Below are 115,107 nucleotides of genomic sequence, written 5' to 3'. Positions count from 1 at the left end.
CGTCGGAAATGGCGAACAGCAACGCGTCTCGGCTGGGGAATTGCTCGTAGAAGTAGCGCGAGGTCAGTCCGGCTTCGGTGCAGACGGCTCGGACGGTGACCTCGGTGATCCCGGATTCGCCCCAGATCTGCCGTCCGGCGGCGAGCAACTTGCCCCGTCGTTCTGTGCGGCGATCGGCCGCACTGACGCCGCCGTAGCCGCGCACCACGTGTACGCGCTTCATTGACAGCAGCCTACCCGGCGCATACATTCTGACTACGGATGTAGTCAATCATGTCGGTCCGTTCTGCCCAGGAGGTCCCGTTGAACATCCCGGCGCGTCATCCCGAACGTCCCGTCCGCGTTCCCGCCGCGATTCGGTCGTTCGCGATGTTGTTGGGCATTCGCGAACCTGACGCCCAGCAGTGGCTTCGACTCGGTGAGCGGCTGACGGTCGGAGACGAGCCCATGGACCGCCTGGTCGACTGGATGTCGTCGGCCGGGATGGCGCAGATGCGTCCGCTGTTCGAAAAGGCCCTTGCCGACGGCATCGACAATGTCCCCGAAGCTCCAGAACCGTTGCGCGAGTTCTTCATCGGTGTGGAAACCGTCCCGGACTGGGTCGACCGGGACAAGCTGCGCAAGGGGCAACGGGCCCTGCTTCGGGGTGGATCCGACGGCATGTCCGTCGCGCGGGACGTGTCATTGCTCGGCGGCTACCAGTTCTCGGGATTCAACAAGACGCTGCTGCGCACCGGCGCCTTGGAGAAGGGCTCCAACAAGCGCTTCGCCGAGACGATGCAGTGGGCGATGGACGTCATCTCCGATGGCGGTCTGGAACCGTTGGGTGTCGGTTACCGGTCCACCCTGCACGTGCGGTTGATCCATTCTTTTGTCCGCCGCCACGTCGCGGCGATGCCGGACTGGCGCGGCGACGAGTGGGGTCTGCCCGTCAACCAGACCGACATGGCCGCGACGTTGGTGGGTGCGCTCGTCGCCCCGCCGGTTGCCGCGCTGGGGATGGGGATCCTGCCTGCGCCAGGAGAACTCGACGCCATCGCACACCTGACCCGCTATGTCGGTTGGTTGATCGGCGTGGAGGACGAATGGTTGCCTCGGTCATTCCGCGACAGCGTCCGCGTGCTCTACCACACGTCCACGGCGCTGGCCGTTCCCGACGAGACGACGCAGCAGTTGTCGATTCCGATGGCGGCCGACCCGTTGTCGTGGCACTACCGTGGCAGCGGGGCCCTGCGCCGTCGGCTGGCGTGGGCCCAGCACCTGTCGATCACCAGCGCGTTTCTCGGGCCGAGCGCGATGCGTGTCCTCGGCCTGCCGGCCTACATGCCACCGTGGTATCCGCTGGTGAGGATGCCGGTCAACTTGATCCGCAGCGCCGCGGCGATGGCATCGCCCGCCGGGATGGCACGCGCTGTCGCCCGTGGGCAACACGAACAACAAGCCTTGCTGCGCACCATCATCGGCGACGATGCGGCCAGGATCGGTGAGTCCGCGGACCATGTGAGCAGCGCCGCGTAGCAGCTAGATCCGGATGAGCGCCCCCGGGCCTGCGCATCCCACCCGCCACACGGACACTCAAGCGGGCCACGCCGGTTCGGCACCTACTTCGCCATCGACCCGAGGAAATAGGTTTCGTTGCCCGTGGGGTAGCCACCACCGTCGGTGGCGATGTGAATGTGGTCGAAATGATTGAGGGTCTCGTTGCCGTAGTCGGCGGTCCAGTGGGGCGCGCCGATGCCCGGATAGAGGCCCTGCCGCCAGATCACGTGCAGCACACCCCAGCGCTTGGCGTTGGCCAGAGCGAATCCGGCGATCTGGTTACCGAGCTCGATGCCTGCCTCGGAGTGATAGTTCGGGATCATCACGTCGATCGCCAGACCGTTCGGGTGCCATTTCAGTGGATCCTGCCGGTACCCGCCGATCGTGGTGATCTCGGGGAACATCACGGCGATGGCGCGGGCCACCCAGATGGTCTTGACCTGTAGGCCGGATTCGGGCGCCGGGCCCTTCGGAAGGGAGAACTGGAAGTCGCGCGCGACAACGGGCGCGCTAGCCGCAACCAACTCGGCGCGAGCGGGAACCTGTGCCGGTTGTTGCTGGCCGGCAGGTGCCTCGGCAGCGGGGACGTCGGCACAGCATTTCGGCTCGGTGTTCTGCACGTACACCATGCCCGCGGCCACCGTCACCGAGGCCGCAAGCGCCAGCAATCGGCCCCTGGTGCCGGCCAACCGTCTTTTGCCCACCGCAGCAATCTACTGCGCTCACGAGGTCGGCGGGACGGGAACCGCTCCAGCAACCGCGTGCCAGGCTCGTTGGAGCCTAAACTCCCCAGGATGGTGACACGGGCACGGGCGGTGGCCGCGACGCTGGCGATAGTGCTCGGACTCGTGTCCCTGGCCCACGTGCTCTACGCCGGGTTCGGCCCGCTGCCCGACCGCGCCGAACGCCAGCTCGGATTCCTCGACGCAGCCCTGGCATCCGGGCGTGACACCGAGATGCAGGGCCTGTTCCCGGAAGGCGAATATTTCACCAGGGTGCTGGCCGGCCTGGCCGAGGCTCACGTGGCTGCGCAGCTCGCAGCAGTCCCTCGATCCGCCGAGTACCTTGCTCGGGCACGAACCCGGCTCGCCGCCATCGAAACCCCGGAATCCCTGGCAGTATTCGGTCGCGGCATGACCCCGGACCACGGGATCTTCGCGGCAGGCTGGTCACTGGCCCTGGCTGTGGCCATTGCGCAGGCTTCGGGCTCCGATGCGGATCGTGCGGCGGTGCGGGAACGGGCCGATATCGTGCATTCAGCTCTGGGACAATCGACTTCACCGTTTCCGGCCAGCTATCCGGGCCAGTTCTGGCCGTGTGATTCGGTTGTGGCAGCGGGAGCGCTCGCCGAAGCGATCTCACTGCTTGCACTGCCGTGGCACAGGGACCTTGCCCACTGGCGCGAGCGGGCACTGGTCGCCGCCGATCCGGACACGGGCTTGTTGCCACACCGAGTCGATCACCGGGCCGGCGCGCTGACCGGCCCGCGCGGGTCTTCCCAGGCCATCATTCAGACTTTCTGGCCCGCGGTCGATGACGTGGTCGGAGCCAAGGATGATCAGTGGCAGCGCTTTTCTTCCCGGTTCGTCACGAGGAAGGCCGGGTTGGTCGGCGTCTTGGAGTACCCCTCCGGCGCCAGCGGTTCCGCGGACGTCGACAGCGGGCCGCTGATTTTCGGGGTGAGCCTGAGTGCATCGGCGGTCGGTCTGGCGGCGGCTCGGGCCAACGGCGACCGGGATCTGGCCGGTCGGCTGACCCGGCAGGTCGAGCTGATCGGACTGCCGGTGGGGCTGCGCACCACCCGGTACCTGTTCGGTGTGCTCCCGGTGGCTGATGCGTTCATCGGGTGGGCGCGCACGGTGCCCATGGGTGACGCGGCGCTGAACGCAGGTTCGGGGCGGTCGGCGTGGTTTGTGGTGTGGGCGGTGCCCTCGGCGTTGCTGCTCGCGGCGGGTGTGATGTTGTGGTCAAAACCGGGAAAACAGGGTAGGACTACCCATCCCAACCCGGTCCATCGCCCGGCAGACTGAACCCATGCCAAGTCCCGATGTGGTGCCGTCGGCAGATGCCGTGACGCTCAACGCCAAACCCGACCGCGACCGCGCGGTCGACGTAGCCCGACTCGGTGCGCTGCTGGTGGTGATCTTCGGGCACTGCGCGCTGCTGTTGGCCACGATCGATTCCGGGGGCGTGCGGGTCGGCAACATCCTCGGCGCGTTGCCTGCGCTGGCCCCGATCACCTGGGTACTGCAGGTGATGCCACTGTTCTTCCTCGCCGGCGGGGCCGCGGGGGCTTATAGCTGGCACGCCGAACGGTCTTGGGGCGGATGGTTGTTCGCTCGCGCCCAGCGGCTGTGCCGGCCGGTGTTCTGGTACCTGGCGGTATGGTCGGTGGCCCTGATCGCGGTGCACGCGACGATGGGGACCGAGTCCGCCGCGGCACTCGGACGCGAGTGCGTGGCGCTGCTGTGGTTCCTGGGTGTCTACCTGGTGGTGCTGGCCTTCGTCCCGGCGCTGATGCGCCTGCGTACCGGCCGGGCGCTGGCGCTGTTGGCCGCAGGACTCCTCGCGGCGGCGGGGGCGATGGATGCGATCCGCTTCGCCGTGGGCACACCCGAGGCGGGCACTGCCAACTTGGTCATCGTCTGGTTGATTCCCGTGGTGATCGGGGTGGCCTACGCACGCCGTCTGATTTGTGCCAAGCGTGCGATGGCGATCGCGGTCGTCACCTTCGCCGCGCAGGTAATCCTCGCTCTCACCGGCATTTACGACGTTTCCCTCGTCGTCACCGGAACCGAGCGCATCTCGAATGTGTCACCGCCCACCCTGCTGCTGGCGCTGCACTGCAGCTGGATGCCGTGTCTGTTCATCGCGGCCGCGGATCCGATCCGGCGTTGGGCAGCGCGTCCACGGGTCTGGTACGTGGTGGCGACGGGCAACGGGGGAGCCATGACACTGTACCTGTGGCACATCCCAGTGATTGCGATCGCCGCGTTCGGTCTGCACGCGCTCGGCCTGGATGCGTTCGATCCTCATGCACCGGGCTTCTGGGCTCATCTGACGTTGCGTGCAGTCGTTTTCGGTGTCCTCATGGCAGTGGCCTTCCGGCTGCTGTCACCGTTGGAGCACCGCCCGCTGCCGTGGTGGGACGATGCGGTCCAGGTCCGCGGCATCCGGTCGATGCTGACCGGCGCGCTGTTGTGCGTTGCCGGGGCGGCTTTGACGCTGATGGCGAAACACGGTCTCGACGGCGTGCTGGGCTGGTCCGCGCTCGGCGGCTTCGTGGTCGCGTGCATTGCGGCACGGGCCAGCGCGGGACGGCGTGTCAAGGGTTAATTCCCTTGTGGGGCAGCATCTGAGGATGAATCGCGCGCTGTGGATAACTTCTTCGGCGGTCGTTTGGCGGCGGTAGAAACTAGCTGGCCTGTGCCAGTGGCGGGCGTCAGGGTCGTGGTGACGGCGTAGGGGATGGGCTCGGCATCATCGGTGAGTGTTGGCCGGGTCCCATCCCACCCGGGCCCATCATGCCTCCGGGTCCCATCATCCCGCCGCCCATCATCGGGCAGGAACTCGTCGGCCGGTCGTCGGATAGGCCGCGGTAGCCCCAGTTGTGATAGCCGCGGCTCGCACCGATCATCAGTCCACTGAAGAAGATAACGGCAACGATGAAGAGGACCCCGGCGACGATGCCCACCACGGCAGCAACCTGGCCGAGTCGATTGGGTCGGGTGTCGTAGCCGTCGCTCGGCGTTTGAGGTGTATCGGTCATGTCTGCGGCCTTCCTGAATGAGTGTGGCTGCCGTCAGTATGTGCCGCCTCCTGTGCCGCCGGTAGTGACATTGGTCCTCACTTCGGGGTGCCCAGCCACGTATCGGGTTCCGGGGCTCACGACGGGATCGTTTTCCACCGGAGGGCTGTTGCCCCTCGTGGGTCACTGCCCTGCGGTAGAAACCGGCGCCGTACCAGGCCCCGCGAAAACCTCAGTCCTCCTTGCGGATCAACCGGCCCAGCGCCTCGCGGTCGGGTGCCAGCAGTTCGTCGATGCGGTCCTGGTTCACGTCGGCGACGATGATCTCGCCGACTTCCTGGTACACATCGCTGAACAGGCCGTGCGCCTTCATCTTCTCGGTCTGGTAGACGTTGTCCTCCGTGGGCGTCACGTAGTAGACGATCTCCGGCTTGAAACGGTGGATCAGCCACACGTGGATCAAGTCCATCAGGCGCTTCTTGCGCAGCTTCTCGGCGAACGTGTTCTGGTCGCGCACCGTCAGGATGTTGCGGCCGTGCCGGTCCTTGATCGGGTCGACGACGACGTTGGCCAGCGGCTCCGCACCGTCGCCGTAGATACCGAGATCGAGCACATCCGAACCGGCGCGACGCGGCCGAAGCTGAACGCGCAGATTCTCGCCGATCTTGTAGTAGTCGCCCCACATCGCCAGCCACTCCTCGAGCAGCTTCTTGGGCACCTCGGTCTGGACGAGGTGCTGATGTTGCGTGGAGCCCGCACCCATCGCCTTGGTGGTGGCGGTGCGACCCGACGAGGCGGCCAGCGCGGCGTCGCTGCGTGGCCCGCCGACCAGGGTTTGCGGTGTGCGGTAAGGAGATTCGACCAGCCGCATCTTGCGTTGCAGTCGGGCCAGCGCCAGCATGCCCTCCTGCTGCAGAGACGTCGCGAACTCCTCGCACGCCACGCCGTCGACCTGATGGCCGCCGTAGGTGATGAAGTTGAAGACGAACCCCATCTTGCCGAGTTCAGCGGGGAAGGCCCGCATCTCGTCATCGGTCATCCCGGTGGTGTCCCAGTTGAACGACGGCGAGAGGTTGTAGGCCAGCATCTGGTCGGGATACTCGGCGTGGATGGCGTCGGCGAACTGCTTGGCATCGGCCAGATCGGCGGTCTTGGTCTCCATCCAGAGGATGTCGGCGAACGGCGCTGCCGCCAGGGACTTCGCGATCGCATACGGGATGCCGCCGCGCACCTGGTAGTAACCCTCGGGGGTTTTGACCCGCTCACAGTCCCAAGCCACGTCGGCGCCCAACTCGTGTGCCTTCTGCTGCGCCGTGTACAGCGACGCGCGAGCGGCGAACGTGCGCCAGTCGGCAGCGCTCATCGCGGCCGGTTCGCCCTCGCGTTCCCGGAATTCCAGAAGTTCGGCGACCGCCTCACCGTAGGTGTTCAGGCCGGCGTCGTCCTGCCACGCTTCGACGAACGCCGACTCGACCTTGTCGAACATGGCATCCACGGAGTCACCGGTCCGGTGACCCTTGGCGGCCTCGTCGATCGTGTTCGTTATGCCCTGGCGTTGCAGCCAGGCCTCGGCAGTCTCATACTCGCCCTCGGGAAGGGCGTAGAGCAGGTGTCCGTTGAGCTCGGTGACCCCCTGGTTGTAGAACCGCCGCACCATCGCCAGGAAACACGACTTGTACGTGGGCACCGACAGGTTCGTCGCTCCCAGCAGGAACGGCTGGTCCCGCTCGTCGGCGCGGCTGTCGATCAGGTTGGCCGCCTCCGCATCGGTGCGCGCGACGATGATGCCCGGCACCCGCATGATGTCGAGCTGGAACCGGGCGGTGTTGAGCCGTTTGATCTGCTCGTCCGAGGGCACCAACACCTTGCCGCCCTGGTGCCCGCACTTCTTGGTGCCCGGCCGTTGATCCTCGATGTGATATCCCGGGACCCCGGATTCGACGAAGCGGCGGATCAGGTTGCGGACGTGCGGATCGCCACCGTGGCCGGTGTCGGCGTCGGCGATGATGAACGGCCGGTAATCGACCGCCGGGGTGGCCGCTTGCTGTTCGGGGGTCATCCGCAGCCGCAGATATTGCTGGTTGCGGTCGGCCGTCAGCAGTGCGCGCACCAGCCCGGCAGCCTCGTCGGGCACCTGGCTCAGCGGGTAGCTGGCCAGGTCGGGCCCGGGATCTTCACTGATGGAGCCCTTCGCCGAGGTGGCCCATCCACCGAGATATATCCCTCGGATCCCCATCCGCTTCATCACCACCGCCTGACCCGGCGAGTACGGCCCAAAGGTGGTGATGCTCTGCTTCTGGGCGAACAGATCGCGAAGATAGAGATAGAAATCCGTCGCGGCCTCACGGGTCACCGGATAGTCCGACGGAATCGTGCCACGTTGTTCGGCGACCTGACGCGCCGAGTACAGCCGGGTGATGCCTGCGAAGCGGGGACTGTCGATGTATGCCTGGGTGGCCTCGACATCGCTCTCGAATGACGAGTTGGTTCGTGCGTTGGCTTCCATTGTGGCCATGTGTGCGCTCCTGAACTCGGGTACCCCAATCATTGCTGGCAAGTCGTGACGCCGGAGCCGGTTGGGAGATTTCTCAGGACTTCCCCGTGCGGCGGGCCCGAGGGTCCTAGGCTGCACCGCATGTCGATCGACCGGGCCGCGCTGGCCGCCGGCGCCATCCGATTCGCGTCGGGTGTCTCGTTTCTCGTCGTCCCGAAGCGGGCGGACCGCTGGTGGGGCGGACGGGAAACACCTGATGCGACCGCGCAGCTGATGTGGCGGTCGATGGGATACCGCGACGCACTGATCGGCGGGCTGCTCCTTGCCGCGGGAGCGCGTGGCAAGGACACCCGCGGCTGGTTCCTGGCGTCCGGCGGCGCTGACGCCGCCGACCTGCTCGGCGGGATGGCGGTACACGATCGGCTGCCACGGTCACAGCAGGTCATCGGCCTCGGGGGTGCCGTGGTCGGCATCGCGGTGGGGCTGTGGGGCGCCACCCGCGGCCGGCAGCGCGCTAAGGATCCGGCTGCAGGCTAGCCCGGGCCGCGAGATCTGCCTCCTCGACGATGTCGCTGCGGTACCAGCGGGTGGCCACGAAATAGCAGCCCATGGCTGCCAGTTGCAGGGTGGGTACCAAGATCAGCAGGGCCCGGCCCAGTGCGTGTGCGCCGAGATCGGGGGTCAGCGTGTCGCTGACCAGGCCGGTGACGAAGGGACCGACCGCTCCCAGGGTGGCATTGAAAAACAGGAAGATGGCCGATGCGGTCGCCCGTTGCCGGGGCACCACCAGCCGCTGAATGGCCGCGATCGACGGGGCCAGGTACGAGGTTCCGATGATGTAGCTGAGCGCCAGAAACCACACGCATGCCGTGCGACTGGTGACCGTGAACGCCAACACCGAGGCCGGCAGCAGCAGGGCTGTGGTCAGCACGACGATCCACAGCAGCCACCGCGGATCGCGCGCGGCCAGTCGATCCGCCAGCCGGCCCACGATCAGCAGTCCCAGGACTCCGGCTGTCCCGGTGGCCACGCCGTACTCCCAGCCGACCTCGCTCAGCGTCATGGACCTTGTCCGCATCAGGAAGGCCGGGGTGAACGTGGTCAGCGAATATCCAGCGGCCGCGATGAACGCGGTACCGCAGACCAGTGCCAAAAAGCTGGGCTTGCGCAACAGTGCCCACCACTTGGCCTGCGTGCCCTGTTCCTGGGGCGGTGCCACCGGCAGCGACTGCCGCACCCCGACCAGCAGCAGCACCAGCGGCGCGAACACGACGCTGACCGCACCCATCACCACGAAAGCCGTTCGCCAGCCGAGGTTGTCGGCCAGCAGCCCACCGCCGATCAGGCTGGCGGCGCTGGCCAGCGGGATCGCGAAGGTGAGCACTGCCAGCGGCGCCGCACGACGCTGCGGGGCGAAGTTGCGGGCTACGTAGGCGTGCGCGGCCGGGGTGCTGCCCGCCTCGCCCACCGCGACACCCACCCTGGTGAGGGCGAGCTGAAATCCCGATTGCACCGCGCCGCCGAGCATGGTCATGGTGCCCCACAGCGTCAGGCAGGCAGCCACCACCGCGCCGTAGGTGCCGCGGTCGGCGAGCCTGGCCACCGCGATGCCGAGCACCGCGTACACGACAAGGAACCCGAACCCGTTGATCACTCCGATCGCGGTGTCCGACAGTGCGAGTTCGTGTTTGATGGGCTCGGCCAGCACCGAGGGCAGGAACCGGTCTACGTAATTGAGGGTTCCGACCAGGGCCAGCAACGCGACCGCGGCCCAGGCCCGGCGGGGTCCGTGTACCTCGTCACCCATGTCGCACGCCGCGGGTGAACCGCCACAGATACTGCGGCAGACGCCGTAGCGGCACGGCCTTGGGCCAATCACCGGGGCGGAAGAATGCGTCGGAGCCACCGTCGACGAACACCACACTGCCGCAAAGGAAATCGGCCGAGTCTGACAGCATGAAGCAGATCCAGTCGGCGAGATGACCGGCGTCGCCGTAGCCGCCGACCGGCACCGGGAACGACCGTACGGCGCGACCTTCGCGCGGATCGGCGAGTTGGGCCTCCAGCAACGGGGTCATGATCGCCCCGGGGGCCAAGGCGTTGAGCCGGATCCCCGCTCCCGCCCATGCCGCGGTGACCGCGTTGCTCCGCAGCCAGCGGCTCAACGCGATCTTCGAGGCCGCGTACATGAGCGCCGACCCGTTGCGACCCAGCAGGCGCAACGAACGCACCGCCTTGTCGGTGTCACGCGCCAGCAGCGCCCGAATGGTGCGCCGGGGGACGATCGGTACGGTGGTCGTCGAATTGCTGGAGATCACAACGGCTTTGGCACGGTCTGCGCCGGCCAGGGCGGGTCGCCAGGCCTCCAGGAGCTCCACCACGCCAAGGAAGTTGACCTCGGCGATCAAGCGGTTGCGTTCGGTGCCGTGCCCGGGGCCCAGCCCGGCGGCGAGCACCGCTCCGTCGAGTACTCCCTCACATGCCGCCAGCACACCGTCAGCCGCTGCCCGCCGTCCCTGCGGCGTGGAGAGGTCGGCCACCACTTCGCCGGATTCGAGGTCCACTCCGATCACGGTGTGCCCGAGATTCCGCAGGCGCTCGGCGGCCTGTAATCCCATACCGGATGCGGATCCGGTAACCGCGTATGTGCCGATGATCGCCTCCTTGCGGCCCGATCGTGGGCCGGTCCGGCGGCCAAAGATAGCATCCGAGAGATGACCGACCTTGCAAAATACGGACCGTGGGCTCTGATCGCCGGAGGCTCCGAGGGAGTCGGCGCGGAGTTCGCCCGCATGCTGGCCGCAGACGGGTTCAACCTGGTCCTGCTGGCGCGCAAAGCCGGCCCGCTGGAGGCCACCGCGCAGCGCTGTCGGGACCTGGGCGCGCACGTGCGCACGGTGGCGGTGGATCTGGTGGACGTCGCGTCGACCACCAAGATCGCCGACGCCACCGCCGACCTGGAGGTCGGCCTGCTGATCTACAACGCGGGTGCCAACACCTGCAGCGAGCGGTTCCTGGACGCACCACTGGCCGACTTCCAGAAGGTCGTCGACCTCAACATCACCAGGATGATGGAGCTGGTCCAGCACTTCGGCAGGCCGATGGCCGCACGAGGCCGGGGCGGCATCCTGCTGGTGGGATCTCTGGCCGGCTATGCCGGATCGATGCGGCATACCGTCTACGGCGGGGTGAAAGCCTACGGCCGGTTGTTCGCCGAAAGCCTGTGGCTGGAATTGCGCGAGTACAACGTCGACGTACTGGAACTGGTGCTCGGGGTGACCCGCACGCCGGCCATGGAACGCGCAGGCCTGAACTTCGAGGCACCGGGAATGCGGATCAACGACCCGGCCGAGGTCGCCGCCGAAGGCCTGGAACATCTCGCTGCGGGGCCGGTTCACGTGGCAGGCGGCAACGCCAAACGCGCCGAGATGAACAGTGCGCCCGACCGGGCTCAGGTGGTACTCAAGTCCGACGCGGCCATCCGCAACCTGATCAATCAGCGGGCGCCGCAATGACTTCCGGCCTGGGGGCACTCGAGGCGCGGCTACGCCGGCTCGAGGACGAACGCGACATCGCCCGGCTGATCGCCTCCTACGGCCCGCACGTCGACGCCGCCGATGCCGATGGAACCGCCGCGCTGTGGGCCGCCGACGGTCGCTACGAGGTCGAGGGCTGGACCATGGCCAGTCGGGCCGACGTCCACGCGATGGTCAGCTCGACATCCCACCGCGACCTGGTGGCCACGGGTTGCAGTCACTTTCTCGGCCCTGCCGTGGTCACCGTCGATGCCGACACCGCAGTGGCGGTCTGCGAGTCGCTGGTGCTCGTTCGCCGCGAAACGCCCGATGGTTCCGGTGAATACGTGGTGTGGCGGGCCACGGCCAACCACTTCGAACTGGCCCGCACGGAAGGGCGCTGGCAGATCACCCGGCGCTCCAGCCGCCTGCTCAACGGTGACCCGACCGCGCACCGACTGCTGATCGCCGGCGTGGCGGGAGAGCCCGTCAGCTGACCCAGGTGAATTCTGGGTGCCCATGCGGTTACCGATGCCTTCTACGGGATGCCGACGCCGGAGCGCCGACTTACGCTCGTCGCGGTCGGGGATTGGCCGCAAGAGGGGAATGAGGGCGCAGGGTGAAGGCAGTGCTCGGCCTGTCGGTGACTTCGCACGCGATCGCCTGGGCACTTGTCCACGGTGACGCTGCTGCCGCGGAGGCCGGCCCACTCGATGACGACGCGTTCGACGTCGAGGTTGCCGATCAGGTGGCCGCACGCGCGGCAGCGGCGGCCCGCAGCGCGCGCGCCATAGCCGCCGCCAGCGGCCAGGACGTGGCCGCGGTCGGGGTGACCGATTCGGGCTTGGACGGTGCCGCCGGCGACCAGCTGGCCCGGCTCCTCGACCGGCTTGCTGCCACGGGCTTCGACGATGTGCGGATCGTCGCCGAACCGACCGACGATGCAGATGTTGACGAATGCGGGATGGAGGCACAGCTGCGCGAGGCGCGCGCCGCCGCCTACGCCGTCGCGATCGGTGCGGTCCCCCGAGTGGCCCCCGAGCCGGTCGCACACCGACGCCCGGCACCGCGTAAGCACCGAGGGGTGCGGGTAGCGGCCGCGGCTGCGGCGACGGTTGCAGCGGGCATGCTGACGGTCGGCTCACAATTCACCGAACCCGCACCGATTCCGGCCGGCGAGCAGGAGGACACCACCGCGGCGGCCCCGGCTCCGCGGGTGGTCACCGTCGCCGCACCGCGACTGTCGGAACGGGCTGTGACGATGCGGCCCAGCGAGGTGACGGCCCCTGCGCAGGTCGTCGAGAACGTCGAGCAGGTACCTGCGTATGTCCCGCCGGTGGAGCCGGCTGTTCCCGTGCCACGCGCCCAGCCTGTGGCGGTTGTGCAAACCACTGTGCCGCAAGCGGTTCCGGTGGTTCAGATGGCGGTTCCGGCGCACGCACCGGACGTGTCGAACATGCCGGCGCAGCAGCCGGGTGGTGTCCCCGCCGCGTACGTGCCCGCCGCCCAACCACACCTGCCCACCTCCGACGCCCACGTCGCGGCAGATCCGTCGCCGGGGCCCGCACTCGCATCGCCCGGTCCTGTGCCAGTCCCGGTGCCGGCGCCCGCGCCGGCAACCCCAGCAGATCCCATCAGCGGGTGGCTTCTCGCCGCCATGCCGTGACAGGGGCCGCCCGAATCAAGGCATGGTCGCCAGGCATGTTCAGGTAACGCCGCGCGCTGGCACCGCAATGCGGCCCGGGTGCTGGATGCATTGCCGCGCGATCCGATTTGCTCGGGTATTTGACTGAAAGCCCGGAAAACTGGCGCACCGGGCGTATCGTCCGTTGTGTCGGGGCCGTTCGAGGGGTTGGCCGCGGCTGTCCCGGGGGGACAGTGCGTCAGCTATGAGGCAACGATGACAATCGTTGCGAGCAGAGGCGCTACCTTCGCGGTCGCGGCGGCTTACCACCCGCAGCCGTTCTTCTACGGGGCTGAGGAACTGCGCCAGATGAAGCCCGACCCGTTACGCGTCCTGGGTACCGCCCCGGTCGACGGCGGCGCGAGCGAAAGCGCGAACCCGGTCCTTGGCGACCTTGCCGTTCCCGGTCAGCGGTAGCGCCTCGGTGAACAGCACCAACCGTGGCCTCTTGAAACCCGCGATCTCGTTTCGGACGTGCTCGACGAGTTCGTCGGCAGTGGGCGGCTGACCCGGAACGGGCACCACCACCGCGCACACCGCTTCGCCCCAGTAGTCGTCGGGAACGGCCACCACGGCCACCTGGTCGACGGAGGGGTGCCCGGACAACACATCCTCCACCTCGCGCGACGACACGTTCTCGCCTCCGGTGACGATGATGTCCTTGAGTCGGTCGACCACGTACAGCCGTCCGTCGGCGGCGGTGCGGCCCATGTCGCCGGTGTGCAACCAGCCGTTCGTGGTGCCGGCTCCGTGCGGCCAGTAGCCGGGCGTCACCTGCGCACCGCGCACCAAGATCTCGCCCACCTGCCCGGCCGGCAGCAGATCCCCGGACGGGCCTGCGATGCCGATCTCGATGCCGGTGTGCGGATAGCCCGCGCTGGTCAGCAATTCGGGTTGACCCGCCGCGCCGGCCCGGTGATCGTCCGGGCCGAGAAACGTGATGTTCCCACCGGTTTCGGTCATCCCGTAACCCTGGTGGAAGTCCACCCCGAGCACCTCGATCGCGCGCCGCAGCAGATCCAGCGGCATCGCGGCCGATCCGTAGGCGATCGACTCCAGGCTGGGCAGACCGGTCCCGGTGCGGCTCAGGTGGCCGAGCAGGGCGTGCAGCATCGTCGGTGCCAGTGAGCACGATGTCACTTCGTGCCTGCGGACGAGCTCGGCGAAACCGTCCGGGCGAAACTGTGCACACAGCACCACCGTGGCGGCCACCGCGTGCTGGACCAGCATGTTGTATCCGGCGATGTGACACATCGGGAACGGCAGCAGGTATACCCCGGCGGGCCGCACCGAGCGGCCCTCGACCGAGCCCCACACGGCGGTGAGTATCGAACGATGGCTGTGGACAACAGCTTTCGGGGTTCCGGTGGATCCGCTGGTGAACAGCAGCCAGGCCGGGTCATCCGGGTGGATGACATCGGGGCAGGGCAGACCAGATGTGGGAGCCGCCTGCCACTGCTCGGATTCGAACGTGACAGCCCGCTCGACCGCAGCCTCCGTGCCGGCCAGGGCCGACAGATAGCGCTCGTCGCCGAGCAGCAGTGCGGGCGCCACGGTGGTTAACTGCGCGGCTTGCTCGGCCGGACTCAGACGTTGATTGATCAGCGTCAGGATGCGTCCGCTGCGCGGCACACCGTAGTACAGCTGCGCGTAGGCGGCGCTGTTGTCGGCGACGACGGCCACCCGGTCACCGGGCGCGGTACGAGCCGCGATCCAGCCGGCGACACCGTGGATCTGGCGATCGAACTCGGCGAAGGTCGCGGTGGCTCCGTCGTCGGTCAGCACGGCCTGACGCGCAGGCGCAGCCGCGGCTGCCGACGAGATCAACTCATGTAGAAGGGTCACTCCCGGCCACCCCGGGCAAGGTCGAACCGGTCCAGATACCGCCGCACGAAGTCCTGGGCCTGCTCATGACCCCGGCTGATACCGAGACCCTGCTCCAGCACCAGAATGCGAGCCAGGCTCGCCACGATCATCGACATCACCACAGGCGGGAATTCGTCGGTGTCGACGCCGTGGGCCTGCAGCGCAGCGGTCATCGCCGACTCCTCGAGGTCACGGAACCGGTCGGCGTAGCCGGCGATCTCGCTACGGATGGCCTTGCGGTGGTTGGCCAGCGCCATGAACTCCATCCACAGCGCCGCGCCCTGCGCGCTGTTGAGTTCCCACAGCGCGTGCAGGGGAGAGTCCTCGGCGAAGGCCTCCTGCTGGGTGCTCAGGTTGGCCTCGGCGCCGGCCTGCAGCACCGCCACGTACAGGTCGTCCATGCTCGGGAAGTAGTAGTGCACGAGTGCGGGTTTCACCCCGGCCTGCGCGGCCACCCGCCGCGACGTGGCCGCGGCATAGCCTTCGGCGAGCATGACCTGGGCGGTGGCCCGGATCAAGGCTCGGCGGGTGCTCGAATCGCGTCCTGGCGGGGCCTTGTGCGTACTCATCGCACCCTTGACCACGCGCGGCGGCGGCTGCTAGACATGGCCTGAGTGTAGTTATTGGGCGATCGCCCAAAGTTGGCAGAGGGTGGGCGAAGGCATGACCGTCTATTACGACCCGTACGACACCGGGATCGTCGCCGACCCCTATCCGGTGTACGCCCGCCTGCGCGACGAAGCTCCGATCTATCACAACGAGCGGTACGACTTCTGGGCACTCTCGCGGCACGCCGATGTCGAGAGGGCATTGTCGGACTGGGAAACCTTCTCCAACAGCCGAAGTGACATCCTCGAGCTGGTCAAGTCCGACTTCGACATGCCACCGGGTGTGATGATGTTCGAAGACCCGCCCATGCATACCCTGCTGCGCGGCCTGATGTCGCGGGTGTTCACTCCGCGGCGGATGGCCGAGATCGAGGATCAGATCCGGCAGTTCTGTGTGCGCTGCCTGGATCCCCTGGTCGGCTCGGGCGGTTTCGACATCATCGCCGAACTGGCGTCGATGATGCCGATGCGCGTGATCGGAATGTTGCTCGGCATACCGGAATCCGAGCAGGTCGGGGTTCGCGACGCCAACGACGCGAATCTACGCACCAAACCCGGCGCACCGATGAAGGTGCTGCAGGCCGACCGTATCGCCGACGGCCGGATCTATGCCGACTACGTCGAATGGCGGGCGAACAATCCCTCCGACGACCTGATGACCGCGCTGCTCAACGTCGAGTTCACCGACGAAAACGGGGTCACCCGCAAACTTCAGCGCAAAGAGGTCCTGCACTACACCCAGGTTGTCGCCGGGGCAGGCAACGAGACCACCGGTCGGCTCATCGGCTGGCTGGCGAAAGTGCTCGCCGAACATCCCGACCAGCGCCGTGCAGTGGAGCAGGATCGGTCGCTGCTGACCCGAGCGGTCGACGAGACGTTGCGCTTCGAACCCACCGGCCCGCACGTGGCACGGTGGCTGGCAAGAGATTTCGATTACGACGGCACCACGGTGCCGGCCGGCAGCGCGATGCTGCTGCTGTTCGGGGCGGCCAACCGCGACCCGCGTCGTTACCGCGATCCCGATACTTTCGAGATTCATCGCGACAACATCAGCCACCTGACCTTCGGCAAGGGTCTGCACTACTGCCTGGGCGCCAACCTGGCCCGGCTCGAGGGTCGCGTCGCGCTCGACGAGTTGCTCAATCGCTTCCCGGAATGGGAGATCGACTACGACAGTGCGCAACTGGCGCCGACCTCGACGGTGCGTGGTTGGGAAACATTGCGTCTTGTGGTGAACTGAGCGGCGTGAGCATCTGGATCGGGCGAGCCCGGCGCAGTGTCAGCGGCGAGGTGCCCGCGCCGCCAGAGCAGGTGCGGGCGTTCTACGTCGACTTGGACAACATCTCACAAGTGCACCCACTGGTGCAGTGGGTGCGCAGCACTTCCCGGCTCGAGCTGGCCGACGGATACCAGCAGGGCTGCCGGGTCCGCGACCGGATCCCGTTGGGGCCGTTGACTCTTCCGATCACCTATCGGGCCAGGCTGATCGTTCCGGCCACGGGCGCGGTGACCGCGCAGGCCCGCCAGTTCCCGCAGGTGCGGTTGGACAGTCGGGTGGATTTCGCGGTTACCGCGACCGGAACCCGGATCACCGAAGAATTGAGGATCGCCGCACCCCGGCCGTTGTTGGCGATCACCGTGGGGCAGGCGGTCGCCGCCCACACCGCGATGCTCGCCGCGATCGGAAAACTGTTCGGCGCCTGCTCGCCCAGAAAAGGGGAGTGAGTCAGGAGGTGCTGACTGCCTCGGCGTGCTCGGTGGCCACCGACTTGGCCCAGCGGTAATCGGCCTTGCCGGCGGGGGAGCGCACGATCTGGTCGGACCGGACGAAAGCCTTCGGGATCTTGTACCGCGCGATGGCCCGCTCACACACCGCCACGAGTTCCTCGTCGGTGGCCGAGGCGCCTTCGGCGAACTGTACGACGGCCACGACCTCGTTGCCCCAACGCTCCGACGGCCGACCGACCACCACCACGTCGTAGACGGCCGGGTGTGCCGCGATGGCCCGCTCCACCTCCTCGACGAAGATCTTCTCGCCGCCGGAATTGATGGTGACCGAATCTCGGCCCAGCAGCTGAATACGGCCGTCCTCCAACACGTTCGCCCGATCACCGGGAACCGCCCAGCGCACTCCGTCGATGGTGGGGAAGGTGCGTGCGGTCTTGGCCGCGTCGCCCAGATAACCCAGCGGGATGAGATCGCGCCGGGCCAACCAGCCGCCGCCCTCGCCGGGGCCGAGCACCCGGGACATGTCCTCGGAGACCACGGCGGTGTCCGACTGGGGACTGAAGGTGGCGGCCTCGGAATCGGTGCCCGCGGTGGAGGCGGTGCTCATCTGGGTACCCGACTCCGAGGAGCCCACCGCATCGAGCAGCATGAGGTGCGGCAGCGCGGCCAAGATGCGCTCACGCACGGTCGGCGAGAGTGGCGCGCCTCCGTTGGTGATGGTGAACAGGCCCGACAGGTCGTAGTCGCCCTTCTCGATCTCGTCGATCAGCGGTCGGGCGATCGCATCGCCGACCACCGGGATGCTCAGCACCCGTTCGCGCGCGGCCAGGGTCAGCACGTTGTCGGGACGCATCCGGACCACATCGTCGGGGATGACCAGCTTTCCGCCCATGGTGATCGCGTTGTAGGCGGCCCACTGCGCTGCGCCGTGCATGAACGGCGGGATCATCAGCAGCGACAATCCGCCGCCCGCGGTGCCGGCCCGCTCGGCGAGTTCCTCGTAGGACCCGATGAAGGTGTCGGAGCCGAACGGACGGCCCCCCATCGAGGAAAGGAAGATGTCGTGCTGACGCCACAGCACGCCCTTGGGCATGCCGGTGGTGCCACCCGTGTAGAGGACGTACAGATCGTCGCCGGAGGGGGTCGGCATCCCCGCCTGCGGCGCAGGGGTTTTCAGGATCGTCTCGTAATCGACAGCACCCGGCAGCAGGTCGTTGCCTGATTCGTCGGCGACCTGGATGAGCACCTGCAGGTTGGGCAGCTGCTCGCGGATTGCGGCCACCCGGGGCGCGAACTCGGCGTTGTAGATCACCGCGCGGGCGTTCGAATCCTTCAGCAGGTAGAGGAGTTCCTCCTCCACGTACCGGTAGCTGACGTTGAACGGGGCCACCCGCGCGCGGTAGCTGCCGATCATCGACTCGAGGTACTCGTTGCCGTTGCGCAGGTAGATACCGAGGTGGTCCTGGCCCGATTCGTGTCCGGCGAGCCCAGCGCGCTCGGTGTGCACCCCGAGACCCGTCGAGACCAGGTAGTGGGCGAAGCCGTCGACGCGCGCATCGAACTCGGCGTAGCTCAAGCGGCGATCGCGCCACACCAGGAAGGTCTGATCGGGCACGGCGTTGGCCACCGTGGAGAAGACTGTGGACAGATCGAACTTCACGTCGGCGCTCATGGCACTCCTGGTGTGCACGGATTCGGGCCCCCCGACCATACATGTGTCACTGGACTGTATGGCCGACGGGATGTGACCCGCGCCTCAGACCGGGAAGAACCCGTCGCCCGTCAGCACACCCGGCTGCCAGCCCTGCGCGCCCAGGCACAACATCGGCCGGCCATCAGGGGACTGCGCCGCCGCCTGCGGACCCGGGCACGGCGAGCCGATCTCCTGCACGCCGTGCAGCGGGTAGGCGTAGGTCCAGAAGCCGGTGTGCACCGGCGGCCACTGGTTCGGAATCCAACGGCACTGCATCGCCGTGCCACCTGGGCCGCGGCCGAACACGTTGCGTTCCCAGCTGAAGCAGGGCGCGCCATTGGAAGCCTCGTAGCTCATTCCCGGAACATCGGTGGGGTAGCGGCCCGGATTGTCCGGATACATGTTGCTGTTGTCGTCGGCCACGGCACCTGGCGCCATCGTGATCGCTGTTGCCAGTGCCGCCGCGGCGACCGCCGTCGTGGCGAAGAGTTCGCGAATCATGTTCCACCCTCAGCATTGCCGGCCTGTGGTTGGTGTGCCAGACCGGCCAGTTCGTTGACTTTGAGGCAGAAGCCTAGCCGGTCACCGCGGCGGGCAGTCAGCATTTCGGGCCGTTGTTACTCGCCGGTATCGGTGTCGAGCACGCTGACCGCGATGCCGTAGGGCAGGAACCGCACCCGCCGACCCGGATCCGTGTTGCTCGAATTGGCCCGCAGGGCCTCGAGTTCGTTTGGGAAAACCTGCTCGATGTGGGCACCGCCGGCGTCGTCGACCGTGTAGATCGCCCAGACGCCGTCACCCTTCTCGCCGGTGGTCTCCGGTTCTGCCCGGGGCCGCGAGAACCGGGTCACCTCATCGAGCAGTCCGGCCCAGCCGGCACCCTGGCCAGGGTTGCCCAAGAATTTGCCCAACCCGTCGAGGGCATCGCGCAGCCCCTCGCCGGCCTCGCGCGCGACGCGGTCGAAGTCCTCGGGGTCGAACCCGAACGGTCCACTGCCACTCATTGCGGTCTCCTCGGTGGTTGTGGGCTGAGCCCACGTGTCAACACCAGTGTGCGCGCATGCGCGGCCGAGCGGGATGGTAAACGATGCATATGGCCTTCACACGGGACGAGCTATTAGCCACTGTCGAATTGTCGCCGCAGGCAGCGGGTGCGCATGACCGGCAGGGGTGGGTGGGGCTGTTCGCTGCCGGCGGACAGGTCGAGGACCCGGTGGGCTCACGGCCCCACCGCGGACCCACCCAGATCGAGCGGTTCTACGACACCTTCATCGCGCCGCGTGACATCACATTCCACCGAGATGTCGACATCGTCAGCGGGTCGACGGTGATCCGTGACCTCGAGCTCGAAGTCGCGATGAGCCCTTCGGTCCGCATGCGGATCCCCGCCTACCTTCGTTACGCCGTTTCCGCCGGTGCCGGCGGACCGCGGATCGGTCAGTTGCAGGCGTACTGGGAGCTGCCGGCAATGATCGGTCAATTCGCCAAGGCGGGTCCCGGCGCGGTGCCGGTCGGACTGCGGCTGGCCGCCGCGTTGCTGCGCAACCAGGGGCCCGCGGGCACGCTCGGCTTCGCCAAGGGCATGGGCGGAGCCGGCCGTGCCGGCAAGCGCCTGCTCACCGGACTGCTCGACGATCTGTGCGCCGGCGACGCGGTGGCGGTGCAACGGCGGATCGGTGCGGACACCGTCATCTGCTTCGGTGATGACGCACCGCTGAGCACCTCTGGATTGGTGGAACGCACCACGGGTGCCTCTTGGCGCAAGCTGATCGCCTCCGGTTCGAGTCTGGCCGCCGGCCTGGACCGCGACGGACGCCGGGCCGTGCTGATCGCCGATGTCGGCCGCGGGGCGCGTGCGGTCACCCGATTGCGGTACTTCGCTGACGCGACGTGAACGCGGCATGAGTGCCGATACCGGCCTGGCTGCACCATCCCGGCGCACCGTCGTGAGACCGTAGAAGGATCATGGCTGATCACGCTTACATCACCTACGAGGAATTCGGACGCCGGTTCTTCGAGGTGGCCGTATCCGAGGAACGGGTCGGCGACGCCATCGGCGCGATTGCCGGCGACGCATTCGAGATGGGCCCGATCGCCCAGGGGCCGGGCAAGATCGCCAAGGTCACCGCGCGGGTCAAGATCCAGAAGCCGCGGGTGAGCCGGATCGTCGGCGAAACCATCGACTTCTCCATCCGGATCCCGCTGGAGATCGACATGGTGATCGACCTACGTATCGACCGGCCCAAATTCATGGTGTTCGGTGAGATCGCGTTGCGCGCCTCGGCATTGGCCGCCGAGCCGCTGTTGCTGATCCTCGATGTGAAGAAGCCACGGCCGTCTGACATCTCGATCCATGTCACCTCGAAGTCGCTGCGTGCCGAAGTGCTACGGATCTTGGCCGGCGTCGACGCCGAGATCAAACGGTTCATCGCCGCACACGTGGCAGGCGAGATCGACAGCCCGGCCTCCGAGCAGGCCAAAGTGATCGACGTTGCCAAAGAACTCGACTCCGCCTGGGGCGGAGTCTGACCGGGCTTGCCTGATTCATCTTCGGCTTCGGCTAGGCACTGAGGTAGATCAAGTCGGGCCGCCGCGGCGACCGGCCGGTGCCGCCGGACTGGCCTCGGAGGTGACGCCACAGCCACGGCATGAGCATGTTCTGCGTCCACAGCACCTGCGAATAGGCCCGGGACCGAAACGACTGGGTCTGGTCCTGTCCGGTGGCCAGCGCCCAGTCATGGTTGCTGCCAGGCAATCCCAGCGCCTCGGCGGCCGCCGCGGCGAACAGGGCGTGCCCCTTGGCTGACCCGTGCACCCGATCGGGACTCCAGGTCTCGGGCTCGCGCATCGAAGGCGCCGTGTACAGGTCGACGAGGTGAAAGCCGTACCGCTCGGACGCACCGATGATGGCGTCGTTGATCTGGATCACCCGCTTCCCGAGCAGCCTGCCCACCGGGAGGATCTGCGTTATGTCCGGGAACGTCGTGGTGACGACGGTGGCGCCGGATTCCGCGAGGGTGCGGTAGATGAACTCGAGATCAACCAGTGCCCGGGCGAACGAGCGTCCGGGCCGGGTCACGTCGTTCATTCCGATGCACACCGTCACCAGATCGGGTCGCATGCTCAACGCGGTGGGCAGTTGGGTGTGCAGCACGTCACCGATGCGGTGGCCACGGATGGCCAGATTGGCGTAGCCCAACCCGGGGTAGAGCCCGTCGAGGCGCGCCGCGAGCCGATCGGCGAACCCCAACAGGCCCACGGTGTCGTCGCCATCCCACAGTCCTTCGGTCTGGCTGTCACCGAGGGCGACATACCTGGTGAAACGTCGCACGTTGGCGACTCTAGCGCGCACCGGATCGGACTCCGCACCCGGACACAACGGAGGGGCGCCCGAAAAAGGCGCCCCTCCTTGAGGTTTCACGAAATTCTGGTCTACTTCACGTCCACGTAAACCGTTCTGTTGACAACGTTGGTCTGACGGTTGTCGCCGGGGTTACCGGAATCTGTCCGGCTGTAGGTCTGCCCGGGCCGCACCGCTACCACCGATGCCTTGTCCAACGGAGTAGAGCCGATGTGGTTGACGACGACCTTGTAGCCCTGGGCCTGCAGGTTGCTGATCGTCTGTTGGGCATTGCCCGGTCCGGTGGGTGCGGCTTGAGCGGGTGCGGCCAGACCGATGACCGTCGCCACGGCTGCGCCTGCCAATGCGCCGGCAAATCTCAGCCTCATCATCTTTGGTGCCTTCTTTCTTGTTCTGTTGTGTCGCATACGGTCCCCCTGCAGCGCGTGGGTGAGGGGGTGCCGTTGCCAGTGCGTTTAAGTGTTACCTAACGATTAACCGGGAGTTCACAATTAAAATTCCGGCTGACCGAAAACCTTTGACGAGTCGTGCGTCACATTCGGGAACCGGCGCCACCGCGTAGCGTGCAACTCGTGGCAAAGCTGAGCGCCGGTGTCCTGCTGTACCGCTTCGTCGGGACGGACGTAGAGGTCTTGATCGCCCATCCGGGCGGACCGTTCTGGGCCCGCAAGGACGCCGGCGCGTGGTCGGTGCCCAAGGGGGAGTACGTCGACGGGGAAGATCCGTGGGTGGCGGCTCAACGTGAGTTCACCGAGGAACTCGGGTCCCCGCCGCCGGCCGGTCCGCGCATCGACCTCGCCCCGGTGCGCCAGGCGGGCGGCAAGGTGGTGACCGTGTTTGCGGTGTGTGCCGATTTCGACACCGCGGCAGCCGTCAGCAACACGTTCACCGTGGAACTGCCCAAGGGGTCGGGCCGGTTCGTCGAGTTTCCCGAAATAGACCGTGTTGCTTGGGTTTCGGTGGCCACAGCGCGCGCCAAGCTGCTGAGCGGGCAGCGTCCGCTGCTGGACCAGTTGATGGCTGCCCCCGGGCTGGTCGGCTACGGCGAAGGCCGAGCGGAGGGCGGGTAGGAAGCTCGGCGCCGCCTCAGAGGTCCAAGGTCAGCCGTTCGCCGGCCTCGGCCCGTGACACGCAGGTGAGCAGATAGCCCGCGTCGCGTTCGGGGTCGGTCAGCAACGTATCGCGGTGCTGCGCAATCCCGTCGGTGACCCGGATTCGGCATGTGCCACAGAAACCTTGCTGGCAGGAATACGGGGCACTGACGCCGGCCCGGCCCAGTGCGGCCAGCAGGGTCTCGTCGGCTGCGACGGTGATGTCGGCACCGGTGGAGGCGATGGTCACCGAGAATTCCGCGCCATCGACAACCGGTGGTGCCGCGAACCTTTCGAAGTGCAGCTCCACATCGTCGCGACCGGTGAGCGCGGTCCGGATGCCGGTCAGCATCGGGGCCGGTCCGCACGCGTACACCGTAGTGCCGTCGGCGCAGTCCCCCAGAAGCTCGTCGGCGCTGGGCAAGCCCTGGACGTCGTCGGTGCGGATCTCGATCCGGTCGCTGAACCGGGCCAGCTCATCGAGGAAGGGCAAGCTGTCTCGGCTGCGCCCGGCGTAAACCATCGACCAGTCGACACCCAGCCGCTCGGCCAGCCCGAGCATCGGCAGGATCGGGGTGATGCCGATGCCGCCGGCGACAAATCGGAAACGACGGGCGGGTGATCCGTAACCGGGAACGGTGAGGGCGAACGCATTTCGCGGGCCGTGCGTACTCACCTCGCTGCCGACCCGCAGGCTGTCGTGCACCTCGACCGAACCGCCACCACCATCGGGTATGCGCCGCACGGCAATTCGGTAACTGTCGGTCACCGCAGGATCCCCGCACAGCGAGTACTGGCGCACCCGGCCGCTGGCCAGGTGCACGTCGATGTGCGCACCCGGATACCACTGCGGAAGCTCGCTGCCGTCCGCTGCGGCCAGGGTCAGCGCGATCACGTCCTGATCGTGGGCCACCACCTCCCGGCCCGTCACCCTCAGCGTGATCGTGCGGTCCAGCTCCGGTGGCGGACTGGGCCGCCGGATCATCCTGCCCACCGACCAAATGGTGGCGATGGCGGCGCCGGCGGCGCCGAGCATCGGATCATGCCGGAAACGGCCCGACATGCTCGGTGGTAGCCGGCGGTATCGGGATATTAGTGACAGCGTCGGCATACCGGCGCCCGTCACAGGTGAGCGGCCCGCGCCGCGGGCGAGCTCGCCAAGTATGCGACCGCCTGCGCCGTCGACCCCATCTCCTCCGGGGAGAAGCCGGGCCGGCAGTAGGCCAGGGTGTTGGAGCCGAACATCCGGGAGAACTTCGGCAGCAGCCCGAGCTTGGAATCACGCATGCGCAACTTGTTCATCTGCCACCAGCCGATGTCGAGGGTCGGGTCGCTCTTGACCATCGCCCAGCAGCCGCGCTGGAAGAACAGGTACACCGCCGTCGCCGCGATCGACATCGCCCGCACCCGGCTGAAATAGCTGTCCTGGAAGTAGACCGCGACGTCGTGGGCGACGCTGCGGTGCTCGACCTCCTCGGCGCCGTGCCAGCGGAACAGATCGGTCATCGTCGGATCGGCGTCGTGATCCTCCCAGGTGCAGTTCAGCACGAAGTCGCCCAGCACCGCCGTGTAGTGCTCGATCGCGGCGATGAGCCAGAGTCGGTCGCACAGGTTGGCCAGCCTGCGGCGCGGGTCGGAGGAGTCCGACGGGGCCAGCGTCTTGGTGAACACGTGCTCGACCAGAGACAGCACCGGCTGGTAATCCACCCCGTGGCTGGTCAGGAACTCGTCGAGCACCTGGTCGTGTGTCTCGGCGTGGGTGGCTTCCTGGCCGATGAACCCGCGCATGTCGTCGGCGAGCTTGGGATCGCGCACATAGGGCAGTGCTTCGTTGAACGTCGCGACGAACCAGTGCTCGGCCACGGGCAGGACCACGTTGAACAGGTTCACCATCGATGAGGCGACGGGATGGCCGGGAATCCAGTGCAACGGGATGTCGTCGAGATCGAAATGCACCTTGCGGGCCTGGATCTGTACCGGGCCCGGGTCGATCTCATGGTCGAACCGCAATGGACGCAACATCGAGGGCCTCCCTGGGATGAGTGGACTCTCAGTAGTGTACGAAATTAGGTGGGAACGGCGGTACCGGGTCAGGCCGGCGGCGGCGTACCCGCGCCAGGTGCCCCGGCGATCGGGACCACCGGCGTCGGTGTCACCGTGGTCACCCCGTTGCTGCCGACCCTGGGGCCGCCCGGGACGGCCGAATCGGCGCTCTGCTCGGCGGCGGCCTCGCTGCAATCCAGCATCAGGATCATCTTGCCGCTGGAGTTGACCTTCTGAGAGTCCACCAGGCACTCGGCCTGCGGCAGGGAGCTGCCGAAGGAGCCGCCGAAGGTGGCCTTGATGCCCTGGCTCTTCAGGATCGCCAAGGCCTTCATGTAAGGCTCGCCGACCACGTTGACCGATGCCGAGGTCGGCTGCGAGGTGGCGGTGCCTGCGGCCAACACTGCGATCGAACCGGCGGCGAGCAGTCCGCCGCCGAGCGCAACAAGCTTCTTCACGTGAACTCCGTCAGTCGGGTGCGGTTGCGAACATATCGCAGCAGTGACGAATGTGAAACCGGAGAAGACACCCGGTGCGTTACATCCGCGCCTGGCCGGGATGAGCGGTGATCGAGGCCATCACGTCGCACAACGCAGCCGCTCGCGGATCGACGAACACATCCTCGAGCAGCAGGCGCCGACCCTGCGGACCCGTCAGCGGGATACGCCAGTTCGGGTATTCGTCGGTGGTGCCGGGCTGATTCTGGGTGCGCAGGTCTCCGACCGCGTCGGCCAGCGACAGCGCCAGCAGTTTCGACGGGGTGCGGCCCAGATAGCGGTACAGCGCCGCCACCACCTGATCGGTATCCGGATCGGGCCCGAGCAGACCGACCCGGCGCAGCTCGTCGAGCCAGGCTGCCTGGGCGCTGCGATCCGCGGCCAGTTCTTGCTCGACAGGCCGGGTGAGCAACCCCAGTTCCTCCCGCAACCTGACGTGCTCACCGGCCAGATACCCGGGTGTCGGCGGCAGATCGTGCGTCGTCACCGAGGACAGGCAGTACTCGCGCCACCGTTCGGCGGCCAGTGGCCCGCCGGACTCGTCCGACTCGAACCACAGGATCGAGGTGCCGAACACGCCACGCTCGCGCAGGTAGTCACGGACCCACGGCTCGACCGTGCCGAGATCCTCGCCGACCACGAGGGCCCCAGCCCGGTGCGCCTCGAGCGCGATGATGCCGATCATCGCGTCGTGGTCGTAGCGCACATAGGTGCCGTCGGTGGGCGCCGCGCCCTTCGGAATCCACCACAACCGGAACATCCCGATGATGTGGTCGATGCGTACCCCGCCCGAATGGCGCAGCGCCATGTTGACCACGGCGCGAAACGGTTCATAAGCCTGCTCGACGAGGCGGTCGGGCCGCCACGGCGGCTGGGACCAGTCCTGACCGAGTTGGTTGAACTCATCCGGCGGTGCGCCCGCGGTCACCCCGAGCGCCAGCACGTCCTGCAACGCCCAGGCATCGGCACCGTCGGGGTCCACACCGACCGCCAGGTCGCTCATCACGCCCAGTTCCATCCCGGCCTGAACCGCGGTGGCCTGGGTGGCGGTCAGCTGCTCGTCGAGCAGCCACTGCAACCAGCGGTGAAAGTCGACGGCCCGCGGATGGGCTGCCGCGAAGTCGGCCACTTCTGGATTGGCCGGATGCCGCAGTGCCTGCGGCCATCCGTGCCAGTCGGCACCGTGCCGTTCGGCCAGCGCGCACCAGGTCGCGAAATCGTCGAGGCTGCGACCCTGCCGGGCCCGGTAGGCGGCATACGCCAGCTCGCGTCCTGCCGAGCGTTCCACCCGGTACACCTGTTCCAAGGCGGTGCGTTTGGCCCGCCAGGCCGCATCGCGGTCGATGGTCGGGGCGCGGTCGGCGTGTTCGTTGAGCGCGGCGCGCAACGCCCGGATGCGGCTGCGGTGACGCACCGAGGCGAACTCCGGGATGGCTTCCACCCGCAGATACAGCGGATTGACGAAGCGTCGCGAGGTGGGCAGATACGGCGAGGGTTCCATCGGCGCGGCGGGGGCCGCCGCATGCAACGGATTGACCAGGATGAAGCCTGCGCCGTGCTCGGCGGCCGACCACACCGCCAGATCGGTCAGGTCAGTCAGATCACCTGTGCCCCAAGAGTTTTTCGACCGCACGCTGTAGAGCTGGGTGGCCAGGCCCCAGGTGCGCCGCTCGCCCAGACGGGTGGGCAGCCCGACGGTGGCAGGGGAGATCACCACCGGGGTCTCCGTGTGAAACTCCCCGACCTGCAACCGAAGCCGGTGATAACCCAGCGGTAGGTCTGCCGGTAGCTCGAACGTCGCCTCACCGATCAACCGGCCGCCGAGATCGAACGGGGGCCGGAGGTTCTGCAGTTGTCGCAGGTCGCTGCGTTCGGTGCCGTCCTCTAGATGCAACGTGAGTTCGACCGGATCCCCGTGGGTGACATGCACCCAGAAACTCGACGCCACCGTCGCCCGGCCCACCACGATGGGCGGCAGGGAGCGCTGCCAGTACTGCCGGTCGTGGGCGGCGAGCGCGTCGGCCCGCTCCTGCTCGGTGCCCCCCGGCACGCCGAGAGCTTCGAGCACCGCCACGAGTGTGGATTCCGCGACAGCGGTGCGACGGCCGGTCCAGTCGTCGAACTCGGCGGCCACGCCGTAGCGGCGGGCCAACTCCAGCAGGGCCGATGACGAAGAGGTCATGAGACCAATCTTGGTGCCCGGAACGCGATCGTGTCAGTCGACACCGCGGGACAGCGCCACTGGCGAGCCGCCTGCGCGTGGGGTTACCCTGTCTGTAACGATCCTTACAGAGGCGGATACAGGTGACCACGGCATCCAGCAGGCGACAACAGCAGGGCGCGGATTCCCGGGAGCAGATCCTCGACGCCACCGAGCGACTCATGGCCACCCGCGGTTACGCGGCCACCTCGATCAGCGACATCCGCAAAACCTGCGGGCTGCCGGCCAGCTCGATCTACTGGCACTTCGGGTCCAAGGACGGCGTGCTGGCGGCGGTGATGGAACGCGGAGCCGACCGTTTCTTCGCGGCCATCCCGGTCGGCGCGAGCATCGACGACCAGTTGACGGTGCTGGCCGAACTGCAGTCAGAGCGTCCGGAGTTCCTCCGCATCCTGTACCTGCTGTCGCTGGAGCGCAGCGACGATCCGACGGTGACGGCGGTGGTGCGACGGGTGCGGGACACCGCTATCTCCCGGTTCTCTGCCGCCGTGCGCGGCCAGTTGCCCGCCGACCTGCCGCCACGCCGTGCGGAGCGGGTGGTGGCCGAACTCACCGCGTTCGCCGTCGCGCAGTCCGACGGCGTGTTCTTCGCCGGGCACCTCGAGCCCGGCACCGCCGACGTCGCGCGCATGTACCGGCGGCTGTGGCAGGCCGTCACCGCCCTCGTCCCGATACTCCTGGAGGAAAAGTGACCGGCAGGACCGTGATCATCACCGGTGCGAACACCGGGCTGGGATTCGAATGTGCCCGCGCCCTTTTGGAATCCGATCCAGGGCAGCATGTGGTGCTGGCGGTACGCGACACTCAAAGGGGCGCCGAGGCGGCGGCGCGGCTCGACTGCCCCGGACGCACCAGCGTCGGTGAACTCGACCTGGCGTCGCTGCGGTCGGTGCGCGACTTCGCCGATACTGTGCCGCGACTGGATGTTCCGCCGGTGACCGCTCTGGTGTGCAACGCCGGGCTGCAGCTCGTCGCGGGTGCCCAGACCACGGTGGAAGGATACGAGATGACCTGGGGCGTCAACCATCTCGGTCATTTCGCGCTGGTGCGCCACCTGCTCGACGCGTTGACCGTCCCGGCGCGGATCGTGGTTGTCAGCAGCGGCACCCACGATCCGGAAAAGTTCACGGGAATGCCCGCGCCGCAATATGTCTCGGCCGGCGACCTGTTGCGCCCGCCGGCAGACGGCCTGACAGGCGACGAGGGCCGGCGCCGCTACACCACGTCCAAGCTCTGCAACATGCTCTTCAGCTACGAGTTGGACCGGCGGCTCGGTCACGGCGCCCGTGGTGTCACGGTCAACGCGTTCGACCCCGGCCTGATGCCGGGTTCGGGGCTGGCCAGGGACTACGGAAGGGTCCAGCGGCTGGCCTGGCGTCTGCTCATGCCCGCACTGCGGATGCTGCCCAACGTGAACAGCACCAGGCGTTCCGGGGCCAACCTCGCCGCGCTCGTCGCCGATCCCGCCCTCGAGGGCGTCACCGGCGCGTACTTCGAAGGTGACCGCCGGATCCGGTCCTCGCGCGATTCGTACGACGAGGTCAAGGCCGCTGACCTGTGGCAGGTCAGCGAACGGTTGGTGTCGGCGGTCGGCTAGCGTCCCCAGGCCGCAGTAGTGTCGCCTCAGTGGCATCCTTGCGCCGGGCCCGCATCGCGGTGGCAGCGTTGTTCCTGACCAATGGGGCCATCTTCGCCAACCTGCTGCCGCGCTATCCCGAGATCAAAACCGACCTGCATCTGGGCAACGCGGTGTACGGCGCGGCCGTCGCCGCTTTCTCCGGCGGGGCACTGGTTGCCGGACTGACTGCGGCGATGCTGATCCGGAGGTTCCGCAGCGCACGAGTCGCCGTGATCGGCACGGTCGCCCTCGCCGCGTTCGTCGTAGCGGCCGGTGTCGCGGGCACGCCGCTCACGTTCGCCGCGGCCTTGTTCCTGGCCGGCGCGTGCGATTCGGTGGTCGACGTCGCCCAGAACGCACACGGGCTGCGGTTGCAACGCGAACACGGACGCTCGATCATCAACTCGCTGCACGCCGTGTGGGCGGCGGGGGCGATCCTCGGCGGACTCACCGGTGCCGCAGCGATCGCGCTGGGGATTCCGCGGGGACTCCAACTCGCGGTGGTGGGCGTGTTGTCGAGTGCGGTGGCCCTGGCCGCCTACCGCTACCTGCTGCCCGGCCCCGATCACGACAACCACCCGGCAACACACGCCGCGCCGGGCACCAAGGCCGGCGCCAAGGTGTACCTGATGCTGCTCGCGATGGTGCTGATCGCCATTGCCGGCGCCACGGTCGAAGACTCCGGAAGTTCATGGGCCACGCTTTATCTGCGCGACTGGCTACATGCGCCACCGGCGCCGGCCGTCTTCGGATACATCGCACTGGTGGCGTTCATGTTCATCGGCCGGTTGACCGGCGACCGACTGGTCGACCGGTTCGGCCAAGCCGCCGTGGCCCGTGCAGGCGGCTTCATCGCCGCCGCGGGCATGGGAGCCGCACTGGCGTTGCCGACCATCCCAGGCACCATCGCCGGCTTCGCGCTCGCGGGTTTGGGCGTGGCCACCCTGGTGCCTGCCGCCATGCACGGCGCCGACCAGCTGCCCGGCCTGCGGCCTGGTACGGGGCTGACCGTGGTCACCTGGCTCATGCGCGTCGGGTTCTTCGGAGCTCCGCTGCTGGTCGGCCTCATCGCCGACGCCGCCGGGTTGCGGGCAGGCCTGCTGACAGTGCCGGTAGCCGGAGTGGTGGCGGCCCTGCTGGCCGGGGTGCTGCCGCGAAAGCCGGCGTCGCGTTCAGTGCGCCGGGACGACACCGGCGAGCTCGATCGTGAACACACCTGACACGATCAGCACGATGCCGAGCAGCATCACCGGGGTCAGGGGCTCCCGGAACAGGAACCTGGCGATGATGGCGACCAGCGCGACCCCGCACGCGGTCCAGATTCCGTAGGCGATGCCCACCGGCACACCCCACGACAGGGCCAACCACAGCAGATAGAACGACATCACATACCCGCCGATCACCGGCGCGATCCAGACCTTGCGGCGGAACCCGTCGGAGGCCCGCAGCGCGAGCGTGGCGAACACCTCGACCAGGATCGCCCCGATCAGTGCCAGCCACATCATGATTCGGCCTGACGCGGATGCGACCCCAGCTCAACCAGCAGCACACCCGCGATGATCAAACCGATGCCGGCCACGATCGGCCAGGTGAACGGGTCGCCGAACAGCACCGCGGCCAGCACGGCCGTCGCCGCGGTGCCCAGCGCGCCCCAAACGCCGTAGGCGACCCCGACGGGCATGCCGGCCCGCAGCACGAGGGTCAGCAACACAAATGCGGCCAGATAGCCGGACACCACCAGCACCAGCCATGCCGAATGGTCCTGGGACGCGCGCAGCGACAGGGTGGCGCTGACTTCGGTGGCGACGGCCGCAGCCAACAACGCCCAGGTTCGCACCGGACCAACTTATCCGAGCGGCCGGCCGCGATGAGTACCGTGGGGGAGTTCGCCAAGCTTTGCCGAGGAGTCCGCATGACCGATCCGACACGAGCCCAGACCAGGGGCGGGCCGGTCGTCGAGACCGGGTACGGCCCGGTCCGTGGGACCGACGACGGAACCGTCAAACAGTGGCTGGGCATTCGCTACGCCGCCGCACCGGCCGGTGAACTGCGCTGGCGGTCACCGCAGCCACCCGCGCACCGGCAGGAGATCACCGACGCCACCGCACCCGGACCGGTGTGTCCACAGCTCACCGATCCGAGGATCCCGCTCGATCTCGGTGCCCGCCAGGGCGAAGACAGTCTGGTGCTCAACGTCTGGGCGCCGAGCCGAACCGAGGCCGGCGACGGCAAACCGGTCATGGTCTGGGTTCACGGTGGCGCCTATGTCCTGGGTTCGGGAAGCCAGCCGCTGTACAATGGTTCGGTCCTGGCCGTCGAGGGTGATGCGGTGGTGGTCACGATCAACTACCGGCTGGGCCCGTTCGGTTTCCTCGACCTGTCCCACTTCACCGGGCGCCCCGGCGCCAAGGGGCTGCGTTTCGACACCAACCTGGGCCTGCGCGATGTGCTGTTCGCGCTGCAGTGGGTGCGCGACAACATCGCCGCATTCGGCGGCGACCCACAGCGGGTGACGCTGTTCGGAGAGTCGGCCGGCGGCGGCATCGTCACCACGCTGCTGGCCAGCCCGGCCGCCGAAGGTTTGTTCAGCGCGGCGATAGCGCAGAGCTCGCCCGCGACGTCGGTCTACGACGCGGAGCGCTCCCGTGCGGTGGCCGCCCAGTTCCTGGAGAGCTTGGGGATCGAGGACGACGTCGCACGGTTGTCCGGCGTGCCGGTACCCGCACTCCTGGCCGCGGCCAAAGAGGTGTACGACGCGGTACCGAGCCAGTCACCGGGCGTGCTGGCTTTCGCGCCCATCGTCGACGGAGACGTGGTTGGGGACTATCCGGTGGCCGCGGCGAGGGAGGGCCGCACCCACCCGGTTCCGCTGATCATCGGGACCAACGAACACGAAGCCACGGTGTTCCGGTGGATGAAGTCGCCGCTCATGCCGATCACGCCCGGAGCATTGCGATCGATGTTCGCCGCGATCGCGGCCGAACAGCCCGGCCTGCAACTGCCGACCGAAGCCCAGATCACTTCCGCCTATGCGGGATTACGCCCGAAGGCAATCGGATTGGGCATGGCCCGCGACATCGGTTTCCGCATGCCGACACTGTGGTTCGCCGAGGGCCACAGTGCGGTCGCCCCGGTGCATCTGTACCGCTTCGACTTCACCACCCCGATGCTGCGGCTGCTGCGTCTCGGCGCCGCCCATGCCACTGAATTGCCTTATGTCTGGGGCAATCTCGTTGCCGGACCGAAAGATCCGACGTTCAAGCTGGGTGGGCTCAAGCACGGGCGTGCGGTGTCGCAGCGGGTGCGGCGCCGCTGGGTCAACTTCGCCGCCACCGGGCAACCGTCGGGTGCCGCGGGGGAACCCGTGTGGCGGCCCTACCGCCGCGAGGACCGGGCCACGCTGGTGATCGACAAGCAGGACAAGACCGTCGCCGACCTGGACCGCGATCTGCACGCGACCTGGGGAAGTCAGATCCTCAATTTCCGGTGAGCCGGATCCGCTGAGACAAGGGCACCGACATGGACATGATCAGGTCCGTTCTGGACTTCCTGCCGCCGCCGATGCGGGACCCGGTGTTCTTCGCCATCCCGTTCTTCCTGGTGTTGCTGACCGTGGAATGGGTGGCAGCTCGCCGCCTGGAGCACCTCGAATCCGAGCGGGCGCCTGCCGGTGCGTTCAACGCCCGCGACGCGTGGGCGAGCATCTCGATGGGGTTGGTGTCGATCCTGACAACCGCTGGATGGAAATTGCTGGCGCTGTTGGGTTATGCGGCCATCTATGCCTACCTGGCGCCCTGGCACCTGCCCGGAAACCGGTGGTACACGTGGGTGATCGCGATTGTCGGGGTGGACCTGCTGTTCTACGCCTATCACCGAATGGCACACCGGGTGCGGCTGATCTGGGCGACGCATCAGGCCCATCACTCGAGTGAGTACTACAACTTCGCCACGGCCCTGCGGCAGAAGTGGAACAACAGCGGCGAGATCCTGGCCTGGATTCCGCTGCCGCTGCTCGGCATCCCACCGTGGCTGGTGTTCGTCAGCTTCTCGGTGAATCTGGTCTACCAGTTCTGGGTGCACACCGAGCGTGTCGGAAAGCTATGGCGGCCAATCGAATTCATCTTCAACACCCCGTCGCATCATCGCGTGCACCACGGCCGCGACCAGCTGTACCTGGATCGCAACTACGGCGGCATCCTCATCATCTGGGACCGGATGTTCGGCACCTTCCAGCCGGAGGTGTTCAGGCCGCACTACGGGCTGACCAAGCCGGTGGAGACGTTCAACATCTGGAAGCTGCAGACCCACGAATATGTGGCGATCGCCCGCGACGTCCAGCGGGCCCCCCGCGTGCGGGACCGGTTGGGCTACATATTCGGCCCGCCGGGCTGGCAGCCCGGCGTCCTTCCGGAATCGCAGTCGGTAGGATAGCCCCGGGCGCTGCCACAACCTTTGGCCGACACCGGAATTGACGCGGTACGTGATTCGGGCACTCCACCGGCGGAGACACCCGGTGTTCCCCAGTGTTTGTGTGACGTTTGAATTCGGGCCGAGCCGAATGGCACCAAAGCAAACCTCGAATCAGTAAGGTCGACTGAACCGGGGTGTACCACCCGGATCAGGGTCCAGAAAGGGGCAATGCGTGGGAGACACACTGACCGAAGGGCAGAAGCTGGAGAAGGGGGGGTCGCTCACCTCCAACAACGGCGCATACACGCTGACGTTGCAGGATGATGGCAACCTCGTGCTGTACGCACGCGACGAAGCGGTCTGGTCGACTTCCACAAACGGCCAGGACGTTGTGCGGGCGGAGGTGCAGACCGACGGTAACTTCGTGCTGTACACGTCCGAGAAGCCCGTGTGGCACACCGACACCAAGGGCAAGAAGGACGTCAAGCTCGTCCTCCAGGATGACCGCAACCTGGTGCTGTACGCCGCCGACGGGCCGGCCTGGTCTTCCAAGACCGAGACCTCCGAGCCGCCGCCACCGGCACCCGAGGCCGCAGCGCCCGAGCCCGAGGTGGCACCGGCCGCGGTCGAAGAGCCCGCACCGGCTGCCGCACCCGAGCCGGCCGCGCCGCCGCCACCTCCGCCGGCACCCGAGCCGCGCACCTACACCGTGGTCTCGGGCGACACCCTGTGGGCGATCGCCGAGCGGTTCTACGGTGACGGCAACAAGTACCAGCAGATCGCCGATGCCAGCGGCGTCGCCAACCCTGACCTGATTCACCCGGGCCAGGTTCTGACGATTCCCTGACTCCGCACAGACGCACGGCCCGGACCACGTGGTCCGGGCCGTCGTCGTGTACGCCCAGCATGGGCATTCGCTTGGAGGTGTGAGTCCTCTGGAGGTGAAGGTGGTTTAACTCCGAGTCGATGGCAACTGCGTCACTGTGAGGTGGGGTGGGAAGGAAGCCGGAGACGAAGTCCTGCACCGAGGGACACGAACCGCATAGAAGGCATGCCAGTTGGGGTGAGCCAGCATGAGATGGTGAAGCCCGTTCCACCGAAACGGCTGGTGTGTAAATGCGGCGGCGGTAGGACGAAAGTGAATGTTCTTATCTGGGGAGATCTGTTCCAGTGCGTCGGCGTTGGTGTCGGAGCGACATCGTTCGTGAGGGTGGTGTTGATGGGGCAGAAGTCAGCAGAGGTCGTAGTACCAGCGGGAATGTGATCGTGATGGCTGGGAAGGGCTGAACGTTGGGAATTGATGGTTTGAAGCGGCATTTCTCGTGGGGATTGCGATGATCGCAGCCAGCCCGCTGTGGGCGGGGCAGACGGAGTGGAGGGACCGGTGAATCCGGAAGTGCCGTCGTCTGTGCGTAGTGGTGTCTCGGTGGGTGTCGGGGAGGACGTCAGGGACGGCCAGGATTTGTGGGTGCAGGTGTTTGCGCCTGCGAATCTGGCTGTTGCGTTGGGACGTGTCGAACGCAATCGCGGCGCGGCCGGTGTGGATGGTGTCAGTACGCAGGAGTTGCGTGATTGGTGCCGGAGCAACTGGGCTGCGGTGCGGGAGGCGTTGGATGCGGGCACGTACCGTCCGATGCCGGTGCGTCAGGTGATGATTCCCAAACCTGATGGCGGGCAACGGAAGTTGGGGGTGCCGACGGTGCTGGATCGGTTGATCCAGCAGGCGATCGCGCAAGTGCTGACTCCGATCTTTGATCCGGGTTTTGTACCGGTCTCCTATGGGTTCCGGCCGGGTAAAAGTGCCCATGACGCTGTGAAGGTCGCCAGGTTGGTGATCGAGCAGGGGTATCGGTGGGTGGTCGAGGTTGATCTGGATGCGTTCTTTGATCGGGTCAACCATGACGTGCTGATGGCCCGGGTTGCGCGGAAGGTGAACGATAAGCGGCTGCTGAAGCTGATCCGCCGTTACTTGGAGGCGGGGATTATGGCCGACGGTGTGCGGCAGCCGGTGAACGAGGGAACCCCGCAGGGGTCGCCCTTGTCGCCGTTGTTGTCGAACATCATGCTCGATGATTTCGATCAGGAGTTCTGGGCGCGTGGGCATCGGTTTATCCGGTATGCCGACGATATCCGGGTCTTCGTGAAATCGAAACGGGCGGCCGAGCGGGTGCTCGAACAGAGTACGGCGCTGCTGGAACGGCGGTTGAAGTTGAAGGTGAACCGGACGAAGTCCTCGATCGCTTCGGCAACGACAGCTGTGTTGCTGGGGTTCGGGTTTTACTTCACCGCGTCGGGGGTCAAGATTCGGGTCGCGCCGAAGGCGTGGCAACGAGCCAAAGCTCGCATCCGGATGTTGACGTCTCGGAAGTGGAGTGTGTCCATGCAGTTCCGCATCACGCGGCTGAACCAGTACGTCCGGGGCTGGATGGGGTACTTCCGCCTGGCGGATACCCCGCGCAAGTTCAGGGATCTGGATGAATGGTTTCGTCGTCGGATGCGCCAGATCCGTTGGAAGGAATGGAAGCGCTCCCGTACCAGGGTTGCGAATCTGCATGCCCTCGGGATCCGGGCCGACCTGGCCTGGCAGTGGGGGATGAGCAGTCGCGGCTACTGGCGTATCGCGGGCTCACCCATCCTGCAGCGGGCCCTTCCGAACTCGTATTGGGAGGAACTGGGCCTGATCTTCTTTCACCACGCCTGGACTCGATTCCAAGCGACCTAACGAACCGCCGGATGCGAGGCCCGCACGTCCGGTGGTGTGAGAGGGGGCCGGTCAACCCGGCCCCCTACTCGATTTTCAGCGCGTCGATACGGGTACCCCCGGTAACGAAGTTGCCGTCGGACCGATATTGAAATCGGTAGGGTGACGTTCACCACGTCCGATAGCGAGGGAGGCCGGCCGTGCAGAGGTGGCTAGGTGGGGTGATGCGGGCGATGGCGGGGGTTCCGGTGGTTGGGCTGCTGGTATGTCCGGCGCCGACTGCCGTCGCGGCAGGTTCGCTGGTGTACCCCGGGATGGAGATCCGGCAGGGCACCAACGTCTGCACGTTGGGCTTCGTGGACCCGGCGAGCCGGGTCGGGTTCACCGCGGGTCATTGCCGTGGCAACGGGCCGGTGGGCGACCGGGACGGCAATTTCATCGGGCACATGGGTGCGTTCCAGGACAACACGCCCGACGGTGCCACCGTCGACACCAATCACATGATCTCCGACTGGGAGACGATCCAATTGGCCGGCGATGTCGTGGTGAACAACATCCTGCCGGGTGGGCGGATGCTGGTGGAGGATGCCGCGGTGGTCCCGACCGCCGGGGCTCCCGTCTGTCATTTCGGCGTGGTCACCGGGGAGAGTTGTGGCACCGTCCAGGCCGTCAACAACGGCTGGTTCACCATGGCCAACGGCGTGGTCAGCCAGAAGGGTGATTCCGGAGGTCCGGTGTACGTGATCACACCGGATGGCCGCGCTGCCATCGTCGGGATGTTCAACAGCACGTGGGGCAACTATCCGGCCGCCGTATCGTGGCAGAACGCCAGTGGGCAGGCACGCGGTGGCGGCGCGCCGCTCGCCGGCGAGGTGTCGAACCTCGTCGGGCAGCCCTGACCGGCGAATCGCAGAACTAGAACACGTTCTAGCTTTCGTGCCGTGAGGGCGATATTCTCATGGCGATGCTTGATCAGACACCTGTCCAGATTGCCTGGGTGACCGCAGATCTGGATGCCACCGAACGGGCGCTGTCGACCCTGCTCGGGGCGCGCCGGTGGGTCCGTATGCCCGCAGTGCACTTCAGTCCGCAGAGTTGCATCCACCGCGGCCGGCCCGCGGACTTCGTGGCCGACATCTCGCTCAGCTACGCCGGCGACACCCAACTGGAGCTGATCGCGCCGGTGCGTGGTGAGAGTGTCTACGCCGAGTTCCTCGACCGGCACGGGGCCGGCCTGCACCACATCTGCATCGAGGCGGCCGACGCGCAGGCGTTCGACGCCAAGCTGCGGGATGCCGAAGGTGCGGGGACACCCGTTGTCTGCCAGGGCGAGATGCCCGGAGGCATGAGATTCGCCTACCTGTCGTCCCCGGCGGCCGGGGTGCCGTATCTGGAGATCGCTTACATTCCGCCCGAGATCCGGGCGTTCTTCGACTATGTGAAACAGGAGCAGCAGTGAAGGAAATCCCCGCGGTCCTAGAGGCCTCCGAGGTCGACGCCGTCGAATCCTGGTCCGACGAGTTCGACGTCGTGGTGGTCGGATTCGGCATCGCCGGAGGTTGCGCAGCCGTCAGTGCCGCGGCACAGGGCGCCCGGGTCCTGGTGCTGGAGAAGGCGGCCGCGGCCGGCGGCACCACCTCGATGGCCGGTGGGCACTTCTATCTCGGCGGTGGCACCGCCGTGCAGGAAGCGACGGGGCATCCCGACAGTGCCGACGAGATGTACAAGTACCTGGTGGCCGTCTCGCGCGAACCTGACCTGGACAAGATCCGCGCCTACTGCGACGGCAGCGTCGAACACTTCAATTGGCTTGAGGCACTGGGCTTCCAGTTCGAACGCAGCTTCTACCCGGGCAAGGTGGTGGTGGTGCCGCCCGGCACCGAGGGGCTGTCCTACACCGGCAATGAGAAGGTGTGGCCGTTCATCGAACAAGCCAAGCCGGCACCGCGCGGGCACTCGGTCCCGGTGCCGGGTGAGCTGGGCGGCGCAGCGATGGTGATCGATCTCCTGCTCAAACGCGCTGAGGCCCTGGGTGTCACGATCCGCTACGAGGTCGGGGCCACCAACCTGATCGTCGAAGGTGATCCGGAAGAGCGCACCGTGGTCGGGGTGAAATGGAAGCACTTCGGCGAAACTGGTTGTGTCAAAGCCAAATCCGTCATCATCACCGCCGGTGGCTTCGCGATGAATCCCGAGATGGTCGCCGAATACACCCCGGCGCTCGGCAAAAAACGTCGCACCAAGCACCACGGTGAGGTCGAGCCCTACATCCTGGGCAACCCCAACGACGACGGCCTCGGGATCCGGATGGGTGTCGCGGCAGGCGGCGTGGCCAACGGCATGGATCAGCTGTTCATCACCGCCGCGGCCTACCCGCCGGAGATCCTGTTGACCGGCGTCATCGTCAACAACCAGGGTCAGCGGTTCGTCGCCGAGGATTCCTACCACTCCCGCACCTCGGCGTTCGTCCTGCGGCAGCCCGACCAGCAGGCCTACCTCATCGTGGACGAGGCGCACATGGAGATGCCGGCCATGCCGCTGATCCAGTTCATCGACGGATACGAGACGATCGCCGAAGCCGAAGAAGCACTGGGAATCCCGGCCGGGAACCTCGCGGCGACGCTGGACCGCTACAACAAGAACGCCGCCGCCGGCGAGGATCCCGACTTCCACAAGCAACCCGACTACATCGCCGCACAGGACACCGGCCCGTACGCCGCCTTCGACCTGTCGCTCGGTGTCGCCATGTACTCGGGATTCACCATGGGCGGCCTGACGGTATCGGTCGACGGCGAGGTGCTGCGGGCGGACGGCAGCGCCATCGGCGGCCTGTACGCGGCGGGTGCCTGTGCCTCCAACATCGCCCAGGACGGCCAGGGATACGCCAGTGGCGTCCAACTCGGCGAAGGGTCGTTCTTCGGGCGCCGCGCCGGTACCCACGCGGCAGCACGTTAGCCGACGGGGGCGAGGTTCCACCGACCGTTGCCGAGCAGTTCCAGGCGACGGTCGTGGAGCCGGTTGACGCTGTCGCGGTGGCTGATGCTGACCACGATGCAACCGGGTAACTCGCTGCGCAGGGTCGTATACAGCGCGTGCTGCTGCCCGGCGTCGAGCGCCGAGGTGGCCTCGTCGAGGAAGACCGCCGACGGCTTGGCGAGCAGCACCCGGGCGAACGCGATCCGCTGTTGTTCGCCCGGGGACAGCACCTTTCCCCAGTCGGCGTCCTCGTCCAGCCTGGAGGTCAGGTTTCCCAGCGCGACCGCTTCGAGGGCGGCCCGGATCTCGTCGTCGCCGTAGCTACCCGTCGGCGACGGGTAGCTGGCCACCGTCCGCAGATCGCCCAGCGGGGCATAGGGGAGTTGGGACAGGAACATCACCTCGCCCTGCTCGGGATAGCGCACCGTGCCGGATCCATACGGCCACAGCCGCGCCAGGCTGCGCAGCAGCGTCGTCTTCCCGGTGCCGGACGGCCCGGTGATGACCAGTGAATCACCGGGCGCGAGTCGCATGTCGAGGTTGTGCAGAAGCGGCTCACCGTCGGGTGACCGCACTTGGACGTGCTCGAGCTCGACCCCGCCGTTGGTGCTCACCGCGGTGTCCAATCGCGGTAGCGCCCTTGCCTGTTCGTTCGCCGTGACAAGACCGTCGAGCCGGATGATGGCGGCCCGGTACCCGGCGAACGCGTCGTACACCGAGCGGAAGAAGCTCAACGAGCTCTGCACGTTGTTGAACGCGCCCGCCGACTGCAGCGCATCGCCATAGGTGATCTGACCTGCGAACAACCGTGGCGCCTGAACGATCAACGGCAGCGGATCGATGATCTGGTTGATGGACCGATTCCAGCCGAGGAACGCGACCCCACGCACCACGAGCCTGCGGTAGTTCGCGATCACCTTGGCGAACCGATCTGCCAGCGTGCCGCGTTCGGTGCGCTCGCCGTGATAGAAGCCGACCGCCTCGGCGCCGTCACGGATCCGCACGAGCGCGTACCGGAACGCCGCGTTGGTGAGCGAGTTGCGGAACGTCAAACGGATCATCGGCCTGCCGATCCAGATCGCCACGACCGTCGTCACCGCCACCCACAACAGGGCGATCCAGAACAACGCCTTGGGCACCGTCACCCCGAGAATCGTCAACGGGCCGGCAAGGTTCCACAGGATCGGCGTGAACGCGACCACCGAGACGATCGAGTACACCGACCCGAAGACCAGGGTCTGTGCGGTGGCGACGGTCGGTGTGTTGGTCTCGGGTCCGGTGCCGGTGGTGAAGACGTCGATGTCCTGTTGGATGCGCTGATCCGGGTTGTCGATCGGGGTACCACCGAAACCACCGATGAATCGGCCGCGATAGTAGGCCCGCTGATCCAACCAGTCGTTGGTGAGTCGGTGGGTGAGCCAGACCCGCCAGCGAATGATGAAGTACTGCATCAGATATAGGTCGAGCAACGTGCGGGTGATGTCGGCCGTGACCAGCATCGCGAAGATCACGATCGAATGCCAGAATCCGTCGATGCCCGAACGGCGCACCGCTTCATTGCCCGAACCTGCTCCGGAGAACGCCACTTGCAGCGCTGTGGTCTGATCGTTCACGTAATAGCTGAACAACACGTCCATCCGCACCGACAGCATCACCGAGAAGAGCAACACCCCCAGTAGCGCCCACACCGGAATGCTTTCGCGCCCAAGGAAATAGGCGCCCGTGACTCGCCAGAATTGACGGCCCCAGGTGGTCACGTGTGCCAGGACGGCCGCCACGGCGACCAGTGCCACTGCACCGATCACCCAGGCCTTGAGGACCCAGACCAGTGACGCGAGGATCTCGTTGCCCCAGTCCAGTGACTGGGTGAACATCTCCATACCCCTGGAAGTTACCGGGAATTACCGCCCGATCAGGGTTGCTTGACCAGGCCGGCCGCGTCGTCGTCGACCCGGCCGAGCCGCCATTGGCCGTCACCGAGGAGCTCGAGCTGGTGGGTGTGGTGCTGCTCGACCGTGGTCCGATGGCTGACGCTGACCAGGATGGTGTCCGGCAGTTGGGTGCGCACCCGCTGATACAGCATGTACTCCAGGCCTTCGTCGAGCGCCGAGGTGGACTCGTCGAGGAACACCACCTTGGGCTTGACGAGCAGGATCCGGGCGAACGCGATCCGTTGCTGCTCACCGGGAGACAGCACCTTGGCCCAGTCCTGGACCTCGTCCAGCCGGTCGACCAGATGCGCCAGCGCCACTTCTTCCAGCGTGCGCTTGAGTGTTTCGTCATCGACGGAGCACTCTTCACCCGGATAACTGACCACGGCGCGCAGATCGCCCAGCGGCACGTACGGCAACTGGGAAAGGAACATCGTCTCGTTCGGCCCGCACGGGCGGGTCAACGTGCCCGAGGTGAACGGCCACAGTTCGGCGAGGCTGCGTAGCAAGGTGGTCTTGCCGCTGCCCGACCGGCCGGTGATCACCAACGTGTCGCCGACCTGTAGGTGCAGATCGAGCGGGTTGATGAGTTGCCTGCCGTCGGGTGTGCGCACCTCGACGTCGGTGAGCTTCACGGTGCCGTCCACACAGGGAGTGGTGGTCACCTCGGGCAGCGCCCTGGCCTCTTCGTTGGCCGCGACGAGCCCGTGTAGACGCATGATCGCGGCCCGATAACCGGCGAATTGGTCATAGGCATTGCGGAAGAAGGACAACCCGCTCAGCAGGTTGCGGAAGGCACTGGCGGTCTGGTTCAACGCGCCCAGGGTGATCTCGCCGCTGTAGAACCGCGGGAACTGCACGATGTAGGGGATGAGCTCCTGGGCCTGGTCGATCGAGTTGTTCCAGCCCAGGAACTTGACCATTCGGTTGATGTATCGCTGGTAGTTCGACACCACCGGTGCGAACAGCTTCCGCAGCCCCGTGCGCTCGGCGATCTCCCCGCGGTAGAAGGCCACCGCTTCGGAGGCATCTCGCAGCCGCACCAGCGCGTAGCGGAACGCCGCGTTGTACTTCTCGTTGTTGAAGGCCAGCCGGATGATCGGCCGGCCCAGCCAGAAGGCCACGACCGTGGCGAACAAGACGTAGACGACGCCGATCCAGAAGATGGCCCGCGGAAGGTCGATGTCGACGAAGGGCAACGTCACTTCTCCGGACAGGTTCCACAGAATCGCGGTGAACGAAATCATCGAGGCCACCGAATAGATGGAGCCGAGCAGCAGGGTGCTCGTGGAGCCGGCACTGGGACGGTTCGGCAGCGAATCGATGCCCGCGGTGAACGTGTCGATGTCGGCCTGGATGCGCTGGTCCGGATTGTCGATGGTGTCGTCGATGAACCGCGTCCGGTAGTAGGCCTTGCCGTCCAGCCAGTCACCGGTGAGCCGGCTGGTCAGCCAGGCCCGCCAGCGCAGCATGAACCGTTGGGCCAAATAGATGTCCAGCATGATCCGGGCGATATGGATCGCGGCCAGTAGCGCGAAGACGCCCAGCGACAGCCAGAAGCCGTCTCTACCCGAGACCTTCACCGCCTCGTTGCCGCTGGAGATGCCGCCCGCGATCACCTGGAAGCTGGTCATCATGTCGTTGCCCTGGTAGCTGAAGAGCACCGCAAGTCGCACGCCGGTGATCACCGACAGCAGCAGCACCCCGAGCCAGGCCCACACGATCACGCTGTCGCGCCCGGTGAAATACCCGCTGGTGATGCGCCAGTACTGCCGGCCCCACTCGGTGAACCGGGCGATCAGGACCAGGATCACCAAAGCGCACACCGCTGCGATCAGCCAGGCTTTGGCGATCCACACCAGCGATGTCGCAAGCTCGTTGCCCCAATCGAGGGTCGGGCTGAACATCTCCATGCGGGCAAAGTACCCCGACATATCGGTGTGAGCCTGTGCGCCGCCGTCCCGGGCGTGCTGGGTGTCGGCGGTCGACGCAGTTCGGGGTCATGCTCGGGGGTACTCGGCGCGTCCGCGTACCGTGAACATGTGCCAAAGACGTCCAGCGCCAAACCGGGCCGCGTGAGCAGCAAGTTCTGGAAGCTATTGGGGGCCAGTACCGAGCGCAATGAGGCCCGGTCGCTCTCGGAGGTCAAGGGAGCAGCCAGCTTCGAGGACAAGGCTGCCGGCCTCGACGACGAGCAACTGACCAAGGCCGCCAAACTGCTCGAACTGCAGGATCTCGCCGCATCCGCGGACATGCCGCAGTTCCTGGCGCTGGCCCGCGAAGCCGCCGAGCGGACCACCGGCCTGCGTCCGTTCGATGTGCAGCTGCTCGGAGCGCTGCGCATGCTGGCCGGGGATGTCGTCGAGATGGCCACCGGTGAGGGCAAAACCCTGGCCGGAGCCATCGCCGCGGCCGGCTATGCGATCGGCGGCAGGCATGTCCACGTCATCACCATCAACGACTACCTGGCCCGCCGCGACGCCGAGTGGATGACCCCGCTGCTGGAGGCGCTGGGGCTCACCGTCGGCTGGATCACCGCCGACTCCACCGCCGAGGAGCGCCGTAAAGCCTACGAGTGCAACGTCACCTACGCCTCGGTCAACGAGATCGGCTTCGACGTACTGCGCGATCAGCTGGTCACCGATGTCGCCGACCTGGTCTCTCCGAATCCTGACGTGGCCCTGATCGACGAGGCGGACTCGGTGCTCGTCGACGAGGCCCTGGTGCCGCTGGTGCTGGCCGGAACCAGCCACCGCGAGCAGCCACGCGTCGAGATCATCCAGATGGTCGGCGAGCTGATCAGCGGTACCGATTCCGATGCGTATTTCGCGACCGACGACGACAACCGCAACGTGCACCTCACCGAGGCCGGAGCCCGCAAGCTCGAAGCCCGCCTGGGCAACATCGACCTGTATTCCGAGGAGCACGTCGCCACCACGCTCACCGAGATCAACGTCGCCCTGCACGCGCACGTGCTGCTGCAGCGCGATGTGCACTACATCGTCCGCGACGGCGCGGTCCATCTGATCAACGCGTCCCGCGGGCGCATTGCCTCGCTGCAGCGCTGGCCGGACGGCCTGCAGGCCGCCGTCGAAGCCAAGGAAGGCATCGAGACCACCGAAACCGGTGAGGTGCTCGACACCATCACGGTGCAGGCACTGGTCAACCGTTACCCCACGGTGTGCGGCATGACCGGTACCGCGCTGGCCGCAGGCGAGCAGCTGCGCCAGTTCTACAAGCTCGGGGTGTCGCCCATCCCGCCGAACAAGCCCAACATCCGCGAGGACGAGACCGACCGGGTCTACCTCACCGAGGCGGCCAAGAACCACGCCATCGTCGAACACATCGCCGAGGTCCACGCGACCGGTCAGCCGGTGCTGGTCGGCACCCACGACGTCGCCGAATCCGAGGACCTGCACCGCAGGCTGGTCAAGGCGGGTGTGCCCGCCGTGGTGCTCAACGCCAAGAACGACGCCGAAGAGGCGGCGGTGATCGCCGAGGCAGGCAAGTTGGGCTCGGTCACGGTGTCCACTCAGATGGCCGGTCGCGGCACCGACATCCGGCTCGGTGGATCCGACGCCGGCGACGACTCGGAGGACAAGGAGAAGGTGGCCGAGCTCGGCGGGCTGCATGTCGTGGGGACCGGCCGTCACCACACCGAACGGTTGGACAACCAGCTGCGCGGACGGGCCGGGCGCCAGGGCGACCCGGGCTCTACGGTGTTCTTCTCCAGCTGGGACGACGAGGTCGTCGCGTCGCATCTCGACGACACCAAGCTGCCAGGAGAAACCGACGAGGACGGCCGCATCATCGCGCCCAAGGCCGCGGGTCTGCTCGACCATGCCCAGCGCGTCGCCGAGGGCAGGCTGCTCGACGTGCACGCCAACACGTGGCGCTACAACCAGCTGATCGCCCAGCAGCGCGCCATCATCGTTGACCGTCGCGAAACCCTGCTGCGCACCGACACCGCGCGCCAGGAGCTGAAGGCCCGGTCACCCGAGCGCTACGCCAAGCTGGCCGAAGAACTGGGGGAGGACGGCGAGGAGAAGCTGGAGAAGATCTGCCGGCTGATCATGCTGTATCACCTGGACCGGGGCTGGTGCGATCACCTGGCGTTCCTCGCCGACATCCGGGAGAGCATCCACCTGCGGGCCCTGGGCCGACAGAACCCGCTCGACGAATTCCACCGGATGGCCGTCGACGCGTTCGCCTCGCTGGCGGCCGACGCCATCGAAGCCGCCCAACAGACCTTCGACACCGCGGAGGAAATCGAGGCCGAGCCGGGCATCGATCTGTCCAAGCTCGCGCGGCCGACCTCGACGTGGACCTACATGGTCCACGACAATCCACTCAACGACGACACCATGTCGGCGCTGAGCCTGCCGGGTGTGTTCCGCTAGGTTTTAGGGCATGGACCACGCGCCTGCTCCCGAGGGCAGGAGCGCACCGCCGCCGGCTGACGCTCGCGACCGGGTACTCACTGTGCCCAACGCCCTCAGTGTGCTGCGCCTGCTGCTGGTGCCCGTGTTCTTGTGGCTGCTGTTCGGTGCGCACGCCAACGGGTGGGCCGTCGCGGTTCTGATGTTCAGCGGGTTCTCCGACTGGGCTGACGGCAAGATCGCGCGCCTGGTCGACAACCAGTCGTCGCGGCTCGGCGAACTGCTCGATCCACTCGTCGACCGCATCTACATGATCACGGTTCCGGTGGCCCTTGCGCTGTACGGCGTGGTGCCGTGGTGGTTGGTGCTGACCCTGCTGGGCCGCGACCTGCTGCTCGCCGCCACGCTGCCGCTCCTGCGCCGGCGCGGACTGGCGGCGCTGCCGGTGACGTATCTGGGCAAGGCCGCCACCTTCGCGCTGATGTCCGGCTTCCCCTGGGTGTTGCTCGGTCAGTGGGACGCGACGTGGAGCCGGGTCGCATTGGCCTGCGGATGGGCCTTCTTGCTGTGGGGCGTGGCGTTGTACCTGTGGTCGGCGGTGCTCTACCTGATCCAGGTGACGATGGTGGTGCGACAACTCCCCGTTCAGGGCCGATGAGCACGCTGGGCGGCTACGAGTCGGGGGCCGGGCTCAACGACCATGAGGCCCACGCCCCCAAGCGACTTCCGCTTCCCTCGCTGTTGAGGTCCCTGTTGTCCGAGCACCTCGACCCCGGGTACGCCGCGGCCGCTGCGGCCCGGGAGGCCGGTGACGGGACGCGCCGGCGGGGCACCGATATCGCATGGTTGTTGGCCGGAGCGGCCGCTATCGCCACGGTGATCGCGGTGGCCGCCGGTCAGGCCCAGACAGCGGCCCCGGCTGCCCGGGAAGCTCAGCACACGTTGGCCGGTCGGGTCCGGGCAGCTCAGATCGCCGCCGACACCGCCGGTGCCGAGCGTGACGCACTCGGCGATCAGCTGGACGCCGAGCGGCGCAGCAGGCTCGGGATGGACGAGAACGGCCAGCACCTGCTCGGCAGCCTGGACACGGCCAACATCGAGGCCGCCGCGGTCCCGATGATCGGCCCCGGCCTGACCGTCACGGTCACGGATCCCGGTCTGTCCAAGGACCTCAGCGACGTGTCGAAACAGCGGGTCGCCGGCGGTCAGCAGATCATCCTGGACCGCGATCTGCAGCTGGTGGTGAATTCACTGTGGGCCAGTGGGGCCGAGGCGGTTTCGGTGGGCGGTGTGCGGGTCGGCTCGGGTGTCACGATCCGGCAGGCGGGCGGCGGGATTCTGGTCGACAACCAACCGATCACGAGTCCGTATGTCATTGTGGCGATCGGACCGCCGAAAGGGATGGCCGACACATTCGACCGCACCCCGGGGCTGCAGCGGCTGCGGTTGTTGGAGACTTCCTACGGAGTCGGGGTGAACGTGAGTGCGGGGGACGGCCTGACCGTGCCCGCGGTGTCGGTGCGGGATGTCAACTTCGCCAAACAGATTGGATAGGCCTGACGTGCACAGGATTGACCGTTAGATGATCGGGATCGTCGCACTGGTCGTCGGAATCGTACTCGGATTGGTGTTCCATCCGAGCGTTCCCGAGTTCGTCGAACCGTACCTGCCGATCGCCGTGGTGGCGGCACTGGACGCGGTCTTCGGCGGGTTGCGGGCCTATCTTGAGCGGATATTCGACGCCAAGGTGTTCGTGGTGTCGTTCGTGTTCAACGTCTTGGTGGCGGCGCTGATCGTGTATGTCGGCGATCAGCTCGGTGTCGGGACCCAGTTGTCGACGGCGATCATCGTGGTGCTCGGCATCCGGATCTTCGGCAATGCCGCCGCACTGCGGCGCAGGTTGTTCGGCGCCTGACATGAGCGATTCCGAATCCGAATCCCCGGCCCAGCCGGATCCGCCGGCCGGCACCGCCGAGCCGGGCCCACCTGAACATCACGGCGAGCACCACGGCCGCCATGAGATGCCCGCCGATGTCTCGCCACGCCGGTTCCGCAACCTACGGATCGTGCGCCGCAGCCGTTCACAGCTCGTGTTCGGCGGCCTCGGGGTGCTGCTGTGCATCCTGCTCGGTATGGCGATCGTCACACAGGTGCGCCAGAACGAGTCGGGGGATTCGCTGGAGACCGCGCGGCCGGCGGATCTACTCGTGCTGCTCGATTCCCTGCAGCAACGAGAAGCGTCGCTCAACACCGAGGTGGCCGATCTGCAGCGGACGCTGCAGCAGCTACAGGCCTCGGGCAGCAGTGATCAGGCCGCGATCGAGAATGCCCAATCCCGGCTGGAGGCACTGTCCATCCAGATCGGGACGGTGGCCGCGACGGGGCCCGGGGTGACACTCACCATCGAAGACGACGCGCCCGGGGTACCTGCCGAGACGATGCTCGACGTGATCAACGAGCTGCGTGCGGCCGGGGCCGAGGCGATCGAGATCCGCGGCGGTGATCAGCAGTCCGCGGTGCGGGTGGGCCTGGACACCTGGATCATCGGGCCCGCGGGGCAGCTTGCGGTCGACGATGTGACCCTGCGCCCGCCGTATTCGGTTCTGGCGATAGGGGATCCGCCGACTCTGGCGGCTGCGATGAACATTCCCGGTGGGGCGATGGACAGTGTGAAGCGGGTCGGCGGCGCGATGGTGGTACAACAGGCCGAGCGCGTGGACGTGACCGCCTTGCGACAACCGAAACCACGCCAATACGCTCAGCCCGTCAAGTGAGCACAGCAGCCCACCTCGGAGACCATAAGGAGCGCCGTGAGCGATATCCCAGCCGACCTGTACTACACCTCGGAGCACGAGTGGGTATTGCGCACCGGTGACGACACCGTGCGCGTCGGCATCACCGATTACGCGCAGTCCGCACTCGGCGATGTGGTGTTCGTGCAGCTGCCCGACGTCGGGACCCAGCTGGCCGCCGGTGATGCGTTCGGCGAGGTCGAATCCACCAAGTCGGTGTCGGACCTGTATGCCCCCGTGGCGGCGAAAGTCGTTGCGGTAAACGGCGATCTGGACGGTAGCCCGCAGCTGGTCAATTCCGACCCCTATGGCGAAGGCTGGCTCGTCGATCTGCGCCTCGAGGACGGTGCCCTCGACGATGCGCTGGCCGGTTTGCTCGACGCGGACGGCTACCGCGCCGCCGTCACCGAGTAAGGAGTTGTTAGGGTTTCGTGGGCCGGTCGCCAGGACCGGTTGGGCCGTACCCGGCGCGCAGATATCTTCCCCATCGGATCCGGCGGTGGTGGACCCAATGATGCCTGATGCGCGGTACGGTCGACGTGAGACCGACGATGGGCTGGGGCCACGCCGGGCAACGCCACAGCAGCCAGTGAGGAGCAGCGGGTGACGGACAAGGACAGCAATTTGGGGGCCGACCAGTCGGAAGACGTGACGGTAGAGACCACATCGGTATTCCGTGCGGACTTTCTGAACGAACTGGACGCGCCCGCAACGGCCGGTACCGAAGGTGCCGTTTCCGGTGTCGAGGGCCTGCCCGCGGGTTCGGCATTGCTCGTCGTCAAGCGCGGACCGAATGCCGGATCGCGTTTTCTGCTCGATCAGCCGACCACCTCGGCGGGGCGTCACCCGGACAGCGACATTTTTCTCGATGACGTGACGGTGAGCCGTCGGCACGCCGAGTTCCGGCTGGAGAGCGGCGAGTTTCAGGTTGTCGATGTCGGCAGCCTCAACGGGACATACGTCAACCGCGAGCCGGTCGACTCGGCAGTGCTCGCCAACGGCGACGAGGTGCAGATCGGGAAGTTCCGCCTGGTGTTCCTCACCGGTCCCCGTTCTGACGACGACAGCAGCCAGACCAGCTAGCCCATGACTGCCCCCGACAGACCTGCACTGGCCGGGATGTCGATCGGTGCAGTCTTGGACCTGCTCCGGGGTGACTTCCCGGACGTCAGCATCTCCAAGATCCGGTTCCTCGAGGCCGAGGGGCTGGTGACGCCGCAGCGGACCGCGTCGGGATACCGGCGGTTCACCGCGTACGACTGTGCGCGGCTGCGGTTCATCCTGACCGCGCAGCGTGACCAGTACCTGCCACTGAAGGTGATCAAGGCGCAGCTGGACGCTCAACCCGACGGCGAGCTGCCCCAGGCCGGGTCCACCACCTATGGGGTGCCTCGTCTGGTGCCGGTGTCCGAGGGCGCCGAGGGGCCGGACGGCGCCGCCGGGGTTTCGGCGGTGGCGCCGACCCAGGTCCGGTTGTCCCGGGAAGACCTGTTGACTCGGTCTGGCATCGATGAAGAGATGCTGGGGGCGTTGTTGCGCAACGGCATCATCACTGCCGGGCCGGCTGGGTTTTTCGACGAACATTCCGTGGTGATCGCCCAGTGCGCACGGGCCCTCGGCGACTACGGCGTCGAGCCCCGGCACCTGCGGGCGTTCCGCTCGGCGGCGGATCGGCAATCCGACCTGATCGCCCAGATCGCAGGCCCAGTGGGCAAGGCGGGCAAGGCCGGAGCCCGCGACCGGGCCGACGACCTGGCCCGTGAAGTGGCCGCCCTGGCGATCACGTTGCACACGTCTTTGATCAAGTCCGCCGTACGCGACGTTCTGGATCGCTGAGGACTAGACTCGTTTTGACGGCCAGTTCGTCTGAGTCGGGACTCCTGGCTACGGGAGGCGGACTGCGCGACGGACGAAGATTCGACGAAACGGCACGGCGGTGCGGAGGGCAGGCACAGATGGCTGAGGTTCGCGTGGTCGGCATTCGGGTGGAACAGCCGCAGAACCAACCCGTGTTGCTTTTGCGGGAGTCCAACGGTGACCGCTACCTGCCGATCTGGATCGGGCAGTCGGAGGCTGCAGCGATCGCGCTGGAGCAGCAGGGCGTAGAGCCCACCCGGCCCCTCACCCACGACTTGATCCGAGATGTCATTACCGCCCTTGGCCATTCGCTCAAAGAGGTGCGGATCGTCGACCTTCAAGAAGGCACTTTCTACGCCGACCTGATCTTCGACCGCGACATCAAGGTCTCAGCCCGGCCGTCGGACTCGGTGGCGATCGCCTTGCGGGTCGGCGTCCCGATCTATGTCGAGGAGGCGGTGCTGGCCGAGGCCGGCCTGCTTATTCCCGACGAGAACGACGACGAGGCCGCCGGAACCGTGCGTGAGGACGAGGTGGAGAAGTTCAAGGAGTTCCTCGACAGCGTTTCGCCGGACGACTTCAAGGCGACATGACCGACGCCGGCGCCGCTGTTCAGTCGCAGATCACGGGTACGTCTCAAGTGGGTATACCGGAGTCGACACGCGGCGCGGGAGACAATCGGGCGGGAATTCGGGCCCCATACTTTCTTCGCAGCGGGCAATCAGGGCTCGGCGGGAAGCGTATGCTCGACACATTCGAGTTCGCAGCAAACCGTCGCGTTGAAGATTGCCGCGTTGCAGGACATGGCAGTGCGGTGCGGGCGAGTTCGAACGGCGAGAGGATTCACAGTGGGTGACACGCCACGGCAGGAAGAGTTGGATCTGACCACCGGGAGCGGCGCGGAGCCGCCCGTCAGGCCGGCCGGCGAACCCGTGCAAGGCGGGTTGTTCCCCGACGACTCCGTGCCCGACGAGCTGGTGGGTTACCGCGGTCCCAGCGCCTGCCAGATCGCCGGTATCACCTACCGTCAGCTCGATTACTGGGCCCGCACCTCACTGGTGGTTCCCTCCATCAGGAGCGCCGCCGGATCGGGTAGTCAGCGCCTGTACTCGTTCAAGGACGTCCTGGTCCTCAAGATCGTCAAGCGCCTGCTGGACACCGGCATCTCGTTGCACAACATCCGGGTCGCGGTCGACCACCTGCGTCAGCGCGGCGTGCAGGATCTGGCCAACATCACCCTGTTCTCCGACGGCACCACGGTCTACGAGTGCACCTCGGCCGAAGAGGTCGTCGACCTGCTGCAGGGCGGCCAGGGTGTGTTCGGCATCGCGGTGTCGGGCGCCATGCGCGAGCTGACCGGCACCATCGCCGACTTCCCGGGCGAGCGCGCCGACGGCGGGGAGTCCATCGCCTCACCCGAGGACGAGTTGGCGTCGCGTCGCAAAAGCCGCGACCGCAAGATCGGCTGACTTCCTCCCGCCAACAGACACGTAGCTGCCCCTCGACCGCGGTCGAGGGGCAGCGCTGCGTCTGTTCGCCGATATCGGTGCCCGGCCGGTAGAATTGCCGGCGCATCGCCCTTGTGCGGGAGAGCTTCGTGACAGCCAGTCACGGACGCCGAAGGAGCAACACCTCTCCGTCAACCTCTCAGGCACCCAGGACCGCGCCAGGCCCCGATGCCTCTGGAAAGTGGTGCCCCATGGGCACCCGCCCATGGGGAAAAGTCCTGTACCGGGGCTGAATCTCTCAGGCGCCCGGACCGGGTCGACGACAGAGGGAGAGGGACTGCCACGACGTCCGAGCACGTCTGCGCCCCAGGAGAGTGTCGTGTCCGACCAGCATCAATCGCGTTTCGCCGACCGTCACATCGGCCCGAACGCCGCCGCCGTGGCCACCATGCTCGACGTGATCGGCGTGGCAACGCTCGACGAACTCGCCGCCAAGGCTCTGCCGGCAGGAATTCTCGACGCGCTCGGCGCCGACGGCGTGGCTCCGGGCCTGGAGGGCCTGCCCGCCCCGGCCACCGAAGAGGAGTCACTGGCCGAGCTGCGCGCGCTGGCCGACTCCAACACGACCGCGGTCTCCATGATCGGTCAGGGCTACTTCGACACATTCACCCCAGCTGTGCTGCGGCGCAACATCCTTGAGAACCCCGCCTGGTACACGGCGTACACGCCCTACCAGCCCGAGATCAGCCAGGGTCGTCTCGAGGTGTTGCTCAACTTCCAGACCATGGTGTCGGATCTGACCGGGCTCGAGATGGCCAACGCGTCGATGCTCGACGAGGGCACTGCCGCCGCCGAGGCCATGACACTGATGCACCGTGCGACCAAGTCCAAGACGAACCGGCTGCTCGTCGACACCGACGTGTACTCGCAGACCGCCGCCGTGCTGGCCACCCGCGCCGAGCCGCTCGGCATCGAGATCGTCACGGTGGATCTGCGCCAGGGGCTCCCGGACGGCGAGTTCTTCGGCGTCATCGTGCAACTGCCCGGAGCGAGCGGGCAGGTGGCGGACTGGTCTGCGCTGATCAGCGCCGCCCACGAACGCGGCGCGCTGGTCGCCGTCGGCGCCGACCTGCTGGCGCTCACCCTGATCACCCCACCCGGCGAGATCGGGGCGGACGTGGCCTTCGGAACCAGCCAGCGGTTCGGTGTGCCAATGGGATTCGGTGGTCCGCACGCGGGATATCTGGCCGTGCATGCCAAGCATGCCCGGCAGCTGCCGGGCCGGCTGGTCGGGGTCTCGGTCGATGCCGATGGCGCCCCGGCGTACCGGCTGGCGCTGCAGACCCGTGAGCAGCACATCCGCCGGGACAAGGCGACCAGCAACATCTGTACCGCGCAGGTACTGCTGGCGGTGATGGCCGCGATGTACGCCAGCTACCACGGCGCACGAGGACTGACCGCGATCGCCCGCCGGGTGCACGGCCACGCATCGGCCATCGCGGGCGCACTCGGCGACGCCCTGGTGCACGACAAATACTTCGACACCGTGCTGGCCCGCATTCCCGGACGAGCCGACGATGTCGTCACGGCGGCCAAGGCCAAGGGAGTCAACCTGTGGCGCGTCGACGCCGACCACGTGTCGGTTTCCTGTGACGAGGCGACCACCGATGAGCACGTGGCTGCCGTCCTCGACGCGTTCGGGGTGCCGGCCGCGGATCCGGCCGACGCCGGGATCGTCACGCGCACATCGGAATTCCTGACACATCCCGCGTTCAACTCCTACCGCACCGAGACCGAGATGATGCGGTACCTGCGGGCGCTGGCGGACAAGGACATTGCCTTGGATCGCAGCATGATTCCGCTGGGCTCCTGCACGATGAAGCTCAACGCCGCGGCTGAGATGGAGCCGATCACCTGGCCCGAATTCGGCCGTCAGCACCCGTTCGCCCCGGCATCGGACAACCCGGGCCTGCGCAAACTGATCGCCGACCTGCAGGATTGGCTCACCGGGATCACCGGCTACGATCAGATTTCGTTGCAGCCCAACGCCGGTTCGCAGGGTGAGTACGCCGGCCTGCTGGCGATCAAGGCCTACCACGTCTCCCGGGGTGACACCGACCGCGATCTCTGCCTGATCCCGTCGAGCGCTCACGGCACCAATGCGGCCTCGGCGGCGCTGGCCGGCATGCGCGTGGTGGTGGTGGCCTGCCGCGAGAACGGAGACGTCGACCTCGACGACCTGCGGGCGAAGATCGCCGAGCACGCCGATCGCGTTGCAGCGCTGATGATCACGTATCCGTCGACGCACGGGGTGTACGAACACGACGTCGCCGACATCTGCGCGGCGGTGCACGATGTGGGCGGTCAGGTCTACGTGGACGGCGCCAACCTCAATGCGCTGGTCGGGTTGGCCCGCCCGGGCCGCTTCGGCGGTGACGTCAGCCATCTGAACCTGCACAAGACGTTCTGCATCCCGCACGGCGGCGGCGGCCCCGGGGTGGGTCCGGTTGCGGTGCGTTCGCACCTGGCTCCGTTCCTGCCGGGCCATCCACTGGCCGACGAACTTCCCGACGACCACACGGTGTCGGCCGCCCCGTATGGGTCGGCCTCGATCCTGCCGATCACCTGGGCCTACATCCGGATGATGGGTGCCGACGGCCTACGAGAGGCCACGCTGACCGCGATCGCCTCGGCCAACTACGTGGCCCGCCGCCTCGACGAGTACTACCCGGTGCTCTACACCGGCGAGAACGGCATGGTCGCCCACGAGTGCATCCTGGACCTTCGCGGGATCACTAAGGACACCGGCGTGACCGTGGACGACGTGGCAAAGCGACTGGCGGACTACGGTTTCCATGCGCCGACGATGAGCTTCCCGGTGGCCGGCACGTTGATGGTCGAGCCGACCGAGAGCGAAAGCCTGGCCGAGGTGGACGCGTTCTGCGACGCGATGATCGCGATTCGCGCCGAGATCGACCGGGTCGGTTCGGGGGAGTGGCCGGTGGACGACAACCCGTTGCGCGGCGCCCCGCACACCGCCGAGTGCCTGCTGGTGGCGCAGTGGGATCATCCGTACACCCGCGAGCAGGCCGCGTACCCGCTGGGCAAGGGATTCCGCCCGAAGATGTGGCCGCCGGTGCGGCGCATCGACGGGGCCTACGGCGACCGGAATCTGGTGTGTTCCTGCCCGCCGGTCGAGGCGTTCGCCTGACTCAGGCGTTCCGACGGCCGGCTGCGGCGCGGCGGGTCAGCCCAGCATCGTGTTGACGGCGGTGGTCAGCTCGGGTGAAGCCGAGCTGGCCACGTGTTGGTAGTTGCCACTGCTCGCCTGTGCGACGGCTTCCCAGGTGGCCCGGTCCGAGCCGCTGCCGAAATCGATCACGTTCACCGCGATCGGGCGCGCCGGGTCGAAGGCGCCCCGGATGAACTCCTGCAGCCCAGGCCCGTCCAGGCTCTGATCGGTGTGCGGCCCGGTGGTGATCACCAGAATCGAATTAGTCTGGCCCTCACGGTATTTCGACAGCGCCTCGTTGTAGATCATCCGCAGTGTGGTGAACGACACCGCACCGCCGCCCGAAGCGGACTGGTCGTCGAGCGTCGAGGTCAACTCATCGGAGCGACGCTGACCGCTCACCGGTTCGGCCAGCGGTCCCGTGGAAACCTCCGAGCGCCCTTCGGTGCCGTCGAAGGTCCACAGGCCGACCGACGCGGTGTCGGGCAATGCCTTGAGCCGGTTGTTGAGCGCGGCCACCACGTTGGCCAGCCGGGACTTGCCGCCCTCCTCGGTCGGCATCGACTGGTCGAGCATGATGGTGACCGCGGAGCTTCCCGTCGGCGCGGCCGTTGCGTTGGCCAACGTCACGCGCGCGGTGTTGTCACCGATCGACAACGGTGCGGCCAGCTGGCTGAAGTCGGTGACATCGCTGGACGGAGGTGTCGTGCCCTCCGCCCGGAACCCGGCTTTGGCGAGTTCGGCGAGCTGCTCGGGCTTGCGCAGATAGCGGGCGAACTCGCTGGCCGCCGTGACCTGTTCCTTCTCCAGCCAGTCCCCGGACAGCAGAACCGTCGGATAATCGGCGGTGGCGGTCGGGCCGGGTGGCAGCCACCCGGCGAGGGCGGACTTGGCATCGTCGAGCGAGGTTCCCCGCTGGAAGATCTGCTGTTCAGTGGTGGCCACCGCGTGCACCGGCGCCGTCGCCGGATCGGAGGCGTTGAGCAGCGCGTCCATGGCGGTTCCCAGCTGGCTGTCATCGAGTTTGGGTTGCCCGCGCAGCAAGCTGGTGGCACCGCTTATCCCCGAGGTCGCCGGTGCGCCCGAAGGCGCCGAAGCCGCGGCGACGGCCTCGGCGGCCAGAGAAGCGGCATCGCCGTTACTGTGCGTCGGCAGCGCGAGTTTGAGCGTGCCCCAACCGGGAAGCTTGAGCGCGTTCATCGCGGCCGGGCTGTTCTGCAGTTGTGGCAGGGTGGCCCAGGTCTGTTGTGCCAGAGCTTCCTTGAGCTGCGGACGGACCGCGAGCAGAACCGGTGAGGTGACCAGCGAGCGGCTGTCGCTGACGGTCTTGGCGCCCGCGGTGGCCTCCAGCCGCGCCGCGGCGATGCTGCTGGCCGGGATCCACAGTGCCGGACGGTCGCCGAGTTCGCTCGGCCACGCATTGGCGAAACCGCTGACCACACGGTCTGATTCGGCCGACTGCACGCGTACCTTGACGCAGCGGTCGCCGACGGGGCTGACCGACTCGTTGTACGTATTGGCCAGTCCCTCGATGTGCGTCGAGATGGTCGGGTCGGCGATCACGGCGACCCCGAGTTCGCCGTCGACACACCGCGCGGCGGCGGCGTCGCTGCGTCCGGCCAGGACGTCACCGAAGAACTTCCACAGGATGACCGCGCCGACCAGGGCCACCACGGTGACCAGGGTGACGATCACGCCGATGCTGACACCTCGGCGCCCGGACTCGACAGCGCGGTGGCTGCCGGTCCACTCACCGTCCCAGTCGGCGCGCTGGCGGCTCGTCGGAGTGGACGGCGGCGGTGGTTCGGACACGGCGCCGAACTGCGTGGTCGGCTGCTCATCGGCGAAGTCGCCGTCGGAAAACGCCCCGGAGTACTCGGGGTCGTATTCCGGGTCGTACTCGTCGGCGTAGCCGCCGCGGTACTCGTCGACGTACTCGTCGTCGAAGCCGTCGCCTTCGTCGTACTCGCCGTCGTCGTACTGCGCCTCGAGGTATTCCGTCTCGTCGTTTTCCGCGTATGGCTCGCGATAGTCCGACTCGTAGCCGTCGTCGCCGTCGGCATACCGGGGTGCGCGGTAGTCGGGCTCGGCCCGGTATGCCGGGGGCTCCCGGTATCCGCGATCGGGCTGATAACCGGACTCGCCGACGTGCGGCTCGTCCGCGGCATCCTCGGGGTCGGGAATGCTGTGCCTGCCCATTCCTAACCCCTGTACGTCTCGCGCCGACTAGTCATCCGGACCCGCCGCAGTCTAATCACTTACCGGCGGTGCTCGCTTTGAACTCGCGGCGGCGTCGGTGCAGGATCGGCTCGGTGTAACCGTTGGGCTGCTGGGCGCCGGACAGGATCAACTCCTGCGCCGCTCCGAACGCGATGCTGTCATCCGGGTTGGGGGCCATGGCCAAATAGTCCGGATCCCCGGCGTTCTGCTCGTCGACGACCGCGGCCATCCGGCGCAGGCTGGCCTTGACGTCCTCTTCGGTGATGATGCCGTGGCGCAGCCAGTTGGCCAGCAGCTGGCTCGAGATCCGCAGTGTGGCGCGGTCCTCCATCAGTGCGACATTGTGAATGTCGGGCACCTTCGAACAGCCGACACCGGCATCGATCCAGCGGACCACGTAGCCCAGGATCGACTGGCAGTTGTTGTCCACCTCTTCATGGATCTCCTCAGGCGACCACGACAGGGAGGAGTCCGCGAGCGGGATCGTCAGCAGCTCTTCGAGAGTGGCGCGCTTCTTGCCGGCCAGCTCCTTCTGCACGGCTTCGACGTCGACCTGGTGGTAGTGCATCGCGTGCAGGGTGGCGGCGGTCGGCGAAGGCACCCAGGCGGTGGTGGCGCCGGCCTTCGGCTGGCCGATCTTCTGCTCGACCATGTCGGCCATCAGATCGGTCATGGCCCACATGCCCTTGCCGATCTGCGCCTTTCCGGCCAGCCCGGTGGCCAGGCCGACATCGACGTTGTTGTCCTCGTAGGCCTTGATCCACGGCTGGCTCTTCATGGCGCCCTTGCGGATCATCGGGCCGGCCTCCATGGAGGTGTGGATCTCGTCGCCGGTGCGGTCCAGGAAGCCGGTGTTGATGAACACCACGCGATCGGCGGCGGCCTTGATGCAGGCCTTGAGGTTGACCGTGGTGCGGCGCTCCTCGTCCATGATGCCGACCTTGAGAGTGCTGCTCGGCAGACCGAGCACATCTTCGACGCGACCGAACAGCTCGCAGGTGAAGGCAACCTCGTCAGGGCCGTGCATCTTGGGCTTGACGATGTAGACCGAGCCGGTGCGGCTGTTCTTCAACGGGCCGTTCGCCTCTTCGTCCTTCAGCCCGTGCATGGCGATCAGGCCGGTGAACAGAGCGTCCTGGATGCCCTCGGGGATCTCGTTGCCGTCCGCATCCACGATCGCATCGTTGGTCATCAGGTGTCCGACGTTGCGAACGAACAGCAGGCTGCGTCCGGGCAGGGTCAGCTCACCCTCGCCGTCCGGCGTGGTGAACACCCGGTCCGGGTTCAGCACCCGGGTGAAGCTCTTGCCGCCCTTGCTGACCTCCTCGGCCAGGTCGCCCTTGTTCAAGCCCAGCCAGTTGCGGTAGCCCAGGACCTTGTCTTCGGCGTCGACGGCGGCCACCGAGTCCTCGAAGTCCATGATCGTGGTGATCGCGGATTCCAGCACGACGTCCTTGATGCCGGCGGCGTCGGTCGAGCCGATGGGGGAGTCGGGGTCGATCAGGATCTCGATGTGCAGGCCGTGGTTCTTGAGCAGCACCGACCACTGCGGCTGCCCCAGCTCGCCGGTGTAGCCGACGAACTGCTCCGGGGTGGCCAGACCGACCGACGAGCGCTCGCGCGAGGAGTCATCGGACTTGGCGGGGTCGTCCCCCTGGATCACGAGAAGCTGGCCGTCGTCGATCTTCAGACCCTTGGCCTCGGCCCAGGTGCCGGCCGCCAGCGGTGCGGCCTCGTCGAGGAAGTTGCGGGCGTAGGCGATGACCTTGTCGCCGCGGATCTTGTTGTAGCCCGTGCCCTTGTCAGCGCCGGCCTCTTCACTGATCACGTCGGTGCCGTACAGCGCGTCGTACAGCGAGCCCCACCGCGCGTTGGCGGCGTTCAGCGCGAACCGCGCATTGAGGATCGGCACCACGAGCTGGGGACCGGCGGTCGAGGTGATCTCGTCATCCACACCGGAGGTGGTGACGGTGAAGTCGGCGGGTTCGGGCAGCAGGTAGCCGATGTCGGTGAGGAACTGCTTGTAGGCCTCTGGGTCGACCGGCTCGAGCACGTGAGCGCGGTGCCATTTGTCGATCTGGGCCTGCAGATCGTCGCGGCGGGCCAGCAGTTCCTGGTTTTTCGGGGTGAGGTCAGCGACGACCTTGTCCACACCGGACCAGAAGCTGTCCGGATCGACTCCGGTGCCCGGCAGTGCCTCGTTCGTGATGAAGTCGTGCAGCGCCTGCGCGACACGCAGGTTTCCGACAGTCACGCGGTTGGTCATGCGCGTTTCCTCCCTCGGCTCCAGGCACCGTGCGATGCCTGCCGTTTATCCAGCTTACCCATTGGTAACGTCGGCCTTTCAGCCGTCCAGTCTGCTGAGCAACAGCTCACACCGGTTTGCCAGAGTGACCCGCAACGGAGCCGCCCGCTCGGCGATGCGCTGTTGGGCCCTGACGTATTCGGCACGCCCGGCCGGTGTTTCGATGGCGATCGGCTCGAAACCATACTGCTTCAAGTCGTATGGGCTGGCACACATATCGAGTGCCCGCGCGTCGGCCGCGAGATCGAGCGCATCCAGCACCAACGCCGACGGCACCAGCGGGCCGAGCTTGTAGGCCCATTTGTAGGTGTCCATCGCGGCATGGATACAGCCGGGCTGTTCGGTGTCGATCTGCTGTTCGCGGCTCAGTTGCCGGTCGTTGCGGCCGACGGCGGCGTCGGTGAAAAAGCGGAACGCATCGAAGTGGCTGCATCGCAACGGCATTGACTCGACGACGGCATCGGTCCCGGCCGAGCCCAGGCGCAGTGGAACCCGGTCGTGGCGCAGCTGCGGAGTTCGGTACACCATGGCCCATTCGTGGAGGCCGAAGCAGTTCATTCGGGGCGCCCGCGTCGCGGTCGCGCGCATCAACCGCGCGACGAAGCCGACGGTCTCGGCACGGGAACGCAGATAATCGGCCCGCACCGTGACACCGTCGCGGTGCCGGCCGTATCCGGTGCGTTGCAGGTATTCCGCGGCGCGCTCACCGGCGAGCACCACCCCGAAACCGGGGTGCCATCGCCGCAGCTGCCGGGGGCGCAGGCTGTAGTAGGTGAACAGGAAATCCCACACCGGATGCGGTTCTCCGGCGTGTTGGCGACGCAGGTGAGGTGTGAGGAAGTCGTCGGCGCGGCGCCGGTGTGATTCTGCTCGGGACGCCCAGTCGGGGGCCGCCAAGACCTCGTCGGCTTCGGCGGCACCCGGCAGGGTCAGTCCAGTCGCGCCAGATCCAGCGCGCCCTTCCATGTCTCCTCCAATGGGTGGCCCGTCGCCGCCGTGCGGCTCGAGCCTACCTGTGGAGGTGAGGGCTCAATCGTGTGCGCCGGTGGTGACCACCAGGCGGCCCGTGGTCTGGCGCGCCTGCATCCGCTCCAGTTGTGCGGGCAGGTCGGCCCACGCCACCTCGGCGCCGATCACGGTGCTGATCGCGCCGGTGCGCAGCATTTCCAGCAGCTTGACGTGAGCGTCGAGCCCCTCGGAACGGGCGGGCCAGTTGAATCCGAGGGTGCGGCGGACCGCGAGCGGGTCGGTCACGTAGACCAGGCAGACCCCGCACACGTCGAAGTTGCCGTAGGCGATGGGCCGCGGCGAGATGTAGTCACCGTCCTCCAGCGCGATGTCCTCGGCGAATCCGGCCATCAGATGCCGGCCGTTGAGGCCCATGCAGCGGAAGGTGGCGGTGGTGACGCTGCCGCCCACGGCGTCGAACGCGACATCCACGCCGCGGCCGTAGGTGAGGTCCATGACCTGCTCGACCCAGTCACCGTTGCGGTAGTTGACGGCGTGGTCGGCGCCGAGCTGCCGGCAGAACTCGAGCTTCTCGTCGCTGCCCGCGGTGGCGATCACGCGCGCACCGAGCGCCTTGCCGAGCACCAGCGCGCCCGACCCGGTTCCACCGGCCGCCGCATGCACCAGAAGCGTCTCGCCGGGCTTGAGCCGGCCCCGCTCCTTGAGCGCGAACCAGCCCAGATGGAACGGATAGTGCAGGGCGGCGCCGTCGGCATCGCTGATCCAGTCCGGGAGCTCGAGCGCGGTTGCGGCGTCGACGATGGCATATGAGGCATACCCGCCGAAGGCCATCGACGGGATGCCCACGATGCGCCTGCCCACCAGGTGCTCGGCGCCGAGGCCGGCGCTCTCGACGACGCCGACGGCCTCCATGCCGGGGATGAACGGCGGCTGCAGCGGCATGGTCGTGTAGCGGCCCTGGATCACGTCGATGTCGTTGAAGTTCAGGCAGAAGGCCCGTACGGCCACCCGCACCTCGCCGGGGCCCGGCGCCCGGACTTCCACGGTCTGACGTTCCAGGACCTTCGCCGGATCACCGAGTGCGGTGGCCACCCATGCTTCAGCCGAAATCGGCTTGGTTGCAGTCTCGTTCACTGGTCCTCCATCACAGATTTGTTGTTACACGATGTAACAACAAATCTGGCACCATGGCAATAGGTGGTGACGGCACCGCAACTGCGCGGTGTGCCAGACTCGGCTGACCGCCCGGCGATGTGAGGAGACAGTGTGGACACACCTGCCGGCAGTCGACATCGGCGGCAGGGATCACGCCCGGACCCGTCGATCGACGAGGCGGTGCTGGCCACCACCCGGAAGCTGCTGGTTGACCGCGGCTATGCGGCGACATCCATCGACCTGATCGCCACCACCGCGGGCGTCAGCCGGCCGACCATCTACCGCAGATGGAAATCCAAGGCCCTTCTGGTCCACGAAGCGGTATTCCCGGATCTGGACCCGGCCGCGCCCAGCGACGACATCGTCGCCGAGATCACTCGGCTGTGCCGCGGCGCCTACCTACTGTTCCGCGATCCCGCTGTGCGCGAGTCGATTCCGGGTTTGCTGACCGAACTGCGTGCGGACTCCGACATCCGCGGGCTGATGACCGAGCGGCTCGACGCTGCCGCGCGAACCCAGCTCGCGTCGCTCGTGGACGACGCTGCCGCACAGGGACGAGCCCGCCGGTACCTCGACGTCGACACGGTCATGGATGCGATCGGCGGGGCCGCCATGTACGCCGTGTGCGTGCGGGGGATCGATGACACAGAGGAAGCGGTCGAACGTGCGGCCACCGATCTGGCCGACCTGATCCTGCGTGGGCTGCTGGCCCAACCAGCCGGATAGGCCCGCCGCTCAGATCCGGTGCGTGCCGTCACGCACGGTGCCGACCAGGTCTTCGACCAGATCCTCCAACGCCACCATCGCGGTCACGGTCTCGGCCGGTCCATCGTCATGCTCTTCGCGCAAGCGCTCGTCGACGACCAACCCGAGGTGGCTGTTCGTGCGCCGCATCCGCGACAGCGCGTCAGGCAATGGCGTCGAGGCCGGGATCCGAGGCAGCGGACGCACCATGGACAGGTCCAGCACCGTATCGGGGTCGTTGATGTGCGGCAGCACATCTTTGATGTGCAGATAACCGATGAACTCGCCGGTCGAATCCGCCACCGGGAAGCGGGAGTAACCGGTTTCGGTGAGGGCCCGCTCCACATCGCCCACGGTCGGCCCGGAACCAGGCGCCGCGGTCCGGATCGCGTGAATGTCCTTCAACGGCATCGCGACATCGCTGACCGTGCGGCTGCGGGTCTGCAGGGCCCGGGTGAGCCGGCCGTGCTCCTCGCTGTCGAGCAGGCCCTCGGATACCGACTCGGCGATCATCTCCGACAGTTCGACGGTCGACACGGCCGATTCGAGCTCGTCCTTGGGTTCCACCCGGAACGCCCGCAACGTGGCGTTGGCACACCAGTTGTAGAACGCGATGAACGGCCGGGCCGCCCGGATGTAAACCAGGTAGGGCGGGATCAGCAGCATCGCGGCGGTCTCGGGGCCGGCGATGGCGATGTTCTTCGGCACCATCTCGCCGAGCAGTACGTGCAGGATCACCACGATCGCCAGCGCGACGAAGAACGAGACCGTGTGCAACACGGCATCGGTCACCCCGACCAGCGCAAACGGTTTTTCCAACAGATGCGCGACGGCCGGTTCGCCGACGCGGCCCAGCAGGATCGAACAGATCGTGATGCCCAGCTGAGATCCGGCCAGCATCAACGAGAGGTGCTCGCCGGCCCGAATCACGGTGACCGCGCTGCGTTTACCCTGCTCGGCCAGTGCCTGCAGCCGATCCCGGCGGGCCGAGATCAGCGCGAATTCCGCGGCCACGAAGAACGCGTTGGCCGCCAACAGCAGCACGGTCAACAGCACGCCGAGAATGTCACCCATTGCCGTTCTCCCGATCGCCGAGGCTGGTCAACTCGAGGAGGTCGATCCGGCGACCATCCATCCGCACCACGGTGGCCAGCCAGTGCGTCGGCTTGTCGGGATCTGCGTCGGGATCGAACGCCGTGAGCTCCACGGACTCGCCGTTCTCCGGTATGTGTCCGAGTTCCTGCAGGACCAGACCCCCGATGGTCTCGTACTCGCCTTCGAGAGCCCGGAATCCGGTGCTCGTCGCCACCTCGTCGATACGCAGCAGCCCGGACACCTGCCAGCCCTCACCGGCCGGAACCACATCGGGCGTGGCGTCGTCGTGCTCGTCGCGCACGTCGCCGACTATCTCCTCGATCAGATCCTCGACCGTCACCATGCCCGCGGTGCCGCCGTACTCGTCGACGACGAGCGCGGTCTGCAACCCGTTCGCCCGGATCTGGGTCATCACGGCATCGCCGTCGAGCGTGGACGGCACGGTTGCCACCGGCAGCGCCAGCGTGGCCAGCCGGGTCTTGTCCCGTTCTTCACGCGGAATCGTGAAGACCTGCTTGATGTGGACGACGCCGATGGTCTCGTCGAGGTCGCCCTCCACGATCGGGAATCGGGAGTAGCCGGTGCGGATCGCGGCGTTCATCAGATCGATCACCGAACCGCCTGCATCGAGGACCTCGATCTTGGAGCGCGGGGTCATCAGTTCCTCGGCGGAACGCTCGCCGAACTGCAGCGAGCGGTGCACCAGCAACGCGGTGGACGGGTCGAGCGAGCCGCTGCGGGCGGAATTGCGCACCAGTGACGCCAGCTCCTGCGCCGAGCGTGCCGACCGAAGTTCTTCGGCCGGCTCGATGCCCAGCCGGCGCAGGATCCAGTTGGCGGTGCCGTTGGTCAGCCGGATGACCGGGGTGAACAACATCGAGAACAGCAGTTGGGGCGGTGCGGCGGCGCGGGCGGTCGGCACCGGGCGGGCCACCGCCAGGTTCTTGGGGACGAGCTCGCCGAACACCATCGACAGCGAGGTCGCGATGAGCACCGCAAGAAACAGGGACAACCCACCAGCGAATCTGGCGGGAATGCCGAGGGCGTCGAGGCCTGGCCGGATCAGCTCCCCGACGACCGGTTCGGCGAGATAACCGGTGGCCAGGGTGGTGATGGAGATGCCGACCTGGGCCCCGGAGAGCTGGAAGGACAGCGTGCGGTGCGCGCGGCGGACCATGTGGTCGCGGCGGTCGCCGGAGCGGGCGTTGGCCTCCACGGTGCTGCGCTCGAGTGCGGTCAGAGAGAACTCGGCGGCCACGAACACAGCGGTGCCGAAGGTGAGCAGGACGATCGCCAGGATCGACAGCAAGGACAGAATCACGTCCGTCGAGCTGCCCATCAGGCCCTCACCAGTGCTGCGCCGGGCCCGGGGCCCGGCTGACTAGAAGGGGGGTCGTCAGCTTCGGCGCTCAGAAGTGACTGGTTTTCCACCCGGAAGGCCGGTTCAGAACCGGAGGCCTCGGTGGGTGCCTGCGGCACGTGAACCCTTTCGTTCGATCTGATCGAGCGGGCCGACGTGCGATACGACACCGGCCACTCGGTGTACTCAGGACCCCAATAGTATCGCGACCCGCCGATTACCAGCCCGTCGGTAGCGGATGCCCCTCGGCGAATCCGGCGGCCGACTGCACGCCGAGGACCACCTTCTCGTGCAGCTCGGCCAGGTTGGTGGCGCCCACGTAGGTGCACGTGCTGCGCACTCCCGAGGTGATGTGATCGAGCAGGTCCTCGACACCGCCACGGCCTGGGTCCAGGCTCATCCGAGACGACGAGATGCCCTCCTCGAACAGGGCCTTGCGGGCCCGGTCGAACTGGCTGTCCCCGGCGGTCCGGGCGGCCACGGCGCGCTTGGAGGCCATGCCGTAGCTCTCCTTGTACGGGCGTTCCTCCCGGTCGTGCAGCAGGTCGCCGGGGGACTCGTAGGTGCCGGCGAACCAGGAGCCGATCATCACGTTCGACGCCCCCGCGGCGAGCGCCAGTGCGACGTCACGCGGATGCCGCACACCGCCGTCAGCCCACACATGGGCGCCGAGTTCCTTTGCCGCAGCGGAACATTCGACTACCGCGGAGAACTGCGGCCGGCCCACGCCGGTCATCATCCGGGTGGTGCACATCGCTCCGGGGCCGACGCCCACCTTCACGATCGACGCGCCGGCTTCGATCAGGTCGCGGGTGCCTTCGGCGGAGACCACGTTGCCCGCCGCCAGCGGCAGGCCGAGATCCAGGGCGGCCACCGTCTTGATGGCGTCGAGCATCTTGACCTGATGACCGTGGGCGGTGTCGATCACCAGCAGGTCCACGCCGGCCTCGGCCAGCGCGCGGGCTTTCGCCCCCACATCGCCGTTGATGCCCACGGCCGCGGCGATACGCAGCTTTCCGGCTGCGTCGACGGCGGGCGGGTAGATGCCGGCCCGCACCGCAGCGGTGCGGGTCAGCACGCCGGCCAGCGAACCGTCTGCCTCGGTGAGCACCGCGAGGTCGATGGGAGCGTGCTCGAGGAGGTCGAACACCTTCCTCGGGTCGGTGCCCACCGGCGCGGTGACGAAGTCGGGCACCGCCACGTCGCGGATCCGGGCGAACCGGTCCACCCCGGAGCAACTGGACTCGGTCACCAGCCCGATCGGGCGCCCCTCGAACACCACCACCGCAGCGCCGTGCGCGCGCTTGTGCAGCAACGCCGTGGCGTCGGAGACCGAGTCGTCCGGACTCAAGGTCACGGGCGTGTCCACCACCAGGTCGCGGCTCTTGACGAACTGAACCGTCTCGGCGACCACGGTGTTCGGCAGGTCCTGCGGCAGCACCACGATGCCGCCGCGCCGGGCGATGGTCTCGGCCATCCGCCGGCCCGCCACCGCCGTCATGTTCGCCACCACCACCGGGATGGTGGTGCCGGAGCCGTCGTTGGTGGACAGGTCGACGTCGAACCGCGATGCCACATCCGACCGTCCCGGGACGACGAAGACGTCGTTGTAGGTCAGGTCGTACGGCGGGATGTGTCCGTTCAGGAATCTCACTGCAGCCTCACCCAACCGAGCCTACTCAGGCAGGCACTTCGTTGCGGTCGCCGCTCCAGAGGGTGTGGAACTTCTGACCTGGCTCGGCGTCGGTGCGCCCATAGGTGTGCGCGCCGAAGAAGTCGCGCAGCCCCTGGGTCAGCGCCGCGGGCAGCCGTTCGGTGCGCAACGCGTCGTAGTAGGACAGTGCCGAGGCGAAGCCGGGGACCGGGATACCCAGCTGGGTGGCGGTCACCACCACGCGGCGCCAGCTGTCGATCGCCGCCTCCACCGCGCTGCGGAAGTACGGGGCGGCCAGCAGCGTGGCCAGATCGGGCTCAGCGTCGAAGGCCTCTTTGATCCGGTTGAGGAACTTGGCCCGGATGATGCAGCCGCCACGCCAGATGGTGGCCATGTCACCGGGGGTGATGCCCCAGTTGTACTCGGCACTGCCCGCCTGGATCTGGTTGAAGCCCTGGGCGTAGGCGATGATCTTCGAGGCGTACAGGGCCTGGCGAATGTCTTCGGTGAACTGTGCTGCATCCGTGGGCTTTTCACCGAGATCGCCGGAGGCCAGACCGGTGGTGGCCTTGCGCTGGGGCACCGAACCCGACAGGGCGCGGGCGAACACCGCCTCGGCGATGCCGGTCACGGGCACGCCGAGGTCGAGGGCGGACTTGACCGTCCAGCGCCCGGTGCCCTTCTGCTCGGCTTCGTCCACGATCACGTCGACCAGGGGCTTGCCCGTCTTGGCGTCCACCTGCCTGAGCACCTCGGCGGTGATTTCCACCAGGTAGCTGTCCAGATCACCCTTGTTCCACTCGGTGAAGACATCGGCGATCTCGGGCGCGGACTTGCCCAGACCGTCGCGCAGCAGCTGGTAGGCCTCGCCGATGAGCTGCATGTCGGAGTACTCGATGCCGTTGTGCACCATCTTGACGAAGTGCCCGGCCCCGTCGGGGCCGATGTGCGTGCAGCACGGCACACCGTCCACGTGGGCAGAGATCTCCTCGAGCAGCGGGCCGAGCGACTTGTAGGACTCGGCGGGCCCGCCCGGCATGATCGACGGGCCGTTGAGCGCGCCCTCCTCGCCGCCGGAGATACCCGCACCGACGAAGTGCAGGCCGCGCTCGCGGATCGCCTTCTCCCGGCGGATGGTGTCGGTGTAGAGGGCGTTGCCGCCGTCGATGATGATGTCGCCGGGCTCCATGGCATCGGCCAGTTCGTTGATCACCGCATCGGTGGGGTCGCCGGCCTTGACCATGATGATCACCCGGCGTGGTTTCTCCAGGGCGTCGAGGAACTCTGCGATCGTCTCACTGCGCACGAACTTGCCTTCCGAACCGTGTTCGGCCAGCAGCGCATCCGTTTTGGCGACCGAGCGGTTGTGCAGCGCGACGGTATAGCCGTGGTGGGCGAAGTTGCGAGCGAGATTGGAGCCCATCACGGCCAGGCCGGTGACCCCGATCTGTGCCGTGCCGGAAGTGCTGGTTTTGCTCATGCAGCAGCCTTTCGTTGTTTTGTTGTAGCAGAACGCCTGTCGTACAGAGCGTTATCCGAGTCCGGAGAACAGGCGGTGAAGCTCGGTGAGCCAGGGGACTGCGACGGCGATGGTGGGCACCACCAGGACGGCGGCCGCGGTCAGGTAGGCGGTGACGGCCATGGCCACGCTGTTGGGCTTGCCGCCGAGACGCCGCACCCGGATCACGGTGGTCGGCCCGCCGGCGGCCAGCGCACCGGAGGGTGTGCGACCGTTCGCGCAGGCGACCAGGGCCCGGGCCAGGGGGGTGGGGCCGGCGGTGCGTACCGCGGCGTCGTCGGCGAGCAGCTCGATCAGCAGGCGGACCGCGTCCAGCGCATTGGCACTGCGCACGAACCGGGGGAAGGCGGCGTGGACGGCGGTGAACATCTCAAGCACCAGATCATGGCGGGCGCGCAGGTGGGCCCGCTCATGGGTGAGGATCGCGGCGACTTCGTTGTCGGCCAACGTGGTCAGTGTTCCCTCACTGACCACGACGCGACTGCGGACGCCGGGCAGACAATAGGCGAGAGGCTGCGCGACGTCGAGGATGCGCAGCCCGTCGCCGGCGAGCGGGCGGTGAGCCGTACAGAGGTGGGTCGGGACCGCATCGCGGGACTTGCTGAGCAGGTCGACCATCATGCGGTGATGGGCGCGGCGACGACGCGTGGCCACCGCTACCTGGATCACGGCCACGCACAGCCGACCGCCGATGAACAGCGTCAGGGTGAACACCACGACGAGCAGCAGCCACAACGGCCAACCGAGAGCCTCTATCTCGCTGGTGATGGTGGCCGTGGGCCGACCGTCGGGGCCGGGCACGAACAGGCGGCTCGCGATCGCGATACCGGCCGAGAACGCCGACAGCACCGCGGCCAATGCGATCGACTGCCACAGGACGATTGCCGCCCGAGGGGCGCGCAGTGGCCAGGACGAACGGGCCAACACCGCAGGCACTGGCCCCACCAGGGCCAGTGCGAGGAGGGTGAAGGCCAGCGCGGACACGCCGTAAGTCTCTCTCAGGCAGTACCGGAATTACCAGCCGGTGGGGGCAGGTGGTGTTTGTTCTCCAGTTCAGCGAGCGCCCGGCGCAGGGCCCGGGCTTCGTCGACGCCGACTCTCTCGACGAAATGGACCAGTGCGGCCTGGCGGCTGCCCGAGTCTGCGGCCTGATCGAGGGCATCGACCATCAGTCCGGCGACCAGCTCGTCGCGCCCATGGGTGGGTGCGTAGCGGTGCGCGCGGTCATCGCGGTGCTGCACGACGAGGTTCTTCTTCGCCAGCCTTTGCAGCACGGTCATGATCGTGGTGTAGGCCAAGTCGCGGCGGGCGGCCAGCGCCTCGTGGACTTGGCGCACTGTTTGGGGTTCGGGTGCGGACCACAGGTGATCCATCACCTCGCGCTCAAGCTCCCCGAGACGCGTCAATTTGGCCATGTTCCGTTCTCTCCTGAGCAGTAACGCCAGCGTACTACGGGCTTACTACCGCGCGTCGTATCAGTTTGGCGTCGGTGGGCGGACCTGCGTGTGCCGCCGTTTAGGGCGAGGTCAGCGCCATATATGGGGCCTGCTGTGAATCGAGTCACAGGGGGTAGCTCTCGTCGTGCACGTGACTATAGTAAGGCTAACCTAAGTGAAACTGGAGCCTTCGGAGGTGGCATGACGGTCTTGATCGACGACCCGCTGATCGCGGGCATGGCCATCGAGCGGACGCTGCCGCTGCATGAGTCGAGCCGGCGCCTGCGCGAGCTGTACCCGGAATGTCCCCGGGTCTACGGCGTGGCCGTGGTGGGCGACTTGTCGCGGCGGCGGTGGTGGCCGCTGGCCGAGGCGTTGTCCGCGGATCGGTTGCACGGCATGTTCGACGCCGCGATGGCCGAGACGGGTAACCGCGCGGCCGTCGCCCAGCAGTTGGCTGCGACCTTCATCCATGTGGTGATCGGGCGGGTGGTGCCGCTGTTGGCGCTGGAGGGGCGCGCCTGGGACACCGGCCTGGAGAACCTCTGGGTCCATGTCGATTCCGAGGGGGCGATCGATTGGGTGGGTGTTGTCGATCCGACGCTGCGATGCCTGCCGGGAGATCCCTATTACTCGGGCCGCGCGGCCCGGATCGCCAGCGCGAGCCACGACGGGATCGTCGCGTTGCCCAGCGAGGCCGCGCTGACCACCTGGGTGGCGCACCGCAGCCATCGTGCACTGGAGCCGCTTTTCTCCCGGCTGGTCGAGATCAGCGACGGCGCCATGTCGGCGGCAGCCATGTGGCACCTGGTGGGGGCGGCGGTTGTCGGCGCGGCAACCCAGGTCCCGCTGCTCGCCGGCTCCAGTGAGGTGGTCAGCATGCGGCGCAGCCAGGCGGTACTCGACGCCCTGGTCGGATTCGGCCTGCCGGTCCGGGGCTCGGGCCGGGCCGGGAAGGTCTTGCTTAATTAGGGTAGCCTTGCCTAGTATGGAACTACGAGACCAACGGACCGTGCCGGAGTCCTGAGGGCTGCAGAGACCCCCGGTCCGCTCGAGGGCGGGTCCCGCGTTTTACACGCGGGACCCGCCCGCATCTTTGTGGCAATACGGCGTGTAGACACGAGGACTGTGACCACTGATTTCACCGAACAGCTGGGCCAGGGATTCGACTCCGAACTGGGCCTGACCTATCTAGAGCTCACCCCTGACGGCGCCCGCGCACAACTGACCATCCACGACAAGCTGTTGCAGCCGTGGGGCATCGTGCACGGCGGCGTGTACTGCTCGATCGTCGAAAGCCTGGCCAGCGTGTCCGGCCATATCTGGCTCTCGGAGAACGGCGGCGGCACCGTGGTCGGCGTCAACAACAACACCGATTTCCTGCGTGCGATCGGGTCGGGGACGGTTACTGCGATCTCTCAGCCCATCCACCGAGGCCGGCGTCAGCAGTTGTGGCTGATCACGATCACCGACGAAAACGGCAAACTCGTGGCCCGCGGACAGGTGCGGCTGCAGAACATCCCCGAGTAGCCCACCGGGCGCGACTGTGAGCGCTGCCGAACCTCGCTCGTCATGGCAGGATCGCCCACTATGCGTTTGACCCCGCACGAGCAGGATCGTCTGCTCATCTCCTATGCCGCGGAACTGGCGCGGCGCAGGCAGGCTCGCGGCCTGCTGCTCAACCATCCGGAAGCCGTCGCAGTGATCACCGATCATCTGCTCGAAGGTGCCCGCGACGGTCGGACGGTCGCCGAGTTGATGGTGAGTGGACGTGAAGTGCTCACGCGCGAGCAGGTCATGGAGGGAGTGCCCGAGATGCTGGACGACGTGCAGGCCGAAGCCACATTTCCGGACGGCACCAAGCTGGTCACCGTGCACCACCCGATCGCTTGAGGCATCCCTGTGATCCCCGGTGAGATCGTGTTCGGTGACGGTGATATCGCACTCAATGCCGGTGCGCCGCGGTTGACGCTCGACGTCGTCAACACCGGTGACCGGCCGGTACAGGTCGGCAGCCATGTGCATCTGCCGCAAGCCAACTCGGCTCTGGAATTCGACCGGTCCGCTGCCCGCGGGCACCGGCTCGACATCCCGGCCGGAACCGCGGTTCGCTTCGAACCCGGGATAGCCCAACAAATTTCACTTGTTCCGCTCGGCGGTACGGGTGAAGTTCACGGCATCAGTCTCGACCCGCCCGGCCGATTGGGAACCACATGACCGAATTGACCAGGGCCCGCTACGCGGCGCTGTTCGGCCCCACCACGGGGGACCGGATCCGGCTGGCCGACACCGACCTGTTCATCGAGATCACCGAGGACCGCAGCGGAGGCCCGGGCCGAGCCGGTGACGAGGCGGTGTTCGGCGGCGGCAAGGTGCTGCGCGAGTCGATGGGCCAGTCGAGGGCCACCCGTGCCGACGGGGCACCCGACACCGTCATCACCGGCGCGGTGATCATCGACCACTGGGGAATCATCAAGGCAGACGTCGGGATCCGCGACGGTCGCATCGTGGCCATCGGCAAGGCCGGTAACCCCGACATCATGACCGGTGTGCACCCGGGCCTGGTCGTCGGACCCTCGACCGAGATCATCGCCGGCAACGGCCGGATCCTGACCGCCGGGGCCATCGACTGTCATGTCCACCTGATCTGTCCACAGATCTTGGAAGAGGCGCTCTGCAGCGGCATCACCACGATCGTGGCCGGCGGCACCGGCCCGGCCGAGGGCAGCAAGGCCACCACGGTCACCCCGGGCGCCTGGCACCTGGCCAGGATGCTGGAATCCCTGGACTCCTGGCCGCTCAACGTCGCGTTGCTCGGCAAGGGAAACACCGTCAGTTCCGACGCGATGTGGGAGCAGTTACGCGGGGGCGCAGCGGGATTCAAGCTGCACGAGGATTGGGGCACCACGCCGGCTGCCATCGACGCCTGCCTCACGGTCGCCGAAGCCGCCGGCGTGCAGGTCAACATCCACACCGACACCCTCAACGAGGCGGGTTTCGTCGAGGACACGCTGGCCGCCATCAAGGGCCGCGGCATCCACGCGTATCACACCGAAGGCGCCGGTGGCGGACACGCACCCGACATCATCACCGTCGCCGCGCACCCGAATGTGCTTCCCAGCTCGACCAATCCGACTCGTCCGCACACGGTCAACACCCTCGACGAGCACCTCGACATGCTCATGGTGTGCCACCATCTGAACCCGAGCGTGCCCGAGGACCTGGCGTTCGCCGAGAGCCGGATCCGGCCGTCGACGATCGCGGCCGAAGATCTGCTCCACGACATCGGGGCCATCTCGATGATCGGCAGCGACTCTCAGGCCATGGGCCGGGTCGGTGAAGTGGTGCTGCGGACTTGGCAGACCGCGCATGTGATGAAGCGCAGGCGTGGCGCTCTCGACGGCGACGGAGCAGCCGACAACAATCGCGTCCGCCGATACGTCGCGAAATACACCATCTGCCCGGCCATCGCGCACGGCCTCGACGATGAGGTCGGTTCTGTCGAGGTCGGCAAGCTCGCCGACCTCGTGCTGTGGGAACCGGCATTCTTCGGGGTCCGCCCGCACGCGGTGGTCAAGGGCGGCATGATCGCCTGGGCCGCGATGGGTGACGCCAATGCTTCCATCCCGACCCCGCAGCCGGTGTTGCCGCGGCCGATGTTTGGCGCGGCCCCGGCCACCGCGGCCGCCACATCGGTCCACTTCGTCGCACCGCAGGCGATCGAAGACGGCCTGGCTGCACGCGTGGATATTCGCCGGAAGTTGGTCGCGGTCAAGAATGTTCGCCGCGTCGGCAAGGCGCAGATGCCGCTGAACGACGCATTGCCACGCATCGAGGTCGAGCCGGACACCTTCACGGTCCGGATCGACGGGCAGGTGTGGCAGGAGCAGCCCGCGGTCGAACTGCCCATGGCCCAACGATATTTCCTGTTCTAGATGAGCAGCCTGGCGACGCTTCTGACCCTGGCCGACTCACGGTTGCCGACCGGCGGTCACGTGCACTCCGGCGGTGTCGAGGAGGCAATCACCAGCGGTCTGCTGACCGACCTCGCCACGTTGCGCGCCTTTCTGATCCGGCGGCTGCGGACCAGCGGGAAGGTGGCCGCCTCGATCGCGGTGGCGGTCCGTAGCGGAACCCTCGACCCCGAGTACGCCGACGCCGAAACCGATGCTCGCACACCGGCTCCGGCGGCCCGCGAAGCCTCGCGTGCCCAGGGGCGCGGATTGGTCCGGCTGGCGCGCCGGGTGTGGCCACAGCAGTCGTGGGACGCGCTCGGGTCCCGGCCTCACCTACCGGTCGCGGCCGGGACCGTCGCGTCTGCCGCCGAGCTGGATGACGGCCAGACCGCGCTGTCGCTGGTGTACACCACCATGACCGGATCGGCCACCGCCGCGCAGCGGCTACTGGCATTGGACCCCGCCGATGTCGCGGCGCTGACTTTCGAGCTCTCCGGGCTGTGTGACGCGGTGGCGGCCGAGGCGGTCACCGGGCTGGCAGATCTGTCCGACCCACTGCTCGACGTCCTGGCGCAGCGCCACACCGAACGAGACCGGCCGTTGTTCGTCTCGTAACCCACCTCTGTCACATAACCGAAAGGTCCACCATGCCACCGCATTTCCTCGACGGCGAACCCCACACCCACGTCGACCGGCCCAAGCGGGTGCGTCGGCCCGGCGAGCCGCTGCGCATCGGCGTCGGCGGGCCGGTCGGGTCCGGCAAGACCGCACTGGTGGCCGCGCTGAGCAGGCAGCTGCGTGACGAGTTGTCGCTGGCGGTGTTGACCAACGACATCTACACCACCGAGGACGCCGACTTCCTGCGCAGGCACGCGGTCCTGCCCGACGAGCGGATCGCCGCGGTCCAGACCGGAGGCTGCCCGCACACCGCGATCCGCGACGACATCACCGCCAACCTCGACGCGATCGACGACCTGATCGAGGCGAACCCACCGTTGGACCTGATCCTCGTCGAGTCCGGTGGCGACAACCTCACCGCCACGTTCTCGTCGGGGCTGGTGGACGTGCAGATCTTCGTCGTCGACGTGGCCGGGGGAGACAAGGTGCCGCGCAAAGGTGGGCCCGGCGTGACGTACTCGGACCTTTTGGTGGTCAACAAGACTGATCTGGCGCCGCTGGTTGGTGCAGATCTGGAGGTGATGCGCCGCGACGCTGCCAAGGCCAGGGGGCAGCGGCCGACGGAGCTCATCTCGCTGACCGCGGATCCGACCGCGGGTCCCGTGCTGGCCTGGGTGCGCGAGCAGCTGACGCTTGCCCAGCCCTCGCCGGCCTGATGCACGCGCGCGTGGTGATTGCCGCCTCGCCGGGGCGGTTACCGCGGATCGAGGCGCGCGGTGGGCTCGCGGGGCGCTGCACCGAGCCCGATACGGTACATCTGGTCTCCACGGCTGCAACGCCGCTCGGCGGCGACACCCTCACGGTGCGGTTGGTGGTGGAATCCGGTGCACGGCTGCGGATCCGTACCGCCGCGGCCACCATGGTGCTGCCCGGCGGCCGCACAGTGCAGTCGGCAGCGCATTGGGAACTCGAGATCGCCGGTAGTTTGGACCTGGATCCGCAGCCGACCGTGGTGGCCGGTGGCTCGGTCCATCACACCGACACGCGACTGCAACTCACCGAGTCAGCGTGGGTGCGGATTCGTGAGCGGGTGCAGGTCGGCAGATCCGGTGAGCGCGACGGGTTCTGGTCGTCGGCAGTGCACGCCGACATCGGCTCGGCGCCGTTGCTGCGTCATCGCATCGAACTCGGTCACGGAGCCGTGGGGGACGACATACTCACCGCGCCACGGGCCTGCGTCAGCGAACTGCGTTATCCGGCAACCTCGTTCGAGGCCACCGGACCCATTCTGGCGCTGGCTCGGGGCGGCAGCCTGGCCACCTGGCAAGGAGACCGGCTACCACCGGAAACCGAGGTGGGCTAGGAGGCCGCTCTCTCGGTTTCCTGCACGGAAGCCGCGATCTCCTCGAGTTCTTCGATCCTGGTGCGGGCGTACGCCTGCTGTTCGGTGATGGTGAGCTGTCCGCGCTTGGTGCTCAGGAACGTCACACCCCAGGACAACAGGGTCACCAGCTTGGTCTTGAATCCGACCAGGTACACCAGGTGCAGCACCAGCCAGCACAACCAGGCGAAGAACCCGGCGAACTCCAGCTTGCCGACTTTGGCCACCGCCGAGAACCGCGACACCGTGGCCATCGAGCCCTTGTCCCAGTATTCGAACGGCGACCGGATCTTGGGGCTGGTACCGGCGACTTCGCGCTTGATCAGCTTGGCCGCGTACCGGCCACCCTGGATCGCGCCCTGGGCGACGCCGGGCACCCCGTCCACGGCGGCCATGTCACCGACGACGAACACGTTCGGATGGCCCGGCAACGTCAGGTCCGGCTGCACCTTGACCCGACCGGCCCGGTCGAGCTCGACCCCGGACTGCTCGGCGAGATCTTTACCCAGCGGGCTGGCCGAGACACCTGCCGACCACACCTTGCAAGCCGATTCGATGCGGCGGATGGTGCCGTCGGAATCTTTGACGGTGAGCCCGTTTCGGTCGACATCGGTGACCATGGCGCCGAGCTGAACTTCGACCCCCATCTTCTCCAGACGTTCCCGCGCCTTGCGGCCGAGCTTCTCGCCCATGGGCGGCAGCACTGCCGGTGCGGCGTCGAGCAGGATCACTCGGGCCTCGGTCGGATCGATGTGGCGGAAGCTGCCGTGCAGCGTCTGATCAGACAATTCGGCGATCTGCCCGGCCATTTCGACACCGGTCGGACCAGCGCCGACCACGGTGAAGGTCAGCAGTTTGGCGCGGCGCACCGGATCGCTGGAACGCTCGGCCTGTTCGAACGCGCCGAGGATACGGCCGCGCAGTTCCAGCGCATCGTCGATGGACTTCATACCGGGAGCGAACTCGGCGAAATGATCGTTGCCGAAGTAGGACTGGCCGGCCCCGGCGGCGATGATGAGGCTGTCGTACGGGGTGGAGTAGGTGTGGCCGAGCAGCACCGAATCCACGGTCTGCTGCTCCAGATCGATGTGAGTGACGTCGCCCAACAACACCTGGGCATTCTTCTGCTTGCGCAGGATCACGCGGGTGGCCGGCGCGATCTCGCCCTCGGAGATGATGCCGGTGGCCACCTGGTACAGCAGCGGTTGGAACAGGTGGTGGGTGGTGCGGGCGATCAGCTTGACGTCGACGTCGGCACGCTTGAGGGTCTTGGCAGCGGTGAGACCGCCGAAACCCGATCCGATGATGACTACTCTATGCCGATCCGATGCCGTAGCTCCGGGATGGCTCATTGCTGCTCCTCGCGGACGTGTTTGCCACTCGTAATAACAATCAGGTTAGTCGGCACGATTCCCGCCTGTGCGGCGAGATGGCCAACCGACCCGAGTGTTTACCCGGATATCAGTGGTTTCAACTCTTCGGCCACGGCGGTGATGCCTCCGGGTACGTAGCCACCCATGGTCACCGGACTGAGGATGACCCCGTCGACCCCGGTGTCGAAGAGCTTGGTCTTGAGCTGTTCGGCGATCTGCGCGGCGCTGCCGAACACGGCGCGCTGCTGGAAATCGGGCGGTATGGCGTCGGCGGTGAACTGCTCGCCGATCAGGGCGACCACCAGCATGCTGGTCTCCAGGGTCGCCGGGTCCCGGTCGATCTGCTCGCACTGCTGCCGGATCACGTCGAGCTTGCGGGGCAATTCGTCGAAGCCCGCGATGATGTTGAGGTGGTCGAAGTGCCGGGCCGCCAGCGGGATGGTCTTCTTCTCGCCGCTGCCGCCGATCATCAGCGGGATGTGGTCGCGGAAGCGCGGTTCGGCGAAGGCTTCCTCGGTCCGGTAGTAGGTGCCGCTGAACGTCGCGCGCTTGCCCTCGAGCATCGGCAAAATGATCTGCAGTGCCTCATCGAGCTTCTTGAATCGCTCGGTGAAGGTGCCGAATTCGAAGCCGAGGCTGTCGTGTTCGAGTTCGAACCAGCCGGTTCCGATGCCGAGAATGGCCCGGCCTGCGCTCACCACGTCGAGGGTGGTGATGGCCTTGGCCAGCAGCGTCGGATTCCGGTAGGTATTGCCGGTGACCAGTGTGCCGAGCTGCACCTGCTGCGTTGCGGAAGCCAGCGCACCGAGCGCGGTGTAGGCCTCCAGCATCGGCTGGTCGGGCGTGCCCAGGCCGGGCAGCTGGTAGAAGTGGTCCATCACGAACACCGAATCGAACCCGGCCGCCTCGGCCTCGCGGGCCTGGGCGATGACGGTCGGGAAGAGTTCGGAAACGCCGGTGCCGTAGGAAAAGTTGGGGATCTGGAGTCCGAGTCGGATTGTCACTTCTCCGACCCTAGCGCGCTATCCCAGGGTTGCCATCGAACCACGGCTGACGTGCATCGTCTGTCCCGTGATGTGGCGAGCCGCCGGAGTGCTCAAAAACACTGCAAGGCGGGCGAATTCGTCAGCAACCGACGGCGGCGTGGCGCCCAGGCCGTCGTAGCCCGGATCGGCGGACAAGCCCGGGGCGACGGCGTTGACGGTGATTCCGCGGGTACCGAAGTATGCGGCCTGACCGGTGGTCCAATCGGCCAGCGCCGCCTTGACGGCAGCTTCGGCACTGCCCTCACGCGGGCTCGCGGGCACGATGTTGATGATCGAACCGCCCGAACGCAGGTGGTCGCCGACGATCTGCACGGTCAGCGCCGCCGAGACCACGGTGGCATCGAGCGCGTTGCGCCACGCGGTGGCCAGGTCGGTGAGGGTGAACGTGCGGGGATCCTTGGCCTCGAACAACGGGGCCGGGACGTTGACCAGGGTGTCGAGGTGGTGAGGGAACAGCGTGCGGGCACTCTCGAGACTCGCGGGATCGGTGTTGTCGAACACGATCGACGCGACGTCGAGTTGCTTGGCGGCCAATTCCAGATCCTCGCGACGGGCGCCGGCGATGACCACGTTGTGGCCCGCGTCGAGGAAACCCGCCGCAATGGTGCGGCCGAGTTCAGTGTCGCCGCCGGTGACCAGCACCTCCGCCATGATGTACCTCCATGTACCCGGGATCGCCGCACCGGACGGGGCGACCAACGGCCAATGTTACTGGACAGTAGCTAGGACAGGAAACTCGACGCGCCAAACGCGGGCTCACATAAGGTTGCGGAGATGATCCGACCCAGCGCTCTCACCTGCGTCGGCACGGTCCGTGAGGTCGCATTGTGACGATTCCGCCACGGCTACCGCGCTGGATATATTTCCCGGCCGTGGTGGGCGCGATCTTCGTCGTGCTGCCCTTGGTGGCGATGGTGGCAAAGGTGGACTGGCCGCGATTCGGGTCGCTGATCTCCAGCCCGTCGTCTACCGCGGCACTGAAGCTCAGTCTGCAAACCTCCCTGGCCAGCACGGTGCTGTGCGTGCTGTTGGGGGTGCCGCTCGCGTTGGTGCTGGCCCGCACCGACGGGCCCGTCACTCGGATCGCCCGACCGTTGATCTTGCTGCCGCTCGTGCTGCCGCCGGTGGTGGGCGGCATCGCCCTGCTGTACGCCTTCGGCAGGCTCGGCCTGGTCGGCCGGTACCTGGAGGGGGCCGGGGTGCAGATCGCTTTCACCACGGTGGCGGTCGTGCTGGCGCAGACGTTCGTGTCGTTGCCGTTTCTGGTCATCTCGCTGGAAGGCGCGGCCCGCACCGCCGGCACCGAATACGAGGTGGTGGCCTCGACGCTGGGTGCCACGCCGGCAAAGGTGTGGTGGCGGGTGACCCTGCCGCTGCTGGGACCGGGCCTGATGTCGGGAGCTGTGTTGGCCTTTGCGCGCGCCCTCGGGGAGTTCGGCGCCACGCTGACGTTCGCCGGATCGAGGCAGGGTGTCACCCGGACCCTTCCGCTGGAGATCTACCTGCAGCGCGAAAGCGATGCCGACGCCGCCGTGGCGTTGTCGGTGCTCTTGGTCGCGGTGGCGGCTGTGGTGGTCATCGGGCTGGGTAGCCGTCGGCTGCGGGCGGGTGGTTGGACATGACGCCGGAGATGATGCTGCAAGTGCGCGCTGTCCTCGAAAACCGCGGCCTGGACCTGGAATTCGGTGTTGGGGCCGGCCAGGTGCTGGCGGTACTGGGCCCCAACGGGGCGGGCAAGTCGACCACCCTGCATGCCATAGCCGGGTTGGTCGGCCTGGACGCCGGACACATCCGGGTGGGCGATCGGGTGCTGACCGACACGGCGGCGGGTGTCCAGGTGCCCACGCATGCCCGCCGCGTCGGGCTGTTGTTGCAGGACTCCCTGTTGTTCCCGCATTTGAGCGTTGCGGCCAACGTGGCTTTCGCTGCCCGCAGCGGAGGCCGGTTGGGTCGGCGTGCCGCCTACGAGACCGCTCACCGGTGGTTGGCCGAGGTCGATGCCACTGATCTGGCCCATCGCCGGCCGCGACAGTTGTCGGGGGGACAGGCTCAGCGGGTCGCCCTGGCCCGGGCTCTGGCCGCGGACCCCGCGGTGCTGTTGCTCGATGAACCCATGGCAGGTCTGGACGTGGCGGTGGCGGCATCGATGCGCAAGGTGCTGCGGCGGGTGCTGGCACACGGTGGCAGGTGTGCGCTGCTGATCACCCATGACTTGCTCGATGTACTGACCCTGGCCGACCGCGTGCTCGTGGTCGATGGGGGCAGGATCGTCGAAAGTGGTTCTGCTGCAGAGGTGTTGGCGGCACCCAAGAGTCCCTTCGGCGCCCGGTTCGCCGGGGTGAACCTGATCAGAGGTACGGCGGGCGGAGCTGGCGTGGTGACCACCGAGTCGGGCTCGAAGTGGCACGGTACGGCGGCTTCTGAGGTGGCGCCCGGTGTGCCGGTGGTCGCGGTGTTCTCGCCGGCGTCTGTCGCGGTGTACCGCCACGAACCGCATGGCAGTCCGCGCAACACCGTGGCGGTGACGGTCGCCGAGCTCGACAGCCGCGGGCCCGGCATCCGGGTGCGGGCCGACGATCAGTCCGACGGCGCACCGGGCCTGGCTGCTGACATCACTGCCGAGTCGGCCGCCGAGCTGGGCCTCGCACCGGGGGACACGGTGTTTTTCTCGGTGAAGGCCCAGGAGGTCGCGGTCCACGCCGCGGGTGCGGGAAGTTGAATGGCCTGAGGCGGTAACGCCCGCGCCCGCGCATCCGAATCACGGGTTGAGGGTGTCGACACCGCGGGTGGCGAAGGTGGGTTGCCAAGCCCGGCGTGGCGCCCGGCGCACTCGTGTGCCAGCAATCAGGCAAGCTGCCGTTCAGCTGCAGATATCCCATCTGTCGCAATCATACTTTTTGGCACTCTAAGAGCAACTCACACTTGCGTCACGGCCGTAACACGGTAGTTTCTTCCCCATGGACGAGTCGGATGCGATGTCACATCGGCGCAGAGGTCTGTCGAAGAAGCTGGCGCTGGTTGCGATGACCGGTGCGACCGCCGCGGCCGTTGCGCTGCCCGCGGTGGCCCATGCGGATCCCGAGCCGGTGCCCCCGCCGCCGCCGGCCCCCGCCCCGGCTGTGCCCGGTGCTCCGGCGCCCGCTCCCGCTCCCGCCCCGCCGCCTGCACCCACTCCGGCTCCCGCGCCTGGGGCTCCCGCTCCCGCCCCGCCGCCTGCTCCCGCTCCCGCCCCGCCGCCGGCTCCCGGTGTGCCCGCGCCGGCTCCGCCGCCGGCTCCCGGTGCGCCCGCTCCCGCTCCGGCGCCCGTCGATCCCAATGCACCGGTCCCGCCGCCCGCCCCGCCCGCTCCGGAGCCGGGTCGTGTCGACAATGCCGCGGGCGGGTTCAGCTATGTGGTGCCCGGTGGGTGGAAGGTTTCGGACGCAACTCAGTTGTCTTACGGGCAGGCGTTGTTGACCAAGATCCCGCCGGAGGGCACTCCTGAGCCGCCGAACGACACGAGTGTGCTGCTGGGGCGGCTGGATCTGAAGCTGTTCGCCGGTGCCGAGGCCGACAACGCCAAGGCGGCGGTCCGGCTGGCCTCCGACATGGGTGAGTTCTTCATGCCGTTCCCCGGGACCCGGGTGAATCAGGAGACCGTGCCGCTCGACGCCAACGGGCTCACCGGCGTCGCGTCGTACTACGAGGTGAAGTTCACCGATACCAACAAGCCCAACGGCCAGATCTGGGCCGGCGTGGTCGGTGCGCCGTCGCCCCCGGGAACCCCGCGCGGGCAACGCGCACCGGAACGTTGGTTCGTGGTGTGGTTGGGCTCGGCCAGCAATCCGGTGGACAAGGCTGCTGCCGCGACACTGGCCAACTCGATCCGGCCGTGGACGCCGCCGGCGGCGGCCGCTCCTGACCCGAACTCGCCGCCGCCCCCGGCCGATCCGGCGCATCCGGGTGTCGGCGTGCCGGTGCCGGTCACCGACGCTCCGCCGGAAATGCAGCCTCCGGCCTGATAGCCGTGCGGTGTGGTACGTCGGTCCTCAGGGGCCGACGTACGGCACCTTGCCGCCGAGGTTGTTGACGTTCATCTGGTAGCAGTTCGTTCCGCCGAAGCCCATCGCGCCCGCAGTGACGCACCGCTGAAAGCTGCCGTCGTGGCCGACGGGCCCGTCGCAGGTGGTGCCGCCGCCCCAGGGGGTCCAGCCGCCCTGACAGCCGGCGCTCGCCGGTGCGGCGCCGGCCAGTGCGATGCCCCCGGCCGCCAACATGCAGGCGGCCAAGCCGACCAATGTTCTCATGTGCCCTCCTCCGCCGATGGCCGGAAAACGTTTGCTGGCTACCGGGTGTGACGCGTGTTGCCAGTGTGGCGCCTGAGGTGGATGTGCGGTAGCTGCCCGGCCTGAAGCCGGCCGGAGTCGGCGTCCGGAGCGGCTCGGCCCACCACCATGCTCCGTAGCAAATATGCAGTACATAGCCCCCCTCTCGGCCTGAGGCGGGGTACCTCGCGTGGCGCTGACAGTATGTTCGCGGCCAGTTGCCAGATGATTCCCACGGTAGCCATACGCGCCCGTCGCGACAATGTGATCTTCGTTTGCCTGGCCGTGCGTGACCTGCGGTGGCGGCGGGTTGGGGAATCTGCGGAGGAACGCTGATCGTTCCCAAACCGCCAACCGAATCGTTACGTTCGGGAGGTACACCTGGGGTGTGGCTCAGCGAGCCCGCTGGGCCGGCCAGTGACAGGCAGGAGATCTGCAATGGATGTAATGGCGGCTACCGAAATCCTGGCTCGTTCCTCCACGCTGACCAGTGTTGGCTGGATCGGCTACATCATCATCGGCGCGCTCGCCGGCTGGATCGCAGGCAAAATCGTCGACGGCGGCGGTGCCGGCATTCTGATGAACATCGTCATCGGCGTAGTCGGTGCGCTCATCGGCGGATTCCTGCTCAGCTTTTTCGTCGACACCGCGTCCGGCGGGTGGTGGTTCACCCTCTTCACGGCAATCCTGGGTTCGGTGATCCTGCTCTGGATCGTCGGGCTGGTGCGCCGGCGCAGCTGAGCTGGCGCCGGTGATGGGCTCGGGGGCCATGACGGCCTGGCAGGTCGTAGCCCCGGGCCCCGTCGGTTCGCATCCGCTGCGCCGCGTCAGTGTGCCGATTCCGCAGCCGGGGGCCGGCGAACTGCTGGTCAAGGTGCTGGCCTGCGGCGTGTGCCGAACAGATCTGCATGTCGCCGAAGGGGATCTGGCCGTACACCGGCCGCGGGTGATACCCGGGCACGAGGTGGTCGGCGAGGTGGTCGCGATCGGTGCCGATGCCGGCGGCGGGTTCACGCCGGGTGATCGCGTCGGGGTGGCCTGGCTACGGCACACCTGTGGGCGCTGCCGCTACTGTCTGCGTGGCCGGGAAAATCTCTGTCCGTCCTCGTTGTACACCGGTTGGGACGCCGACGGCGGCTACGCCGAATTCACCACCGTCCCGGCCGCTTTCGCGCTGCGCCTGCCTTCCGGGTACTCCGATGTCGAGCTGGCGCCGCTGTTGTGTGCTGGGATCATCGGCTACCGCGCGCTGTCGCGTACGGATCTGCCGCCGGGCGGGCGACTGGGGCTCTATGGCTTCGGCGGTAGTGCGCACCTGACCGCGCAGGTGGCATTGGCTCAGGGGGCCCGGGTGCACGTGATGACCCGTGGCGAGCGGGCGCGTGCACTTGCCCTGGAGCTGGGGGCATCGTCGGTGCAGGGCAGCGCCGAAATGCCGCCGGAACCACTGGATGCCGCGATTCTGTTTGCGCCGGTGGGGGACCTGGTGCTGCCCGCGATGGCAGCGCTCGACCGGGGCGGTGTGCTGGCGATCGCGGGCATTCACCTCAGCGACATCCCGGCCCTGGACTATCAACGACATCTGTTCCAGGAACGCGAGATCCGGTCGGTCACCGCCAACACCCGTTCCGACGCGCGTGATTTCCTGGCATTCGCCGGTGAGCACCGGATGGCGGTCAGCACTCCGGTGTACGCACTGGACCGTGCGGACGAGGCGCTGGCGGATCTGAGCGCGGGACGTATCGCGGGTGCTGCGGTGCTTCGCGGGTAGCTCAGAGTGCGGGAACAAGTTGAAGAATCGGGAGCTCCGGGCGCGTCGCCGCGCCGCGAATTGAGCCGGGGCGCCGGCGGTTAGGTCGACAGATGCCAGACCACGGCGGCTGCCAACGCGCCGACGCCGTTGAGTGACCAGTGCAGCGCGATCGGGGCGATCAGGCTGCCGCTGCGCCGGCGCAGCCAGGTGAAGACGAAGCCGGCGATGCCGGTGGCCACGACGGCCAGCACCACACCGGCGACCATGCCGAAGATGCCGCCCCCGAACAGTCGGGTGAAGCCGACGTTCTCACTCGTCAACCCGAGCGAACTGGCGATGTGCCACAGGCCGAAAAGCAATGAGCCACCTGCGGCGACTCCGCGAAAACCCCAGGCCCGGTTGAGGGCTCCGTGGAGCACTCCGCGGAATGCCAGCTCCTCGGGGATCACCGTCTGCAGCGGGATGATGACCATCGACGCGAGCAGTGCACCCGAGATGGTGGCGTAGTTGTCGTTCATGAACATCGGACGGGTCCACGGCAGCATCGTCCCGATCGCGATCACCGAGACCACCAGCGCCACGGCCGCCAGTGCGTAGCCGACACCGGAGCGCCAGTGTTCGCGACCCAGCCCCAGTTCGGCCCAGCCCAGGCCACGGGCTCGCACCAGGATCAGCAGACCGACTGCGGCCGCCGGGACGGTGGCGATGCTGGCCCAGGGAGTGGTGAAGTGCGCGATCAGGTTGGTCACCGTGAGGATGACGACGACGATGCCGATGTCGGCGTAGATCCGGAAGTGATGCAATGCCGAGAGCTGGGCCACCAGCGGATGAGGATGCGCGGCCACGGCGCTCTGATCAGACATGACTCGGCAATCTTACCGGTGCGGCGCAATTACCCAGGTCACATCGGCTCCCAGGTCCAGTTGGCGATCGCGGGATCGTCCTCGCCGTGTTCACGGGTGTAGCTGCGGGCGGCCAATCGTGCATCGACCATCTCCTGACGCAGCCCGGCCGCACTGGCCGACAGCCCCTCGACGCGGTCGATCACGTCCATGACGAGATGGAACCGGTCGAGGTCGTTGAGCATCACCATGTCGAACGGCGTCGTCGTCGTGCCCCGCTCCTTGAACCCGCGCACGTGCAGTTGGGCGTGGTTGGTGTGCCGGTAGGCCAGCCGGTGGATCAGCCACGGGTAGCCGTGGTAGGCGAAGATGACCGGCTTGTCGGTGGTGAAGATCGAATCGAACTCACGCTCGGACAGCCCGTGCGGATGTTCGGACTCGGGTTGCAGGCGCATGATGTCGACGACGTTGACCACCCTGACCTTCACCTCGGGCAGGCGGCGGCGCAGGATGTCGGCGGCCGCCAGGGTCTCCAGCGTCGGGATGTCGCCCGCGCAGGCCAGCACCACATCGGGTTCGCCGGTCGTATTGCTCGCCCATTCCCAGATTCCCAACCCGCGGGTGCAGTGCGCGACGGCCTCGTCCATCGTGAGGTAGGTCAGGGCGGGTTGCTTGCCGGCCACGATGACATTGACGTACTGGCGGCTGCGCAGACAGTGGTCGGCGACCGACAACAGGGTGTTGGCGTCCGGCGGCAGGTAGACGCGCACCACTTCGGGTCGTTTGTTGGCGACGTGGTCGATGAAGCCGGGATCCTGATGCGACGCGCCGTTGTGGTCTTGGCGCCATACATGGGAGGTCAGCAGGTAGTTGAGCGACGCGATCGGTCGGCGCCATGTCAGGTGAGAACTGCTGAACAACCATTTGGCGTGTTGGTTGAGCATCGAGTCGACGATGTGGACGAAGGCCTCGTAGCAGTTGAACAACCCGTGCCGCCCGGTCAACAGGTAGCCCTCCAGCCAGCCCTGGCACAGATGTTCGGACAGGACTTCCATCACCCGGCCGTCGGGTGCCAGATTCTCGTCGACGGGCAGCGTTTCGGCCTGCCAGGCTTTGTCGGTCTTCTCCAGCACTGCGCCCAGGCGGTTCGATGCCGTTTCGTCCGGACCCATCAGCCGGAAGCGGTCCGGATTGTCGGCGATGACATCGCGCAGGAACGTGCCGAGCACCCGGGTGGCCTCGGCGGTCGCGGTTGCCGGCTTGCGCACGGGAACTGCATATTCGGTGAAATCGGGCAGGTCGAGATCACGGAGCAGCAATCCGCCGTTGGCATGCGGGTTGGCGCTCATCCGGCGGGTGCCCGAGGGCGCCAGCGCGCGTAGCTCGGGCCGCAGCGCCCCGGTGGCGTCGAACAATTCTTCGGGCCGGTAGCTGCGCAACCACGTCTCGAGTTGTGCCATGTGCGACGGGTTGGTCCGAGTCTCCGACAGCGGCACCTGGTGGGACCGCCAGGTGTCTTCGACCTGCTTCCCGTCCACCTCGCGCGGCCCGGTCCAGCCTTTGGGGGTGCGCAGGATGATCATCGGCCACAGCGGCCGGCCCGGCTCGCCGTCGAGGCGGGCGGCACGTTGGATGGCTGCGATCTGGTCGAACGCCTCGTCCATGGCGGTGGCCAGCTGCTGATGCACGATGTCCGGGTCGTCGCCGGCCACGGTGATGGGGCGGTAGCCGTAGCCGTAGAACAGCGATTCGAGCTCTTCTTGCGGAATACGGGACAGCACCGTGGGATTGGCGATCTTGTAGCCGTTGAGGTGCAGGATCGGCAGCACTGCGCCGTCGACGACCGGGTTGAGGAACTTGTTTGAGTGCCAGCTGGCGGCCAGCGGGCCGGTTTCGGCCTCGCCGTCGCCGACGACGCAGGCCACCACCAGGTCCGGGTTGTCGAACGCGGCGCCGTAGGCGTGCACCAACGCGTATCCGAGTTCGCCGCCCTCATGGATGGAGCCGGGGGTTTCGGCTGCCACGTGGCTCGGGATCCCACCGGGAAAGGAGAACTGGCGGAACAGCTTCCGCAGACCATCGGTGTCCTGCCCGATGCCGGTGTAGACCTCGCTGTAGGTGCCTTCCAGATAGGCGTTGGCCACCAGGCCCGGTCCGCCGTGGCCGGGGCCCGTGACGTAGATGACGTTCGCGTCGCGCTCCCGGATGATCCGATTGAGATGGGTGTAGAGCAGGTTCAATCCCGGGGTGGTGCCCCAGTGCCCGAGCAGCCGCGGTTTGACGTGTTCGGCGGCCAGCGGCTCGGTGAGCAGCGGGTTGTCCAACAGATAGATCTGACCGACGGACAGGTAGTTGGCCGCCCGCCAGTACGCGTTGAGCTGCTCGAGTTCCGTGTCGGTCAATGCCGTTGAGACAGTCGCGTCGCTCATGTTCTCCATAGTGGCCGGTGTCGGTGAATGGCGCCCGCGATCCAAGTACCCGAATTCATACCGATCAACCAACGGCCAGTGCGTGCGTGGGGGTCGTGTCCTGCGTCGGCTAGGTTCGTGGGCATGACGGTCCCGCGCACTCTCGACCCGCGAACCCCGGTACTGGTGGGCTACGGCCAGGTCAACCAACGGCAGGAGCAACCGGATGTCGAACCGGTCGATCTGATGGTTGCTGCGGCCCGGTCCGCCGCTGACCCACGGGTGCTCGAGGCGGTCGATTCGGTACGAATCGTCAACCTGCTGTCCTGGCATTACCGCGATCCGGGTTTGCTGCTGGCGCAGCGTATCCGGGCCGAGAAGGCCGCGACGCGCTACACCGGGGTCGGCGGCAACGTTCCGCAGACGCTGGTGAACGAGGCTTGCCGGGATCTGCAGGGCGGGCGGGCCGAGGTGGTGCTGATCGCCGGTGCCGAGACCTGGCGGACCCGCAGCCGGTTGCGCGCCCGCGGGATCAAACCGGAATGGACGCGCCAGGACGAATCCGTACCCGAGGCCACGGGTGCGCATGACGGGGTGCCGATGGCCGGCGAGGCCGAGCTGCGCATCAAGCTCGACCGGCCGGCCTATGTGTACCCGATGTTCGAGCAGGCACTGCGGATCGCGGGCGGCGAGACCAGCGACGAGCACCGAAAGCGGATCGGCCGGCTGTGGTCGCGGTTCAGTGCGGTGGCGGCCGACAACCCGCATGCCTGGAGCTCCGAGGCGGTGCCCGCCGAGCAGATCTGGCAACCCGGCCCGGACAATCGGATGATCAGCTGGCCCTACACCAAGCTGATGAACTCCAACAACATGGTGGACCAGGGCGCGGTGCTGATCCTGACGACGGTCGAGAAGGCGACATATCTCCAGATCCCTTCCGACCGTTGGGTTTTCCCGTATGCCGGGACAGACTCGCACGATACGTACGCGATCGGAGAGCGGGCCGAGTTCTATCGGTCACCGGCGATCCGCATCGCCGGGCGCCGAGTCCTGGAGCTGGCCGGGGTGACGGCCGACGAGTTGGATTTCGTCGACGTGTATTCGTGCTTCCCGTCGGCGGTGCAGGTGGCGGCGGCCGAGCTCGGTCTGCCCCTGGATGATCCGTTGCGGCCGCTGACGGTGACCGGCGGGCTGACATTCGCGGGCGGGCCGTGGAACAACTACGTGTCCCATTCGATCGCCACCATGGCCGAGCGACTCGTGGCAAATCCCGGGACCCGGGGCCTGGTCACCGCCAACGGCGGTTACCTCACCAAGCACAGCTTCGGCGTGTACGGCACCGAGCCGCCAACAGATGAATTCCGTTGGCAGGACGTGCAATCCGAGGTGGATGCGGAGCCGACACGGCAGCTGCAGGTGGACTTCGCCGGCACCGGCACCGTGGAATCCTGGACCACGCCGGTGGGGCGTGACGGCACCGCGGAACGGGCCTTCCTGGCGGTACGCACCCCCGAGGACGCACGCACGCTGGCCCGGATCGTCGACGAGTCCCAGGCCGCGGCGACGATGTCGGGGGACATCGCCGGGGCCAAGGTTCAGGTGCACGCCGACGGCAGCGCGACCCTGCTTTAGCGCGCCGCCAGTTCCCGCTGGGCCAGCGCCAGAACCTCGTCGGTGGTCGGCGGGCTGGGCGGATGACTCGACAGGCACCAGGGTGTCTGGACCTTGTGAAAAGCATTGCCTTCCAAGGCCACATAGAACTGGCCTGACCGCAGCTTGCTGATGTCGGGCACGTGACCGCCCTTCACCCGGGCCATCTCCCGGGCCACGGCGATCTGGGCGGGGGAGTTCAGCAGCCCGTAGAACTGCGTGGTGGCGTTGCCGGGGATGTGGTTGTGCAGCCCGCGTGGGGACTGCGTGGCGAAAACCAGTCCCAGCCCGTACTTTCGGGCCTGCGAGGACAGCGCCAGGGTGCTGTGGGTGGAGGCGGTCGTGTGACTGGACGGCGCGAAGTTCTGTGCCTCGTCCATCACCAGCAGCCCGCCCAGCGGCCGGTCCCCGGCCGGGTTGCGCTTGATCCAGGCGAACAGCGCCATCTGCAACTGGTTGACGAACCCCTCGCGTTGTTGGTCGCTGGTCAGGCCGACCATGCTGATCACCGACACCCGGGCGCGATAACCCGGGGACGGAGTCAGCAGCATCCCGGGATCTGCGGCAGTGCCGGTGCCGCCGAACAGCGGATCGTTGACGGTGGCCGCGCGCAGGTTCTGAGCCAGCTCGGCGGCCAGCTTCTGTGCCCCGCCCAACGCGCTGACTTCGACCGGCAGGTTGCCGAGCAGGTCGATGAACCCGCCCAGGGTTACCATCGGCTGGGCCCCGTAGAACCGCAGCGCCTCGCGCAACACGGCGCGGGACCGCTCGGCCTTGGCGGTGTTGCCGGCGATCAGGGCGCGGGGTTCCAGTGCGGCGACAGCGGATTCGACGGCGTCGGAGAACTCGTCGTCGTCGTCGATGACACTGGCAAAATCGGGGAGCGGCGAGAAGGCCAGCGGCCGACCGGTCGAGCGGCGCGGCGTCCACACCACGACCTCGGCGTTGTCGAAGTATGCCTCGGCACGTTCGTCGTCGGCCGGATTCCAGCCCGGGGGATTGTCGGGCCAACGCACACCCAGCCGGGACAGGTCGTTGTTGGGGTCCAGCACGATCGAGGACACGCCGCGCAGCGCGCACTCCTCGACCAGTCGCCGGATCAGCACGGTTTTGCCCGATCCGGAGCCGGCGAAGATCGCGGTGTGTTTACGCAGCGCAGCCAGGTCGACGGACACCGGACGCCCGCCGGCGCTGTCGAGGCCCAGGGTGACCGCGGTGGGCGAGTGCTCGATGCTGACCGGCGCAGGAGTCTGCGTCCGTATCGGTCCGGTCGCGAGCTCGTCGTCCACGTCGATCTGAGCCGGGGGCGGCGGATCGCCCGCGATCTCTCCGAGGGCGGCGCGCAGCCAGCCGATCCCGTGGGCGGGGCGGCGCCGGCGTAGCCACTCGGGCAGGTCGGGGTGGTTGTCGTCGATCAGATCGCGCAGCGCCGTCATGGTGCGTACGTCGTCCTCACTCATCGGCAGCACCCGGCCGCCGGCCGCCTCGAACTCGGCGATCATCACCGCGGTCTTCGCGCCCTTGGGCCACCCGGTGTTCCGCAGCAGGAACAGCCGACGCCGGTCGGGGTTGAAGCCTGTCGCCTCCCAGGCCTTTCGAACCCGGTTCTGCACCGCGACGGCGTTGCCGGACGAGATCGCGCGAAATGCCCAGTGCCGTTCGTCGTCGGTCGCGGCGTCGAGGGTCTGGCGCAGCCGGCCGTGCAGCACCACCCGCTGGCCCGGAAGTGGATCGGGCCGAAACGCCTGCCCGGCCTCGCCCAGCTCGGTGATCCAGGCGTCCAGCGCCGCCGAGAGCAGGCCGGGCATCGTGGTGTCCTCGCCGTCGGGGTCCAGCGCGGCCACGGTCACCGCACGGCGCCGGTAGTCGGCGAAGCGGCGGTCCAGTTCGCCGGTGTCCCCGAGCGCGGCGCCGTTGCCGGTGGGCTCGTGGGGTGTGGCGACCTCACCGGTGAGTTGGGACAGTTCTTCGATCGTGTCGTGTTCCAGGCATTGGCGCACATGCGTGTCGGCGCGTTTGAGCAGCTGGCGTGGCGTGTACTGGGTCGCCTCGTCAAACGCCGAGGGCAGGATCGGCCAGCTCGGATATGGCGCGGCGAATCCGATCGCTGAGTAGCTGGCGGTGAACCGCCGTTCCAGGATGGCGCGGCCCACCTCCGGTGTCGGCAGGCCCTGCAGCAGCGCGGTGGTCCGGAAGCGGTCCTGAACGGTGGCCGTGGCGCGGTCCTGGATCGCTTCCCAGGCCGCGGGCAGGCAGGCCACCACGCCGACGGTGCGCCGCATGGTCTGGCGGATCGACATCAGACCGTGCGCGATGTGTTCGAGGTCGCGGTTGCTCGCGGAGCGGCCCGTACCACCGGAGTCTGTGGTGGTGTCGGTTCGATCGGTGGACTGGGCCAGCAGGGTGTCGATCTGGTCGATGGCCAGAACCGACGGCCCGGCCAGCGCGATCAGCCGGGAGATGTCGCGCACCGACTCCTGCGGGGTGAGCACCGGCGCGGGCAGCCCCCAGGCTTCTTTCTCACCGCTGCCGGTCAGGAATGCCTCACCGACATCCTGAAGGTCGAGATCGCCGGCACCGAGCAACACCAGGGCGCGCAGCGTGTGGTGCGCGCGTTTGACGGTGTGGCGGTGGACTTTGTGCAGTGAGTTGACGAAGTCGGTGAGGATCTCGGGGGTCAGGTCGTCGTCGCCGATCACTGCCCGGCGGTTGGCGCGGGAGATGTGGGCCACCGAAGACAGTTCCCACAGCAGGTCTTTCAGCTGGGTTTCGCGCTCGCTGCCCGGCCGGCCCAGGCTTTCCAGGATGCCTGCGCGGGCGGACTGCCAGAAACTCGCCGCATCGAGCAGTTCGACGAGGAAGAAGAAACCGCCGCTGGTCTGCACCTGTTCGCGTACCTGCCCCAGCAGGTGGGTCTTGCCCGAACCCGCCGGGCCGCGTACCACCACGCCCAGCGGGCTGGAGTCGGACTCCCGTTCGGCGTCGCCGAAGGCGGCCATCACGTCGGCCATCGGCCGGTCGTGCAGACCGCGCACGTGCAGCGCGCCCTGCGAATGCCACAGATCGTCGGCGGTCGGCGCCCAGGTCAGACGAAGCGCGCTGAGCGCTTCGCGGTGCTGTAACTCCATCAGGACTCGATCGCGATCAGATGCTTGTCCTGGTTACCTATCTCCACCGCGGCTTCGCGGTCGGCGGGGGTCAGCACCTTCTGGTTCTCCTCGGGGATCAGGCTGACGCCGGGTTGCTGATAGAGGCTGATCAGCGCGGCGTCGACGGTCGGTCTGGGTAGGCCGGGTACGGCCTGGCGCAGCCGCAGCAGGCTCACCCAGCCGCCGGGCCGGGCAGCCAGCCCGGCGTAGGCGGTACGCAACTGGATTTCGGGACCTGCCCCGGTCGCCGGTACGGGCACCTCAGCGGGTCGCTCGGCAGGCAGGAACACGTCGGCGGGTACGAGCTCGGCTCGCTCGAAGTAGCGATGCAGCGCGCCCAGCAGTGTGTAGAGCGCCTTGCCCTGCCCGGTGGACCGGGGCGGCGCATCTGCGCCGAAAAGTGACCGGCACATGGCCCAGCCGGCATCGGTCAGTTCGTGGACGACGGGCCGGGTGCCGGTGGACTCGATCAGGCCCAACCGGTTGAGCCGGTCGCGCTTCGGCTTGTCGAGTTTGGGTCCGAGCCGGTCCAGTTCGGGGTTGGGCACCGGGCGGGACTCGGCCATGAGTACCAGCAGCACTGCCTGCTCGGTGCCGGTCAGCTCGTCGGGCGCGACATTCACCGGATGCTCACCTTCCTGCCGTCGTGGTTGGGGCACGCGGGCGGGGCGATACCGGCACGTGTCTCATGCACGTTAGCGTGTGCCCCTGACCCCGCGAGAATGTTGTTGCGCTGCACGGGTTTCGCCCGCACGTCGGACGCCGGGCCGGCAGCTACCCGACCGGCAGGGGCTTTGCCGGGTCGGCGATGCGTTCCGGATCGACCGGGGCGGCCGACCGGATCAGCGCCTTGACGTCGTCAAGGACGTCCCACACGTTGACAGTCATCCCCGCCAGAACCCGGTTCGCGCCGTCGAGCCAGAACGCGACGAACTCTCGTCCAGCAACGTCGCCGCGGAAAACCACCCGCTGATATTCCGGTGCGTGTCCGGCGTATTCCATGCCGAGGTCGTACTGATCGGTGAAGAAATAAGGCAGTTCTGTGTACTCTCGGGCGGATTCCGGGCCTCGGCCCAGCATCCCCGCGACGGCCACCGCGGGCTGTTTGAGCGCGTTGGCCCAGTGCTCGGTGCGGATCCGCATCCCGAAGAAGGGGTGCTGGGCGGCGGCGATGTCGCCGACGGCGTAGATGTCGGGGTCGCTGCTGCGCAGCGATGCGTCGACGAGGACCCCGCCGTCTCCGACGGCCAGACCGGCCCGTTCGGCCAGCCCGATGTTCGGCGCCGCGCCGACGGCGATCAGCACCGCGTCGGCGGGAACGGTCGAGCCGTCACCGAGACGCAGCCCGGTGGCGGTGCCGTTGTCGGTGGTGACCTCCTGAACCGATTGGTTCAACCGCAGATCGACGCCATGGTCGCGGTGCAACTGTGCGAACACCTCGCCGACTTCGGCGCCCAGGGCGGCCAGCAGCGGCAGGCGGGCGGTTTCGACGACGGTGACGTCCACGTCGCGGCCACGGGCACCGGCGGCTACCTCCAGCCCGATCCAGCCGGCGCCGACGACGGCCAGTGTCGCCCCCGGGCGCAATACCGCACTCAAGGTCGCGGCGTCGTCGATCGTGCGCAGGTAGTGCACCCCAGCCGCATCCGATCCGGGGATCGGCGGCCGCCGCGATGAGGACCCGGTGGCCAGCAGCAGCTTGTCGTAGCCGACCGTGCTGCCGTCGGGAAGTGCGAGCGTGTGTTCGGCGGGGTTGAGGGCGCTGACTTCGGTGCCCAGCCGCACCTCGACGTTGTGGTCGCGATACCAGGCCGCCGGATCGACGGTGAAGTCATCGAGAGTCTTCCTGCCCGCGAGGTACTCCTTGGACAGCGGCGGACGCTCGTAGGGAAGCCGGTCTTCGGCGGCGAACAACACGACATGGCCGTCAAAGTCATTGTCCCGCAAAGCTTCAGCGGCCTTGGCGCCGGCCAGCCCACCGCCGACGATCGCGAATGTGGACGACGTGGTCATGCCAACTCAGCCTACTCGCCCGACAGCATTTGCTTCAGTTTCCGGGCGTTACGTACCGCATGACCACCGAGATCGTTGTTGAAGTAGACAACGACCCGGTGCCCGTCCCGATCCCACTCGCGGATCTGCTGTGCCCATCTCTGCAACTCGTCGTCGGAATAGCAGCCCGCGTAGATACCGCCTTCGCCCGGGCCGTGCATGCGAACGTAGACCAGGTCGCTGGTGGCGACCTGCCTGCAGGTCAATCCGGGACCGCTCATCACCACATAGGCGGCCCCGTGCCGTTCCAGCAGCTCATACACCGCAGGCACATCCCACGAGGGGTGGCGCAGCTCCATCGCCACCCGGATCTGGCGGGGGAGCTGCGACAGGAACCCGGTCAGCAGTTCGTCGTCGCGTTCGAGGGCGGGATGCGGCTGAACCAGCAGCGCTTCGTTGTGCGCGTCGAACACTTTCCAATACTCCTCGAACCTCGGTGTCCAGCTCTCCGGCGAGCGCAGCCGCCGATAGTGGGTCAACCCGCGGTGCGCCTTGACCGACATGGTGAAACCGTCGGGCATCTGGTCGCGCCACCCGGTGAACGTGGTGTCAGCGGGCCAGCGGTAGAAGCTGCCGTTGAGTTCGACGGTGTCGAATTCGCCGACGTAGTGGGCCAGTCGGGATTTCGCCGGTGTGCCGCGGGGATAGAGCACATCGGTCCAATGGTCGTATGACCAACCCGAGGTGCCGATCCTGATCATGTGCCATCGCTAGGGGACGTCCGTGTACCGCAGGGTGTAGCCCTCGGCCGAGAAGGTGAAACCTCGGCCGGACAACTCCCGCACACACGACACCCCGGACTGCTCCTGGACGTTGCAGCGGAATCCGGCCACCGCCAGCACCTTCCCGAATGGCAGCACCACGGCGGCCGGTTGCGCGAATTCGGGCTGTGCCAGGTTGGCGAACTGGGCGTCGTTGGCCCGGTCCAGCACAAGGGCATTCGGTGCCGCCGTGCCGCCGGCGGGGTCGGGCACCTCTTCGGGTGCTCCGGTCACAGCCATCGACGAGGTACCGCCGGCGGCTTGGCAGCCGGCCCGTTCGCGGGGCAGGATCGCGCACTGCCAGCGTCCGCTCGGGGTGCTGAAGTAGTAGGCCTTGCGGCCGTCGACCTCGAGCAGGTAGTCGGCAGCGTTCACCAGGTGCGCGGTACCGAACACCGGTGGTGCCGTGGTGGTGCTCGTGGGTGCCGGCGGCGCGGCATCATCGGTGTTGACAACGGTTCCCGACGCGCATCCGGAAAGCGCGATCGCGGCGGCGCCAAAGATTGCACAGCGGATGAGGCAAGCCTTCACGACGCAAGACCCTAGCCAATCGAGGTACCTACCCGGGCGGTAGCGTCGGGTTTTCGGCTGCTGTGGCGTTCACATCGTGACGCACACGTCGGCGCCCAGTAACAGCACCGGCCACAACAGCGTCACCTGACCGAAGGCCACCAGATCGGCACCGGCCGGGAACTTGGTCAGCAGGCTCGCCTCGATGAGCTGGACCTGCTCGGGATGGAAGAACGTCCAGACCAGGCCGATCACCAGGTACGGCAGGGACAACCACATGAGGGTCTCGAGCAGCTGCTCGACGCTGAGCTTGTAGCTCAGGGCGCGGCGGATCCGGTCCATCAGATCAGCGCCTTGCCGGCGGCCACACGCCGGCGGACGTCGGCGAGCAGCAGGTAACTGCCGCCCTGTCGGATGAACACCGGCAGGAAGCGGTTGCCGAAAGCCACTGTCCAAAACAGCCATTCGAACAGGCGCTGTCGGCGCGGGCCCCAGCCGAAGCCGACGGCATTGCGGAACACCGGGGCGAGAAAGCCGACCGTGAGGAATTTCAGCAGCGGCCGAAACGGTATCCGCAGCAAGGGGTTGATCATTCTCAGGTCCACCAGATCGTGCAGGTACGTCCTGACGACGTCATCCATCTCCACTTGGGCACAGGCGGCGTCCCAGTACGTGTCGAACTCCGGCCGTGTCGCGGGCCACTGTTCGGGGCTGACCTGCAGGGTGGTGCCCAGTGTTGCCGCGGATTGGTAGAACTGCTCTGCTTGGGCGTTTGTCATCTCGCCTCGCAAGAGCTGGTAGACATCCTCCAACCCGACGAACAGGCAGGCCGCCACCCACAGCTGCAGGTTGCGGTCGAACGCGTTGTACTGCACGGGACTTGTGGGTCCGGACCGGACCTGCCGATGCGCGGCGTCGACGGCGTCGCGGAACGCCGCACGGTCCTCGGGTTTGCCGAGGATGGCCACCGCCAGGTAGCTGAGGGTGGTGCGGGCCCGCTTCCACGGGTGCTTGAGCAGGTTGCCGGAATCCACGGTGCTCTCGACGACTCCGTAGCCGACACCCGGCGCGGCCAACTGCATGATCACGTTGGCCGCGCCGGCGGCGAACCCCCACAGGTCCATCGCGTCGGCGATGGTGACGTCCTCGTCGGACCAACGTGAGGTGCGCCGGGTGATCGAGATCCGGTTGGCGGGGGTCGAAATCATGCGCCGTCTCCTCGTCAGCTCATGCACACGTTGGTGAACAGCAGCACGGGCCAGGAGACGATGGAACCCAGGAAGGACACCGTGGCGTCGGCGCCGTGCATGCCGGCCAGGTGCCCGGTGTGGGTGAGCGACCAGACCAAACCGATCAGCAGATAGGGAACCGCCAGGATGATGGCGGTGCCGATCCACTCGGCGATGGTCATCTGGAAGCCGAGAATCTTGCGTACTGCGGTCAGCATGGAAAAACGCGCCCCCGTCGTTGTCAGGCGGGCTCTATGTTAATGGTGATTCTGCTCGGCGTCCCGGAAATTACTTGGGCGGCAGGCTCTTGGCGTACTCGATTCCCCGGGCGACCCACGATTGGAGTTGGCGTTTGGTCTTCACGCCGGGGCCCGCGATCCGCAGCCATCCCCGCATCTCCCGGCCGCCCATCATCATCGGCTCGACGTGGTCGCGTTGCAGCAGCTTGTCGCTGTCGCCCCGCGCCACCCGCACCATCAGGCCGCCTTCCCGGGTTGCCGCGACGGCCATGTTGCCGTTGATCAGGAACGCCAATCCGCCGAACATGCGCTTCTCGTCGATACCGCTTTCGGCTGCCGCCAGCTCCCGGATGCGGTCGGCCAGATTCGGATCGAAGGCCATGTCAGTCGAGGTCGATGCGGAGGGTGAGCAGGTCGGTGCCCGCGGCACGGACCACCGCACTGTTGAGCGTTGGCAGCTCTTTCAATCGTGCGACCGGGTCGTCGTCGGGCAGCAGGTGCGCGGTCCCACTGCGCCAGTGCCCGTTGATGCGGACTCGCACAGCGGGGTTGGCCCTGATGTTGAGCACATAGTGCGACCGGTCGCCGTGTTCGGAGACCATCCAGAACTGGTCACCGATCACCCTGCCGCCGACGGCGGTGTGCCGTGGCCGGCCGGTTTTGCGACCGATGGTCTCCAGCATGGTGACGGGCAGCCGGCGGCCGATGGGGTTTACGAGGCGGCGTTGGGTGCCGTGGACGATGCGCCGCTTGAGATCACGAAGATCGATCATGAGGCAACCCTAGCGAGGCTTACCTGAACAGGCCCTTCCGATCGCACCGTCGGCGGCCAGGGTCAGCCCAGGATGGGGAAGCGCCGCTGCGAAGCCAGCCGGTCGAGTGCGGTCTGCATGACGGTGCGGATATGGGCGTCGACCTCGTGGATATCGGGGTCGGTGCCGAATCGAGCGGTGATGTCGATCGGCGGCAGGACTTCGGTGATCACCTTGGTGGGCAGCGGCAGGTTGGGCGGCACGATGACACTGAGGCCGAACGGGATGCCGATGCTCACCGGAAGGATGTCCAGTCGGAAGCGGGGCAGCCCGAGCCGCTTGGCGAGCCGGTGGCCTCGGGTGAGGAACAGCTGGCTTTCCTGGGCGCCGATCGAGACGGTGGGCACGATCGGGACACCGGCGGCGAGTGCGGTACGCACGTATCCGGTCCGCCCGTTGAAGTCGATGGCGTTCGCTTCGGCGGTAGGCCGGTAGGCGTCATAGTCGCCGCCGGGAAACACCAGTACGAGAGCACCCGAATGCAGGGCCGCCGCGGCGTTCTCGCGGCTGGCGTGGACGATCCCCAGCCGCCGCAACAGCGCCCCGGTGGGTCCGAGCAGCACACCGTAGTGAGCGAGCGTGTACAGCGGACGCTCATACCCGAAGTGCCGGTAATACGCCGGAGCGAAGACCAGCACATCGGGTGTGAGCATGCCGCCGGAGTGATTGGCGACGACGAGGGCAGCGCCGTCGCCAGGGATGTTTTCCAGGCCCCGCACCTCGGAACGGAACCACCACTTGACGATCGGGTCGGCCAGGGATTTCACCTGCCGGGCCACGTCAGGGTCCCACTGGTCGAGCTCGGTTCCGTCCATCATGGCCAGATTGACCCGAATGCCGGACGGATAAACCGCCCGCCCGTCGTTACGCGGCGATCGACGCGTCCTCGCGGATCGGTTCCAGCGCCGCGGCGATGATGTCGGCGACATCGGTCATCGGTTTGACCTCCAACGCTTCCAGCACCTCGGCCGGGACCTCATCCAGATCGGGCTCGTTGCGTTGCGGGATGAAGACCGTCTTCAGCCCGGCGCGCTGTGCGGCGAGCAGCTTCTGCTTCACGCCGCCGATCGGCAGCACCCGGCCGTTCAGCGTGACCTCGCCGGTCATGCCGACATCGCCGCGCACCTGCCGCCCGGTGGCCATCGACACCAGTGCCGTGACCATCGTGACGCCGGCCGACGGACCGTCCTTGGGCACCGCGCCCGCGGGCACGTGCACGTGGATCTGGCGGTCCAGCGCCTTCGGGTCGACCCCGAGCTGTTCGGCGTGGGCCCGCACATAGGACAGCGCGATCTGCGCCGACTCCTTCATCACATCGCCCAGTTGCCCGGTGAGCTTCAGGCCTGGCTCTCCGTCGTTGGCGTTGGCCTCGATGTAGAGGACATCGCCGCCCAGCCCGGTGACGGCCAGACCCGTCGCCACACCCGGCACCGCGGTGCGCTCGGTGGATTCGGGGGTGAACCGTGGACGACCCAGGTACTCAACGAGATCCGGCTCGTCGATGGCCACCGGTTCGTCGCTGGAGTCGAGCTTCGTCGTCACCTTGCGCAGCGCCTTGGCCAGCAGCCGCTCGAACTGGCGCACGCCCGGCTCGCGGGTGTAGTCGGCGGCGATCTTGCGCAGCGCCGCGTCGGTCACCGTCACCTCGGACTCGGTCAGGGCCGCGCGTTCGGCCTGCCGGGGCAGCAGGTAGTCCCGCGCGATCGCGACCTTGTCGTCCTCGGTGTAGCCGTCGATCTGTACCAGTTCCATCCGGTCCAGCAGGGCTGAGGGGATGTTCTCGATGACGTTGGCCGTCGCCAGGAACACCACGTCGGACAGGTCCAGGTCCAGATCCAAGTAGTGGTCGCGGAACGTGTGGTTCTGCGCCGGGTCCAGCACCTCCAGCAGCGCGGCCGACGGGTCGCCTCGGTAGTCCGAGCCCACCTTGTCGATCTCGTCCAGCAGCACAACGGGATTCATCGAACCCGCCTCGCCGATCGCCCGCACGACGCGACCCGGCAGCGCACCGACGTAGGTGCGCCGGTGACCCCGGATCTCGGCTTCGTCGCGGACGCCGCCCAGGGCCACGCGCACGAACTTGCGCCCCAGTGCTCGGGCCACGGACTCACCCAGCGACGTCTTGCCGACCCCGGGCGGACCGGCCAGCACCATCACGGCGCCCGACCCGCGGCCGCCGACGATCGCCATGCCGCGCTGGGCGCGACGCGCCCGCACGGCCAGGTACTCGACGATGCGGTCTTTCACGTCGTCCAGCCCGTGGTGGTCGGCGTCCAGGATCTCCCGGGCACCCTTGAGATCGGCCGAGTCCTCGGTGCGCACATTCCACGGCAGGTCCAGCACGGTGTCCAGCCAGGTGCGGATCCAGCCGCCCTCGGGGCTCTGGTCGCTGGACCGTTCCAGCTTGCCGACCTCGCGCAGTGCGGCTTCACGCACCTTCTCGGGCAGGTCGGCGGCCTCGACCCGGGCCCGGTAATCGTCGGACCCCTCCGGTTCGCCCTCACCCAGTTCCTTGCGGATGGCCGCCAGCTGCTGGCGCAGCAGGAATTCCTTCTGCTGCTTGTCCATGCCGGCGCGGACGTCCTCGGCGATCTTGTCGTTGACCTCGACCTCGGCCAGGTGTTCACCGGTCCAGTCGATCAGGAGCCGCAACCGCGCGGCCGCGTCCTCGGTCTCCAGTAGTTGCCGTTTCTGTACGTCGGTCAGGTACGAGGCGTACCCGGCGGTGTCGGCCAGTGCGGACGGGTCGGTGATCTTGTTCACCACGTCGACGATCTGCCAGGCTTCCCGGCGCTGCAGCATGGCCAGCAGCAGCTTCTTGTACTCGGCAGCCAGGGCCTTGGTCTCGTCGGTCGCGGTGTCGGTCTCGGCGGCTTCCTGCACCTCGACCCACAGGGCCGCGCCGGGCCCGGTGGTTCCGGAACCGATGTGGGCGCGGTGTTCACCGCGGACGACGGCGGCTTCGGCGCCACCGGGCATGCGCCCCACCTGCACGATCGACGCGATCACCCCGTGGGTGGGGTAGCGATCGTCCAGGCGCGGGGCGATCAGCAGTTTGCCGGATTCGCTGGCCTGGGCGGCGTCGACCGCTGCCCGGGCGGCCTCGTCCAGCTCGACGGGCACCACCATTCCGGGCAGCACGATCGGCTCACTGATGAACAGGATGGGCACAACACTCGTCGTAGCGCTTGATTCGGACATCAAACCTCCAAAGTTCAGTCTGATGGGCTCAACCTTGACGGGCTCGCCTTTGTTCCCGGTAGGCCTGGGAGGTTCGCCGGCCCGCATGGACTGCGACACGTCGATGACCAGCGTCACGACCGCGCGGTTGCGGGGGATGCGAATGTCGCGGGTGGGCCCGGCCGGTGTAACTCACAGGCCCAGCACGGTCTTGGCAATGACGAAGTAGATCATCAAGCCAGTGGCATCGACGAACGTCGAGATGAACGGATTGGAGAACACCGCAGGGTCAGCACGAATAGCGCGGGCCAGCAACGGCATTGCACCGCCGACCGTGGCGGCCATGGTGCACAAGCTCACGAACGTCAGCCCGATCACCATGCCGATGTCGCGGCCATAGACGATGGTGGTCACCACGAACGCCAGCGAGCCGAGCAACACGCCCAGCGACAGGCCCACGCGGAACTCCCGAAACAACACCTTGCCCAGGTCTCGTGGCCCGACATCGCCCAGAGCCAATGCACGGGTTACCGTCGTCGCGGCCTGGTTCCCGGTGTTCCCACCAGTGCCGATCAGCAGCGGCACAAACAAGGCGAGTGTCACCACCTGCTCTAATGTGGCTTCGAACACTTCGAGGACCTGCACAGTGAGCGTAGCGCCGACAGCCAGCACAAGCAGCCACACCACCCGCGACCGGACCAGGCTGGCGACCGAGGCGGTCAGATAGGGCCGGCGCAGCGGTTCGGTACCGCTGATGCGGGCCTGGTCCTCGGAATCGGCGTTCTCCAGAATCGCCAACGCGTCGTCAACGGTGAGGATCCCGACGAGTCGGTTCTCATTGTCGACGATGGGCAGGGCAAGGAGCTTGAGGCCGGCGCAGCGGCGAGCGGACTCTTCGGCATCGTCGGTAGCCCGCATGCTGTGGGGCCGCTGCATCAGGTCACCGATAGCGGTTTGCTGGGGTGCCGTCATCAGATCACGTAGGCTCACGATGCCCACCAGGATCCGTCGGGTGTCGGTGACCGGCAGCGTATATACGGTTTCGGCGTCCCCGAGGTGGGCCTGCACCCGGCTCAATGCTTCGGTGGTCGACATGTCGGGGCGGACGGCGACGAACTCGGGGCTCATCCGCCGCCCGATCGAACCCTGCGGATAGCCGAGGATGGTCGCGGTCAGGTCTCGTTCGGGCGCCGGGAGCGCTTGCATGAGCCGGCGCGCGACCTTCGCCGGCAGCTCATCGAGGAGTTCGACGCGATCATCGGGGTCCAGGTCGGCGAACAGCGTGGCGACATCGTCGTCTTGGAGGGCACCGACGAGATCGCTTTGCAGGCTGGCATCGAGATTCTCGAACACTTCGAGAGCCTGATCCTTGCTCAGCAGCCGGTACAGCACGGCTCGACGCTTGGAATCCAGGCGCTCCAGGACGTCGACGATGTGTGACGCAGTCAGCGGCCGCACCATCGACGTCAGCGCTGACAGATCAAGATCGTCGGCCATTGCCCGTTCAATCGCCTTGGTCATCGCATCACGATCGGTGTTGTCGATCTCGCTCGTCGGCACCTCAGACATGCCCACCCCACATTCGCGTCCCGTGCGAACTCGACACCACGAGACCGTTACCAACCCCCGCTGGGGCCGAGTCAAACAACCTAGCCATCGAATCCTCCAATCACACTGCGCACCAACGACATCAGTGCGTGTCCCACAGCCGTTGTGGGATAGTCGCGGGACCCCCGTCGACGCCGGGCATGTCAAGTGCGGCCACGCAGCAACCTCCCGCACTTTCCCAGGGGGCGCACCATCCAGACAGCCAAAACCAGCTCGACGGTCTGCAACCGTTCAGGCCACGGTCAGTGCGACGTGAAGCCAACCTGATTCGTGAGGGCGGTCCGACCAAGCGCCCCGATACTGTCGCTCGGCATGTGCCACTCACCTCGCTTCCGCATTACCGGCCGCACCCGCAGAATGCGTGCGGCCCCGCTCATTAGACCCGGCCCACAGACAACGGTCAAACGCTTGCACGAGTGGGAGATCTGCGCCTGCCTGGCCGACAAGCACGGCAGAGGAACGACCGCACCCATTGGCCTGACGTGAGAATCCCGGACGGCGCGGGCCGAAATCTGCACCGGTTCCGCGTAGCATCCCAGGCATGAACCGGGGATTCGTCGTGACGTTCGCGGTCGGTGTGATCGTGGCACTGTTCGGGCTGATCTGGGCGCTGCAGGGTTTCGGCGTGCTGCAGGGCAGTCCGATGAGCAACACCACCACGTGGTCGGTCATCGGGCCGATCACCGCGGTGATCGGTGTCGTGATCTGCGTGGTGAGTTGGCGCAAGCTCTCGGCCAAGTGACCGCAGGTGTCTAGGCCTGGGTCACGGTGAAGTTCACCGAGTGCCATCCGGTGGCGCCGTCGGGCACGGTGGGGGCCTGGTCTGAGGTCTGGACCGTCCCGGTGTTGTCGGTGGCCCGCACCGTGATCGTGTGCCGGCCGGGGACGGCGGCCTGCCAATCGAAGCTCCACAGCCGCCACGTCTGGTTGGAGTAGGCATCCCCGAGTTGGGCGGATTGCCATGGGCCGTCGTCGATTCGGACTTCGATGGCACGGACGCCGCGATTCTGTGCCCACGCGACTCCGCCGAACGTCGTCGGTCCCACCGGCACCGTCTGGCCGTTCTTCGGCACGTCGATTCGCGACTCGGTCTTGATCGGCCCGCGCGGCGCCCAGCCCTGTCTGGTCCAATACGCCTCGGCGCGGTCGAACCGGGTCAGTTCCAGGTCGGTGACCCACTTGGTGGCCGACACGTATCCGTAGAGTCCGGCCACCACCAGCCTGGCGGGATAGCCGTGTTCGACCGGTAGTGGTTGTCTGTTGAGGCCGACGGCCAGCAGGGCGTCGCCGCCTACGGCGAGAGCTTCCGCCGGGGTGCCCACGGTGAACCCGTCGACCGCAGTGGACAGCACCATGTCGGCATCCGGGTGCACGCCGGCGGCCCGCAGTAGATCCGCCACCCGGTAGCCCGTCCACATTCCTGTCGAGATGAGATTGCCCCCAACCGGATTCGAGACGCAGGTCAGCGTGATGGCCTTTTCGATCACCTCGAAGCGGTCCAGGTCGGCGAAGCTGTAGGTGATCTCTCGGTCCACCATGCCGTGGATGCGAAGCCGCCACTCGTCGCGGCTCAACTGTGGCACGGTAAGTGCGGTGTCGACACGGTAGAAGTCACCGGCATCGGTGATGAAGCTGGGCAGGGCAACGTTTTTCGGCTGTGCACCCGGCGGTATCGGGGGAGCGGGAACGCGGGGTGGAGGGATCACCGAGGTGTCGCGCTCGGCTGCCACGGAACTGGTCAACCGGTCGATGACGACGCCCATGAGCCCACTGGCCACCCCGAAACCCAGCAGGCCGGCCGTGGTGAGCCAGGTCCGTCGGGTGACGCCGAACTCGTCACGGGTGTCGGGCTGGTCATCGGCTGGGGCCGTCCAGCGCCGCAGCGCCAGCATGCGCAGCACCGCCATGCCTGCCGCGGTGCCCACCACGGTGGGAATGACGTCGAGCGGGGAGGCACCCGGACGCGAGAGCACGGCAACGCAGGCGAGCAGGCCGGCGACGCCGAAGATCGCGTTGCCGATCGGGCGGGCCCGGGTTTCGTATGTCGCAGCCAGAGCGGCGATGACGGCGATCACCACCAGGACGACGACAGCCAGAAAGAGCTTGTCCAGACTGCCGAGTGCTTGTATCACAAACTCTTTGACGGGCCCCGGTGTCAGGTCGACGACTGCCGCTCCGACCGCGTTGCGCGGCTCGGCGTGTGGCGGAAACGGAATGGCCACGACCTGGGCCACACCGAGCGACACCGCGGCCGCGGCGACTCCGCCGAGCATCCGCGCGTTGGGTGACGCACCCGCCGAGGACTGAGCCATCGGTACAAACCTACTCCGCGCATAGGCAGGGAGCCTGCCGTTGGGGTTGACGACAGGCTCCCTGGATGGGTGGATCTCTAGGTGGCGGACTGCGCGCCCAGCACCCGCTGGATGTCGGGCTTCATCTGCTGCAGCTGCTGTCCCCAGTAGCCCCAGGAGTGCGTACCGCTGGCGGGGAAGTTGAACACCCCGTTGGTGCCGCCGGCGGCGATGTAGTTGTCCCGGAAGGTGACGTTGGTGCGCAGGGTCAACCCTTCGAGGAACTGGGCTGCCATCAGGTTGCCGCCGTTGGTTCCGGCGTCGAGGTCCGACGGGGTCCCGGTGCCGCAGTAGATCCAGAGGCGGGTGTTGTTGGCGACCAGCTGGTTGATGTTGACCATCGGGTCGTTGCGCTTCCATGCCGGGTCGGTCGACGGTCCCCACATGCTCTCGGCGCTGTAGCCGCCGGCGTCGTTCATCGCCAGCCCGATCAGCATCGGCCACCATCCTTCGGACGGGTTCAGGAAGCCCGAAAGCGTTCCGGCGTAGATGAATTGCTGCGGGTGGTGGATCGCGTAGGTCAGGGCCGCGCTTCCGGCCATCGAGATGCCGACGACGGCGTTGCCGGTCTGGGACACGCCGCGGTTGGCTGCCAGCCAGGTGGGCAGCTCGCTGGTCAGGAAGGTCTCCCACTTGTACGTGTAGTCCTGACCGTTGCCCTTCGAGGGCTGGTACCAGTCGGTGTAGAAGCTGGACTGTCCGCCGACCGGCATGACCACCGACAGGCCCGAGTCGTTGTACCACTCGAAGGCCGGGGTGTTGATGTCCCAACCGTTGTAGTCGTCCTGGGCGCGCAGGCCGTCGAGCAGGTAGACCGCGTGCGGACCGCCGCCCTGGAACTGGACCCGGATGTCGCGGTTCATCGACGGCGAGAACACGTCGAGGTATTCGACCGGAAGGCCGGGACGGGAGAATGCGCCAGCGGTCGCCGAACCTCCTGCGAAACCGATCAGCGCGGGCAGGGTGGCGGCTGCCATTGCCCCCGCCGCCAGTCGGCGCGTCCACGCTCCGCGAATCTTGTTGAGGAACCTCATAACGGCAACCAACCGTCCTTTCTGCACGTGTCTCAAGCAGTTTGCCGCTTGCCTCGGTAGTGAATCACGCGCCTCATAAGTCACAGGCGTAACAACACCGAACGCGCAGATCGCGGTTTGCTAACGGTTGGAACTCGGCGCCGAGACCCGCGGTGCCGACAGCGCCCGCTGGACGTTGACCTTGCGCTCCTCGATCGCCCGGCCGATGTCCTGCATCAGCAACGGGTTACGCATCACCAGTGTCTCGATGTGTTCCCGTTCCACCCGCACCACGGTGACCTCGTCCAGCGCCGTGGCCGATGCTCGCACCGGCTCACGGGTCAACGTCGACTGGCCCAGGTAGTCACCGCGTTCGAGGATGCGCAGGCTGACCGTCGCGCCGTCCTCGGTGGTGGCGGACAATCGGATCCGGCCGCTGATCACGAACATCATGGAGGTGGGAACCTCGCCGGGTTGCTGCATGGGTTCACCGGTGCCGTAGCGGACCACTCTGATGTAGGGGGTCAGCAGCTCCTCGTCGGTCCGCCCGATACGGAGGGACTGGCGCAGCACTTCGCCTGCGTCCTGCTCGATTTCGGCCGTCGGGAACCCGTCGGCAGCGTCGTCGAGGTGTAGCTCGGCGCGACGCGACGCGTACCAGGTCCAGCGCAGGAATGTCGACCGTGCCGCGGCGTCGTCACTGGGGCCGCGCAGCGGGATCGTCGTGGTGTATTCCCCTGCGGCACCTTTGGCGACCGATGGTGTGGCCCCTGCCCGCAGCTGCGGCAACCGCTCGGCGACCTCGGTCAGGACCGCACTGACGGTGTCAGGTGAGTCCGATGTCGAGAACATCGTCACGAGGTTGATCGAATGGTTGTCGCGCGGCAGGCTCAGGTTGATGAACCATTCCGTGGCCAGCAGCGAGTTCGGCAGTACGTACACTCCGCTTCCGGAGTCGAGATGCGTTGCCCGCCAGTTGACTTCGACAACGCGGCCGCCGGGGATCCAGCGGGTCTCCACGCGGTCGCCGAGCTGGAACGGCTGCTCGAAAAGCACCAGCAGCCCGGAGATGATCTGGCCGACCGAGTTCTGCAGAACCAGGCCGAGGACGATGGAGCCGACTCCCAGGGCGGCGAACAGCCCGCCGATGTTGGCTCCCCAGATCCAGGCGAAGATCAGGGCGATGCCGACGGCGATCACCACGAACCGTGCGACATCGAGGAAGATCGACGGAACCCGGCTACGCCAACTCCCCTCGGGAGCGCCTTGGAAAATCGTCGCATTGAGACCGGACAGCAGCAGCATAAGGACGACGAACCCGAAACCCGTTGCCACCACCCGCACGGGCGTCGCCTCGGTGGTGATCTCGGTCGCCTTGATCAGCAGAACCAGCAGCGCTCCCAGCGGCAGCACATAGTTCCGGATCAGGCTGACCGGGCGGGCCAGATAGCTGCGCCGGCGCACCAACGCGTTGTGAACCTCGGTGAGGGCGACCAGGGCCACCGGAAGCCCGACCGCGACGACGACGGACCACCAGAACCACGGGGTGGCGAGGATGTCCCGCATCATTGGTGCTCCGTGAGTCGCCACACGGGTTCATCGCGGCCGTCCACCGCAATGTCGCCCGCCGGGGTGAACTGTTTGGAGCTCTGCATGGTCTCGAAGACCCGGGCGGTGACATAGATCCCCGGTTGCGAGAAGCCGCTCTGCACCTGGTAGGCCAGGTTCACCGCGCCGCCCCACATGTCGTAGGCCATGTTGGTGCGGCCGACCAGCCCGCTGGTCACCGTGCCGGTATTGATGCCTGCCCGTAGTTGCAGCTGGTTGCCGGTCTCGCCGTTGAACCGTTCGACGATGCGCTGCATCTCGATGGCGAAGTCGACGGTTCTTCGCACGTTGTCCAGGCGCGGCACGTTCAGTCCGCAGCTCGCCAGGTAGCCGTTGTGCAGTGTCCGTACCTTCTCCACGCCCAGGTTCTCGGCCGCCGCGTCGAACTGCCTGACCAGCCGATTGACGATCGACAGCGACTCGTCGGAGCTCAGGTCGTTGGCGAGGCGGTCCAGGCCCGCGACGTCGGCGAAGATGACGGTGACGTCCTGGTGGTCCTGGGCGATGGTTTCCTCGCCTTCGCGATATCGCGCCACCACCGTCTCCGGCATCAGCGTCAGTAAGAGCCGGTCGTTCTCCTGGCGCTGCTCGTTGAGCAGGTCTTCCTTGATCCGGAGGTTGCGGCTCATCTCGTTGAACGCGTTGCTGAGATCCCCGAACTCGTCTCGCGACGTCACCGGCAGGGTGATGTCGTAGTCTCCGCCGCTGATGCGGTGCGCGCCGGCCTCGAGGCGGCGAAGCGGCCGCACGAACACCCGTGCGAGCAGCATCGCGGCGATACAGACGATGAAGATGATCACCGCGGTGGACAACACCAGAGTGCGGGTGAATGCCGATACCGGTGCGAACGCTTCGGCCGTGTCGATCTTCGCCACGATGGTCCAGTTCAGTTTCGGCAAATCGACCGGGGCATACGCCTGCAGGGTATTGCGGCCCTCATAGTCCCGGCCGATCAGGGTGCCGCTGCGCCCCTGGAGCGCCAGTTGTGCCGACTGCGTCGCAACCGGCTGCACCAATGTGGTGCCGCCCTGCTGGATCGCCCGCTCGGCCACCTCGGCCGGCGTGCCCGCAGCCACGGCTTCCCGCAGGTAGGCCTGTGGATCCTCGACGAACAAGCGCGAGTCCGACCTCATCAATCCGTCGGGCCCGACGATTATGGTCTCGCCCGTCTGGCCGAGGCCGGCGGCCTCCCAGTGTGAGTTGAAGGTCATCGCCCGGTTGAGGTTGGCGATCGGCAGTTGCAGCGCCAGGACCCCTTGGATGTCGGCCGCGGGTCCGACCGGTGAGACCAGCCAGGCCGCGGGCTGCGCGGCCGGCTGGTATTTGCCGAAATCGGTGACTGCAACGTAATCGAGTGAGTTCGAGTCGAGCGCTTCGTGGAAGGCTTCGCTCAGGTTGCTTCCGCGGTAGGGGCCGTTGACGATGTTGGTGCCCAGGTCGGCGCCCTTGTACGCCGAGTAGACGACGTTCCCCTTGGCGTCGATCAGCAGGGCATCCTCGAATTGGAACCGTTTGACGATCTCCCGGAAGTACGGGTTGAACCGGGCGTTGGCGGCCGTCCATGCGCTGCCGTCGTGTGCGTCGTCGGTGTCGAGAGCGGCTTTACGGTTTGCCGCCGAGGCGGTGTAGTGCGCCTGCAGGTAGCGCTGCGGAGTCGACCGCGGCAGGAGTGCCTGTGCCTCGCCCCCGTCGCCGTTGCCATCGGGAAACGCCTCGGCGTAGTAGCTGCTGACCGACTGCTGATCTTGCGGGCTGACCTGGGCATCGGCCAACTCGGCGAACCCGGCGCTGAAGGCACGCATGGCATCACCGGCCGTGGCGCCGCGGGTGTAGATCACCAGCGAGTTGGTCAGGTTTCGTACCGTGACCTGTAGCTGGCGTGCTTGGGAGCCGCGGATTTCGGTGAGACGTTCAAACACCGACTCGCGCAGCGATTCGCGCCCGGACTGGTAGCCGATGAAGCCCACCACTGCGGCCGACAGCACGCTGGTGAGCAGCAACATCACCAGCAGTTTCGATTGAATGCCGATCCGCGACACGGCCCGTCGTCGCGTGGGTTTGCGTACCGGCGGTGGGTCGCCCGGCAGGGCGGCGTCAGCGGAGGTGATCGGCGGCGGCCCGATCGGTGGCGGCGGCATGGAATCCCTTCGGGTTGTTTTCGCTCGCAGCGCATCGGCGACTGGGGTATACCCGGCAAGGCTCTCACGCTACCGACCGTGTCGAATGTGGCGCGTGTGATTCGCGGACCTCCCGACGTGGCGGGGCGGAGCCGACCGACTATGGTCTGCTCTTGATGTCACTGCTGCAACGACTCGGAGTTGGCCGGGCGACCGCCGGTGTCCCGGCCGGTCGGCTGCAACGCTGGGAAGCCGCCACCGAATGGCCGCTGGCCGGCGTGGCAGTGATCTTCCTCGCGGTCTACTCGGTGCAGGTACTGGCCCAGACCACCGGTGCTCTGCACCGGGCCCTCAGCCTCACCGACGCGGTGTTGTATCTGGCCTTCGTGGTGGATTACGTGGTTCGCCTGTGGCTCGCTCCCAACCGGGGCCGGTGGTTTGTTCGCCACCTGCTCGATCTGGCCATCGTGGTGCTGCCGATGTTGCGACCGTTGCGGTTGTTGCGGCTGATCGTGCTGCTCAAGGTGATGCAGCGGGCTGTCGGTCGCGCGATCCGCGGCCGCGTCGTGATCTACACGGCGTGCAGCGTGACGATGCTGATCTATGTCGCCTCGCTCGCGGTCCTCGACGCCGAGCGTGGCGAGCCGACATCCGACATCAACTCGTTCGGCGACGCGCTGTGGTGGGCGATCGCCACCGTCACCACGGTGGGCTATGGGGACTACGCACCGGCGACACCGACCGGGCGGGTGATCGCAGCGTTCCTGATGCTCGGCGGGATCAGCTTGCTCGGTGTGGTCACCGCGACGCTGGCGTCCTGGATCGTGCAGCGGGTGGCCGAGGAGGACACGGCCAATCAGGCGGCGACCGCGGCCCAGATCGAGGACCTCCGCGCCGAGATCCGGCGGCTGGCCGACGCGGTCTCGGATCCGGATGCCCGGTCCGACACCCCGGCCTTCCAGGGCAGTCGGCTGAGATAGCCGGTCAGGTGGGGGCGATGACGGCCCAGGCGTGCTCGCCCACGGTGGCCCGCTCGACGACCTCGTCGGGAGGGGCACCCGCGCCGGCGATGATCCGGCCGGCGGTCAGGCCGAACTCGGCCAGTTCGAACCGCAACGGGGTGCTGCCTACGTTCAGCGCGACCACCAGCCAGTCGGCGTCTGAGTACACCTGATAGACGTAGTGTTCGTTGGTCAACCTCAGCGCGCGGGTTCGGGCGTGGTGCAACCAGGGATGGCGACGGCGCAAACCGATCAGGTGCCGGTGTAATCGCAGGACATCTGAATCCTCTGGGGGAGTGGAGAATTCCGGTCGTACGGCGTCGTCCCCGCCGCGGCGCTCCTCTTTGACGCCGCGATACCCGGCCTCGTCGCCGGCGTAGATGCTCGGGGTGCCACCGATGGTCAGCAGCAAGACCAGCGCGTGCTCGAGGTGCGCGGAATTCTGTAGCTGACTGGCGATCCGGGTGACATCGTGGTTGCCCACGAAGGTCAGCGGCACGAAGGTGTCGAGAAAATCGTTGTGCCGCTTGAGTGCCCAGTCGAGTTCGTGGAAGTTAGCGTCGTTGAGGCTGCTCCAGATCGCCTTCCACAGCTCGTACTGGGTCACCGAATCGAAACTGGTGGCATGCACCGTCGCGGAGTAGTCGCCGTGGATCACCTCGCCCACGAACCAGGCCTCGGGGAACTCCCCGCGCACCGACGGCAACACCTGTGCCCAGAACCGGTCGGGCACCGCGTACGCGGCATCGAGCCGCCACCCGTCGGCGCCGCGGCCCAACCAGTGGCGCAGCACGGTGGCCGTGTAGTCGATAACCGCGGGCTCGTCGTGGTTGAGCGCGATCAGCTCGCCGTGGCCTTCGAAGGTGTCAAAACCGTTGCCGCGGCGCCGAAACCACGATGCATCATCGTCGCGGTACCGGGCGAAGTCGGTGCCCACGTGATTGAAGACGCCGTCGAGCAGGATGCGCAGCCCACGCCGCTTGGCCTCGGCCACCAGATGGTCGAAGTCGTCGTCGTCACCCAGGCGCGGGTCGATGCGGAAGTGGTCGGTGGTGTCGTAACCGTGGGTTCTGGAGGCGAAGATCGGGCCGAGCGCGATGCCGGAGGCGCCGAGCTGCACCGCGTGGTCGAGCCAGTCGACGATCCGGCGCAGCCGGTGTTCCTCGGCGGTCGGAGGCGGTTCGGCAGGAAACGCCCCGACGAAACCCAGTGGATAGATGTGCCACCAGATGGCGTGTGCGACCCAGGCCGGCTCAGGCACGAAACTTCGCCGCGTACAGGTCTTTCATGGTCTCGGCCAGTTCTCGCGCCGGGCCGTCCACGTCGAGACCGGGGGCCACGGTGGTGATCGGCAGCGGCGCCACCGGAGCGGCCGGCGCACCCCATTCCGACAGCCAGCCGCTGAGCTGCTGGGAGGACGTGGCGTAGACGATCCGGCCCAGACCCACCCAGGCGTGGGCGGCCGAACACATCGGGCAGTGTTCGCCGGAGGTGTACACCGTGGCGCGGGCCCGGTCCTCGGGGCTCAGGTGCTCGACGGCCCAGCGGGCGATGGCGAACTCGGGATGCTGGGTGGCGTCCCCGTCCTTGACCCGGTTGCGGTCGGTGAACACTGCCGTGCCGGTGTGATCGACCAGCACGGATCCGAACGGTTCGTCACCGTTGTCAAGAGCTTCGCGGGCCAACTCGACACATTTGCGCAGCTGATCGAGATCATTCTCGGCGATGGCCACGGTGGCGAGTTTACGCCCGTGCCGATCGCGCAGCCGTCAGTCGCAACACGGTTCTGCCGCTTCGAGGCGGCAGGCGCACGAGGCGCGGACCGGGATGTCGGCCCGGGCTTGGGCCAACTCGAGTTGCTGTCCGATGATGACGGCTTCGGCGTCGCGGCCCAGCCGGCGCAGGCATTCGTGGTAGCCGTGCAGACTCCACACGTTGTTCGGATGCTGGCTGGATCGGCTCAGTGTCGGGTCCAGGCCCAGGTCTGCGGCGTAGACACGGGCGGCCTCCTCGACATGGTTCTGTTCGAGCAGCAGGGCGCCGTAGGCATGCCGGGTCGGCTGCATCCATCCCCATGGTTCGTCGTAGGGCAGGGCGTCGTCGAGTTCGATGGCTCGGCGTAGGTGGGTGAACGCCGCATCGTGATCGCCCTCCCGGTAGGCGATCTCACCGTGCAGCATCTGCTCGGCAATCGCCAGGATGTCCAGGCTGGTGTTGTTGAACAGGTAGCGCGTATCGGGGATGCGCCGGTATGCCGCCAGGAATTCGTCGCGCTCGTAACGGGCCTGCTCGATCCGACCGGTGGCGGCATAGGCGATGCCCCGGCCGTAGTGAACCGTGGCGGTGGTGGTGCAGTACAGCTCGGGATCGGCGGGCAGCGGTTCGGCGATCAGGTCGTCCCAGCGCCCGAACCGGACCAGCACGTGTACCCGCAGCGGGACGAAGGCCTCCAGCCAGTCCGCCATCGGTGGTGAGCAGATCGACAGCACCTCCGGGGTCAGCTGGTCGGCCAGCTCCTGTGCTGCTTGCAGAGCGGTCTGCGAACTGCCTTCGAACATCGCCGAATACACCACGAAATGCAGGTCGTGGGCCCGGTAGAGCGAATAGAAATTGAGTGGCCCCTCGCGGATGAGAAACTTTCTGTCGGCGTGTACCGCAGCGAGATTGGCCGTCACCGAGTTGCGGTAGTCGCCGCACAGCACGTCGATGTGGCTGGCCATGTGTTGCAGGTGCCCGGCATCGGGCACCAGCCCGCGCAACAGATCGGCGGCCCGCAGGGCGGTCTGGGGCGTCGCCGACATCTCCATGGCGTGGATGTAGAGGTGCAGGACCCCGGGATGTTGCCGTCCGGCGGCGGTGGCCAGTGCTGCGTCGAGGAGCCGTTTGGCTTCCACCACACGAGATCCCGGGGCAGGCTCACCGGTGCGTCCGTCCCACAGTGCCCACGCTGTCACGTTGAGTAGTGCGTCGGCAGCCAGTGCCTGCACGTCGATGTCGTCGGGGTGGGCGGTGGCCAGCGAGGTCATGGCGTCGGCGTAGGCGGTGTGCCCCGCGGTCAACGCGTCGGCGTCTTCGGGATCATCGGTCGGAAATCGCTTGTGCAGGGCGCTGATCAGGCTGCGTTCCAGCGACGAGGCCCGGCCCGCCGCGGCCCGCTCGAGTTCGGTCCGGGCCCGGGCCAACGATGTGCTGAGGTCGGCCGGGTCGAACGACTCCCAGGCCTTGTTGTAGTTGGGTCCCACGGCGTAGGCGATACCCCAGCGGGCGAGCGCGAATTCAGGGTCGAGTTGCAGAGCGCGCTCGAAGCACCGGATGGCCTCCTCGTGGTTGAAGGCATAGGACCAGATCATGCCTCGGTCGAACCAGATCTGCGCCGGCGGCGAGGGCGTATCCGTCGGCCGGTGGTAGGTCCCGAGCCGGTAATACGGTTCGGTCTGGGCAGGATCCGTCACGGAGCTGACGCTACTCCGGGGTGGCTCGACACCGGCGTTGCGAACATGTTCTAGTGCTGGGATGCCGGGTTACACCCATGTCGAGGGTCTCAGTTCTGCCGACGTGCAGCGTCTGCGGGAGGTATGGGCGCCGTTGGCCGATTCGGTGCGGGCGCTGATCGACGCCAGCATCCGCTCGCAGGTGGACGCCGACGAGGTCGCGGCCGTGCGGGCCCAGATCGACGATGCGACCACCCGGCTGCGGGCTGAGCAGATGGACGGGCCGTTCGGCGTCCAGTTCACCTCCGACGGAGACCGGATGCCGTGGGGCAACCCGGCGATCGGAATCCGCAATCCGATCGCACCGCCACTGGTGATGGTCAAAGAACCGGACGGTGGTGTCCGTACCGATTTCCATCTGGGGGCGGCCTACGAAGGGCCGCCGGGCCATGTCCACGGCGGCATGGTGGCCATGGTTCTCGACCACGTGCTGGGCGAGGTGGCTGCCAGCGACTCGGATCGCCCGCGGTTCACCGGCACGCTGACCATCCGTTATCTGCGGGCCACTCCGCTGGGCGAGCTGCATGCCGAGGGCCGGATCACCCGCACCGACGGAATCAAAGCCTTTGCCTCCGGCCATGTTTCCGACGCCGAAGGGATCACCGCCGAGGCTGAAGGGGTATTCATCCTGCCGAAATGGGCACGCAGCTGAGCTAGTGCGAGTCGTCGGCCGGCTCGACACGATCGATCGCGATGTCCTCGAGGCTGCGGGTGATCGTCGTCAATTCGCCGATCAGGATGCGGGCCGCCCCGTTGTCGGCCGACA

General features: G+C 67.3%; 109 protein-coding genes, 1 pseudogene and 1 riboswitch (2 of these 111 running past the window's edge). Of the genes and pseudogenes, 51 read left to right on the top strand and 59 right to left on the bottom strand.

What is annotated here, in order from left to right; translation table 11 throughout:
- Positions 1-223: the 5' portion of a TetR/AcrR family transcriptional regulator gene (locus BKG60_RS13045; protein WP_070946171.1), read on the bottom strand. 416 nt of this gene lie to the left of the window's left edge; only the first 223 of its 639 coding nucleotides appear in the window; its start codon is at positions 221-223; its stop codon lies off the left edge, out of view.
- A 50-nt stretch (positions 224-273) separates the two neighbouring features.
- Between BKG60_RS13045 and BKG60_RS13040 the strand changes: the two genes are divergently transcribed.
- Positions 274-1,518: an oxygenase MpaB family protein gene (locus BKG60_RS13040; protein WP_070946111.1), complete on the top strand. Its 1,245-nt coding sequence runs from the start codon at positions 274-276 to the stop codon at positions 1,516-1,518.
- A gap of 83 nt (positions 1,519-1,601) precedes the next feature.
- On the opposite strand, the gene BKG60_RS13035 is transcribed toward BKG60_RS13040, so the two are convergent.
- On the bottom strand, positions 1,602-2,252 hold the full coding sequence (locus tag BKG60_RS13035; RefSeq protein ID WP_374243602.1) for a VldE C-terminal domain-containing protein: 651 nt from the start codon (positions 2,250-2,252) through the stop codon (positions 1,602-1,604).
- A gap of 81 nt (positions 2,253-2,333) precedes the next feature.
- On the opposite strand from BKG60_RS13035, the gene BKG60_RS13030 reads away from it, so the two are divergent.
- A complete protein-coding gene (locus BKG60_RS13030; RefSeq protein ID WP_070946112.1) occupies positions 2,334-3,569 on the top strand; it encodes a hypothetical protein in 1,236 nt (411 codons plus the stop codon).
- Between the two features lie 4 nt (positions 3,570-3,573).
- Positions 3,574-4,875, top strand: coding sequence for an acyltransferase family protein (locus tag BKG60_RS13025; RefSeq protein WP_070946113.1), 1,302 nt, complete (start codon positions 3,574-3,576; stop codon positions 4,873-4,875).
- 106 nt (positions 4,876-4,981) lie between these two features.
- Here the strand turns inward: BKG60_RS13025 and BKG60_RS13020 are convergent, their stop codons facing one another.
- Together BKG60_RS13020 and aceA are read right to left on the bottom strand one after the other, a co-directional pair.
- Entirely contained in the window at positions 4,982-5,308 is a 327-nt protein-coding gene (locus BKG60_RS13020) for a hypothetical protein (RefSeq protein ID WP_070946114.1), read from the bottom strand.
- A 211-nt stretch (positions 5,309-5,519) separates the two neighbouring features.
- On the bottom strand, positions 5,520-7,802 hold the full coding sequence (aceA, locus tag BKG60_RS13015) for an isocitrate lyase ICL2 (protein WP_070946115.1): 2,283 nt from the start codon (positions 7,800-7,802) through the stop codon (positions 5,520-5,522).
- Positions 7,803-7,922: 120 nt separating this feature from the next.
- On the opposite strand from aceA, the gene BKG60_RS13010 reads away from it, so the two are divergent.
- Complete coding sequence (locus BKG60_RS13010; protein WP_070946116.1) at positions 7,923-8,318, top strand: DUF4267 domain-containing protein; 396 nt, start codon at positions 7,923-7,925, stop codon at positions 8,316-8,318.
- Here the strand turns inward: BKG60_RS13010 and BKG60_RS13005 are convergent.
- Complete coding sequence (locus tag BKG60_RS13005) at positions 8,296-9,588, bottom strand: spinster family MFS transporter (RefSeq protein ID WP_070946117.1); 1,293 nt, start codon at positions 9,586-9,588, stop codon at positions 8,296-8,298. The genes BKG60_RS13010 and BKG60_RS13005 overlap by 23 nt on opposite strands.
- Positions 9,581-10,435, bottom strand: a complete 855-nt coding sequence (locus BKG60_RS13000) for an SDR family oxidoreductase (protein WP_075909674.1) — start codon at positions 10,433-10,435, stop codon at positions 9,581-9,583. The genes BKG60_RS13005 and BKG60_RS13000 overlap by 8 nt, the downstream gene beginning before the upstream one ends.
- A gap of 60 nt (positions 10,436-10,495) precedes the next feature.
- On the opposite strand from BKG60_RS13000, the gene BKG60_RS12995 reads away from it, so the two are divergent.
- From BKG60_RS12995 to BKG60_RS12985, 3 genes are all read left to right on the top strand, one after another.
- Positions 10,496-11,296, top strand: a complete 801-nt coding sequence (locus BKG60_RS12995; RefSeq protein WP_070946119.1) for an SDR family NAD(P)-dependent oxidoreductase — start codon at positions 10,496-10,498, stop codon at positions 11,294-11,296.
- A complete protein-coding gene (locus tag BKG60_RS12990; protein ID WP_070946120.1) occupies positions 11,293-11,793 on the top strand; it encodes a nuclear transport factor 2 family protein in 501 nt (166 codons plus the stop codon). Before BKG60_RS12995 ends, BKG60_RS12990 begins: the two co-directional genes overlap by 4 nt.
- 122 nt (positions 11,794-11,915) lie before the next feature.
- Entirely contained in the window at positions 11,916-12,962 is a 1,047-nt protein-coding gene (locus BKG60_RS12985) for a DUF7159 family protein (RefSeq protein WP_070946121.1), read from the top strand.
- A gap of 342 nt (positions 12,963-13,304) precedes the next feature.
- Here BKG60_RS12985 and BKG60_RS12980 read toward each other — a convergent pair whose 3' ends face one another.
- Positions 13,305-14,825 (bottom strand): AMP-binding protein, encoded by a 1,521-nt coding sequence (locus tag BKG60_RS12980; protein ID WP_070946122.1) that lies wholly within the window; start codon positions 14,823-14,825, stop codon positions 13,305-13,307.
- The gene (locus tag BKG60_RS12975) at positions 14,822-15,415 is read right to left on the bottom strand and encodes a TetR/AcrR family transcriptional regulator (protein WP_075909673.1); all 594 of its coding nucleotides are present in this window, start codon (positions 15,413-15,415) and stop codon (positions 14,822-14,824) included. Before BKG60_RS12975 ends, BKG60_RS12980 begins: the two co-directional genes overlap by 4 nt.
- Before the next feature lie 94 nt (positions 15,416-15,509).
- On the opposite strand from BKG60_RS12975, the gene BKG60_RS12970 reads away from it, so the two are divergent.
- Positions 15,510-16,694 (top strand): cytochrome P450, encoded by a 1,185-nt coding sequence (locus BKG60_RS12970; protein ID WP_070946123.1) that lies wholly within the window; start codon positions 15,510-15,512, stop codon positions 16,692-16,694.
- Between the two features lie 5 nt (positions 16,695-16,699).
- Positions 16,700-17,179 carry an SRPBCC family protein gene (locus tag BKG60_RS12965; RefSeq protein WP_070946124.1) on the top strand — a complete coding sequence of 160 codons (480 nt, stop codon included), beginning with the start codon at positions 16,700-16,702 and terminating at the stop codon, positions 17,177-17,179.
- Between the two features lies 1 nt (position 17,180).
- Here the strand turns inward: BKG60_RS12965 and BKG60_RS12960 are convergent, their stop codons facing one another.
- From BKG60_RS12960 to BKG60_RS12950, 3 genes are all read right to left on the bottom strand, one after another.
- Positions 17,181-18,854 carry an acyl-CoA synthetase gene (locus BKG60_RS12960; RefSeq protein WP_070946173.1) on the bottom strand — a complete coding sequence of 558 codons (1,674 nt, stop codon included), beginning with the start codon at positions 18,852-18,854 and terminating at the stop codon, positions 17,181-17,183.
- Between the two features lie 84 nt (positions 18,855-18,938).
- Positions 18,939-19,376 carry a hypothetical protein gene (locus tag BKG60_RS12955; protein WP_070946125.1) on the bottom strand — a complete coding sequence of 146 codons (438 nt, stop codon included), beginning with the start codon at positions 19,374-19,376 and terminating at the stop codon, positions 18,939-18,941.
- Between the two features lie 116 nt (positions 19,377-19,492).
- Positions 19,493-19,879, bottom strand: a complete 387-nt coding sequence (locus BKG60_RS12950; RefSeq protein WP_070946126.1) for a hypothetical protein — start codon at positions 19,877-19,879, stop codon at positions 19,493-19,495.
- 89 nt (positions 19,880-19,968) lie between these two features.
- Here BKG60_RS12950 and BKG60_RS12945 point away from each other — a divergent pair, with 89 nt between their 5' ends.
- Both BKG60_RS12945 and BKG60_RS12940 read left to right on the top strand, forming a co-directional pair.
- Complete coding sequence (locus BKG60_RS12945; RefSeq protein ID WP_070946127.1) at positions 19,969-20,769, top strand: ketosteroid isomerase family protein; 801 nt, start codon at positions 19,969-19,971, stop codon at positions 20,767-20,769.
- Positions 20,770-20,840: 71 nt separating this feature from the next.
- Positions 20,841-21,404, top strand: a complete 564-nt coding sequence (locus BKG60_RS12940; RefSeq protein ID WP_070946128.1) for a hypothetical protein — start codon at positions 20,841-20,843, stop codon at positions 21,402-21,404.
- Between the two features lie 31 nt (positions 21,405-21,435).
- Here the strand turns inward: BKG60_RS12940 and BKG60_RS12935 are convergent, their stop codons facing one another.
- Together BKG60_RS12935 and BKG60_RS12930 are read right to left on the bottom strand one after the other, a co-directional pair.
- Positions 21,436-22,206 carry an SGNH/GDSL hydrolase family protein gene (locus BKG60_RS12935; protein WP_070946129.1) on the bottom strand — a complete coding sequence of 257 codons (771 nt, stop codon included), beginning with the start codon at positions 22,204-22,206 and terminating at the stop codon, positions 21,436-21,438.
- A gap of 101 nt (positions 22,207-22,307) precedes the next feature.
- A complete protein-coding gene (locus BKG60_RS12930; protein WP_070946130.1) occupies positions 22,308-22,607 on the bottom strand; it encodes a hypothetical protein in 300 nt (99 codons plus the stop codon).
- 201 nt (positions 22,608-22,808) lie between these two features.
- On the opposite strand from BKG60_RS12930, the gene BKG60_RS12925 reads away from it, so the two are divergent.
- Complete coding sequence (locus BKG60_RS12925) at positions 22,809-23,306, top strand: NUDIX hydrolase (RefSeq protein WP_070946174.1); 498 nt, start codon at positions 22,809-22,811, stop codon at positions 23,304-23,306.
- A 16-nt stretch (positions 23,307-23,322) separates the two neighbouring features.
- Here BKG60_RS12925 and BKG60_RS12920 read toward each other — a convergent pair whose 3' ends face one another.
- The 4 genes from BKG60_RS12920 to malQ all read right to left on the bottom strand — a co-directional run bounded on the left by BKG60_RS12920 (position 23,323) and on the right by malQ (position 28,049).
- Positions 23,323-24,390: a PDR/VanB family oxidoreductase gene (locus BKG60_RS12920; protein ID WP_374243583.1), complete on the bottom strand. Its 1,068-nt coding sequence runs from the start codon at positions 24,388-24,390 to the stop codon at positions 23,323-23,325.
- Between the two features lie 59 nt (positions 24,391-24,449).
- Entirely contained in the window at positions 24,450-25,349 is a 900-nt protein-coding gene (locus BKG60_RS12915) for a metal-dependent hydrolase (RefSeq protein WP_070946131.1), read from the bottom strand.
- 68 nt (positions 25,350-25,417) lie between these two features.
- A complete protein-coding gene (locus tag BKG60_RS12910) occupies positions 25,418-25,828 on the bottom strand; it encodes a hypothetical protein (protein WP_070946132.1) in 411 nt (136 codons plus the stop codon).
- A gap of 79 nt (positions 25,829-25,907) precedes the next feature.
- The gene (gene malQ, locus BKG60_RS12905; protein WP_070946133.1) at positions 25,908-28,049 is read right to left on the bottom strand and encodes a 4-alpha-glucanotransferase; all 2,142 of its coding nucleotides are present in this window, start codon (positions 28,047-28,049) and stop codon (positions 25,908-25,910) included.
- A gap of 122 nt (positions 28,050-28,171) precedes the next feature.
- On the opposite strand from malQ, the gene BKG60_RS12900 reads away from it, so the two are divergent.
- From BKG60_RS12900 to BKG60_RS12890, 3 genes are read left to right on the top strand one after another with little or no spacing between them, the layout of a single operon-like run.
- Positions 28,172-28,780, top strand: a complete 609-nt coding sequence (locus BKG60_RS12900) for a TetR/AcrR family transcriptional regulator (RefSeq protein ID WP_070946134.1) — start codon at positions 28,172-28,174, stop codon at positions 28,778-28,780.
- On the top strand, positions 28,777-29,685 hold the full coding sequence (locus tag BKG60_RS12895) for an SDR family NAD(P)-dependent oxidoreductase (protein ID WP_070946135.1): 909 nt from the start codon (positions 28,777-28,779) through the stop codon (positions 29,683-29,685). Before BKG60_RS12900 ends, BKG60_RS12895 begins: the two co-directional genes overlap by 4 nt.
- Positions 29,686-29,714: 29 nt before the next feature.
- Entirely contained in the window at positions 29,715-30,926 is a 1,212-nt protein-coding gene (locus BKG60_RS12890) for an MFS transporter (RefSeq protein WP_070946136.1), read from the top strand.
- Here BKG60_RS12890 and BKG60_RS12885 read toward each other — a convergent pair.
- Positions 30,879-31,208 carry a DMT family transporter gene (locus BKG60_RS12885; RefSeq protein ID WP_070946137.1) on the bottom strand — a complete coding sequence of 110 codons (330 nt, stop codon included), beginning with the start codon at positions 31,206-31,208 and terminating at the stop codon, positions 30,879-30,881. The two genes, BKG60_RS12890 and BKG60_RS12885, sit on opposite strands and share 48 nt — an antisense overlap.
- Complete coding sequence (locus BKG60_RS12880; RefSeq protein WP_070946138.1) at positions 31,208-31,543, bottom strand: DMT family transporter; 336 nt, start codon at positions 31,541-31,543, stop codon at positions 31,208-31,210. The genes BKG60_RS12885 and BKG60_RS12880 overlap by 1 nt, the downstream gene beginning before the upstream one ends.
- Before the next feature lie 75 nt (positions 31,544-31,618).
- Here BKG60_RS12880 and BKG60_RS12875 point away from each other — a divergent pair, with 75 nt between their 5' ends.
- The 7 genes from BKG60_RS12875 (at position 31,619) to BKG60_RS12845 (ending at position 39,772) form a co-directional block, all read left to right on the top strand.
- Positions 31,619-33,196 carry a carboxylesterase/lipase family protein gene (locus tag BKG60_RS12875; RefSeq protein ID WP_070946139.1) on the top strand — a complete coding sequence of 526 codons (1,578 nt, stop codon included), beginning with the start codon at positions 31,619-31,621 and terminating at the stop codon, positions 33,194-33,196.
- A gap of 29 nt (positions 33,197-33,225) precedes the next feature.
- Positions 33,226-34,137: a sterol desaturase family protein gene (locus BKG60_RS12870; RefSeq protein WP_070946140.1), complete on the top strand. Its 912-nt coding sequence runs from the start codon at positions 33,226-33,228 to the stop codon at positions 34,135-34,137.
- A gap of 211 nt (positions 34,138-34,348) precedes the next feature.
- Positions 34,349-34,963: a LysM peptidoglycan-binding domain-containing protein gene (locus BKG60_RS12865; protein WP_070946141.1), complete on the top strand. Its 615-nt coding sequence runs from the start codon at positions 34,349-34,351 to the stop codon at positions 34,961-34,963.
- A 579-nt stretch (positions 34,964-35,542) separates the two neighbouring features.
- The gene (ltrA, locus tag BKG60_RS12860; RefSeq protein ID WP_239252666.1) at positions 35,543-36,838 is read left to right on the top strand and encodes a group II intron reverse transcriptase/maturase; all 1,296 of its coding nucleotides are present in this window, start codon (positions 35,543-35,545) and stop codon (positions 36,836-36,838) included.
- 212 nt (positions 36,839-37,050) lie between these two features.
- The gene (locus tag BKG60_RS12855) at positions 37,051-37,716 is read left to right on the top strand and encodes an Rv1815 family serine proteinase (RefSeq protein ID WP_110765004.1); all 666 of its coding nucleotides are present in this window, start codon (positions 37,051-37,053) and stop codon (positions 37,714-37,716) included.
- Between the two features lie 65 nt (positions 37,717-37,781).
- Entirely contained in the window at positions 37,782-38,276 is a 495-nt protein-coding gene (locus BKG60_RS12850) for a VOC family protein (RefSeq protein WP_070946177.1), read from the top strand.
- A 5-nt stretch (positions 38,277-38,281) separates the two neighbouring features.
- Positions 38,282-39,772: an FAD-binding protein gene (locus tag BKG60_RS12845; RefSeq protein WP_423226854.1), complete on the top strand. Its 1,491-nt coding sequence runs from the start codon at positions 38,282-38,284 to the stop codon at positions 39,770-39,772.
- On the opposite strand, the gene BKG60_RS12840 is transcribed toward BKG60_RS12845, so the two are convergent.
- Positions 39,769-41,673: an ABC transporter ATP-binding protein/permease gene (locus BKG60_RS12840; RefSeq protein ID WP_070946143.1), complete on the bottom strand. Its 1,905-nt coding sequence runs from the start codon at positions 41,671-41,673 to the stop codon at positions 39,769-39,771. The two genes, BKG60_RS12845 and BKG60_RS12840, sit on opposite strands and share 4 nt — an antisense overlap.
- Positions 41,674-41,705: 32 nt before the next feature.
- Entirely contained in the window at positions 41,706-43,637 is a 1,932-nt protein-coding gene (locus tag BKG60_RS12835; protein ID WP_070946144.1) for an ABC transporter ATP-binding protein/permease, read from the bottom strand.
- 129 nt (positions 43,638-43,766) lie between these two features.
- On the opposite strand from BKG60_RS12835, the gene secA2 reads away from it, so the two are divergent.
- From secA2 to gcvP, 11 genes are all read left to right on the top strand, one after another.
- Entirely contained in the window at positions 43,767-46,124 is a 2,358-nt protein-coding gene (gene secA2 / locus BKG60_RS12830; RefSeq protein WP_070946178.1) for an accessory Sec system translocase SecA2, read from the top strand.
- Between the two features lie 10 nt (positions 46,125-46,134).
- Entirely contained in the window at positions 46,135-46,761 is a 627-nt protein-coding gene (locus BKG60_RS12825; protein WP_070946145.1) for a CDP-alcohol phosphatidyltransferase family protein, read from the top strand.
- The gene (locus tag BKG60_RS12820) at positions 46,758-47,657 is read left to right on the top strand and encodes a DUF881 domain-containing protein (protein WP_070946146.1); all 900 of its coding nucleotides are present in this window, start codon (positions 46,758-46,760) and stop codon (positions 47,655-47,657) included. Before BKG60_RS12825 ends, BKG60_RS12820 begins: the two co-directional genes overlap by 4 nt.
- Positions 47,658-47,685: 28 nt before the next feature.
- Positions 47,686-48,018, top strand: a complete 333-nt coding sequence (locus tag BKG60_RS12815; RefSeq protein WP_003882035.1) for a small basic family protein — start codon at positions 47,686-47,688, stop codon at positions 48,016-48,018.
- A 1-nt stretch (position 48,019) separates the two neighbouring features.
- Positions 48,020-48,877, top strand: a complete 858-nt coding sequence (locus BKG60_RS12810; protein ID WP_075909665.1) for a DUF881 domain-containing protein — start codon at positions 48,020-48,022, stop codon at positions 48,875-48,877.
- Positions 48,878-48,913: 36 nt separating this feature from the next.
- Positions 48,914-49,309, top strand: coding sequence for a glycine cleavage system protein GcvH (gcvH, locus tag BKG60_RS12805; protein WP_070946147.1), 396 nt, complete (start codon positions 48,914-48,916; stop codon positions 49,307-49,309).
- Positions 49,310-49,498: 189 nt separating this feature from the next.
- Entirely contained in the window at positions 49,499-49,978 is a 480-nt protein-coding gene (gene garA / locus BKG60_RS12800) for a glycogen accumulation regulator GarA (protein WP_019346058.1), read from the top strand.
- Positions 49,979-49,981: 3 nt separating this feature from the next.
- Complete coding sequence (gene ftsR / locus BKG60_RS12795) at positions 49,982-50,731, top strand: transcriptional regulator FtsR (RefSeq protein WP_070946148.1); 750 nt, start codon at positions 49,982-49,984, stop codon at positions 50,729-50,731.
- Positions 50,732-50,850: 119 nt separating this feature from the next.
- Positions 50,851-51,345: a bifunctional nuclease family protein gene (locus BKG60_RS12790; RefSeq protein WP_070186502.1), complete on the top strand. Its 495-nt coding sequence runs from the start codon at positions 50,851-50,853 to the stop codon at positions 51,343-51,345.
- A 255-nt stretch (positions 51,346-51,600) separates the two neighbouring features.
- Complete coding sequence (locus BKG60_RS12785) at positions 51,601-52,221, top strand: MerR family transcriptional regulator (protein ID WP_070186501.1); 621 nt, start codon at positions 51,601-51,603, stop codon at positions 52,219-52,221.
- 106 nt (positions 52,222-52,327) lie between these two features.
- Positions 52,328-52,426, top strand: a riboswitch (glycine riboswitch).
- Between the two features lie 153 nt (positions 52,427-52,579).
- Positions 52,580-55,411 carry an aminomethyl-transferring glycine dehydrogenase gene (gcvP, locus tag BKG60_RS12780; RefSeq protein WP_070946149.1) on the top strand — a complete coding sequence of 944 codons (2,832 nt, stop codon included), beginning with the start codon at positions 52,580-52,582 and terminating at the stop codon, positions 55,409-55,411.
- 36 nt (positions 55,412-55,447) lie between these two features.
- Here gcvP and BKG60_RS12775 read toward each other — a convergent pair whose 3' ends face one another.
- From BKG60_RS12775 to BKG60_RS12760, 4 genes are all read right to left on the bottom strand, one after another.
- Positions 55,448-57,631, bottom strand: a complete 2,184-nt coding sequence (locus BKG60_RS12775) for a substrate-binding domain-containing protein (RefSeq protein ID WP_070946150.1) — start codon at positions 57,629-57,631, stop codon at positions 55,448-55,450.
- A 55-nt stretch (positions 57,632-57,686) separates the two neighbouring features.
- Complete coding sequence (locus tag BKG60_RS12770; protein WP_070946151.1) at positions 57,687-59,918, bottom strand: malate synthase G; 2,232 nt, start codon at positions 59,916-59,918, stop codon at positions 57,687-57,689.
- Between the two features lie 78 nt (positions 59,919-59,996).
- Positions 59,997-60,923, bottom strand: a complete 927-nt coding sequence (locus BKG60_RS12765) for a 3-methyladenine DNA glycosylase (protein WP_120764902.1) — start codon at positions 60,921-60,923, stop codon at positions 59,997-59,999.
- Between the two features lie 63 nt (positions 60,924-60,986).
- Complete coding sequence (locus BKG60_RS12760) at positions 60,987-62,060, bottom strand: zinc-binding dehydrogenase (RefSeq protein WP_083284171.1); 1,074 nt, start codon at positions 62,058-62,060, stop codon at positions 60,987-60,989.
- 132 nt (positions 62,061-62,192) lie between these two features.
- Here BKG60_RS12760 and BKG60_RS12755 point away from each other — a divergent pair, with 132 nt between their 5' ends.
- Complete coding sequence (locus BKG60_RS12755; protein WP_070946152.1) at positions 62,193-62,807, top strand: TetR/AcrR family transcriptional regulator; 615 nt, start codon at positions 62,193-62,195, stop codon at positions 62,805-62,807.
- 9 nt (positions 62,808-62,816) lie between these two features.
- Here BKG60_RS12755 and BKG60_RS12750 read toward each other — a convergent pair whose 3' ends face one another.
- From BKG60_RS12750 to BKG60_RS12725, 6 genes are all read right to left on the bottom strand, one after another.
- On the bottom strand, positions 62,817-63,899 hold the full coding sequence (locus BKG60_RS12750) for a hemolysin family protein (RefSeq protein WP_070946153.1): 1,083 nt from the start codon (positions 63,897-63,899) through the stop codon (positions 62,817-62,819).
- Complete coding sequence (locus BKG60_RS12745; RefSeq protein ID WP_070946154.1) at positions 63,892-65,259, bottom strand: hemolysin family protein; 1,368 nt, start codon at positions 65,257-65,259, stop codon at positions 63,892-63,894. The genes BKG60_RS12750 and BKG60_RS12745 overlap by 8 nt, the downstream gene beginning before the upstream one ends.
- A 238-nt stretch (positions 65,260-65,497) precedes the next feature.
- Positions 65,498-66,934, bottom strand: coding sequence for a GuaB1 family IMP dehydrogenase-related protein (locus tag BKG60_RS12740; protein ID WP_070946155.1), 1,437 nt, complete (start codon positions 66,932-66,934; stop codon positions 65,498-65,500).
- Between the two features lie 25 nt (positions 66,935-66,959).
- On the bottom strand, positions 66,960-68,414 hold the full coding sequence (gndA, locus tag BKG60_RS12735; protein WP_070946156.1) for an NADP-dependent phosphogluconate dehydrogenase: 1,455 nt from the start codon (positions 68,412-68,414) through the stop codon (positions 66,960-66,962).
- A gap of 51 nt (positions 68,415-68,465) precedes the next feature.
- Positions 68,466-69,437 (bottom strand): M56 family metallopeptidase, encoded by a 972-nt coding sequence (locus tag BKG60_RS12730; RefSeq protein ID WP_070186492.1) that lies wholly within the window; start codon positions 69,435-69,437, stop codon positions 68,466-68,468.
- A 14-nt stretch (positions 69,438-69,451) separates the two neighbouring features.
- Positions 69,452-69,868 carry a BlaI/MecI/CopY family transcriptional regulator gene (locus tag BKG60_RS12725; RefSeq protein ID WP_070186491.1) on the bottom strand — a complete coding sequence of 139 codons (417 nt, stop codon included), beginning with the start codon at positions 69,866-69,868 and terminating at the stop codon, positions 69,452-69,454.
- A gap of 222 nt (positions 69,869-70,090) precedes the next feature.
- Between BKG60_RS12725 and BKG60_RS12720 the strand changes: the two genes are divergently transcribed.
- The 8 genes from BKG60_RS12720 to BKG60_RS12685 all read left to right on the top strand — a co-directional run bounded on the left by BKG60_RS12720 (position 70,091) and on the right by BKG60_RS12685 (position 75,826).
- Positions 70,091-70,861, top strand: coding sequence for an iron reductase (locus BKG60_RS12720; protein WP_070946157.1), 771 nt, complete (start codon positions 70,091-70,093; stop codon positions 70,859-70,861).
- A 156-nt stretch (positions 70,862-71,017) separates the two neighbouring features.
- Positions 71,018-71,419 (top strand): PaaI family thioesterase, encoded by a 402-nt coding sequence (locus BKG60_RS12715; RefSeq protein WP_070946158.1) that lies wholly within the window; start codon positions 71,018-71,020, stop codon positions 71,417-71,419.
- A 60-nt stretch (positions 71,420-71,479) separates the two neighbouring features.
- A complete protein-coding gene (locus BKG60_RS12710; RefSeq protein ID WP_070186488.1) occupies positions 71,480-71,782 on the top strand; it encodes an urease subunit gamma in 303 nt (100 codons plus the stop codon).
- Between the two features lie 9 nt (positions 71,783-71,791).
- On the top strand, positions 71,792-72,106 hold the full coding sequence (locus BKG60_RS12705) for an urease subunit beta (RefSeq protein ID WP_070946159.1): 315 nt from the start codon (positions 71,792-71,794) through the stop codon (positions 72,104-72,106).
- Positions 72,103-73,824 (top strand): urease subunit alpha, encoded by a 1,722-nt coding sequence (locus BKG60_RS12700; protein ID WP_070946160.1) that lies wholly within the window; start codon positions 72,103-72,105, stop codon positions 73,822-73,824. The genes BKG60_RS12705 and BKG60_RS12700 overlap by 4 nt, the downstream gene beginning before the upstream one ends.
- Positions 73,825-74,460, top strand: a complete 636-nt coding sequence (locus BKG60_RS12695; RefSeq protein ID WP_070946161.1) for an urease accessory protein UreF — start codon at positions 73,825-73,827, stop codon at positions 74,458-74,460.
- A 32-nt stretch (positions 74,461-74,492) separates the two neighbouring features.
- Complete coding sequence (gene ureG, locus BKG60_RS12690; protein ID WP_070186484.1) at positions 74,493-75,179, top strand: urease accessory protein UreG; 687 nt, start codon at positions 74,493-74,495, stop codon at positions 75,177-75,179.
- Entirely contained in the window at positions 75,179-75,826 is a 648-nt protein-coding gene (locus BKG60_RS12685) for an urease accessory protein UreD (protein WP_070186483.1), read from the top strand. Before ureG ends, BKG60_RS12685 begins: the two co-directional genes overlap by 1 nt.
- Here the strand turns inward: BKG60_RS12685 and BKG60_RS12680 are convergent.
- From BKG60_RS12680 to BKG60_RS12670, 3 genes are all read right to left on the bottom strand, one after another.
- The gene (locus tag BKG60_RS12680; protein ID WP_070186482.1) at positions 75,823-77,196 is read right to left on the bottom strand and encodes an NAD(P)/FAD-dependent oxidoreductase; all 1,374 of its coding nucleotides are present in this window, start codon (positions 77,194-77,196) and stop codon (positions 75,823-75,825) included. The two genes, BKG60_RS12685 and BKG60_RS12680, sit on opposite strands and share 4 nt — an antisense overlap.
- A 98-nt stretch (positions 77,197-77,294) precedes the next feature.
- Complete coding sequence (locus BKG60_RS12675; protein WP_070946162.1) at positions 77,295-78,221, bottom strand: LLM class F420-dependent oxidoreductase; 927 nt, start codon at positions 78,219-78,221, stop codon at positions 77,295-77,297.
- A gap of 18 nt (positions 78,222-78,239) precedes the next feature.
- Complete coding sequence (locus BKG60_RS12670) at positions 78,240-78,914, bottom strand: SDR family oxidoreductase (RefSeq protein WP_070946163.1); 675 nt, start codon at positions 78,912-78,914, stop codon at positions 78,240-78,242.
- Positions 78,915-79,090: 176 nt separating this feature from the next.
- Here BKG60_RS12670 and BKG60_RS12665 point away from each other — a divergent pair, with 176 nt between their 5' ends.
- The 3 genes from BKG60_RS12665 to BKG60_RS12655 all read left to right on the top strand — a co-directional run bounded on the left by BKG60_RS12665 (position 79,091) and on the right by BKG60_RS12655 (position 82,264).
- Positions 79,091-79,885: an ABC transporter permease gene (locus tag BKG60_RS12665; protein WP_070946164.1), complete on the top strand. Its 795-nt coding sequence runs from the start codon at positions 79,091-79,093 to the stop codon at positions 79,883-79,885.
- Positions 79,882-80,982, top strand: coding sequence for a sulfate/molybdate ABC transporter ATP-binding protein (locus BKG60_RS12660; RefSeq protein WP_070946165.1), 1,101 nt, complete (start codon positions 79,882-79,884; stop codon positions 80,980-80,982). The genes BKG60_RS12665 and BKG60_RS12660 overlap by 4 nt, the downstream gene beginning before the upstream one ends.
- Before the next feature lie 238 nt (positions 80,983-81,220).
- Positions 81,221-82,264 (top strand): alanine and proline-rich secreted protein Apa, encoded by a 1,044-nt coding sequence (locus BKG60_RS12655; RefSeq protein ID WP_075909664.1) that lies wholly within the window; start codon positions 81,221-81,223, stop codon positions 82,262-82,264.
- Between the two features lie 27 nt (positions 82,265-82,291).
- On the opposite strand, the gene BKG60_RS12650 is transcribed toward BKG60_RS12655, so the two are convergent.
- Complete coding sequence (locus BKG60_RS12650; protein WP_070946167.1) at positions 82,292-82,549, bottom strand: CDGP domain-containing protein; 258 nt, start codon at positions 82,547-82,549, stop codon at positions 82,292-82,294.
- Between the two features lie 456 nt (positions 82,550-83,005).
- On the opposite strand from BKG60_RS12650, the gene BKG60_RS12645 reads away from it, so the two are divergent.
- Positions 83,006-83,308 carry a GlsB/YeaQ/YmgE family stress response membrane protein gene (locus tag BKG60_RS12645; RefSeq protein ID WP_070946168.1) on the top strand — a complete coding sequence of 101 codons (303 nt, stop codon included), beginning with the start codon at positions 83,006-83,008 and terminating at the stop codon, positions 83,306-83,308.
- Positions 83,309-83,321: 13 nt separating this feature from the next.
- Entirely contained in the window at positions 83,322-84,338 is a 1,017-nt protein-coding gene (locus BKG60_RS12640) for a zinc-binding alcohol dehydrogenase family protein (protein ID WP_120764906.1), read from the top strand.
- Between the two features lie 80 nt (positions 84,339-84,418).
- Here BKG60_RS12640 and BKG60_RS12635 read toward each other — a convergent pair whose 3' ends face one another.
- Entirely contained in the window at positions 84,419-85,183 is a 765-nt protein-coding gene (locus BKG60_RS12635) for a CPBP family intramembrane glutamic endopeptidase (RefSeq protein WP_070184978.1), read from the bottom strand.
- A 38-nt stretch (positions 85,184-85,221) separates the two neighbouring features.
- A complete protein-coding gene (locus BKG60_RS12630; protein ID WP_070946182.1) occupies positions 85,222-87,591 on the bottom strand; it encodes a phosphoketolase family protein in 2,370 nt (789 codons plus the stop codon).
- Positions 87,592-87,714: 123 nt separating this feature from the next.
- Here BKG60_RS12630 and BKG60_RS12625 point away from each other — a divergent pair, with 123 nt between their 5' ends.
- Positions 87,715-89,202, top strand: a complete 1,488-nt coding sequence (locus tag BKG60_RS12625; RefSeq protein ID WP_070946169.1) for an acetyl-CoA acetyltransferase — start codon at positions 87,715-87,717, stop codon at positions 89,200-89,202.
- On the opposite strand, the gene BKG60_RS12620 is transcribed toward BKG60_RS12625, so the two are convergent.
- The 14 genes and pseudogenes from BKG60_RS12620 to mgtE all read right to left on the bottom strand — a co-directional run bounded on the left by BKG60_RS12620 (position 89,199) and on the right by mgtE (position 102,721).
- On the bottom strand, positions 89,199-92,348 hold the full coding sequence (locus BKG60_RS12620) for a helicase HerA domain-containing protein (protein ID WP_070945294.1): 3,150 nt from the start codon (positions 92,346-92,348) through the stop codon (positions 89,199-89,201). The two genes, BKG60_RS12625 and BKG60_RS12620, sit on opposite strands and share 4 nt — an antisense overlap.
- Positions 92,348-92,992, bottom strand: coding sequence for a hypothetical protein (locus BKG60_RS12615; RefSeq protein ID WP_070945389.1), 645 nt, complete (start codon positions 92,990-92,992; stop codon positions 92,348-92,350). The genes BKG60_RS12620 and BKG60_RS12615 overlap by 1 nt, the downstream gene beginning before the upstream one ends.
- 151 nt (positions 92,993-93,143) lie before the next feature.
- Positions 93,144-94,382, bottom strand: coding sequence for an NAD(P)/FAD-dependent oxidoreductase (locus BKG60_RS12610; protein ID WP_070945295.1), 1,239 nt, complete (start codon positions 94,380-94,382; stop codon positions 93,144-93,146).
- Positions 94,383-94,393: 11 nt separating this feature from the next.
- Positions 94,394-95,122: a DUF72 domain-containing protein gene (locus tag BKG60_RS12605; RefSeq protein ID WP_070945296.1), complete on the bottom strand. Its 729-nt coding sequence runs from the start codon at positions 95,120-95,122 to the stop codon at positions 94,394-94,396.
- Between the two features lie 9 nt (positions 95,123-95,131).
- Positions 95,132-95,713 (bottom strand): hypothetical protein, encoded by a 582-nt coding sequence (locus BKG60_RS12600; protein WP_070945297.1) that lies wholly within the window; start codon positions 95,711-95,713, stop codon positions 95,132-95,134.
- Positions 95,714-95,782: 69 nt separating this feature from the next.
- The gene (locus tag BKG60_RS12595; protein WP_070184985.1) at positions 95,783-96,034 is read right to left on the bottom strand and encodes a hypothetical protein; all 252 of its coding nucleotides are present in this window, start codon (positions 96,032-96,034) and stop codon (positions 95,783-95,785) included.
- A complete protein-coding gene (locus BKG60_RS12590) occupies positions 96,034-96,900 on the bottom strand; it encodes an oxygenase MpaB family protein (protein WP_070945298.1) in 867 nt (288 codons plus the stop codon). Before BKG60_RS12590 ends, BKG60_RS12595 begins: the two co-directional genes overlap by 1 nt.
- A gap of 14 nt (positions 96,901-96,914) precedes the next feature.
- The gene (locus tag BKG60_RS12585) at positions 96,915-97,139 is read right to left on the bottom strand and encodes a hypothetical protein (protein WP_070945299.1); all 225 of its coding nucleotides are present in this window, start codon (positions 97,137-97,139) and stop codon (positions 96,915-96,917) included.
- Positions 97,140-97,209: 70 nt separating this feature from the next.
- A complete protein-coding gene (locus tag BKG60_RS12580) occupies positions 97,210-97,542 on the bottom strand; it encodes a TfoX/Sxy family protein (protein ID WP_070945300.1) in 333 nt (110 codons plus the stop codon).
- Between the two features lies 1 nt (position 97,543).
- Positions 97,544-97,933, bottom strand: a complete 390-nt coding sequence (locus BKG60_RS12575) for a nitroreductase/quinone reductase family protein (protein ID WP_070945301.1) — start codon at positions 97,931-97,933, stop codon at positions 97,544-97,546.
- A gap of 62 nt (positions 97,934-97,995) precedes the next feature.
- A complete protein-coding gene (locus BKG60_RS12570) occupies positions 97,996-98,787 on the bottom strand; it encodes a lysophospholipid acyltransferase family protein (protein ID WP_083339280.1) in 792 nt (263 codons plus the stop codon).
- Between the two features lie 49 nt (positions 98,788-98,836).
- Positions 98,837-101,173 carry an endopeptidase La gene (lon, locus tag BKG60_RS12565; RefSeq protein WP_070945390.1) on the bottom strand — a complete coding sequence of 779 codons (2,337 nt, stop codon included), beginning with the start codon at positions 101,171-101,173 and terminating at the stop codon, positions 98,837-98,839.
- A gap of 74 nt (positions 101,174-101,247) precedes the next feature.
- A pseudogene (locus BKG60_RS32465) lies at positions 101,248-101,344 on the bottom strand (hypothetical protein); the annotation flags it as partial.
- Complete coding sequence (mgtE, locus tag BKG60_RS12560) at positions 101,345-102,721, bottom strand: magnesium transporter (protein WP_070945303.1); 1,377 nt, start codon at positions 102,719-102,721, stop codon at positions 101,345-101,347. It lies immediately after the preceding pseudogene.
- Between the two features lie 580 nt (positions 102,722-103,301).
- Here mgtE and BKG60_RS12555 point away from each other — a divergent pair.
- Complete coding sequence (locus BKG60_RS12555) at positions 103,302-103,502, top strand: hypothetical protein (RefSeq protein ID WP_070184992.1); 201 nt, start codon at positions 103,302-103,304, stop codon at positions 103,500-103,502.
- 10 nt (positions 103,503-103,512) lie between these two features.
- Here the strand turns inward: BKG60_RS12555 and BKG60_RS12550 are convergent, their stop codons facing one another.
- From BKG60_RS12550 to BKG60_RS12535, 4 genes are all read right to left on the bottom strand, one after another.
- Positions 103,513-105,072 carry a molybdopterin-dependent oxidoreductase gene (locus BKG60_RS12550; RefSeq protein WP_239252927.1) on the bottom strand — a complete coding sequence of 520 codons (1,560 nt, stop codon included), beginning with the start codon at positions 105,070-105,072 and terminating at the stop codon, positions 103,513-103,515.
- A gap of 77 nt (positions 105,073-105,149) precedes the next feature.
- On the bottom strand, positions 105,150-106,145 hold the full coding sequence (locus BKG60_RS12545) for an esterase family protein (RefSeq protein ID WP_070945304.1): 996 nt from the start codon (positions 106,143-106,145) through the stop codon (positions 105,150-105,152).
- A 120-nt stretch (positions 106,146-106,265) separates the two neighbouring features.
- Positions 106,266-107,690, bottom strand: a complete 1,425-nt coding sequence (locus BKG60_RS12540; RefSeq protein ID WP_070945305.1) for a cyclic nucleotide-binding domain-containing protein — start codon at positions 107,688-107,690, stop codon at positions 106,266-106,268.
- Positions 107,690-109,840, bottom strand: coding sequence for an adenylate/guanylate cyclase domain-containing protein (locus BKG60_RS12535; protein WP_374243843.1), 2,151 nt, complete (start codon positions 109,838-109,840; stop codon positions 107,690-107,692). Before BKG60_RS12535 ends, BKG60_RS12540 begins: the two co-directional genes overlap by 1 nt.
- A 185-nt stretch (positions 109,841-110,025) precedes the next feature.
- On the opposite strand from BKG60_RS12535, the gene BKG60_RS12530 reads away from it, so the two are divergent.
- Positions 110,026-110,829, top strand: coding sequence for a potassium channel family protein (locus tag BKG60_RS12530; RefSeq protein WP_070945307.1), 804 nt, complete (start codon positions 110,026-110,028; stop codon positions 110,827-110,829).
- A gap of 4 nt (positions 110,830-110,833) precedes the next feature.
- Here BKG60_RS12530 and BKG60_RS12525 read toward each other — a convergent pair whose 3' ends face one another.
- Genes BKG60_RS12525 through BKG60_RS12515 form a run of 3 tightly spaced genes read right to left on the bottom strand, consistent with a single transcriptional unit; the run spans position 110,834 to position 114,302 of the window.
- The gene (locus BKG60_RS12525; protein WP_070945308.1) at positions 110,834-112,111 is read right to left on the bottom strand and encodes an alpha-amylase family glycosyl hydrolase; all 1,278 of its coding nucleotides are present in this window, start codon (positions 112,109-112,111) and stop codon (positions 110,834-110,836) included.
- Entirely contained in the window at positions 112,104-112,583 is a 480-nt protein-coding gene (locus BKG60_RS12520) for a nucleoside deaminase (RefSeq protein ID WP_070945309.1), read from the bottom strand. The genes BKG60_RS12525 and BKG60_RS12520 overlap by 8 nt, the downstream gene beginning before the upstream one ends.
- Before the next feature lie 36 nt (positions 112,584-112,619).
- Positions 112,620-114,302, bottom strand: a complete 1,683-nt coding sequence (locus BKG60_RS12515) for a tetratricopeptide repeat protein (protein ID WP_070945310.1) — start codon at positions 114,300-114,302, stop codon at positions 112,620-112,622.
- A 61-nt stretch (positions 114,303-114,363) separates the two neighbouring features.
- Between BKG60_RS12515 and BKG60_RS12510 the strand changes: the two genes are divergently transcribed.
- Positions 114,364-114,993, top strand: coding sequence for a PaaI family thioesterase (locus BKG60_RS12510; RefSeq protein ID WP_070945311.1), 630 nt, complete (start codon positions 114,364-114,366; stop codon positions 114,991-114,993).
- 1 nt (position 114,994) lies between these two features.
- Here the strand turns inward: BKG60_RS12510 and BKG60_RS12505 are convergent, their stop codons facing one another.
- A protein-coding gene (locus tag BKG60_RS12505; RefSeq protein WP_070945312.1) for an FUSC family protein crosses the window boundary here: on the bottom strand, positions 114,995-115,107 show its 3' end. 1,909 nt of this gene lie beyond the right edge of the window; the window shows 113 of its 2,022 coding nt (coding positions 1,910-2,022); its start codon lies off the right edge, out of view; it ends in the stop codon at positions 114,995-114,997.

The sequence above is a fragment of the Mycobacterium syngnathidarum genome (assembly GCF_001942625.1).
GTDB classification, from domain to species: Bacteria; Actinomycetota; Actinomycetes; order Mycobacteriales; family Mycobacteriaceae; genus Mycobacterium; species Mycobacterium syngnathidarum.
This window is presented reverse-complemented; position numbering and strand designations above follow the sequence as displayed.

Coding starts and splice junctions, on each gene's coding strand:
- BKG60_RS12650 (WP_070946167.1), bottom strand. CDS start 82,549: ATGAGAACATTGGTCGGCTTGGCCGCCTGCATGTTGGCGGCCGGGGGC.
- BKG60_RS12970 (WP_070946123.1), top strand. CDS start 15,510: ATGACCGTCTATTACGACCCGTACGACACCGGGATCGTCGCCGACCCC.
- aceA (WP_070946115.1), bottom strand. CDS start 7,802: ATGGCCACAATGGAAGCCAACGCACGAACCAACTCGTCATTCGAGAGC.
- BKG60_RS12575 (WP_070945301.1), bottom strand. CDS start 97,933: ATGATCGATCTTCGTGATCTCAAGCGGCGCATCGTCCACGGCACCCAA.
- BKG60_RS12765 (WP_120764902.1), bottom strand. CDS start 60,923: ATGGAAGGGCGCGCTGGATCTGGCGCGACTGGACTGACCCTGCCGGGT.
- BKG60_RS12645 (WP_070946168.1), top strand. CDS start 83,006: ATGGATGTAATGGCGGCTACCGAAATCCTGGCTCGTTCCTCCACGCTG.
- BKG60_RS12640 (WP_120764906.1), top strand. CDS start 83,322: ATGGGCTCGGGGGCCATGACGGCCTGGCAGGTCGTAGCCCCGGGCCCC.
- BKG60_RS12975 (WP_075909673.1), bottom strand. CDS start 15,415: ATGAGTACGCACAAGGCCCCGCCAGGACGCGATTCGAGCACCCGCCGA.
- BKG60_RS13005 (WP_070946117.1), bottom strand. CDS start 9,588: ATGGGTGACGAGGTACACGGACCCCGCCGGGCCTGGGCCGCGGTCGCG.
- BKG60_RS12605 (WP_070945296.1), bottom strand. CDS start 95,122: ATGATCAGGATCGGCACCTCGGGTTGGTCATACGACCATTGGACCGAT.
- BKG60_RS12945 (WP_070946127.1), top strand. CDS start 19,969: ATGGCCTTCACACGGGACGAGCTATTAGCCACTGTCGAATTGTCGCCG.
- BKG60_RS12835 (WP_070946144.1), bottom strand. CDS start 43,637: ATGGAGATGTTCAGCCCGACCCTCGATTGGGGCAACGAGCTTGCGACA.
- BKG60_RS12875 (WP_070946139.1), top strand. CDS start 31,619: ATGACCGATCCGACACGAGCCCAGACCAGGGGCGGGCCGGTCGTCGAG.
- BKG60_RS12915 (WP_070946131.1), bottom strand. CDS start 25,349: ATGTTGCGTCCATTGCGGTTCGACCATGAGATCGACCCGGGCCCGGTA.
- BKG60_RS12820 (WP_070946146.1), top strand. CDS start 46,758: ATGAGCACGCTGGGCGGCTACGAGTCGGGGGCCGGGCTCAACGACCAT.
- BKG60_RS12850 (WP_070946177.1), top strand. CDS start 37,782: ATGCTTGATCAGACACCTGTCCAGATTGCCTGGGTGACCGCAGATCTG.
- BKG60_RS12950 (WP_070946126.1), bottom strand. CDS start 19,879: ATGAGTGGCAGTGGACCGTTCGGGTTCGACCCCGAGGACTTCGACCGC.
- gndA (WP_070946156.1), bottom strand. CDS start 68,414: ATGAGCAAAACCAGCACTTCCGGCACGGCACAGATCGGGGTCACCGGC.
- BKG60_RS13030 (WP_070946112.1), top strand. CDS start 2,334: ATGGTGACACGGGCACGGGCGGTGGCCGCGACGCTGGCGATAGTGCTC.
- BKG60_RS12855 (WP_110765004.1), top strand. CDS start 37,051: ATGGCGGGGGTTCCGGTGGTTGGGCTGCTGGTATGTCCGGCGCCGACT.
- BKG60_RS12825 (WP_070946145.1), top strand. CDS start 46,135: ATGGACCACGCGCCTGCTCCCGAGGGCAGGAGCGCACCGCCGCCGGCT.
- BKG60_RS12930 (WP_070946130.1), bottom strand. CDS start 22,607: ATGATGAGGCTGAGATTTGCCGGCGCATTGGCAGGCGCAGCCGTGGCG.
- lon (WP_070945390.1), bottom strand. CDS start 101,173: ATGTCCGAATCAAGCGCTACGACGAGTGTTGTGCCCATCCTGTTCATC.
- BKG60_RS12670 (WP_070946163.1), bottom strand. CDS start 78,914: ATGGCGGAGGTGCTGGTCACCGGCGGCGACACTGAACTCGGCCGCACC.
- BKG60_RS12610 (WP_070945295.1), bottom strand. CDS start 94,382: ATGACCACGTCGTCCACATTCGCGATCGTCGGCGGTGGGCTGGCCGGC.
- BKG60_RS12725 (WP_070186491.1), bottom strand. CDS start 69,868: ATGGCCAAATTGACGCGTCTCGGGGAGCTTGAGCGCGAGGTGATGGAT.
- BKG60_RS12810 (WP_075909665.1), top strand. CDS start 48,020: ATGAGCGATTCCGAATCCGAATCCCCGGCCCAGCCGGATCCGCCGGCC.
- BKG60_RS12660 (WP_070946165.1), top strand. CDS start 79,882: ATGACGCCGGAGATGATGCTGCAAGTGCGCGCTGTCCTCGAAAACCGC.
- BKG60_RS12685 (WP_070186483.1), top strand. CDS start 75,179: ATGCACGCGCGCGTGGTGATTGCCGCCTCGCCGGGGCGGTTACCGCGG.
- BKG60_RS12590 (WP_070945298.1), bottom strand. CDS start 96,900: ATGATTTCGACCCCCGCCAACCGGATCTCGATCACCCGGCGCACCTCA.
- BKG60_RS12655 (WP_075909664.1), top strand. CDS start 81,221: ATGGACGAGTCGGATGCGATGTCACATCGGCGCAGAGGTCTGTCGAAG.
- BKG60_RS12885 (WP_070946137.1), bottom strand. CDS start 31,208: ATGTGGCTGGCACTGATCGGGGCGATCCTGGTCGAGGTGTTCGCCACG.
- BKG60_RS12530 (WP_070945307.1), top strand. CDS start 110,026: ATGTCACTGCTGCAACGACTCGGAGTTGGCCGGGCGACCGCCGGTGTC.
- BKG60_RS12635 (WP_070184978.1), bottom strand. CDS start 85,183: ATGTCTGATCAGAGCGCCGTGGCCGCGCATCCTCATCCGCTGGTGGCC.
- BKG60_RS12840 (WP_070946143.1), bottom strand. CDS start 41,673: ATGGAGATGTTCACCCAGTCACTGGACTGGGGCAACGAGATCCTCGCG.
- mgtE (WP_070945303.1), bottom strand. CDS start 102,721: ATGTCTGAGGTGCCGACGAGCGAGATCGACAACACCGATCGTGATGCG.
- BKG60_RS12870 (WP_070946140.1), top strand. CDS start 33,226: ATGGACATGATCAGGTCCGTTCTGGACTTCCTGCCGCCGCCGATGCGG.
- BKG60_RS12630 (WP_070946182.1), bottom strand. CDS start 87,591: ATGAGCGACGCGACTGTCTCAACGGCATTGACCGACACGGAACTCGAG.
- BKG60_RS13010 (WP_070946116.1), top strand. CDS start 7,923: ATGTCGATCGACCGGGCCGCGCTGGCCGCCGGCGCCATCCGATTCGCG.
- BKG60_RS12790 (WP_070186502.1), top strand. CDS start 50,851: ATGGCTGAGGTTCGCGTGGTCGGCATTCGGGTGGAACAGCCGCAGAAC.
- BKG60_RS12680 (WP_070186482.1), bottom strand. CDS start 77,196: ATGAGCCATCCCGGAGCTACGGCATCGGATCGGCATAGAGTAGTCATC.
- BKG60_RS12775 (WP_070946150.1), bottom strand. CDS start 57,631: ATGGGCAGGCACAGCATTCCCGACCCCGAGGATGCCGCGGACGAGCCG.
- malQ (WP_070946133.1), bottom strand. CDS start 28,049: ATGACCTCTTCGTCATCGGCCCTGCTGGAGTTGGCCCGCCGCTACGGC.
- BKG60_RS12625 (WP_070946169.1), top strand. CDS start 87,715: ATGACGGTCCCGCGCACTCTCGACCCGCGAACCCCGGTACTGGTGGGC.
- BKG60_RS12545 (WP_070945304.1), bottom strand. CDS start 106,145: ATGAGGTTCCTCAACAAGATTCGCGGAGCGTGGACGCGCCGACTGGCG.
- BKG60_RS12585 (WP_070945299.1), bottom strand. CDS start 97,139: ATGCTGACCGCAGTACGCAAGATTCTCGGCTTCCAGATGACCATCGCC.
- BKG60_RS12960 (WP_070946173.1), bottom strand. CDS start 18,854: ATGAGCGCCGACGTGAAGTTCGATCTGTCCACAGTCTTCTCCACGGTG.
- BKG60_RS12700 (WP_070946160.1), top strand. CDS start 72,103: ATGACCGAATTGACCAGGGCCCGCTACGCGGCGCTGTTCGGCCCCACC.
- BKG60_RS12570 (WP_083339280.1), bottom strand. CDS start 98,787: ATGGACGGAACCGAGCTCGACCAGTGGGACCCTGACGTGGCCCGGCAG.
- BKG60_RS12955 (WP_070946125.1), bottom strand. CDS start 19,376: ATGATTCGCGAACTCTTCGCCACGACGGCGGTCGCCGCGGCGGCACTG.
- BKG60_RS12620 (WP_070945294.1), bottom strand. CDS start 92,348: ATGGAGTTACAGCACCGCGAAGCGCTCAGCGCGCTTCGTCTGACCTGG.
- BKG60_RS12770 (WP_070946151.1), bottom strand. CDS start 59,918: ATGACCAACCGCGTGACTGTCGGAAACCTGCGTGTCGCGCAGGCGCTG.
- BKG60_RS12595 (WP_070184985.1), bottom strand. CDS start 96,034: ATGGACCGGATCCGCCGCGCCCTGAGCTACAAGCTCAGCGTCGAGCAG.
- BKG60_RS12555 (WP_070184992.1), top strand. CDS start 103,302: ATGAACCGGGGATTCGTCGTGACGTTCGCGGTCGGTGTGATCGTGGCA.
- BKG60_RS12990 (WP_070946120.1), top strand. CDS start 11,293: ATGACTTCCGGCCTGGGGGCACTCGAGGCGCGGCTACGCCGGCTCGAG.
- BKG60_RS12940 (WP_070946128.1), top strand. CDS start 20,841: ATGGCTGATCACGCTTACATCACCTACGAGGAATTCGGACGCCGGTTC.
- ureG (WP_070186484.1), top strand. CDS start 74,493: ATGCCACCGCATTTCCTCGACGGCGAACCCCACACCCACGTCGACCGG.
- BKG60_RS13040 (WP_070946111.1), top strand. CDS start 274: ATGTCGGTCCGTTCTGCCCAGGAGGTCCCGTTGAACATCCCGGCGCGT.
- BKG60_RS12745 (WP_070946154.1), bottom strand. CDS start 65,259: ATGGGCAGCTCGACGGACGTGATTCTGTCCTTGCTGTCGATCCTGGCG.
- BKG60_RS12710 (WP_070186488.1), top strand. CDS start 71,480: ATGCGTTTGACCCCGCACGAGCAGGATCGTCTGCTCATCTCCTATGCC.
- BKG60_RS12995 (WP_070946119.1), top strand. CDS start 10,496: ATGACCGACCTTGCAAAATACGGACCGTGGGCTCTGATCGCCGGAGGC.
- BKG60_RS12750 (WP_070946153.1), bottom strand. CDS start 63,899: ATGGGTGACATTCTCGGCGTGCTGTTGACCGTGCTGCTGTTGGCGGCC.
- BKG60_RS12510 (WP_070945311.1), top strand. CDS start 114,364: ATGCCGGGTTACACCCATGTCGAGGGTCTCAGTTCTGCCGACGTGCAG.
- BKG60_RS13025 (WP_070946113.1), top strand. CDS start 3,574: ATGCCAAGTCCCGATGTGGTGCCGTCGGCAGATGCCGTGACGCTCAAC.
- BKG60_RS12815 (WP_003882035.1), top strand. CDS start 47,686: ATGATCGGGATCGTCGCACTGGTCGTCGGAATCGTACTCGGATTGGTG.
- BKG60_RS12920 (WP_374243583.1), bottom strand. CDS start 24,390: ATGTCGGGCCGTTTCCGGCATGATCCGATGCTCGGCGCCGCCGGCGCC.
- BKG60_RS12540 (WP_070945305.1), bottom strand. CDS start 107,690: ATGCGGGACATCCTCGCCACCCCGTGGTTCTGGTGGTCCGTCGTCGTC.
- ftsR (WP_070946148.1), top strand. CDS start 49,982: ATGACTGCCCCCGACAGACCTGCACTGGCCGGGATGTCGATCGGTGCA.
- BKG60_RS12580 (WP_070945300.1), bottom strand. CDS start 97,542: ATGGCCTTCGATCCGAATCTGGCCGACCGCATCCGGGAGCTGGCGGCA.
- BKG60_RS12550 (WP_239252927.1), bottom strand. CDS start 105,072: ATGGCTCAGTCCTCGGCGGGTGCGTCACCCAACGCGCGGATGCTCGGC.
- BKG60_RS12695 (WP_070946161.1), top strand. CDS start 73,825: ATGAGCAGCCTGGCGACGCTTCTGACCCTGGCCGACTCACGGTTGCCG.
- BKG60_RS13020 (WP_070946114.1), bottom strand. CDS start 5,308: ATGACCGATACACCTCAAACGCCGAGCGACGGCTACGACACCCGACCC.
- BKG60_RS12720 (WP_070946157.1), top strand. CDS start 70,091: ATGACGGTCTTGATCGACGACCCGCTGATCGCGGGCATGGCCATCGAG.